Raw genomic sequence first — 115,343 nt, 5'->3', positions numbered from 1 at the left:
TAAACAAAGCTGCTTTTAAAAAGATGAGCACGAAAATGTAGATTAGTTTGGAATTTTTGCTACTTCAGATTGTTTATTTTCGAGGTCATTTAAAACGATATCAGCATTGAAACTAGAGCGAACAAAAGGTCCTGCATAAACAAAGAGTCCTAAAGACTCTCCCATTGTACGGTAGTAATCAAAAGTTTCAGGGGTGATATAGCTTTTTACTGGTATATGTAATCTAGAAGGACGCAGATATTGTCCTATGGTGACGATTTTGACTCCGTGATTTGCAAGATCCTTTAATGTTTGTTTTACTTCACTTTCTTGCTCTCCAAGTCCTACCATAATTCCTGATTTGATTTTAAGATCGGGGAGATACAGAGCTGCCTGCTCTAACATAAATAAAGATCTGCGATATGTTGCTTTATGCCGTACTACGGGTGTTAACCGTTCCACGGTTTCTACATTATGATTATAAATAGTTAATCCTGAATCTAACAATGTGTGTAAAGCATCAACATTTCCTTGAAAATCTGAAGCTAGCATTTCGACAGTAGATTCTGGAAGCTCCTGATGAAGGGTGTCAATAATACGAACTAAGCAACTCGCACCACCGTCCTCTAGATCATCGCGAGCTACCATAGTTAAAACAATGTGTTTAAGCTGAAGAATTTTTGCTGATTCTGCAATTTTTTGAGGTTCTTCAGGATCAGGAGGTATGGGTTTTTTCGTGAAGTCAATATTACAGAAACCACAGCGTCTAGTGCACGCATCTCCTAAAGCTAGGTACGTTGCTGTCTTTCTTGACCAACAGCGTGTGCGGTTAGGGCATAAGGCCTCTTCACATACTGTAGCCATTCCCGTACGTTTTATAGTTGCATCCGTATGGGCAAAGACTGAACCTTTAGGTAAAACTTGCCTTAGCCATTTAGGAAGACGCTCGGCGAAACGTTTACCTTGTTGAGGTTTTTGTGTTTCATCGGGAACTTCATTCATAATTTTGGAGGAGGTAAGTGTAGAGGATGGTTTGTCGCTAATAGAGCACTTTCTGCCCAAACTTCAGCAAGGGTCGGATGAGCATGTATAGTTTCATAGATACAAGGTAGAGTTAACTCATTACGCACTGCCAATGTCATTTCTGCAATTAATGATGCTGCATGAGGGCCCACCACATAAGCACCGAGAATCTGTTGTGTAGTTTCGTGACTAATAATAGCTGCAAACCCATCAGCTTCAGCCATAGCTACAGCTTTACCAATAGCTTTAAAAGGAAACTTAGTGAGTTTCGCAGGAATACTTTGTTGTTGAGCAGCTTCTAAAGAAAGACCTACCATAGCAACTTCTGGGAAGGTAAAAATTACTGCGGGTACTGCTGAATAATCCATAACTTCGTTATGACCTGCAGCATTTCTACCTGCAACAATTCCCTGGTGGGAAGCAACATGAGCAAGCAACCATTTTCCTGTGATATCTCCAATAGCAGAGATATTCGTAACGTTAGTTCTCATAGTTTCATCTACAGGAATAATACCACGTTCATCGCGAATCACTCCAGCATTGTCTAATCCAATGTCCGTAGTGTTAAATTGACGTCCGATGGCGACTAAAACATAGTCGTATTCTTCTTCCTGACCATTCACAGTGATTTTTACTCTGTCTCCAAGATCTTCTAAATGTCCAATGGATGCTTTAGTAAGCACGCGAATTCCTTGGCGTGAAAACTTATCGAACATAGTTCTGGAAATATCAGCATTGTTTACGGAAAGAATTTGATCAGCAACTTCTATAATGGTGATTTCTACTCCTAAAGTATTGAATAGCGAAGCGAATTCACAACCAATAACACCACCGCCGATAATAGCGAGCTTTTTAGGCAGTTCTGTGAGGTTTAAAATGCCCGTTGAGCATAAGACGCGGGGAGAGAAAGGAACTCCTGGGAAAGGACGTGATTCTGACCCTGTAGCTATGATAATGTGTTTAGCTTTGAGAACAGTGGTATCTTGACCTTTAACTCTTAGCTCAGTAGATGAAATTAAAGATCCTCGGCCATTCAAGACAGTAATTTTATTACTGCGTATGAGCCCTTCTAATCCCTGACGTATGCCGTTAATGACAGTATTTTTTCTTTGGACCATTGCAGGGTAGTCTACAGAGTAACCATCAATATTTATCCCGAATTGCTTGGCATGTTTAATTTGGGAAACAATACCCGCGCCTACTAATAGAGCTTTAGAGGGAATACAGCCACGATTTAAACATGTGCCTCCAGCTTGTTGTTCTTCGATGAGTGCAGTCTTTAGTCCTTGTTGTGCTGCAGTAATCGCTGCAACATAACCCCCAGGTCCAGCACCAATAACAACACAGTCAAAATCTGTACTCATATTTTGTTCCCAATTCTCATAAGTTCGAAATTCAAAAGTTCTTAAGAAGATCTTTTTTAGGACGCTAGGTCGTAATATTATTTCATGAAGAGCTTTTTGCTTATTCTAGATCTAAAGATTAATTTTCAGCATTGATTTTTTCCCAATAGAAATTATAATTTAAGTTATGTACTGTAATTAGTCGTAGTGTGTACAAATCGACATATAAGAAACTTTCTGTTTCTTTATATAAATCCTAATTTAGGGAAGGTAGGTTGCCATGCCATTTGCTAAAGAAGCAGAGATGCAGCGCACATGTTGGAAGTGTGAAGGTAGCGTATCTATGCATATGCCTCAATGCCCCTATTGCAGTGCATTCCTTCAAGATCCTCCGGTAGCTTCGGGAGGATTCTCTTCATGTCATATTTCTTTCCCAGAAGGCTCTACAAAGGGAGAATCTGAAGATCTTTTTGCTGTTTCTTCAGAAGATTGGGAAGCTGTTCTTAGTGATCAAAATACTTTCCAAAAATCTACAGAACAGTCTGAAGCTAATTGGAATTGGTTACAGCACTGGCCACTTGTTGCTTTATTTTTAGGCGCAGGATTTTTAGCTTTTGCTTTGATTATTCTCTTATTTGCTACAGATGCTGGATTGACGTTGACATGGCCTAAAAACCGAGCCTACCTTTACGGTATTATTGGTGCTGTGTTTGCTTATCGCGGCTACTTCAAGCTTTCGGAATAAGATATTCTCTAACTTCTTCTATTTAAAGAAGAGACTCTTCCGTATCGTCGGGAATACTATTTGTTGTGTCGTCCACTCCATTACGTTCATCTTTATATGATAGAATCGTAATCAAGTCTTCTCTATTTAACATATGGAGAATATTAGAATCTTGGGTAGAGATAACCTTATCCAATAAACGGATTTTCTTTTCAATAAGGTAGTGGATACGTTCTTCTAACGTGTCCTCTGTCATGAGTTTGTAGATAAATACAGTATTTTTTTGCCCTATTCTATGAACACGATCTAAAGCTTGATTTTCTTTAGCGGGATTCCACCAGCGATCGTACATAATTACGACGTTACCAGCAGTAAGGTTAATTCCTGTCCCCGCAGCAAGTAATGAACCTACGAATACACGACATTCAGGATCTGTAGTAAAATATTCTATCTCTTCTTTTCTATTTAAGGATTTTCCTTGAATAGAGGCATATTTTACGCCAATCTCTTCGAGATATAACATAATAATACGAATCATATGAATGTATTGTGAAAAGACAACAACCTTATATCCTGAGGACAATGACTCATGAAGAAGTCGAACAAAGGCTTCCCATTTTCCAGATTCGTGTTCTCGGTATTTATCGGGATTTTTAAAGAAGATCGCTGGATGGTTACAGATTTGTTTCAGATGATTCAATAAGGCAAATACATGGAGATAGTTGACTGTCTGTTCTTCTGGAGATTCCAGTTGTTGAATCTGCGCTTTTTCTCTTTTTAATGTAGATAGATAGAGTTTTTTCTGTTCTGGAGATAAGGTACAAGGAATTATCGACTCTACTTTTTCAGGAAGTTCTGGAAGAACGAGTTTTTTTGTTCTTCTTAAGATGAAAGGTCGAGTTAATTTGAGTAATAGATCTTGTGATGGAATAATCTCGTCATCTATTTCCGCAGTATTTTTCTTTGTAAATAGCTTCTTAAATAAAGCGTCTGACGGGAGATAATTAGGGAGAATAATATCTAAAAGGCCTTTGAATTCAAGAAGGTTATTTTCTATAGGGGTTCCTGTTAATCCCAATTTCATTTGAGAATCTAGTCGACAGAGAATTTTATGAATTTGGCTATTTTTATTTTTTGCCATATGGATTTCATCAAATACCGTTACCGTGAATGAAATCTTGTAAAATTTAGCGTAATTTTGTCTTAGGGTTCCATATGAAGTAATAATTACGTCAGCAGGAGGAAGGTGCTCTGGTTTATTAGGACCATGAAAGGCAAAAATACTTATTGTAGGCAGATGTGTTGCTAATGTGTGTTCCCAATGGGGTAATACGCTGGTTGGACAAACAACAAGGAACTTAGGTCGTTCTGTGGGTTCTGCAGATTGGAAAACAATATCTAATAATGCGGTGGCTTGGTGAGTTTTCCCTAACCCCATCTCATCACAAAGTAGTCCAGACAAACGATGGTTATACAAGAACCATAACCATAACAAACCGCTATTTTGATACGGGCGTAGTTTATGGTCTGTAGAAAATAGATTTTGTGGGATAGGTGGCAAACAAGCTGCTTTAAGCTGAGAGAAAAACGTTAGATCGGATGCACTTGCATTAACTTTTTCATGAGTAGACAGTGGTGCTAAAGCATCTAGTTTAAAAATATCAGTAACTGTAGCAATTACAGTATTTTCAGAAATCAAACATTTTTGGGCAGAGATAAATTGTTTTAAGAATTGGAATAGGCAGTGCTGGAAACTTAAAAATCCAGCTTTAGTAAAAGCAAAGGCTTTTTTGTTTTTCAATGCTTGTAACACAACTCCCAATGGTATGGAACCAATGTTTGTTTTAAGTTCTAAATGTAGATGTAAAGGTGATGAGGGATGGGGACGTGTTATAGATAATATGACAAGCTCGAATGTTTCCGGAGGGCAAAGCTGGGGATCTACAAAAACAAGCTTATCATTATGGAAATTTTGATTTATAAATTCTGGAACTTGCTCAGGAGGAATTTTCTTGGGCAGAGAGCATAATGATTGTAAGGGGGTGGGGAGCAGGTTAAATCCAAGATTTTCTCGATAAAGAAATACGCCAAATAGTCGGCAATTTTCTTCTTCTAAACCTTGAAATATAGGTTTTAAATACAATCCCGAACCCTTAGTTTCTTTATGTACTTCAAAGAAAAGATTCTTCAGAAGTGGTGTAGGAGCAAAGAAATTAGGGATCGTTCTTAAAACGACTTCATGTTTCATAATGAAACTAGGAATTTGATCAGCTTCTACAATCAAACCATCCTGAATTTCTAGGTCGACTTTTCTTTGTAGGAAGAATCCTTGCCCAGAATAATATGTCCAAGGACCATAATGAATATCTATAGCTGCGGGATCACCAGTATTGTAATGGAATAGTAAAACACCTTGTTGTGTAATATTATACGTTAACTGTCCCTCAGGAACACGATCTGAAAATACTTCAAATCCTGGTTCGCGAATTAATGAACCCTCATTATCTAAAAATGCCTCAACTTGATCTGCTTTAACAATAAATGAGATTTGAGGAGAGAGTAGTCCTGTTACTGTAAATAATCCTTTCTCAGGAATATAACAAAAGTCGGGATAAATTAATTTTCCGTTCTCTAAATCTCCAGGAGTGTCTAGATAAGCTGAAAAAGAAATAGAAGAATCTCTTAAAAAATAGATAGAGTAACGGATTAGACGTTCTTCAGAATCATAATGCAGTAAGGATAATATTTGTTTTTTCAGAGTTTCAGGAAGTAAGGATATTACATAAATAGAAACGAAGGTTTCTTTCGAAGGAAGGATAACTTGTTGGGAGCCAGATATATAACCAATAGAACCAATTTCAGTTACAGGCTGATTTTTATGGTCTTGTGCGATAGCTGCGATAGTGAAGTATATTTTAGATTTTTCAGGGGCAACGCGTACTGCTGTTACAGAAAAATCACTATAATTTCCTGAAAGAGATGTTTGAGAGAAATTAATCTTTGGGAATAGATCTTCTAAAGTTGCAAAATCTAAAATTTCTCCTTTCAAAGAGATCCCTTGCCATTGCATCGCAAAATGTGTAGGAAATCCTTGGCTATTTTCAATAAGATCTAGGCGAGCACCTGCTTCAGAAAAAAAGAAAAAGCGTTTGGCTATGCGATAAAGCATAGACTGTGGAAAAGTTTTTTCAGTATAAGTTTTAGGTTCTGGAGTTTGATGAATGATAGGCAACCATTCTGTAAAAGCTTCCGGTGACAACACAGAAATCTCTAATGTTGCATGAGAAGATATTATAGAATAGTGTCTATCACCATCAGCATGTAATTGTGATTCCTCTACAAACAACTTCCAAAACAAGGCATACCAAAAAGATATGTCAAATTTATGATGTAGAGGCAGCCACCCGTCAGTATCGTAAGCTGAGAAAAATGCAGTCATTAAATGAACGCAACAATCCCCATCAGGACAGCTACAAGAAGCAAAAATTAGATTGTCAATATCACTAAATTTTAGTGTGCTGACCCAATTCCCATCAGGAGAATCTTCATCAGGGATACGGATGCTATAACAATCCCCAGAAAAATCTAAAGCAATGTTTTGGCGATTCGTAGCGAGATAATCCATCGCTGTTTGACGAAAGCCAGCTAAAGCGTTTAAAACCATAACGTTATGCTAGTTAGCAAATATAAGCGTTATCTCAACTTACCAATCGTAGAACGATTGTAAGAGAGAGGGTTAAATAAAACAAAGCTTGGACGTGTCGGAAATTCCACAACTTATAAGCAATACTTCCGCAAGTCAAAGCGATTAATGCAGGGTAACTTAGCTGTAGTAGGGGCAATAGAAGGAGACTGATATTTTCGAAGTTTAAAATAGAAATTAGATATGAGGGTATCAGAGTGAAAATTACTGCATTAGAATACGTCATTCTTTTTGATGAGATGATGCGGGCTAAAAAGTCAGCAACAATCCCAACTAAAGCGATCTCTGTTGTCAAGCAAGCAACAAACACACATACACCAGTCAATAAACTATTTGGCCCAAGAGCAATAGCAGAAATTCTTCCTAGAATTTGTCCCTTACTTACATGAGTTAGTAAACCTGCGTGTCGAGAAGCACATAGGGCAAATCCTAAATAAATTAATCCAAGAAGAGCAGCAGCTAAAGCAAAAGCTAAACCTAAAGTGCGTTTGTCTTTTTTATTGATTTTTTGAAAGTTTAAAGGTGTTTCGTCATCAGCATCTCCATTTGCTATCATTTGTCGTATAGAAATTAATACAATGGAGCAGAAGAAGAAGGCTGCAAGAAGGTCCATAGTATTGAAGCCTTCTGTAATTCCAGCTAACCAAGCTTGTTGGGGATTCGCAGATTCCAAGAAACTTGGGTTTGCAGGAATAGTTAACCCTTTGAAGATTATCCAAATTAGGGTGATCAACATAATTGGGAAAAATACAGACCCCAGCCATTGGATAAGTTTACTAAGTTTGCATGCAAATAGATAAATCAAAACGCAACAAATCAAACTGAAGATAGGAAGATTAGGCAGTAATGTTGTTTTTGAATCTGATAAAGATGCTAAAGTTGAATATGATACAGCAATTGCTCTAGGAATCCCCCCAAAAGGACCTATTAAGCATAAAATTGCTATAATGAAAACCATTCCAGGGATTTTTCCAATAGAGGAAAAAAAATTTTTATAATCTCCAGAATATAATAGCATACTAAACAAACCTAATAGGGGAACACAAACAGCGGTAAGCATCATTCCAAAGCAGGCGAACCAGGGATGTGAGTGGTAATGATAACCCAAGGCTAAAGGAAATACTATATTACCCGCTCCAAAGAACATAGCAAAAATAGATCCCCCGATCGACCAAACAGAGAGCTCTTTTTTAGAACTAACCCTATTAGAAGCGTTTTTATTCATTATATTAAAAAATTGCGATATCGAAGTAGTAAGTAGTTGCCCAGTCTAAAAGATTTCTCCGTTAGAAAGCAAAGTAAATTTCATTCTCGATATATACAGAGAGAAAGCTTTATGTGGAACCGTTTCTGTGTCAATCAGCAGAAGCCTTTATTTCTTAAGGGGTTTAGAATGCTTTTTATGGGAATTGCTTAAGTACCAACATATTCTGCATTTATTTACATCGTGATGGAGAGCGGGGCAGTAATTTCTAGCATAATAGATAAGTTGTAAGTGAAGCTTTGGAGAATTCATATCGCCAAAGAAAAGAACAAGGTCTTTTTCTGCTGCTGAAGGACTACGTTTATTAGAAATTCCCCAACGTTGAGATAGTCTCAAAATATGTGTATCTACTGGAAACGTTGGCATATCATAAATAATTCCTAGAAAGACCGAAGCAGTTTTTCTTCCTACCCCAGGTAGTTTGATTAACAATTCTAAAGAAGCTGGAGGTTCACCACGATATTTTTCCAGCAAGATCTTTGATAGATTATGTAGGTATTCGGCTTTTCTCTTGCCAAGACCGCAAGGCGAAATAATTAAATATAAATTTTCTAAGGGAAGTTGTGATAATGCTTGCGCGTCAGGAGCTGAGGCAAATAACTTCGGTGTCACAGAATTCACAGCCTTATCGGTAGAATTTCCTGAAAGCAAAATAGCAACAAGTAATTGAAACGGAGTTTCCCATCCCGTTAAAGATGCTTTTGGGTTGGGAAAGAATTCGTTCAAAGTTGAAATAATAAAATTTTTAATATGTGTTTTATTTTCCAATACAAAACCTACTAAAAATTTCTCCCAATATTGTCTCGTTAATTTCAGATCCTGAAAGGTTCCCAGTAGCCTGTAGGGCTTGCCTGAGCTCCAGGGCAACAAGTTCTGGGAGAAGTTGAGTCTGTAATCCTTCTTTGGCTGAGAGCAAGTACGAGCGCATCTGTTGTAATATTGTATGATGTCGAGAAGAAACAAGAAAGACTTTTGCATTCTTTCCCAACTGTTGTTGTTGCATCCATTTTTGGATAAATTGTTTGAGTTCGAAAATCCCCTCTCCTGTCTTTGCGGAAACAGCTAGTTGGGGCAGCGACGTGTCAATTTGAGGAGGTGATGCGAGATCAGATTTATTCCAAAGAAGGAGAGTAGGTTTTTGAAATAAAATTTCTGGGAGATCAGGTTGGGGTTGTGTAACATCCATAACCCAGAGTATCCCTTCAGATTGTTCCATAGCAGAAATAGCGCGTTCTATACCTTCTTGCTCAACAGGATTATCTGTTTCTCGTTGTCCTGCAGAATCTATAAGACGAATACGTTTCCCTTGCAATATCCAATTTTCTTCTAATATATCCCTTGTAGTTCCAGGAATATCAGTAACAATAGCGCGATTTTTATTTGTTAGCGTATTAAGAAGAGAAGATTTTCCTGCATTAGGATGTCCTGCAAGAACAATACTTGTGCCTTGGGCGAGTCGTTGGCCCTCATCGAAACTTGAGATAAGATCCTCAATAATTAGGATAGCTTCGCTTAACCGACTTTCAGGAACATCCATATCGGGCTGCTCTTCCTCTGGAAAATCTGCGAGAACCTCAATAAAAGCCAAAGATTCGATAATCAAAGAAGAAATAAACTGAACTTTTTTGGAAAAATGTCCTTGAAAATGATTCTGAGCAATGTGAAAAGCGTCCAAATTATCAGCTGCGATAATATTTTGAATTGCTTCTGCTTGGATAAGATCTATTTTCCCATTTAGAAAAGCTCGTTGAGAAAATTCTCCAGGAAGTGCAGGTCGAGCTCCTTCAGATACCAAAGCTTCCAGGATTTGGGAACAAGAAAAATAACCACCATGACATTGCAGTTCAATGACATCTTCTCCAGTAAATGAACGTGGAGCTCGCATAATTAATAAAAGCACCTGATCAATTTGCTGGTCGTTACGACTTATTGTTCCTAAATGAGCAGTATGTGAGGAAAAGGACGGTACAGATCCTGAGAATATTTTATCTGTGATTGGAATAGCTTCGGGGCCTGATATACGAACAATAGCAATGCTTCCCTCTCCTGGAGGTGTGGCTATAGCAGCAATAGTATCATTTTTAATCATGAAAAACGGATGAAAATGGAACTAACTTGAGAAGCTAGGATATCAGGTTCGCGATTAAAGATGTATGTAGGTTTTTTAACGATTTCTATTTAATTAGTTTGGAATATTTTTAATAACTTTTTATAGTCGCCTGTTTTGATCTCCAGATCGAGGACAAGTGAAGAAACTGCAGTATATTGATCGGTTAACTAATCAAAGAGTAACAGAATCCGTGTGTTATGAAAAGACTATGACGTTTCTATATACTTCCAGATTAGGAAAATGGGTATCCACGCTATTGTCAAGGTCTCCATTTTTGTCGCGTCTTTATGGTTGGATTCAAAAACGTTCTTGGACACGTAAAAAGATTCCGGGATTTATAAAGAGAAATCATATCTGCGCAAAAGAATTCAAAAAATCTCTTTCAGAATTTACTTCTTTCAATGATTTTTTTACTAGAGAGCTGCGTCCGGAAGCACGACCTATTGCTCAGGGGAATAATATTTGCGTGACACCCGTTGATGGGGCGTATCTTATTTATCCAAACGTGTCTGAATTTGGAGAATTTGTTGTTAAATCGAAACGATTCTCTCTTTCGAAACTTTTAGGTGACCCCAAGCTTGTTGAGAAATACGCATCTGGTAGTGTGGTCTTTGCTCGGTTAGCTCTTTTCGATTATCACCGTTTTCATTTCCCTGTCGATTGTTTGGCTGGACCAACCCGCAACATCAATGGTTATTTATTTTCTGTGCACCCGATGGCATTGAAAGATAATTTTAATATTTTTTGTGAAAACAAACGTACACTAACAGAGCTTAAAACAGAGGCATTCGGCGATGTGCTTTATTTGGAAGTCGGGGCATTGAATGTCGGCTCTATTATTCAAACCTATATACCTGGAGAAAAGTATTCTAGGGGTGATGAGAAGGGTTTTTTTGAAATTGGAGGATCCACTGTTATTGTATTGTTTGAACCGGGAGTTGTTCAGTTTGATGCGGACTTATTAAAGAACTCACGGATGGGATTAGAGACACGTTGCCTTATGGGGCAATCTTTAGGACGGTCGTTGAGAGAATAATTTTAAAGACTTTAAAGGTTTTTTTTGGTATTGCAAGGAGAGAGAAAAGTGAAAATTGGCGAATTATGTGGCTAGTGATCCTGTGGGCTTTAGTTGCAAGTTTGACAATAGCTTTAGTGTTTAAAGTCTATTGTCACATTTCCCGTTTCCGTCGCTATGCGGCGCAGGTTATTCGAGAAGTTCATCTGAGCATGGAACTGAAAGAATGGTCGGTTGCTGAACAGAAGCTCTTGCCTATTTTAAAAAAACGTTGCTATCGTCGTCAGTGCCTATTTGATTATATGCGTATTCTTCGAGGTATGAATCGTTTTGATGAGGTAGAAAAACTATTGGCCGAGGCACGAAAATTGAATTTACGTGGTCCTCAATTTTTGCTAGAAATTGCTTATAAAGCTTATCGTCATGGGGCATATAAAGAATCTTGCCAAGCTTTTTCCCGAATTTCAAATGATATATTCGAAGAACAGGATGCTGCAAAGTATGCGTCTGCTTTGGTGAATTTAGGGCATTTGGATGCTGCTTGTAGTATTATTGAGCCTTGGATTTCTCCCCTCTCCCATCAAGAAACCTACATTACCGTGGGAGATATTTATTTCACCTCGAAGCGATATCAAGATGCTATAGAGTTTTATAACCGCGCATATGCTTTAGGCTCATGTCCTTTGAAAGTTACCTATAATTTAGCTCATTCTTCTCGTATTTGCGGTAATTATGTTGAGGCGGGAAAGCTATTCCGTAAATTGTTATCTGAACCTAATTATAGAGAAGAGTCTTTATTTAACATCGGTTTGTGTGAACAAAAACAAGGGAAATCGAAAAAAGCGTTACTTATTTATCAAAGTAGCGATTTGTGGTCTCGAGGGGATGCTTTGTTAATGAAACATGCAGCTTTGGCAGCTATGGATCAAAATGACTATCCTTTAGCCGAATATTGCTGGAATTTAGCATTTCAATGCGGCACATATGCTGAAGATTGGCAATGTGGTTTAGGTTATGGATTTAGCTTATGTTGTTTAAAGAAATATTCTGATGCTGAAAAGATATATCTCAAAGTAATCCAGAAATTCCCTGATTGTCCTACAGCATGTAAAGCGTTAGCTTGGCTTTCAGGAGTTGGATACGCGTCAGTAGTGGCAGCAGAGACTGGTTTAGAGTATGCAAAGAAAGCTCTCAAACTAAACCATTCTTCAGAAACTTTAGAACTATTGAGTGCGTGTGAAGCTCGCACAGGAAATTTTGACGCTGCTTATGAAATACAAGCATTTCTATCAGCTCAAGATGTTTCTCTGCAGCAAAAAAAGCGTCGCTCACAAATTATGCGTAATTTACGCCAGAAATTACCTTTGAATCATCAGCATATTGTGGAAGTAGATACACTGCTTGCTGCTTAAATTCTTTTTTTCATTCTCTATCTTTATGGCAAAAGTTTTTTGTCTCCTGTTCAGGAGGAAGAAGAATATAAGTAAGGGAACTTTTGTTCCTTTTATTCATTAGAATCGAGTATGGTATTGACAGATGAGTTTTCGTAGGAATTAATAGATTATTTTCCAAGCAATTATATTGAATTAAGCGACGTATGTTAGATTTTCTTAAACGTTTCTTTGGATCTTCTCAAGAGCGTACCTTAAAAAAATTTCAAAAACTTGTGGATAAGGTCAATCTCTATGATGAGATGCTCGCCCCTTTGTCTGATGAGGAGTTGCGTAATAAAACAGTAGAGTTAAAAAAGCGCTACCAGGAAGGGGAATCCTTAGACGATATGCTTCCTGAGGCCTATGCCGTTGTTAAAAATGTATGTAGACGTTTGACTGGGACTCCGGTAGAAGTTTCCGGTTATCATCAAAATTGGGACATGGTTCCTTACGATGTTCAGGTTCTTGGTGCTATAGCTATGCACAAGGGCTTTATTACTGAGATGCAGACAGGAGAAGGAAAAACTCTTACTGCAGTTATGCCGCTGTATTTAAATGCTTTAACAGGCAAGCCTGTGCATTTGGTCACAGTTAACGATTATCTTGCTCAAAGAGATTGTGAATGGGTTGGCTCTATATTGCGTTGGTTAGGTTTAACTACCGGAGTATTGATATCCGGCTCACCTTTAGAAAAACGAAAGGAAATCTATCGTTGTGATGTTGTCTATGGTACAGCATCAGAGTTTGGATTCGATTATCTCAGGGATAATTCTATAGCAACTTCTGTTGATGATCAGGTAGGTCGTGGATTTTATTTCGCTATTATTGATGAAGTGGATTCTATTCTAATTGATGAAGCAAGAACTCCTTTAATTATTTCTGGACCAGGAGAAAAGCATAATCCCGTTTATTTCGAGCTTAAGGATAAAGTTGCTGAATTAGTTCAATTGCAAAGAGAACTATGTAATCATTTAGCTCTTGAAGCTAGACGAGGATTAGAACTGTTCTTGGATATGGATATCCTTCCTAAGGATAAGAAAGTTATCGAAGGCATTTCTGAATTTTGCCGTAGTTTATGGCTAGTTAGTAAGGGTATGCCTTTAAATCGTGTTTTGCGTAGAGTGCGCGAACACCCTGATTTGCGAGCTATGATTGATAAGTGGGATACTTATTATCACGCTGAACAAAATAAAGAAGAGAGTATTGAAAAACTGTCTCAACTTTATATCATTGTTGATGAACACAATAATGATTTTGAATTGACAGATCGCGGCATGCAACAGTGGGTTGATAAAGCCGGAGGTTCTGCTGAAGACTTCGTTATGATGGATATGGGACACGAATATGCTCTCATAGATGGCGATGACTCTCTCTCTCCAACAGATAAAATTAATAGAAAAATAGCCGTTTCAGAAGAAGATACTCAAAGAAAAGCTCGAGCTCACGGTTTACGACAGTTGTTGAGAGCACAATTGCTTATGGAACGCGACGTGGACTATATAGTCCGTGATGATCAAATTGTCATTATTGATGAACATACAGGTCGCCCACAACCAGGTCGTCGTTTTTCCGAAGGTCTTCATCAAGCAATAGAAGCAAAAGAACACGTAACTATCCGTAAAGAATCACAAACTTTTGCGACAGTAACTTTACAGAATTTCTTCCGTCTTTATGAAAAACTTGCAGGTATGACTGGGACGGCAATTACTGAATCTAAAGAATTTAAAGAGATATATAATCTATATGTTCTGCAAGTGCCTACATTTAAAACATGCTTACGTGTAGATCATAATGATGAATTTTATATGACAGAGCGTGAAAAGTATCATGCGATTGTTAATGAAATTGCCCGTATACATAAAGACGGTAATCCAATTCTTATAGGGACAGAATCTGTTGAGGTTTCTGAGAAACTTTCTCGTATTTTGAAACAGAATCGTATAGAGCATACAGTCTTAAATGCAAAAAATCACGCTCAAGAAGCAGAGATTATTGCAGCAGCTGGGAAGCTAGGTGCTGTTACTGTCGCTACAAATATGGCAGGTCGTGGTACAGATATTAAGCTAGATCAGGAAGCTGTGGTTGTTGGTGGTCTCCATGTCATCGGTACAAGTCGCCATCAGTCGCGACGTATTGATAGGCAATTACGTGGACGTTGTGCACGTTTAGGAGATCCCGGTGCTGCTAAGTTCTTCTTATCTTTTGAAGATCGTTTAATGCGTTTATTTGCTTCGCCAAAATTAAACGCATTGATTCGACATTTCCGTCCTCCTGAAGGAGAGGCTATGTCGGATCCTATGTTTAATAAGCTAATTGAGACTGCTCAAAAGCGTGTTGAAGCAAGAAACTATACAATTCGAAAGCATACTCTTGAGTATGACGATGTTATGAATAAGCAGAGACAGACTATTTATGCTTTTCGTAATGAGGTTATACGTTCTGAGGATATCTTTACCTTAGCTAAGGAATCGATATACCATGTGTCACTGATGATAGCTTCATTGATCATAAGTCGTAGTCATCCTACAGGCCACTCTCTTCCTACTTTAGAAGAATGGATGAATTACTCTTTCCCTCTAAAGTTGAATCTTGAGGAATTACGCAGATTAAATACTTTAGATGCTGTTGCAGAAAAGGTTGCAGATGATTTGATTGGAGTTTTCCACAATAAGTTTTCTTCTATGATAGAAGAAATCACCACAGCTGCTGGAGACGACGTTGATGCTAATGGTATCTGTAAAGATATTATACGTTCAGTAATGATTATGCATATCGATGAACAATGGAAAATTCATCTTGTGGATATGGATCTACTCCGTAGTGAAGTAGGTTTACGTACCGTTGGTCAGAAAGATCCTTTAATTGAATTTAAACACGAATCATTCTTATTATTTGAAAGCCTTGTTCGTGACATTCGTATTGCTATTGTAAAACATCTATTCCGTCTAGAATTAACTATGACTAGAGAACAGCGGCCTCAAAACGTAATTCCCGTTGTTGCTACATCATTCCAAAATGATGAGAACTTTGGTCCTATGGAACTAACAGTTATCAGTGATTCTGATGACGAATAAAAAAGCTTTTAGGGCTGGGCTAGCTTCCAGCCTTTTCCCTTTCTAATTCATTATTTTAAATAAATGTGGACCACTCAGACCATACATGTGCGTCGTGATGGCGTATCCAAAATGTTCTGTGATTATCCCCAATCAGAAATTGTACGTGATGATCTCGATTGCGAGTTGTCATACAAATAATGATATTATTTAAGGATTCTGATCCCTTTGGGAAATCTTCAGGAGCGTTTACAAATGTTTCTACATTTGTAGTAAGAAGGAAGTCGGATTCTAATAGAGAGTTGAAGTCATAAGTTTTGCTTTCTATTGTTTTTGGGGGGATATTAAACCATAACTCCCAGTCTCCTGTCAGACAACTACGCGTATAAGCATGGTTATCATCACTAATATAGAATTGGCGTATAACGCCTTTCAAGATGGATTCTCCAAGAACTATAAGGAGATCACCATTCTCCTTGTCTTCTTCAACATAAACTCCAGTTTCTTGGTATTTATCCAAAGAGAAAGCTTCTTCTGATTGGTAAAGAAGCTCATCGAGTGAGTGGTGGTAATCAGCTTCTGATGCATCATAATGATCATGGTTCATGGTTAAAGTCTCCAAGAAATAATTAATTTGTTATTATTATTTTGTAATAATAATATTTCATTTTTTAAACAAATTAATTTGTTCTTTTCGTTTTTTCTTTGAATTCTAAATCAAAAGGTATCCCGTATAAATTAAAAGATGATTTTAAAGTATTTTTTAAATAACACTCGTAATGTTTAGTTAATAATGATTTTGCATTAATAAATAATAAGAATTGGAAGGGTGTTGCTGTTTTATGAATAGCATAGTAAACACGCAATCTTCTTCCGTTAATTACTTGAGGGTGATGTCTTTGTAGCGCTGAGGCGAGTGTTTTATTAACAACAGGTGTGGGGACTTTACTAGATACTGTTTCATAGAGCTCATCAATAGATGAAAAGATATGTCGTAGATTGCGTTTTGTTGCTGCAGATATGCAAAGAATCCTAGATTGACCGATGTAAACATCAGTGGCGCGTAAGTCGCGGATATAATGCTCCATACGCACCCCTTCAATCAAATCCCATTTGTTAACAAGGATGATATGGGGCTTCTTGTGTTTGGATATTAAAGAAAGAATACGTTTATCGTAAGAAGATAGGTGATGCATGGCATCGATAACTAATAAGCAAACGTCAGCGCGTGCTATAGCTTTCTCTGTCCTAGACGAAGATATCCATTCTATAGAGTTTTTTACGCTTTTCATTTTTCTTAGACCGGCAGTATCTATGAATAAATACGAACGATCGTTATGAGAATATAGAATGTCAACGTTATCGCGAGTTGTCCCTGGTATATTGTCGATGATGCAACGCTCTTCATTTAATAATCCATTAATGATAGAGGACTTGCCTACGTTAGGACGACCAATGAGAGCAATTTTTAAAGGTTTGTCTGTTGCTGATGCTGTGGGGAAAGGGATTTCTTCTTCTTCGTAGTCTGATAGAGGTTCTTCAGATAACGTCTCAATCAAGGAGGCTGTTTCCTCTTCGACCTCTTCTTCTGAAGACTCTTCTATAAGTTCAGGAACATTACCAAGAGTTTTAATTCTGTCTAAAAGTCTATCAATATGTTTATCGTGACTTGCTGATACAGTAAGAATCTCAGAGATTCCTATTTTATATAATTCATGAATGCGATGTTCATCTTTAAAAGTATCAGCTTTATTCGCAACAAGAATAAGAGGCTTTTTTAAAGGAAGAAGTAGTTTAGCAAGTTCAGCATCTTGTTCTGTAATTCCGCAGCGAATATCAACAACAAGAAGTAAAATATCCGCTTCATTAGCACCCGCCAAAGCTTGCTTGTAGATGTGCTTTTGGAAGTGGTCTTCGGAATCTTTATCAACTCCCCCAGTATCGATTACTTGTACAGGGATACTCCATCCACGAATCTCTCCATATAGGCGATCTCGTGTAGTCCCTTCTTGGGAGTTAACAATAGCCAAAGATCGTTTGCACATGCGATTGAAAAGAGAAGATTTCCCAACGTTGGGTCTTCCTAAGATAGCAATCCGTAGCATGATAAGCCAATTAATCTCAGTTTTGAATAATTACAAAGAAAATGATAAAAGCTAAAAAATTAAATCTAAAGAAATAAAATCGATTGAGTGTTTAAGGGAAAAGTTTATTTTAAGATAAATCTTACTTCCAGAAGCCTTTTTCCTTCAGAAGCAATAAAATTTTTTCTTTGTCATGACATTCGTTTTCTATAGACAATATCTCAGCTTCTCTTAAAAGATCTCCGAGTAGTCGACCTGGTACAATCCCTCTAGAAATAAGGTCTGGAGCAGAAACCAGAGGTGAAGAAGTTTTGATTCTTAGAATGAATTGTTCTAAGCGTGTTTCTAATTCTTGAACGCGAGCGATGAAATTCTGCTGTTTACAAGGATCTTTTTGGATCGCTGAAAACAAGGATAGAAACAGATGGGCTGTTGGTGAGGCTAAAAAATGTGCCCAAAAAACACGATTATTACTGATGTTTTGGAATTGTGGAAGAGCTTGGTACCAAAGTTGTATAAGTTTTAAATCTTTATTTGACACCCGTAAACGCGTGAATGCTACGCAAGCGGCTTCTTCACTAACCCCTTGAAATAGGGGAAGTAGAAAGCAAATTTCGGGAAATTCTATCGGATTAAGTCTTTTAGCAAATTCGATGTTTATTCGTAATAAACTGGGGGGAACATCGCGAAGCTCAGGGAAAATAACAGTAATGATTTTTAGCTTTATCAATAAGGATAGAGCTTCATAGGGACGGTTTTTCAGCATTTTCCTTAGTTCTTGCCAGATTCTTTCTGGGGATACGGAATTTACTAGAGTCGGGGCTTCCTTAATAATAGCGCGTTCTGTAGCTGGGTCTAGAGCAAAATCTAATGAAGAGCTAAAACGTATAGCTCGTAGTATACGAAGTTTATCTTCGGCGAAACGTAATTTAGGATGACCGATGGCTCGGACGACGCGTTTTTCAAGATCTCTTCTTCCTTCAACAAGATCAAAGAGTTTTTCTTCGAAAGGATCGTAATACATTCCATTTATTGTAAAATCTCGACGTAGAGCGTCTTCTTTCATCGATGAGAATACAACGCGTTCGGGATGACGCCCATCTTCATAATTTTCATCACTACGGAATGTGGCTACCTCAAATAGCCGATTGTCTTCTTTAACGACGATAATACCGAAGGCGGCACCTAATGCTAAAGTATCAGTAAAAATAGTGGAGACGATGACTGGGGGTGCGCTGGTTGCAATATCAATCTCCTCTATGGGTTTCCCCATGAGCATATCGCGAACACAACCACCAACAAAGTATGCTTGGTAACCTGCATTACGCAATTTTAAGAGAATTTTTTTTGCAGCTTCTAGGGCGATCGTTGTCATTACATCCCTAAATAAAGAAGAGAAGGAATTTAAGCTATAGCTTCTGGGGCTCTTCTGATAATCACTGGTGCTTTATTCTCTAAGATTGTGTCTTCTTGAATCCTTATAGCCTCTACTGTAGGATCGGAAGGAATCTCAAACATCAGGTCTCTGAGTAGATTTTCCAAGATCATACCTAAGGCGCGGGCGCCAGTTTTTGCCAGCTTAGCTTTTTTTGCTATAGCATATAGGGCATCTTTTTCGAATATCAACTTCACATTTTCTTCTGAAAATAGCTCGATATACTGTTTTACAATTGCATTTGTAGGTTCAGTAAGAATAGCGACAAGTTCATCTAAAGAGAGTTCTTCACAGTTAACAATACAGTTGAATCGACCAACGAATTCAGGAATCATACCGAAAGCAATGAGATCTTCTGTTTCTACCTTAGTAAGCAAATGATCGCGATCTTCCTGTGAGAAATCCCCTAAATCATCAGAAAATCCGATTGTAGTTTTCCCTAAACGTTTGGCAATAATCTTATCTAAGTTAACGAAAGCACCGCCAACAATGAAAAGAATATTCTCAGTATTTACACGGATATATTCTTGATTAGGATGTTTACGTCCTCCTTTAGGAGGAACATTAGCAGTGGTACCTTCTATAATTTTTAATAGAGCTTGTTGAACACCTTCACCGGAAACATCACGAGTAATAGAAACGTTAGCTGTAGTCCTACCAATCTTATCGATCTCATCAATATAAATAATTCCACGCTCTGCCCTAGCAACGTCGTAATCAGCGGCTTGTAATAATCTTAAGACAATGTTTTCCACATCTTCACCGACATAGCCGGCTTCGGTAAGGGTTGTCGCATCAGCGATTGTAAATGGCACATCTAAAATTTTTGCTAAGGTTTTAGCAATAAGGGTTTTCCCTGATCCTGTAGGTCCTAAGAGTAACACATTAGATTTTCCATAGCTTACATGTTTGTTGCTCAATAAAGCCCGTATACGTTTGTAATGATTATATACCGCTACAGCTATGGTTTTTTTTGCTCTTTCCTGTCCTACAACATATTTATCGATATGTTTTTTGATTTCTTTTGGAGTAAGAACTTGAAGATCCGAATGTTGAGGCGTTGTTTCTGTAGATGCGCCTGATGATGGAGTCGAGGTAGGTTTCTTATCTAAAATCCCTGAGCATAACTTAATGCAGTAATCACAAATATAGACAGATGGACCTGCTATAAGTTTTTCTACATCTTTTTCAGAACGCCCACAAAAAGAGCAAATGGTGAGATTTTTTTTGTTCATAATGACTCTCTAGGAGATAGTATCCTTATCTTTCGTGTCTTTTGCTGAAGAGACCACTTTATCAATTAGACCATAGGAAATAGCATCCTCAGCTCCCATAAAGAAATCTCTCTCAGAATCTTCTATGATTTTTTCTACAGGTTGTCCTGTACATTCGGAAAGAATGTTAGCGAGGTGTTTTTTCAGTGTTAAAATTTCTGCAGCTTGTAGCTGAATATCCGCAGAAGTTCCTATAATCCCTCCCGAAGGTTGGTGAATCATCATTCGACTATGAGGTAAAGCATAACGTTTACCTTTAGTTCCTGCAGAAAGTAGAAGAGCTCCCATAGAAGCTGCTTGACCTATACAATAAGTATTCACGTCGCAACCTAAGAAACGAATAGTATCATAAATAGCTAGTCCTGCTGTGATATATCCGCCAGGAGAGTTAATGAAAACTTTAATATCTTTTTTAGGATCTTCAGACATTAGGAAAAGTAATTGGGCAATGACAGTATTTGCGAGAGGTTCTGTAATCTCTTGACCAATCATTACAATGCGATCTTTTAAAAGACGCGAGTAAATATCCATGGCGCGTTCGCCACGACCTGTATCCTCGACCACATAAGGCACCAATGTCATTTGCATTTCCTCTCAAAATAGTTTCTTTCCCGCATATATATAAGATGCGCAAAAGCAATTCCAACAATACACATAATTCATTTTTTATGCTTTTTTGCTTGGAAACAAGCCTCTGCATTAAAATGTTGAATTCTATGTTTAAGACTTTCTTGGGTCAAGTGTTTTCCTCTAGCTAAATTACGCAGAGGGTGCTGTCGCTAATTCTTTTGCTTTGGATAGAACTGTTTCCATGGCTTTATGATAAGTTAGACGATCGCGAGCTGCCATCACTAGTTCTTGCAAAGCTTCGTTGGATATATCTCGAGGGGGTTGCATGCCGTAACGCTCTCTAGAACAAACATCCATCATATATTGAAGCTCTTCACGGCTAATCACAAGCTTTTCATCCGTGAAAATCTTGTTTGCTAAGAAAAATAATTTTAAAGTTTTTTTAGCTTCTGCTTCTGCTTCTTGTAATAAATCTGATTTTTTATCTTCTAGTTCTTCATCAGAACAATATTGAATCAAACGAGCATTGAGTAATTTTTCTCTTGTTAGCATCGCTAAACGATCTTCTAGCATAGATGTCGGAAGATCAAAATCTATAATATTTGCTAGAGCATTTTCTGCTTCAGTAAAGCATTGTTGATGTTGTTTATCTTTTGCTTGATTTTCTAATTGAATGCGTAGTTTTTTCTTTAGATCTTCTAAGGATTCAGCTTGTAGCTGACGAGCCTTCTCGTCATCAAGTTCTGGAGCAACAACCTCAATGACTGCATTAACAGTAAAAGTTAGAACATCTCCATTTAAAAATGATTGGATGTCAGGAGAGGTGATGATCTCTGTAACGCGATGACCTGCAGAAATGCCTAAAAATTTGGCTTTAAAAGAATCAGTCATTTCTTCTTCGCAAAGTTTGAAATATTTATTTTCAAAGATTGGTGTAGAGGCTCTTTCTTCGTCTTGTTTGGAAACATAAAGAGATAGGGATACGAAATCCCCTTCTTGAGAAGGACGAGTTACAGGAGTTTTTGTGGCGAAAAAATAAGAGATGTTCAGTAATCCCTTTTCCATTTCTTCATCGGTGATATCTTTTATAGGAGTTTCTTTTGCTAGTGATAATTTGTCCCAAGAGATATCAGCAATCACAGGAAAAGCTTCATAAGTGAAATCTACTTGCCCACCTTCGGTTAGATCTGCTTTTGTTACAGATGTAGACTTGATAGCTTGTGGAGAAAGAGGTCGGCGATCTCCGACAGTAGATAAAGCTTGGTAAGCTGATTGAATCAATAGTTGATTTAATTCTCTTGTTACTTGGCTAGGATAGCGAGAAACAATGATGTCATCAGGAGCTTTACCTTTGCGGAATCCTGATAGAACAACGTCTTTCTTTATTTTTTTTATAGCCTGTTTATGAAGTTTATCTAAGAGTTGCGGTGTGGTTTTTACTACAGCAGAAACAACGCACCCTGACTGTTCTTCTAAATTAATAGAAAATTGCTCATTAGAAAAATTTCGCGACACAAGACTACCTTTTGAAGCTTTTCTGGAAGGAAAAGCGGGTGATGAGGCTTGAACTCACGACCTTCACGTTGGCAACGTGGCGCTCTACCACTGAGCTACACCCGCAAGAAAAGTGATATTCTAGATATTTGATGAGTTTTTATCAACGACTAGTCAACTACAGTAGTAATAGTTAGTGCAAAAACACAGGCTAAAATACAAGAGAAAAGGCCTGATAAAATTTTTCATTGATTTAGCATGGGTAAACAGGTACAAGTAAGCTGATTCAATCAGAACTCTATAATTTAGAGGAGAAATGCTCAATTTTCGCAAATTACGAAGGGATTTTACAGCTAACATTTTGCAGGATGGCAAGGAACTTTTTGACCAAGGAGCTGTGATTAATGCGAAAATCCTGTCTATGAATGGGGAATCGGTGTGTATAGGAGCGCAGATTCGAGGCTTATATGACAACGTATATGAATGTGAAATAGAAGTAGATCGATCGAAATCAGATACTATAGATTCTAACTGTGATTGCTCATATAATTATGATTGCCAGCACATAGTTGCATTACTGTTTTATCTAGAAAAGTATTTTAATGAAATGGTGGTGGCTTACTCTCAAGAGGCCAATTTAGATACCAATCAAGAGATAAATGAAGAAGTAAAAAAAGAGCTTCAGGAAACTTTTGTTGTTGCAGCCAGTAGAGAAGAAGAAAGAAAAGACCGAGCTCATCAAAAAGAAATCTTGAGTGAGTACGTTCACGCAGCGAATGTATTAAGCGCGAATCCATTTTTCCTTCCTCAAGAATATTTGGAGAAGAATTCCGCAGAACTTGCTGTTTTATTTGTTGCTTCCAATGATGAAGTATTTCGTCCAAATCAGCATGTTGAATTCCAACTAGTTTTACGCCTTCCTGGACGTTCTAAACCTTTTTATATTTCAAATATTAAAACATTTCTTGAAGGAGTTTTATATCAAGAGCCGATTATCCTTAATGGACGTCGTTTCTTTTTCACAATGCAATCTTTCAATGCTTCTGATCGCAAGCTTATAGATTTGTTGATTCGCTATGTTCGTTATGCGAATCAAGCTCCTGAAGAAAAATTATTAAAATCTGCTTATCTTACATTAACATCGCTAGGTGTAATTTTAGCAAAAATGTATGAACATCAAATGGCAGACCGTGGGGGAGGACAAGCTGGAGAGAAAGAAAGTTTTTCAGGGATGTTTTGTGGGAACCTTGAAGAGCCCTTATATTGGTCGGTTTCACCAGCTACGATGAAGTTTGATTTAGATTTTTTCGATACTCCCTATAAAGCATTGTTAATGACCCCGTTAATCCTTGTGGACGATGAAACTCTTCAGCCTGAGCAAGCGATTCTCTTAGAATCTAATGTTCCTGGAATCATTCACAATAACGTTTACCATCATTTCGCACCCCAAATTCGACGCGCGCATTTACGTTCTTTTTCAAGGCTACGAGATATTACTATTCCGGAAGCTCTATTCGGTTCTTTCCGAGAGAACGCTCTTCCTGTGTTTAAGGAATATGCTGAAGTTTCTAACGTTGAAGTTCTAAACTCCTTTATCACCCTGCCTTATATTGAGGATGTTCGTGGTGTCTGTAACATAAGTTATTTAGATGGCGAATTAGAGGCGAAATTACATTTTATCTATGATTCACTCACAATCCCAGCTGCTTCTTTTTCTTTAAAATACCAAGATATTCGTGCATTTATTCGTGACGATGGAATCTTGGCTAGGAATCTTGTTGAAGAACGTAAGATCATAGAGGAGGTTTTCTCAGGCTTTATTTATGATGAGCGTGATGGTGCCTTCCATGTAAAAAGTGAGAAGAAAATCGTAGAGTTTATGACGGAAACGATTCCTAATAATCAGCATAGGATAACGTTTAATTGTCCTGAGACTCTCTCTGATCAGTTTATTTATGATGAAACTGTCTTTGACCTTTCCTTTAAGGAAAGTTCTGAAATTAATACTTATGAAGCTGAGCTTAAAGTTAATGGTTTGTTGAAGGGAATTAGCTTAGACTTGCTTTGGGATTGTATAAGCGCTAAAAAACGTTTCCTAGAGTTGCCGAAGCGAGGGCGTAATGTAAAAACTCCTCGAAGAGGTAGAACTCCTGGTTCTGCAAAACTCCCGTGTATTTTAGTTTTAGATTTAGAAAAAATTTCTCCAGTTATTCAGATTTTTAATGAAATAGGCTTTAAAGTTCTTGATGACTTTGTAGAAAAATGTCCTTTGTGGAGTTTAACAGGGATTTCTCCTGAACTATTCAAAGGTTTACCAGTCAATTTTAAAATGACGGATAAACTTGCTGAAATACAAAAGCAAATTCGTGGAGAAGTCGCTTTTGATTTCCAAGCTGTTCCTAAGCAAATACAAGCTACATTACGTAGCTACCAAACAGAAGGAATTCATTGGCTAGAACGTCTTAGAAGAATGCATTTAAATGGTATTCTTGCTGACGACATGGGTCTTGGGAAAACTTTACAAGCGATCATCGCTATTACACAAAGTAGATTAGAGAAGGGAAAGGGATGCTCTCTAATTGTCTGCCCAACATCTTTGGTATATAACTGGAAAGAAGAATTCCGTAAGTTCAATCCGGAATTCAAAACTATGATAGTTGATGGGATTCCTTCTCATAGACGTAGACAGCTAGCTGCTTTATCAGATTATGATGTTGCCATTACCTCATACAACCTACTGCAAAAAGACATCGATATTTATAAGGATTTTGTCTTTGACTATGTAGTTTTAGACGAAGCTCATCATATTAAGAACCGCACGACGCGTAATGCAAAATCTGTAAAAATGATTCGTTCGGGACATCGATTAATCTTAACAGGTACTCCAATTGAAAATTCTCTTGAAGAATTATGGAGTCTCTTCGACTTCTTAATGCCTGGTTTATTAAGCAGTTATGATCGCTTTGTTGGAAAATATATCCGCACAGGCAACTATATGGGGAATAAGACCGATAATATGGTTGCTTTGAAGAAGAAGGTGGCGCCGTTCATTCTTCGTCGTATGAAAGAAGACGTATTGGAAGATTTACCTCCTGTATCAGAAATTCTATATCATTGTCACCTTACAGACTCTCAGAAAGAGCTATATCATTCTTATGCTGCTTCAGCTAAAAAAGAACTTTCTCGTTTAGTTAAACAAGAAGGATTTGATCGTATACATATCCATGTTCTTGCAACACTTACACGTCTAAAACAAATTTGTTGTCATCCAGCTATTTTTGCAAAAGATGTGCCTGAACCGGGTGATTCTGCAAAGTATGACTTGCTTATGGACCTTCTTTCTTCTCTTGTTGAGACAGGACATAAGACAGTTCTCTTTAGTCAATATACTAAGATGTTAAGCATCATAAAAAAAGACTTAGAAGCTCGTGGAGTGCGCTTTGTTTATTTAGATGGTTCCACCAAGAACAGATTGGAAATAGTCAACCAGTTTAATGAAGATCCAGGGCTGCTAGTTTTCTTGATTTCTTTAAAGGCAGGAGGAACAGGATTAAATCTCGTTGGTGCGGACACCGTGATTCACTATGATATGTGGTGGAATCCCGCTGTAGAAAATCAAGCTACAGATCGGGTACATCGCATAGGACAGAATCGCTCAGTGTCTTCGTATAAGCTAGTTACGTTAAATACCATTGAGGAAAAAATTCTAACTCTCCAAAACAGGAAAAAGAGCCTTGTAAAGAAAGTGATCAACTCTGATGATGAAGTCGTTTCCAAGTTGACTTGGGAAGAAGTACTAGAATTGCTACAGATATGATGCTATGAGCCCACATCGAAGCTTATTTAAAATTAAAAATCTTTCTAATCGATTGTACAACAAGACTCTAGGCCGTTTTGATAAAGTTTTCAACTTTTTTTCTGGCAATGTTGGTATCGATTTAGGAACAGCGAACACTTTAGTTTATGTTCGTGGTCGCGGTATTGTTCTCAGTGAACCCTCTGTAGTTGCTGTAGATGCTCAAACGCATACAGTTCTTGCTGTTGGTCATAAAGCTAAGGCTATGTTGGGGAAAACTCCGAGAAAAATTATGGCTGTTCGTCCTATGAAAGATGGGGTGATTGCAGATTTCGAAATAGCGGAGGGCATGTTAAAAGCGTTGATCAAACGTGTAACACCTTCTCGTAGTATGTTCCGACCAAGAATTTTAATTGCTGTGCCTTCGGGGATTACCGGTGTGGAAAAGCGTGCTGTTGAAGACTCTGCTTTACATGCTGGAGCTCAGGAAGTGATCTTAATAGAGGAGCCTATGGCGGCTGCTATTGGCGTAGATCTTCCTGTTCATGAACCTGCTGCGAGTATGATTATTGATATTGGTGGTGGGACTACGGAGATTGCTATCATTTCTCTAGGAGGAATTGTGGAATCACGTTCCTTGCGTATAGCTGGGGATGAGTTCGATGAATGTATTATTAATTACATGCGTCGTACTTACAATCTTATGATTGGTCCGCGTACTGCTGAAGAAATAAAAATCACTATTGGTTCTGCGTATCCTTTGGGGGATCATGAGCTTGAGATGGAAGTTCGAGGTCGTGATCAAGTGGCAGGATTACCAATCACAAAAAGGATTAACTCTGTTGAAATTCGTGAATGTTTAGCAGAGCCTATCCAACAAATTATTGAATGCGTTCGTTTAACTTTAGAGAAGTGTCCTCCGGAACTTTCTGCTGATTTAGTTGAACGTGGTATGGTATTAGCTGGTGGAGGGGCTTTAATTAAAGGTCTCGATAAGGCTTTAAGTAAAAATACGGGACTTTCTGTAATTACTGCACCGCATCCTTTACTTGCTGTTTGTTTAGGAACAGGAAAGGCTTTAGAACACCTAGATCAATTCAAGAAACGCAAAGGGAATATGGTATGACCAGTGCATGGAGCAACGAAATTCAGCATGAAGGTTTAAGACAATGGATCCAAGAGGTTGCTGAATTAGTAACTCCTAAGGATATCCGTATATGTAATGGTTCCGATGCTGAATATGCTGAAGTCTACAGCATGATGCAAAAATCAGGAACAGCTATTCCTCTAAACTCTGATTTACATCCCAACTGTTTTCTAGTGCGTTCTTCTCCCGAAGATGTTGCTCGTGTTGAACAGTTCACTTTTATTTGCACTACAAAAAAAGAAGATGCAGGCCCTACCAATAATTGGCGTGATCCTCAAGAAATGCGTCAAGAACTAGAAGGTCTTTTCCGAGGTTGTATGCGTGGAAGGACTCTCTATGTGATTCCTTTTTGCATGGGACCGTTAAATTCTCCATTTTCTCTTATTGGTGTTGAAATTACCGATTCTCCATATGTTGTTTGTTCTATGAAGATCATGACCCGAATGGGAGCGGAGGTATTAAAATCGTTGGGGACATCTGGTTCCTTCCATAAGTGTTTACACAGTGTGGGAGTCCCTTTATCCCCAGGTGAAAAAGATGTAGCTTGGCCTTGTAATCCTAAGAATATGCGTATAGTACATTTCCAAGATGACAGTAGTGTAATGTCATTTGGTAGTGGTTACGGAGGAAATGCTTTACTGGGGAAAAAATGTGTAGCATTACGCTTAGCTTCATATATAGCTCGTTCGCAAGATTGGCTTGCGGAGCATATGTTGATCATTGGTGTGACTAATCCTCAGGGACAGAAGAAGTATTTTGCAGCTTCTTTCCCTAGTGCTTGTGGCAAAACTAACCTTGCTATGCTTATGCCCAAGATTCCTGGTTGGAAAGTCGAATGTATCGGCGATGACATTGCATGGATACGCCCTGGTGTTGACGGTAGGTTATACGCTGTGAATCCCGAATTTGGTTTTTTTGGTGTTGCTCCAGGAACATCAGAAACTACAAATCCTAATGCTTTAGCCACTTGTAAATCCAATTCGATATTTACTAATGTTGCTTTGACTTCAGATGGAGATGTCTGGTGGGAGGGTTTAACGAGTCAACCTCCTGAAGGTCTTATAGATTGGCATGGTAATCCTTGGCAACCTGGAGGAGCTCCTGCGGCACATCCTAATTCTAGATTCACTGCTCCTGTAAAGCAGTGTCCTGTTTTAGATCCTCAATGGAATAGTCCTGAAGGTGTACCAATAGAGGCGATTATTTTTGGTGGTCGTCGTTCTGAGACTATACCTTTGGTTTATGAGGCTTTAAGTTGGCAACATGGAGTTACCATTGGTGCGAGCATGTCTTCGGCAACTACTGCAGCTATTGTCGGTGAACAAGGGAAGTTACGGCATGATCCTTTTGCTATGTTACCTTTCTGTGGCTACAACATGGCATACTACTTTGATCACTGGTTATCTTTTGCTTCTAACACAAGTTTAAAACTACCAAAGATCTATGGTGTGAACTGGTTCCGCAAGGATAAAGATGGCAATTTTATCTGGCCAGGATTTAGCGACAATCTTCGTGTTTTAGAATGGATTTTCCGAAGAACTAACGGAGAAGAGTCCATCGCTAAGAAAACACCTATTGGTTACTTACCCGAAGAATCTTCTTTAAACTTAGAAGGACTCAACTTATCTTCACAAGCTCTTCAGGATCTACTTTCTGTGGATGTTCCTGGATGGCTGAAAGAGGTTGCTAATGTTCGTGAGTACTGCAAGATTTTTGGATCTGACCTTCCTCAAACAATCACTGATGAATTATTCAGAATAGAAAGAGAATTAAAATAATTAAATAATCAAAGTCACTTGTTATTTATGTTTTAGTTTTAAAGTTAATTATTTTTTATTTTTGAAATATTTTTTTTATTTTAAAATTAGAAAAATAATTAATCTCTTCTGGATAAATTACGGTGACGGTACAACCTTCATACATTACTTTTAATCGCAATGTAACGGCGGCACTACTTGGTGATCAGGTAGATATGACAACACCGTTTTCTAGTTCTGTGTTTCTTTTCCAAGAACTAGATCAAAAAGCAAGGGGATTAAAGCACGCACTTGGTTTGTTGCAAGAAGCAGAGGCTAAGTTGCCCATAGTACAAATTTCTTCAGAATTTATAGGAGATGTTTCTTTCGAAAATCTTCCTGAAGAAAAAATCACTTTTCCAAATATTACTTATGATTCTAGTAAAGTGGATGAGATCTTAAAAGATCCAAATCTTGCTGCTGCAAAACTTTATATAGAGGGACTTGATAAGAGTTTTGAAGATTGGCTAAAGGAAGTTGATCAAGGGGGGATTTTTAATCCCACAGAGGCTGAAAAAACTATAGTTAAAGATTTTAAAATAAAATTAGATACTTTGAAACAATCATTCACCGCCGGGAATCCTACAACTGATCAATATAATGCAATATATGCTTTACCCAAAGAGTTTGTAGCTAAGATAGAAGAACTCAAAGGGAAAGATGCTCCTCCAAAAAGTAAGGTGATCAATTTTTGGCAGAACATGATGGTAGTTTATAATGCCATGATCTCTTTGTCTTATCCTGTTTCTGAACAATTGAACATCCAACTTGCTGAATGCTCATTAAATATTGATGAAGCAAATAAAGTTATTGAGCTAATACGTCAATTCTCAAGCTCTCTTAAAGATCTACTTAATCCCGTATGGGATATCTCTTCGACAGCATCTAACTTAACTGGTTCTGGTTACAACGCTATGCAAGGCGGTATGACGCGTACCTACATAATGCTCGGTGGAGTATATCGCATGCTTATGGATAAGTATTCAAGTAATGCAGTAGATGCAATGCCTCAAGGAGTCAAAGACGGAGTAACTACTTTTATAAGTGCTATGGGTAGTTTGAAGATGAATGCCAGTGTGAATTTACCAAGTTTCCTAAGTTTGTTGTATTCCTATTTAGTATGTGCAGGGCAATACGGTATATCGCAAAGTAGCTCGCAGGCTAATTACAAAGAAGTTCTAGAGAAAGAATATACTTATTGGAATGAACGTGGGAATGGGAGTTTTAATGTTGCAGATGTCCCTTTAGTCACATTTAAAGGTAATCCTTCTGCTGATTATCAGGGTATCAAGCTATTCTACAACGGTAGCCAAACCAATCTTAATCCAGAATTTTTCCAAAAATGCATTGAGTTAATGACGAAGGATCCTACTTCGGTGATGTCACGCTCTGACTATCAGAAAGTGATTGATGGGATGAATAATGGTATTAAGCAAATCCAAGCTCAAATTACCAAATGGACAGAAGAATCAGCCAAATTAATGGGGCAAAAAGATTCTATGGATCCTACGAAATTAAATTATTTCGACAGTATGAAAGAGGGCAAAAAGACGTTTGTAGATACCTCTCCAATACAAATGGTTTATTCCTCTTTATTATTAGATAAGTATTTACCCAATCAGCAGCACGTTTTAGAGACATTAGGTGTACAGATGACTTTCTCTAATAAAGCTGCTAAGTACATGAATCAGATTATTACCAATGTTACGAATTTCCAAACTGCAGATGTTTATTATTCTTTAGCAATATATTTGCGTCAGATGAACTTACAGGCTCTTACTGATGCTTTAGGAAAAGCCCAGAGTGTTTTAGATAAGGAAAAAGTACGTTGTAGAGCAGATGTTGAGCGTTGTCAGAGAGTAAAAACCGAACTTACTAAAATCTTAGACAGCATAAAAAATGATACCGAGCTGACCTCTTCTCAGAAACGAGAGCTTCGTCAGACAATTTCTGGATACGAATTCCAATTTGATGCTTTATTGCGTAATCTAGGTAATCTTTATATCTTCCTAAACAATATACAATTTACTGCCGTAGAAAAACCTGAAGAAGTTGATGAAGCCTTTGATATTAAGGTGAACGGTCAAAAATCTGACAATTGGCCACGTTTCCTATCAGCTTTCGAAAGCTTTGTTATTGAAGGTGGTGAAAACGGTGTTGTTCCTGGTGGTGAGCAGCAGATTTTACAGAGTTTAGAAGCTACCCAACAGAATTTTACAACCTTTAACCAAAACCAACAGCTCGCATTACAGTTAGAATCTTCCGCAATTCAGCAAGAGTGGACTATGGTCAGCGCTGCTTTAGCATTGATGAATCAGATATTTGCGAAGTTAACACGTAGATTTAAATAGGTGAAGTTATGAAAAACTCTCCAATACAAGGCTATCAACAGATTAATCAGATTTCTGAAGGGCCGGTATTTGCAGAACGTCGTGTATCTCCTGCTGAGGTAGCTGCGGATTATACAAAGATGAACGAGGTAGCTTCTCATTTGAAAATCATGCAAGACTTGCTTAAAGAGGCTAGTGATTTGGGATTACGTAGGGAGTTCATATCTTCTTTACAGCATGATTTTTTAGATACAGGATTCGAACTTGCTGTAATACAAACTGTACTTACAGAAAAAGAAAATAAAGAGCTACGTAAGGAAGCAAATAAGATTTTTCAAGAGCATTTAGATAGAATATCTCCACAAGCGTTAACAACAGCTCCCGAGCTCGCTCCGGTAGAGGGTTCTATAGTCAATAAAATGCCTTTCCAGTCGGCATTTGCTTATATCCTTTTAGATAAATACATCCCTGCGCAAGAGACTGCTTTATATGCCTTAGGAAGAGAACTAAACCTCTCAGGATATGCTCAGAACTTGTTTAGTCCTCTTTTAGAAACTATAAAGAGTTTCAACTCCGCTCCTATTATCTATAATTTAGGATCATACATTTCTCAAACATCAGGAACTGCGAATTTTAAATTCGGTTATCAGATGATTGTAGATCGCTATGAAGAAGAACGTTTACAGTTGAGGAATGATATTAAAAGTGCTGAGAATGCTCAGCTTTTATTGAAGCAAATTTCTAAGAATATTCAGGGAAATAGTTCTCTTTCTGATGCTCAAAAAAAACAGCTCGAGGATATCGTTAAGGGCTATAATAATGAATTATCCATTATGATAAATCAGATGAAGAATCTGATGTTGAATCTGAATGCTCTTGTTTTCATTCCTGGGAACAGTGAATACGACCCTTCTTATAAGATTATGGGTTCAGACTTTTCTATAATTACATTACAAGATTTGGAGCATAAGGTTGTTGATGGAGAAATTGATATCAACACAGGGACTGCAAAAGGTGGCTTGTTGAATTTCTTTAACAACTGTCTTTCCGATGTGCAAAATTACGGAGATTTAGCACAAACACATCAATTGATGTTAGAACTTCAGATGCGTGCTATGCAGCAAGAATGGAGTTTAATTGCAGCATCATTGAAGCTGATACACAACGTATATCGTACGTTAATCAGTTCGTATAATTAGAATTGGAATCCTGCCGTTACGTTTATAGCACGCTGGCAGCCCCAACGTCCTTCAACGCTATAGAAAAAATTATCTGATGCGCAGCTTGTTGCTCCACAGCAGAAGTTCACTCTATGGAAATTCGTAATTTTACGGACTTTGAACTTCAAGTTAGAGAATTGGCTTTCTAGACGCTTAAAGCTATCTGCGGGTGCAGTTCTGGATGCGCTGCCTACAGAAACAGAGACATAAGGAAGAATATAGTCATTCACATAGGTGGTGATTCCTATATTTGCTGACCACTCTTTATAGCTAATTTTACCGTTAGAATCTTCGAAGTATACTTCAGGGTTTGCTTGGCTATTTACTACGATGTAGTTAATAGGACATGCTGCGTGGCGGTAATCTCCACCAATACCAATGAAAGAAATCCCATCTTTCCAAAGGATCTTTTTCAAACTTAAATCCCAAACAAAACCATAGTTACTTTGCACTTCTACCAAACCATCAGTAACTTGTGATTCAGAAGCTAGGGGAGAAGATGTGTAGTCTCTATAGGCGTTAAGAGGGAGACGGTAGTATTGTTTCAATCCTCCGATTTTTACATCGAAGCTGATATCTAATAGGGGAATAGCAGCAGGTGAAGTGTCTTGGAAAGCCACTGAGGCAAAAATACAGCTAGCGCTAACTTTAGAGTCGTTTAGATCGAAGTCAAAATCTTTTACTGTTGAGGTGATTGTAGGAGAAGGCCCGGTTCCTGTCGTGTTAACGGACGTCACTACGGGAACATTCTTCACTCTTGCACTTTCTGAAAAAATATAATCCCCAGAAAATCCTATTTTTAAGCTTCCTGTAAGTGCTGCGAAGAGACTGTAGCTATTGCAGAGTTCGAAAGCACACATTCCTTTTTGTTCTGGATTGATCCCTGGGATGACAGGATATGCAGGATTTCCCGACGGCATAGCATTAAGGATAGAGGAAGAAAAAATTCCTGATAAAGCTAGGAGAGAGAGGGATGCTAAACGTAGATGCTTTTTCAGCTTGCTATTCATTTAGTAGATGGCCTTATTTACTATGCGTTATAAATTCATCTTTAACAAATGATAAAAAAATGTACAAATGAAAACTCTGTAGAGATAGGACTTCTATCTAAGGAGATGGGAAAGATAGAAATATTCCTCTTTTAAAGATATTCTTCTTTAGTATTTCTTTGTAAAAGTGCAGCGATGCCTTCTTTAATATCGAGATTCTCATATAATACGCGATAGATACCTGTGGTTATCGGCATATCAATTTTATGATGTTTGGCAATTTGGTATGCTGAAAGAGCAGTATAAGCGCCTTCAACAACCATACCGATTTCTGCTTTCGCCTTCTCAAGAGTCATTCCTTGAGCTATCAGCTTCCCAAATTTTGTATTTCTACTTAATGAAGAAAAGCACGTTGTGCAGAGATCCCCAAGACCTGCCAAACCATTAAGAGTATCAGGGCGGCAGTCCATAATCGTTGCAAATTTTCGTATTTCATGAAGTCCTCGAGTGACTAATCCCGATTTGGCATTGTCCCCAAAATGGAATCCATCGGAAATTCCACAAGCAATTGCTATGATATTCTTTAAAGCTCCTCCGAGAGCAACACCTTTAAGATCACTATTAGGATATACTCGGAATGTTGGAGTCAGGAAAGCATTGTGTATTTTTTTTAAGGTATCCGGATTATACGCGCTGATCACTACAGAACATGGACAGCCTTTAAGAACTTCTCTAGCTATAGAAGGCCCACTAAGATAACCGAGATACTGCGAAGCATCTTTACCAAAAATTTCTACAACAATCTCACTAAGTAATAATCCCGTATGTTGTTCGATACCTTTTGAAGTAATAACAAAAGGTACATTGAGATCTGTGATTGTTTTTAACTGTTCAGATACGGGACGTATGCCTGCTGAGGATACGCCTTCAACAATCATAGAAGCTCCTACTACAGCTTCTGCCATATCTGTAGTAAAGGACAGATTTGGATGAATAGGAATATCAGGAGCTTGGGGATGACGTTTCTCTGTTTGTAATTGAGCAACCAATTCAGGATTGCGGGCCCATCCAACAACCTGGTAACCCTTATTTGCTAGTAATGATGCGAGACAAAATCCCCAAATGCCCATACCTAAGTAGGCAATTTTTTCCTTCATGAGGCCTCAAAAAACGGTTCCTCGAAAAATGCTTTATTCTCCCAATGCAGGGAGGTAGAGGTTGAAGGATAATAGAAATCGGCTTCTAATTCAAATGTTGTGTTCGGAGAAAGTTTTTTTCCGGTCACTTTATGGAAAATTTGACGTTCTCTAGCTGAAAGAGCTTCTCGAACAGTCGCTGGACTGTGATTGCCTTCAAGATTTTTTAAGGGTGCGAAGCATTCTTGACGCGGATAGACAAGAGTTTGACAACGTTCGCTATAACAAAATAGATCAAAGATAAATTCTTCGAATTTCCAAGAATTTTTCTCAGAGGAATAGAGTCCTAATTGTTTTGCATGTTTATGAGCTTTGTAAAGAGGAAGTTCACGTAGAGCCGCGTGGGCGATGAAGTCCATAGATAAGCAATACAACCCGATATTAGCGAGGCAATACTTCAAAGTCCCATCTTGATTTGTGGCAAAACGTTCGTTTTGAGGTATTTCAGAATACTCAATAACTGAGGTTTTCCCCGAATCATTAGACTGTACTAAGATACCCACATCTTCAATGGCTGTTTGTCGCGAAGCTGCTTTAATAGTTACTTCATTATTTTCCATTCCGTGGAATCCACAAAGTTCCACATCAAAAGGTAGAGCTAAAGGATTATCAATAGGAATAACGCTAACCATTTCGATTCCGGCTTTCTTCCATTTTTCCCAAAGTCCTGAGGTATATAGAAGAGTTGCTAAGCAACCATTGCCATTAGGCCCTAAGGATAGCGTATCAGTATCTTCTAGAAAGAGATCTCCTGATAAAGATAATAGAGGCCAAAGTGGCTGACAAAAAAAGTCCACTTGATTGGGATCAAGATGGAAATAATCATTAGATTCGAAGTAGGAACGCGTCTGACGATTATTTAAGGGAGATGTCATAAAAGCTAAAGGTAAAGGCTGATTCGCAAGTTTGCTTGCTGCACAGACTTTTTCAGCAACAAGCTGAAAGAGGGGCTTTTTTTTGATAGGAGATACGGGGAAAAGTCCTTTGGGACCGTCACATTTTAATCTAGATCCTTGCCCACCAGCAAGAACCACGCAAGCTACTTTCTTTTCTTTTAGAAGATGTGTTCCTATTTTTGTTCTTTCCGAATCTTCTCCAGAAGAAGCAAAGGAAGTTAAAGGATGAAAATCTTTTAAGATAGATCTTGGAGAAGTAATGAGCTGACGTTGTTTATGGAAAAGCTCAACATCTATGGAAGAAATTTGATAATAGAGGCGTTGTTGTTGTTTTTGAGAAAGGGACGACCATGAATCTAATAAGTGCTCTTGATTAATAGATTTAAGTTTTTCTGTTAGTGAAGACATTTCCACGACAGACGGAAAGATTACAGAGTCGGTCATTACAGTTAGCCTTGCGTTCCTATCTCTTGATGTTAGAATACTTATTATTCTTGATCTTTTCGATGATTTTTCTACGGTTAATTAATTCTAGTAGTTTATTTTGATGCTCTTGTAGACGCTTGCAGGAGATATTGTGTTGTTTATAAATAGATACTTGTAATGTTTGCAAGTGTTCTAGAAGCGAATTGTAATGTTCTATATTATTGCGGTATAAAAACCTCTCCTTCCTGATTTTAGAAATCACCGCCATCTGTTCTTTTATACTTATGAGCTCTTGAGATAGATAATACTTTTTACTTTTAAAGTGTCGTACTTTTAATAAAGAGTGATAAATTTTTATTTTCGATAGAGTAGAAAGGTTCGTTAATTTTTTATTCAAGATTTACCAACGCCTCCAACTCTTTCAAGGTGTTCTCTAGCTGACAGTAACTTGATAATGGCTGGGAAAGGAAACTTTTTATGCTGGGAAGGATTTTTACGGCATCATCGAGATCTTTATCTTGTCCTGGAGTGTAGGCTCCTAGTTGAATAATATCCAAAGCTTCTTGGTATGTTTTTAATAAGGCACGAAGTTTTTCGGCAGCTGCATAATGATGAGGAAGAGCAAGTTTTTTCGCTGATCTTGATAGGCTAAGAAGAATATCGATAGGAGGTGAAGCTAGAGCTTTGCCTTGGTTTGTAAGGAAGAAATGCCCGTCTAAGAGAGATTTTAGGTAATCCGTAAAGATATCCGGGTGATTAGGATAATGTAAGATAGCGTATAAGGCGGTTATAGAACCTCTGTCATTATTTCCCGCACGTTCTGTAAATTCTGATACATGGTGAAAAACAGAAGCTGCATATTGGTGAGCAGCTAGGGTTTCACCGGTTGCTAGGGCAACTTCTTGAAGGGCGGCTATCCATCGTGATAGAGAATCCATAATGAATAAAACATCATGACCTTGATCTCGGAAATATTCTGCTATTGTCATAGCAGCACGTCCTGAAATTACCTTTGTGGGTGCCGTTTCATGAGCGGGAGAGGCGATAATAATAGTTCGGTGTTGTTTGAGTCCTGACGCGTGCTGCTCTATATATTCACGTACTTCTCTGCCTCGTTCTCCAATAAGGGCAATGACATTAATTGTAGATTTTGATCCCGAAGCTATTGCAGATAATAGTGAAGATTTTCCACTTCCTGGTTCTGAGAATACTCCAATACGTTGGCCTTTCCCTAAGGTTAAAAAAGCATCGATAGCTTTAATACCTGTAGGGAAAATCTCTTGAATAGGCTGTCGGGACATTGGAGATGGAGGAGGAGCAATCAAGGGTTTTATATGTGTTTTCGGTAAGTTTTCTTTATTATCTAATGGATTTCCGAAACCATCAATGACACGACCAAGAAGATGATCAGAAAGATGTAGAGATGGCGGACGACGTAGAGGGAGAACTTCAGAGCCTAAAGCAACATAGTGCATAGGGGATAGCGACATTAATAATGTTGTCTGGTTGTGGAAACCGATCACTTCAGCAAGGAGATCAGGATATTTTGGCGTACAAATACGACAGAGTTCACCAAGACATGCTGATAGTCCTTGAACTTCTAAGAGATTCCCTGAGACTCTAGAGAGAAGGCCACATGTGCGGTAGGGCTGCCAATATTGAAGTTGGGATTTTTCGTAATTTAGATGTGTCATGCAGTTAAAACAGAAAGCAAATGATCTAATTCTTCTCCAATTTCTTGTCTTAGAATTCCTGAGGGAACCTCCATTTTGTAGCTGGATTTTTTACAAGATGTATCAGGGAGAAACTCCGCATGTTTAATCATGGGGACTTCATGCGTTGCTATCCAATCATTAAGTTGCTTATGATCTTCGGGATGAAGGAAGATCTTTATGGGAGATAAAGATCGCAAAGATGTATGTTGCTGTAGAGCAGAGGAAATTAAAAGAGCAAGCTCTTCAACATTGTCCAATTTCTTATAGAGGAATTTCTCGCAGGTTAAGATAGCAAGTTCTACAAGATCGGGTTTCAGTTGTTGAGGGACCTTCTCTATTTCAGAAAGCATACGAATTGATAATTTCCGAAATATCTGAATCAGAGATAGAAGTTCTTGCAAGGCTTTATCATATCCTGAGGTTTCTCCTTCTGAAAAGCCTTGGGAGAATCCTTCGTCCCAGTCTTTATTTCTTTCTGGGGAATCTTCAGTATCTGAAAGCGAACCAGGGGATTGAGACAGTGTCACAAGATATACCTAATTCTTAATGTTTATAATTTCAGTACTTGGTGTTTTATATCTTCAGGCAAATGTTTGAAGATCTCATCGGCTTTCTTAGGATCCAAATACGAGAGAATCAACCTAATTTTTTCGGGTGATTCTTTTTGTAATATCTCTACCAGCTTTGTAATATTTATGCCCTGTTTTATTTTTTTTGATTCTGAGGGAATGCGCTCATAAGCGTAAAAAGCAAGGTAAAAGCTTGCTAAAGCAACAATCCCTAAACTGGAAAGTAGAATAGTTCCTCCAACGAGCAATTTATAAGAGAGGCGATCTTTCTGTATTGTTTGTGAAAAAGGAAATTTCTCAATAACAATAGGATAATTATTCCCACAGATTTTTTTCAGACAATTTTCGGCGTGAATGAGAAAAGCTTCTCTTTTTTCTTTTGGGAATTTTATTAGGTACTTCTCATTAACCGTTAGCTGCACAGTAGGAGTATTTTTTATTGTTAGATAGGCAAGAGCAAAATGTTCTTTAGGGAAAATTTTTCCTAAGTAACCTTCGCATGCAGATAGTAATAGAGAGTTGGTAGACAACTCTCCTGGGGAGTAAATATTCCCTAGATTATCCAATAGGGTAATATGTTCTTTGTTTAATCCAGGAATACTACTGGATAGATAGTCCGTGATAGAAAGTAATAGAGATGATGAGAATACTTCGTTTTTATGAGAGGAAAGAATAACTGAAACTTGAGGAACAATATCAGGATCATCTTCCGTAGGCAAAGATAGAGCTACAGTAGCATTAGCTACTGATTGAAACATTGTCAGATCTCTTTCTATCTGTTCTTTTTTTGCTAAGGATTCTAGTAATTTAGGATTTCCTACTTGACTAAGCTTAAACCAGCCTGTAGTTTTTTTTTCAGATGGCTGAGAAAAATCAGGAGATTTGGAAGTGTTTTTTCCAAAAAAGATGGCACTCCCAAAAGCTGTAGAAACAACTAAAAGGCCTAAAGGAGAGATGCCTAACGAAGCAACTTTCTTTTTTAGGAATTGGAAAAACACAACAATCCTCAAGAAAAAATAATGAAATAATTATAGAGTTATTAACATTTCATCATTCTTTATCAAAAGATATGAATTATTGACAATTCACGAACTATAAAAGTTAATTAATTTCGTCAGAGTATTGAGACATAGAAAAATCTAAAGATGCCTCATTTACTTTAATTTGCAATTCAGAATAAACATAGGCACGTAAGAGTTGGCCTATAGAATTTAATGTAGATCCTATAGCAGAAAAACATCCAGAACAATTTCCTGCATAGGCAATTGTTACAATATTTCCCTCAAGATTTTCAATAAGTACGCTACCACCATCGAGAGCTACATAAGGTGATATTTTATCTTCAGTGATTGTTCGTAAAGCATGTAATTGTGATTCTATAGAGAGGCTTTCCCAAGCTTCTTTAGTATAGGGATTGGCATCTTCGATCTCAGAAGGTAAAAAAGATTCTTTTAAGGGCAGGGAACCATCTTCGAGAGGGATTTCCATACATTGTTCAGCAGCTATATCTAAAGCATCAATGACGCAATGGTATAAAGCTGAACTATTGTCTGGAAGAGCGGGTTTATTAGGATGGGAACGTAGCTCAGTATCGATATTATTAACGGTTAAGTTATAAGCTTGAGCATAAGTTTTGCCAATAACTAAGTTGCAAGTTGTTTCTGCAAGTACAAGTAGGAAAGGGTGTCCGAAGTATTGGAATTTTGCGTCGATAATTTTTCCATTTATCTTATCTATCAGCCAATAAAATATTACATAATTGCCCATAAGCCTATGACCTTGACTGCCAATAATTAGATTAGCTCCTTTTGTTTCGGCATCTTCTGCTGAGAAGGTTCCGCCACAATAAAATTTATGAAATTTCTTCATAACTTTTGGAGATACGTTTGCCCAAGAGGCTACAGGTTGAAATGGAATTGTCATACTGAGCTCGCAATTGCAGATTGAAGGTGGGCGCTACCCTCTTGGATACTACGTCCTAAAGTTGTAAATTGTTCATCTTTCGTTCTCTCTGTGAAAGAAAAGTGTAGAGCGCTGTGACAGAGGAAAGGTGATACCCCACAATTTTGTAATATTTGAGATAGGGGTTGGAAACGTTCGTAGCCCAGTCCTGGATAGATACCTTGTTGATGTAGGAAAAAGGCTAAACTTTCAGCCGGAATATCTCCTATAGTAGCAATCATCACATTAGGAAGTTTATTTTCTAGTTCTGGGAAAAGAAATTGCACGTCGGAACAGGCTGCTTGAAGTTCTTTTGTAAGTTTATTTCTTAAATTGATTGAAGATAAAATTAATGAAGAAAAAGAGGATAAGCGTTCCTGGCATGCTGTCTTCATCGCCGCTACGGAACCTAAACATATGGTTCCTGGAGAATTTGTAGGGAGCCATAAATTAAAAAACTTACTGAGGGATTTTTTAATAAACATGCCTCCGATATTTCCAATTCCTCCTAAGGCTAAAGAAGAAAATGTAAGAATATCAGCATCGAGCATTTCTGGGGTGAGTGCTGCACGTCCTAAAATATCACAAAGATCTAAATGTAGAACGACACCACGATCTTTGCATAAGGGTTGTAGAGATTCTATAGGTTCAATGAATCCTGTCATACCATTAGCAGCAGATAATGAAAAGAGTAGAGTGCGTGGTGTGAGTGCCTCTGTAAGTTGTTCTGGGGAAAGTCTTCCTGAAGAGTTTATGGTTACCCAATCGTAGGTAGTTCCTAATCCTTGCCGGCGGCAAATAGCATCAATATTATATTGTTGCTCATGAGAGGAGACTAAAAGATGATTCCTCCCTTGGAAAAAGGTAAGATTTTCTAATAAAGCAGCTACGATAATTGCTGCAGCGTGGGGAAAATGAGGAAGAAAATGAAATGTATGAGTTTCTTCAGAACAACCGACAAGCTTACGAGCAACCTCTTCAGTTTCGTTAAGCAATTTCATTGCTGACGAAGGTGTTAAAGAAAATGGATCAGAATAAGTCTCCAAGCTCTCTCGTACTGAAACTGAAGGAGGTATTGCTTGTTGATTGTTTAACCAAATGGTTCTGGATGTCGTTCGAATGTGTGGCCGGTCCATAAATATACTATGGGTTTTCCTGTAGGTAACTCTAAAGAGAGTACCTCTTCTTCACTTAATTTTTCTATATCCATAATAAGTGAACGTAAGGAATTTCCATGAGCAGATATAAATACATTTTTTGAATTCTTCAATAAAGGAAAGATGGTTTCTTCAAAATAGGGGACGGTACGTTGTCCAGTATCGTAGAGACTTTCTCCACTAGGAGGTGCTGTTTTATAGCTTCTTCTCCATAATTTGACCTGTTCCTCACCAAATTTCTCAGCAGTTTCTTTTTTATTTTTTCCTTGAAGTTCTCCATACATTCTTTCGTTTAGTGCGCTAGAACGATAAAGAGGGATCATATTCTTTTCTTCATCACTATAGATCCTGCTCATCTGTTTCTTTTGTTCATCATCATGAACAATATAAGGAATTTTTTTAGAGTTGTGATGTGTCATTGCAAGCAATGCTGTCATCAAACTTCTAACAAGAGAAGAAGTGAAAATGCAGTCTATTGGGAGGTCTTTTATTACCTGACCCGCGTGAATAGCTTCATCGATTCCTTTTTGACTCAGAGGGATATCTACCCATCCTGTAAAAAGATTTTTTTCATTCCAGACGGATTTTCCGTGTCGTAATAAGATAAGAAAAGCCATGACTTCCTGAGTAGTGGATTAAGAAAACTAGCATAGGAACAAAAAAACTTTTGTCTAGAAGAAAGATATTTTTCGCGACAATATTTTTTTATAACAAAGAACAGTGGACCTCTATTGTTATTCTTGGGCACAATATATGTCTCGAATGGAGAATATTATGGCAAAGGTTCGTCTCAATAAGTTTTTGGCTTCTTCTGGTGTTGCATCACGCAGGAAGTGTGATGAGATTATTTTTTCAGGTCATGTAACTGTAAATGGTCGTGTGGCTCCCGGCCCTTTCATAGTGGTAGATGAAGAAACGGATACTGTGAAGGTAGATGGTCAACGTGTAGGTATGACTAAGAAAGTATATTTTATGGTGCATAAACCTTTGGGATATTTATGTTCTTCGGAGAAAAAATTCCCAGGAGATAAGCTGGTTATCGATTTATTTTCTCATCTTCCTTATCGGGTATTTACTGTCGGCAGATTAGATAAGGAAACTTCAGGACTGATTTTAGTAACGAATGATGGAGAATTTTCTAATAAGATTATCCATCCTTCTTTTGGAATTACCAAAGAATATTTGCTTAAGGTGAACCGTGAAATTACTGCTAAAAATCTTGAAGATCTTATGGAAGGGACTGTTATTGATGGTAAGAAAATTCGTCCTGTTTCTGTTGAGAAAATTCGTCGGGGTACAATTAAAATTATTGTAAACGAAGGGAAAAAACATGAAATCCGTTTGTTTGCAGAAGCTGCGGGGTTGCCTATTTTAGAGCTCACACGTATTCGTATAGGAAGTTTTGTTCTTGGAGGTCTTCGCTATGGGGAATATCGTGAGCTTACCGATGCTGAGATTCTTACGTATATGTAGTGCTCTGTTGCTTTTTTATCATTGGTGAGCCATATGCAACCTATGGCAGGATTAGTCTTTGTAGTTATTTTTAGCTTATTATTCGGTGCTTTTCTTGGAGCATACTGTCAGCTATACTATCTCGTAAAGAATGTTATGCTTTCTTGGGAATGTTTACTTTCTCATGCAATAGCAAAACGTCAGGCGTTACTTTCGCTTCCAATAACTTTTGCCTCACCACGATTATCTCAGGAAACAGAGTTTTTAACACAGCATCATAAAATGTCTTGGCGAGAGTTTTTAAAACAGGGTTACGACATTCTTTTTGCGTTTCAGGAAATGGAGGAAACTCTTCCTAAACTTGTCCATGAGATTTTAGAATCAATAAAGAAACATGATGAATGCGAGGATATTGTTTGTTCTCTAGAGGATTTTTGGGCTAGGGATAATTTATTTGCCTTTGAGACCGCCGCTTACGAGCAGGCTGTTGAGAAATATTTAAAACAAAGATCAAGCCCATCATTGTGGATAGCCTCTAGACTATTTCGTTTTCTTGATCTACCTATGATCTATTTCTCTCGCTAGGATTTTTGAGAATCTTCGCAAGATACTTTTTTTTGCATGTTCAATAAGCTTTTCACGAACTTCTCCAAGATCTACAGTATGATTTAATAGTATTGAAAGGGATGTTGCTGGTTGGTCTATAGAAGCTAGCTCTTCTTTTTTCGTATTGCCATTTATCCCTATCCCTAAAGTGATTCCTAAATAGCCTTGTGTAGGCATAGTTTCACTAAGAACCCCGCAGAGTTTTTCTTCATTTACTAAAACATCATTAGGCCATCTTATGGTTCCATTACGAATGCCTAGATCTTGGATGAGAGCGAGAACTGCTTCTGTTCCTAAACGGAATAATTGGCTAACATCAATGTCTAATTCGGTAATGAAAAAGCATAGCGATACGGTAAGATCTTTATTAGATGAGAACCAAGTTTTATTAAATTTACCTTTCCCTGCTGTTTGCTTTTGAGTGGAAATAACAGTAAGAGCATAGGGATTCCATAGATGCATAAGCTGTTTTGCTGTTTCATTTGTGGAAGGAGTTTCTGCTATTTCATAATAAATAACTTTCATTGGAAGTATCCCACTCTTAAGCTATAAAGAGCATTATGAGAAACGCTAGATATTTCAGCTATGTCAATTCTTGGGTGTTTATCGTCATTATTTTATTAATGATGATTAGCGTAGTTGTTATTTCTTCTATGGACCCCTCTACGATTCTAGTCACATCATCCAAAGGATTACTCACGAATAAAAGCATTATGCAAATTCGTCATTTTGCTTTGGGATGGCTAGCTTTTTCTTTATGTATGTATCTTGATTACCATAGATTAAGGAGCTGGGCGTGGGTTCTCTATATTCTCATGCTTTTGAGTCTTGTGGGTTTATTTTTTGTCCCTACAGTCCAAAATGTTCATAGATGGTACAAAATCCCTTTTATCGGTTTGAGTGTCCAACCTTCTGAATATGCCAAGCTTATCGTTGTAATCATGCTTAGCTATACGTTAGATGTACGCAAATCAGTAATTTCTTCGAAGATTACAGCTTTACTCGCTTGTATTATTGTGGGTATTCCCTTTTTGCTTATTTTTAAAGAACCAGATTTAGGGACTGCCCTGGTATTATGTCCTGTTGCTTTGGCAATTTTTTATTTAGGGAATATCCATCCTTTATTTGTGAAAATCTGTGCAACAATTGCAGGTTTAGGCATGTTCTGCTCTTTGCTGATTTTCTCAGGGATTATTTCTCATGATAAGGTTAAGCCTTATGCATTAAAGGTGATTAAAGAATACCAATACGAAAGACTAAGCCCTTCTAATCATCACCAACGTGCATCTTTAATTTCTATCGGCCTGGGTGGTGTTAAAGGTCGTGGATGGAAGTCTGGGGAATTTGCTGGTAGGGGTTGGTTACCTTACGGTTATACAGATTCGGTATTTTCTGCTTTAGGAGAAGAATTCGGTCTGATTGGGCTATTTTTTGCCTTATGGATGTTTTACTGTCTCATTTGTTTTGGCTGCCGAACTGTAGCTGTAGCTGTTGATGATTTCGGCAGATTATTAGCTGCAGGAATTACCGTGCATATTTCTATGCACGTGTTAATCAATATCAGCATGATGTGTGGATTGATGCCTATTACGGGAGTCCCTTTAGTTTTAGTTTCCTACGGGGGATCTTCGGTGATTTCTACAATGGCATCCTTAGGAATTTTGCAAAGTATCTATAGTCGTAGATTCTCAAAATACTAAGAGGATTACTTTAGCAACCGTAGAGCATTAAGCCCTACCACAATTGTACTGCCTTCATGGAGAATCACAGCAAGCCATAAAGGAATGATTCCTAGTGAAGCGGGCCATGAAACGAGAAGAATGATTGCTAAGGCTAAGCCTAAATTTTGTGTGACGATTTTTCGCGTCTTCTTTGCTTTTCTTATGATCCATGGTAATAGGGAAATTGCATCATGGAGAAGAACAATATCCGCAGCTTCTATCGCTGTGGCACTTCCTGCTTCTCCCATAGCGACACCAACTGTTGCTTGTGCGAGAGCGGGAGCGTCGTTAATGCCATCACCAACCATAAGGATATGGCGTTTCTTGGCAAGTTCACGTACTTTTTCTAATTTATCATCAGGAGATAAATCAGAAAAGACTTCAGAAATTCCTAAGAGCTTCGCAGTATTTTCTGCACTAATTTGATGATCTCCTGTGAGCATACTAATAGGATAACCTTCGTCTCTAAGTTCTTTCACAATTTTCCCAGCATCAAGACGTGGAGTATCTTTAAAATAAAATAATGCGCAGCTTCCTTGTAAATAGGCTAGTGAACATATTTCTCCGCGTTGTCTGGCAGTATGTATACGCTCTTCTAGTTCTTGAACGTACTCTTGAGGGACTTTTTGTAGAGCTGTATCGACTCTACCTACAAACGCCTCTTGACCTTGGAAAATACCCCGAACCCCTTTCCCTGGAATCATACAATATTCTTCAGCAGGAAGAGAAGAGACATTATTTTTTATAAGATAGGCAGCAATTGCTTGTGCAATAGGATGCATAGAAGATTGTTCTAAAGCTAAAATAGAAGGGAAGAAATCAGGATTTTTTTCTCCAAAATTATCACAACCAATACAGGTAAGCTCCCCAGTGGTTAGCGTTCCTGTTTTATCCATAACAATAGAATTACAAGAAGCTAAGCGATCTAAGACTACACCGCCTTTAAGAAGAACTCCATGTTTTGCACAGGCATTTACTGCACTTAGATAAGCAATGGGAATGGCAATAATTAATGCACAAGGAGATGCTGCGATGAGAAATGCTAGGGCACGATAAAAAGCGCTATTTGGTCCTAAGAAAGGGATAGAAGTAAAGAGAGGAACCAAAACAGCTATAGATGTCGAAATACCAAAGATAGTCAGCGCATAGGCTGAGGAATATTTGTCTAAACGTTGTTGTAAACGAGGTTTGGATTTCTGTGCTTGAATAACTAGATTGATAATATGGGCAATTGTTGAGTCCGCACCTGTTTTTAAAACCTTCAGATCGAAACTCCCTTCAAGATTATGTGCTCCTGCGGGAACTACAGAACCCATCTGACACGATTTGGGAATCTTTTCTCCAGTAAGATGCATAAGATTAATAGAAGAGGAACCGTGAATAATTTCTCCATCCAAGGGAACGATCTCGCCACTTTTGACTCGGATAATATCACCAACTTGAACTTGACTTACTGGGGTTTTTTCTAAGTTCCCATCTTCACCAACTATCCAGGCAATAGTAGGTGCTAAATGTTTTAAAGAAGCTAGTGTGCTCTTTGCTTTCCCTGATACCATCTGTCCAAGGGCTTCAGAAATAGCAAATAAAACAAGAAGTAAAGATCCTTCCAAGGCTCCACCAATGAAAATAGAACCGAAGGCTGCTGAGGTCATTAAAATATCAATATTTACAGTCTTATTGCGGATATCATCTAAAGACTTTATTAGGGCTGGAGTTCCAGCAAGAAAAAATGTGAAAACAACAAATAAATTAGAAATATCAACAATGCGGAACCAATAGAAAGCTAACGCACACAAATATGTTCCTAAAGAAATACATGCAGACTTTAAAGAAAGGTTACGACTCAATAACCGATTCTTTTGGGATAGCATGGGACTGTTATCTTCTGCCATTCCTGATTCAAAAAAATTGTTTAATATTTCTGGTGAAAATGGGGTGGAGAATAATCGTGAAAACACTACGATACCTGGGCTCTATAAAAATTTTACACAAGTGCAAACGATGCTTATGGAGGTAATAAAAATACCTAAAACCCAGACAACTTCTGTGATCACATCATTTCCTAATATTTTTGCTTTTGTTGCAGAGAGTATAGTGATAAGCACTCCGGATAATACACCTGCTACTGTATAACTAGAACAGAGGACTAGTGGTAAGAAGAAAATTAAACCGATAAGTCCTCCGAGCATACGTGTCCCACCTTGTTTTAAAGGATGAGGAAAGTCCTCCATAGAAATATGAAGTTCTTCACGGATCATAGTATCAAGAAGGAGAATAGAATCAGAACTGACATAGTCTACCATTTCTTCAAGAAGGGGAGATTTGAACCCTTGATTTTTAAAGATAACGTTGAGTTCTAAACGTTCTTGTTCGGGATGTTTTTCTATTTCTTCTTTTTCCTGGAGCATAAAACGATGGGAAAGCTCCATGTAAGACCAAGCTTTTTTTGCTTTCAGGCAGCCTCGATAAAAAATCCATCCCAATCCTAGTGAAAATAGAATCTCTGTTTGTGTTCCTTGAGACATAGGAAGAAGAAAGGCGAGCGTTCTGATGAAAAATAGGAATATACCTGTAGATAGGGCATCGCTTGCTAGATGATAGAAAAAGCCTTTTATTGTTGTATGGGGTTCGCCAATACAAACTCCGTGTTGATCTCGAACAGTCTTGAGATGTTCTTCAGGAGTTCCGTTTTTGAAATGGTCATAATCAGTCTTCATCAATCTTATCCGTACGGTATATGGTTTATATTGCCTTAGATTTTTTCATATTTTCAATACAGATCCTATTTTTGAGGTGATAATACTTCCTGATTCCCTAAGTAAGGACGTAGAACTTCAGGAATAATTACAGAGCCATCTTCTTGCTGATTATTTTCTAAAATTGCAACAAATAAACGAGGTGTTGCTAAACCTGAACCATTAAGGGTATGAATAAAATGCATTTTCCCTTGACTATCTTTATAACGAGTTTCTGAACGACGTGATTGGAAATCTGTACATTGGGAGATAGAAGAAACCTCATAGTAAGATTGCTGTCCAGGTAACCAAACTTCAGCGTCTATGGTTTTTGATGCCGTAAAGGACATATCTCCTGTGGAAAGTAAAGATAAACGGTAAGGAAGTTTTAATTCTGTAAGAATATCTTCTACAACAGCAAGCATCTTTTCATAAGCCTGGTTAGCTTGTTCTGGAGTAGCAAAAGCAAACATCTCTACTTTATTAAATTGATGTACACGAACAAGTCCGCGTTCGTTAGCACCTGCAGCTCCTGCTTCCCTACGGAAACACGGTGTACATGCTGCGTAATATATAGGTAGATCTTTCTCATTAAAAATTTCTTGAGAATGGAATCCATTAAGAACAACCTCAGAAGTAGGAATCAGGTAAAGAGATTGATCCCCATCTTCTACACGATAATATTGACCGTCAAATTTAGGAATTTGTCCTGAGCCGAAAAGAATTTCGCGTTTTACAAGAAGAGGGGGGAGCCATAATTGAAATCCGTGTTCCCTTTGCTTATTTAATAAATAAGTAAGTAGTGCCCACTCTAAAAGAACACCCTGATTTTTATAAGCAGGCCATCCAGATCCTGAAGTTTTTGCAGGAAGTTTAAAATCTAAAATTTGTAATTTTTGATTCAGTTCAACGTGATGTTTAGGAGTGAAAGAAAATGTTGGCAAAGAGCCTACACTTTTAATTACTTGATTACCTGATTTATCAGGACATACGGGAACATCTTCTTCAGGGTAATTAGGAAGGCGTACGAGAAGGTCTTGTAAAACGGCGTTCTTTTCTTCAAGTAAGGCTTCTAGTTTTCCCAAATCTTGAGAGAGACTTTCAACTTCGCCAAGCATATTAGATACATTTTCACCTTGAGCTTTGGCTTTATGGATTTGTGTAGACAACAGTTTTCTTTGAGATTGTAGGGATTCTGAGTCTGTTTTCAATTGGCGGACTTCTTTGTCCAAATCAAGAATAGGAAGAAGAGAAATATTGGGATCTTTCCTACGAAGACGGGTTTCGCATTCTTCGGGTGCCTTGCGTATTAATTTTATATCCAACATCCTTGTATCTCTTTAATTACCTTTTCTTACAAAGGCAAAGTATATGGAAGATTTCTCTGAGCAACAACTATTTTTTATGCATCGAGCTATAGAATTAGGAGAAAAGGGAAGATTTTCTGCCCCACCTAACCCTTGGGTGGGTTGTGTAATAGTAAAAAATGGACAAATCATAGGAGAGGGGTATCATGAGAAAAAAGGTCGCCCGCATGCGGAAGAAAATGCAATAAACTCTACATCCGTATCTGTAGAGGATAGTGATGTTTATGTAACTTTAGAACCGTGTTGTCATTATGGAAGGACTCCTCCTTGTGTGAATCTATTAATCAAACATAAAATTTCTACTGTTTACGTTGCTTTATTAGATCCTGATAATCGGGTTGCCGGTAAGGGAATTTTTACTTTAAGACAGGCAGGAATACGTGTTTGTCAAGGCTTAGGTAAAGAAGAAGCTGAGGAGTCTTTAAAATCTTATATCTACCAACGTACCTTCCATAAGCCTTGGATTGTGCTTAAAAGTGCTGCCACTTTGGATGGTCAGACTGCCGACAGTGATGGAGAATCTCAGTGGATCACCTGCCCAGAAGCTCGCATTGATGTAGGTAGATTACGTGCTAGTTCTCAGGCTATTGTTGTGGGATCCAAAACTGTTTTACAAGATGATCCTCTATTAACTGCAAGGAAACCTTCTGGAGAGCTTTATCCTCATCAACCGTTACGTGTTGTCGTTGATAGTTTGGGGACTGTAACCGCACAGGCAAAAATTTTTCATAGTCCTGGACAATCTCTCTATGTAACCACGACACAATGTTCAAAAGATCATATTAAAAATATTGAAAAACTTGATGTGGAAATTTTAGTTACCGAACCTCGCAATTCTAGAGTAAATTTACACGAATTAATCTCATATTTATCTACTAAACATATTTTACAGGTTCTTATTGAAGGTGGATCTATTTTACATACTGCATTTTTGAGAGAACGTTTAGCAAATGCATTAATTATTTATTTGGGACCAAAAATTTTTGGAGATCAAAGGAAGCCCCTTTTTGGAGATTTAGGGTATCGTTTGGATTCTGCTCAAAAAATTCTTCCTAAGTTTTCTAAGGTTTTAGGAAATTCTTTAAAAACGTGTTGGGAAATTGTTGGATAGAGGAAATAGGGGAAGAGATTGAAGTGAATAGGGGATTTCTATTAGCATTCCTAGAGGATAGAGGTCAGTAATTGGGAGGAACCCTAGTGATAAAAGCCGGAGAGGATTCATGTGCATCATGTTTTGTCCCAATAGAAAAGGCAATCGCAGATATCTCCCAGGGGAAATTTGTTATTGTTGTTGATGAAGCTTCGAGAGAAGATGAAGGTGATCTTATCATCGCTGGTGAAAAGATGACCGTAGAAAAAATGACTTTTCTTCTTAAATATACGACAGGAATTATTTGTGCTTCTCTAGAGCCCGAGAGAATAAAAGATTTAGAATTCCCTCCTATGGTTGAAGATAATCGTTGTCGTTATCATACAGCATTCACAGTTTCAGTAGATGCTGCTAAAGGTATAACCACAGGAGTTTCTGCGGCAGATAGAACGAAAGTTGTAGAGTTATTATCCGATCCTAATAGTTGTCCTGAAGATTTTGTCCGTCCAGGACATTTTTTCCCTCTAGTAGGCACTCCAGGAGGCGTATTAAAACGTGCTGGACATACAGAAGCTGCTTTGGATCTTATGCGTTTAGCGAATATGCAGCCTTGTGGGGTTCTTTCAGAGCTTGTTAATGAAGACCATACCATGATGCGTCTTCCTCAAATTATAGAATTTGCTAAACAACATAAACTGTCAGTAATCTCCATCTCTGATTTGATAGCCTATCGGATGTTGTCTGAAAGGTTAGTGATTCCTGTTTCGTCAGCCCGTCTTCCTACAGAATACGGTGATTTCAATATTCATGTTTACGAGTCTCTTCTTGATGGTATTCAACATATTGCTCTGGTGAAGGGTGATATAAAGGGAAAAGAAAATGTTCTTGTTCGTGTACATTCCGAATGTCTCACTGGGGATATTATGGGATCTATACGTTGTGACTGTGGACATCAGCTACGCTCTGCTATGGAATATATTGGATTGGAAGGAGAGGGCGTTGTGGTTTACCTACGTGGGCAGGAAGGGCGTGGTATTGGTTTAGGTCATAAGGTTCGTGCTTATGCTTTACAAGATCGTGGTTATGACACTGTTGATGCCAATCTAGAAATCGGCTTCCCCGTAGATTCTAGGGAGTATGGAATAGGAGCCCAGATTTTAGTTGATCTAGGATTGACAAAGATCAAATTGATTACCCATAATCCTCACAAATATTTCGGACTTCAGGGTTTTGGGTTGGAGATTGTTGATAGAATCGCTCTCCCAATCAATGTCTCTGAAGAAAACGAATACTACCTACGCACAAAAAAAGAGCGTATGGGGCATTGGATAGACTTTCCTTACATTGAGGAAGTAAACACAAGATAATCTAGGATTATATGACAACATTTAAAGGGATAGCATCGGCAAAAGGCATGCGCGTTGCTATCGTTGGAGCGTGTTTTAACGGACCTATAGCCGACGCATTAGTTTCAGGAGCACAACAGACTTTTCTGGATCTAGGGGGAACAGAAGATATGTTGACCATAGTACGTGTTCCCGGATCGTTTGAGATTCCTTGTACACTAAAGAAACTTCTTACGTCAGGTATAGAGTATGATGCTATAGTAGCCTGTGGTGTCCTTATTAAAGGTGAAACCACACATTATGATCATATAGCTGATCAGGTTTCAGCAAGGATTAGCGAATTATCTATAGAATTTAATCTCCCAATTACCTTTTCAGTCATCACAGCACCTTGTATAGATTCTGCATGGCAACGCGCAGGAATTAAAGGATCAAATTTAGGGATTTCTGGGATGAAAACAGCTTTAGAAATGGCTGATCTTTTTAAAAAATTATAGTAACGTAGCGTTGCACTTTAAAGTGTAACGCTAACAGAACCATTTAAGTGCACTCGCACAGCAATATTCTCAGAAAAGATATCCAAGCCTCCACAAGAAACTGTAGTTTCTGAAAAGTCTAAAACAGTTGCTTGGTCAAGCAATTGCTTTTTTAGCATATCCTTGTGAACACGCAAACTTTTTACTACCAAAGATAATGCTGTAGAGTAAACTTGACGTAAACGACTTTCAGGACTTGCTGTTGCTGTTCCGTGATTTGCCTGTAGTAAACCAGTAATGAGGTTAGGAAGGCCTCGGATTTCTAAAGGAACGTGTTCGCCTTGTGGTGTATAGAAACTGTCTACTAAACTTTCTGATTCATCAATAGGGAGATTTTTAAAACTCCAAGTAAGAGCATTAGCTTCTACAGGTGAAAGTTCCATAAGGGTTGCTAAACGTACCAAAGCCATATCACTGCGGCAAGATCCTTCAAATCCTAAACGATTTGCTCTGTATGTGAAGTAACGGGAAAAGGCCTCCTCTACAGTAGCATGTTGTTGCAACATGGATAATAAAGGAGCGAAATTATAGTAAAATTCTTGGGAACAATTGTTTTCTCCGCAGATATCCAGAGAATAGAGATATAAATCTAGAACTACTAAAGGACGCTTGGCCCTGCCAATGGATAAAAGTTGAGCGCTCGGCATTGTTGTAAGATTGAAGAGAGAATCATAATCAGCTAAACGGCGTAAAGCGACGAATACCTCTTTTTGTTCAGGAGATAGTCGAGAATAAGAGGGGCTTAATTCTGGAAACGCCTTTAACACATGTAAGGCTTTCGCATAAAAAGCATCAGCACGAGACTCTGTGAAGTAAGGCTTAAAGTTTGCAGCAGCTTTTGCAGAGCACCCCATATGTTTTAAAACAATGGCTGTTTCTAAGATTTTTAGAGTGTTATCAAAATGTTTGGGAGAGTTTAAGAAATAAATCAACTGCCTGTGGGTAGTTTGGAATTGCTTAAAAGTGATGCTATCTTCTGATGGCTGTAACTGACAGAGTTGAGCGTAAGATTGGCGTGAACCCTGTATTAATAAATGGAGATATATCAAACTGCGTATAGCCACATCAAAAGCAGGGATTTTTTTATCAAACAGTGATAAAGAATAAGCTGTTTTAGATGTTGAGGTAATACTTGCCGCAGCCGATGGCTCTGTTAACCAAAGTAATTCTGGATATTGACGTAGCTTGTGTTCGATCCAAGCATCAGACCCTATTTTCCCTTTGCCAGAAGGCATATTCATGGAGAGCATCGCTGATGAAGTCGGAGCTCCGTAAGAAATGTAAGGAAAGCTTAAAAGACAAGCTGCTAAACAAGAACAGCTTCGAATTATAAGGATTTTTAACATAAGATCCTCTGGCACCTAATTGTTTTGTTAATTTCTCTTGATAAAGAGGATTAACTAAATGCCCCATGTTGATAACAAAATGGCCAATAACAAATCAACCCGAGAAACTCAAGAATCATTTCCCAGAGAGAAGCCAGTGAGATATCGTTATGGTGTTAAAAATCTTAATATTAAAAAATAAAAATGCAAATACGCACTATTTTTAATGTGTTTGTGATATAATAGTATAACTTTTAATTTTAAATTTAACTAAAGTAATGAAAAAATACATCTATAAGTACAGTTTTGGCGGTTTGGTATTGCTCTTGAGTTTGAGTAGTTGCTGCTTGAACCCTTATGGATCCAAGCAGAGCTCAAAAAACTCAAAGGACATAAATAACGAATCTGTTATACTCACGGAAAGTGAAAAGAAGCCTTCACGTCGTTCGCGAAGATTATTTGCTCGACGTAGTCAATCTAAGAAGGACACACAGAAAGTGCAAGCTAACTTTAAGAAATACGAAGCTCAAATAACAGATCAAGACAAAAGAGACATCTCTTTCGTCATTGACGCTGCTTCTGAAAAGTCTTCTATTTCATTAGCTATGTCTCAAAGTGAGATTAAGAGCGCTTTAAACCGTATCAGAGAACTTCACCCTTTGGCTCTATTAAAACTGTTAGCTGAACATCCTTCATTGATTGAAGGTATGAAGAAAATGCAAGGCCGTGATTGGATTTGGAATATGTTCATATCTGAATTAAGCGAAGTGTTTTCTCAAGCTGCTTCTCAGGGTGTTATCACAGAAGAAGATATCGCTGCTTTTGCCTCCACCTTAGGATTGGATTCCGGGACCGTTGCCTCCATTGTGCAAGGGGAAAGGTGGCCTGAGCTTTTAGATATCGTGATATCTCAACCTTCTTAAGCTCTCTACAACGAAGCTTCCTTTCCCCTAAACAAGGAGAGGAAGCTACGAGCTAATTTTGCTGTGATCTTCCATTAAGAACACTATTAGCAATAAAAAGAGAGACCAATGTTACATTTTCTAGAACAATTAAATAATTTTTGCATTTCTTTCTGTGTATTCCCCGTGATTTTATTTCTTGGTGGGTTATTAACATGGAAACTTCGCGGTTTACAATTCACAGGATTAAAGCTTGGCTTTAATCTCATGTTAAAAAATAAACAAGAGAGCCCGTCTACGGAAGACGGTAAGGTATCTCGTTATGAAGCTGTAGCGGGGATCCTTGCTGGTAATTTTGGTACAGGGAATATCGCGGGTATGGCTATCGCTATTGCTTGCGGAGGTCCAGGTGCTTTAGTTTGGATTTGGATAGCAGCTCTCTTAGGAGCAATTGTTCAATATTCGGGATCGTTTTTAGGAATAAAATATCGTAAACTTCGCGGGAAATCAGGAGAGTTTATCGGAGGGCCAACGGCATGCCTAGCCTATGGTATGGGGAGTAAATTCCTTGCTGGTCTCTTCTGTATATTTACAATTATCACAGCATTTTCAGCAGGAAATTTTGCACAAATTAATTGTATTGTGCCTCTTTGTGCTGAAAGTGTGCCCCTGAAATTCTTGATAGGTTTTATTCTTGCTTTAACAATTCTTCCTGTGCTTGTAGGAGGAAATACGCGTATTCTTAGATTCTCAGCTAGAGTTATTCCTTTTATCGCCGGCTTCTATGCAATTTCTTGTCTTGTGATTCTTGCGCAACACAGTTCTATGATTCTTCCTGCATTAAAACTTATTATTTCGTCCGCATTTGGAATAAAAGCTACTGTTGCAGGTCTGGGAGGTTATACAATAACTCAAGTAATCTCAACAGGAATGAGCCGTGCCATCATGGCAACTGATTGCGGTAGTGGTATGGTATCAATTTTACAATCCGACTCTCAAAGTAAGAATCCTGTGATTGATGGTTTGGTTACTCTTTTGCCACCCGTTATTGTTATGGTGGTCTGTTCGATTACAACTCTCGTACTTATTGTGTCTGGAGCCTATGCTTCGGGACAAGAAGGAACGCTTATGGTGCTGCATGCCTTTAAATCAAGTCTGGGATCTCTCGGAGGGCTTGTTGTTATTCTTGCGATGGCCTTATTTGGGTACACAACAGCTTTGACTTGGTTTGCTTGCGCAGAAAAAAGTTTAGAATATATGATACCTGGGAAACGAGCTAACTCCTGGCTAAAGATTCTGTTTGTTGCAGTTATACCTTTCGGAGGAATTGTAGACATGCGATTGATTTGGAGTCTTTCTGATACAGGGTTTGCGGGTATGGTAATTCTAAATTCTATAGCTTTGGTAGCTTTGTTTAAGGATGTATTATCTACAAATGGGGAAGTTGCCCTACTTAGACTGGAAGAAGATGCTAAATCCAATGTTTTGCAAAATCTAGATATCTAAACGGAGATGAATAATGCAATTACTCTCACCAGCATTTGACTATGGAAAACCAATTCCGAAAAAATATACATGCCAAGGCGTTAACATTTCTCCACCCCTAATATTTAAAGATGTTCCTGCAGAAGCAAAAAGCATAGCATTGATCATTGAAGATCCCGATGTGCCTAGAAGTCTACGAGCCGATGGTCTTTGGATTCATTGGGTGGTGTATAACCTTTCTCCAACCATAACCGAACTAGCAGAGGGCGCAAGTATTTTTGCTGTTCAAGGATTAAACACTTCAGGAAAAGCCTGTTATGAAGGCCCCTGCCCACCAGATAGACAACATCGCTATTTCTTCTACTGCTATGCTCTAGATACTATCTTGCCAGCAGAAGAAAACGTAACCAGAGATCAGCTTCTTGAAGTGATGGAAAATCACGTTGTAGATAGTGCTGAGTTAATGGGAACATACGAAAAGAGTTAAACGTTTTACTCTTCCTCAGGAATAAACTCTTCTCGTTTTTTCCTATGTTTCCAATATAGCGGGCCGTAGTGATAACATAATTCCTCGCCCGCTTCAATTACTTGAATTGTTCTAATAACCACATGAAACAATCCGTTTTGGAACACCCCTATGGCCTCCACATTAGGTTTGTCGCTATGATTAATAAAACGAGTAAAGTTTCCTTGACGACCACTATCAATAGTGAAATAGCGCCATAGCCCTAAAGATAGGGGATAACGAAAACAATAATCGTTTTCATCCATCCAAATAGCCTGACGGCGACGAAGTATACCAGTATATTCTCCAATATATGTCCAGGCGGGGATTCGCTCTCGAGCAAAAACTCCATAACCAATATACGAGTTTACCCAACATACTGCTATAGGGGGCATAGGAGGAGTAATTAGATCTTGTTTGTGAAGTTCCCCAAGCCATTTAGCTAATGGAGAAATGCAAAGTTTTTTCCTAGACTTATCACATAATTTTCGGACTTTTTCTTCTACTTTCCAATCCGCAAAAGTAAGAAAAGGAAGAAACTTGAAATTGAGTAATTGTGAGGCTCTTTCCATACTGTAGAGAGTACTTTCTTCCCAGTTATGATCCAGAGAAATGTGTAGAGTCTCGGGTGAATAGGATTCTAATTTCATGTGTTTACTAAAGACCTAAAGTAAATAGGATCAGAAATTCCTTGGCTTTCTGCTATTACAGGAAGAATTGATGAGATATCCTCTATAGCAGAAGATACTTTGGATAGAGCTAATTCAGGAGTGTTACATTCGCTAGAAAGATGAGCGAGGTAGATTTTCTTAATTTTAGGAGTAAGAATTTTTTGTAATAGTTCCCCACACTCACGATTGGATATATGTCCTAATTTACTAAGAACACGTTTTTTATAAATATCAGGACGTGCTGATTGCCGTACAAGTTCGGGATCATGATTTGCTTCCACAAGCAAATAGTCACAATCATAAAGTTCGTGAATAATCCATGAGGTTACCCAACCTAAATCAGTACAAAAACCCAGCTTTTCATCACGGTAATGAAAAATAAACCCTACGGGATCTATAGCATCGTGAGGAACATTGAAAGTTTGAATTTTTAAATCATAGAAAGAAAATATTGTTCCTGTAGAAAAAATCTTAAAAGTGGGATGAACATCCAATAATTGACATAGACTACGTGCAGTCTCAAGGTTACAGATAATTGGTGTATTGTATGTTTTTACAAAACTTTTAATTCCAGAAATATGATCAGAGTGCTCATGAGAAATAAAAATAGCTTGAATATCTTCAGGGTGGATATTCATAGATAATAGTTCATGCGTTACAAGCTGCTTGCTAATGCCTAAATCTATCAGAATTTTACAGGAGTCCGTTCCCAAATAGGTACAGTTCCCCTTCGAACCTGAGGCTAAAGGGAAAAAACCTTCCATAAACTTATCCTTCTTGTGGAGGCATTTGTATTAAGATTTGACGAGGCTTCGCGCCTTCTGAAGGACCAATGATTCTCGCCTCTTCAAGCTGATCTATCAAACTAGCTGCTCTAGCATAGCCAATTTTAAGTTTTCTTTGTAAGAAAGTCGTAGAAGCATTTCCTGTTTGCAAAACAAGAGTTTTTGCTTGGTTATATAGCGGATCTCTATCTGCTGAATCATCTCCCACAAAGTCTTCATAAGTATCAAATGAAGGAATAACATATTTTGTAGGGAACCGGGAACATAGATCTTTTATGACTTTATTAATGTCTTCATCGCAAATATAAGCTCCTTGAGCACGAACTGCTCCAAAAGAGGAGGGAGAAACAACTAACATGTCTCCATTTCCCATGAGATTTTCTGCCCCAGGCTCGTCTATAATAATTTGACTATTCACTTTGTTAGCGACTTTAAATGCAATCCGAGAAGGAAAGTTGGCTTTAATCAATCCTGTAATTACGTCACGAGAAGGCCTTTGCGTGGCTAAGATTAGATGAATGCCAACAGCTCTTGCCATTTGTGCTAAACGAATGATAGGTGTTTCTATATCCTGAGAAGAGGAAAGTAAAAGATCAGCAAGCTCATCGATAATACCCACAAGGAAAGGCATTTTTTCTGGGATTTCTTTATCAAAAGAGGCTTCTACTTCAACATTGCGTTCACGAGAATTAAAAGCCTGAATATTTCTAAGGCCCAAAAATCTTAGAATTTCATAACGAAGTTCCATTTCTTTAACGAGCCAGACTAGGGCACTATGAGCATCGCGAGATTCTGTAATCACAGGAGTTAACATATGGGGGAGTTGGGAATACCCAGTGAGCTCTACTTTTTTCGGATCGACGATGACAAGTTTGATATCAGAAGGTAGTGTTGTCATGATCAAAGACATGACAATCGTATTGATGCAAACGGATTTTCCTGATCCTGTTGTCCCCGCAATAATTAAATGAGGCATAGTTGCTAAGTCTGCCCAGAAATTATCGCCATTGGCTTTTTTCCCAAGTAAAAGAGGAACCTGTAACTTATGATTTTGTTTTTGATAATCTTCTAATAAGTCGCGGAAATTTACTGGTTGTGGGTAGGGATTAGGAATTTCAATACCGACAGCTGCTTTACCGGGAATAGGTGCAATAATACGAATGCTCGAAGCTTGCAAATTCAAAGCTATATCATTTTCTAAAGCTTTTATTTTTTGAACCTTTACACCTGTATGAGGTTGTACTTCAAATGCGGCTAGCGTGGGACCGAAACAAATATTCCCGATATCAGCATCTATTCCAAAACTTTCTAAAGTTTGTTGTAAAAGCATGCCTTTTTTTTGAAGTTCCTCACGAAGGGACTCAGGTTTTGAATTGTCACTTTTACTCAACAGATGATATTGAGGTAGTTCGGAATTCCCTCCTCCAAATGTTGATAAATCCATAGGGGGGGATTTTTCAACTCTCTTACTTGGTGGAGGTAAGGACTGAGGTAATACGGTAATCTTAGATTCTTTCTGAATTGTATTTTGTGGTTTTGTGAATGTAGATAAAATACGTTTTTGAGGATGAGGAGCTAGAAAAAGAGTTGCTTTTTCTGAAGAATCTTGGGGAGTTATATGTGAATCATCAAATAAATCTCCCTTTTCTATTGGTAGGGAAACAACTGGAGTCGGGAGCTTCCTTGAATCATTCCTTGCTATAGGAGCAGAAGGAACTTTAATTGAAGGTTTTGGGAGATAATTTTGTTTATTGGTTAGTCTTTTTAAAATGCTTTTGCAAATACGCCAACAGGCTTGAAATCTGTTTTTGAGGAATCTTTGCAGAATTTTTTTTTTAATTAGGACTATACCTCCACAGAGATAAAAAATAGAAAAGAACAATATAAATGAAAAGATAAGACCGGTACCCACGGAACCAATCAAATGTTTCAAACAGAAAGATTGTCCAGCATAAAGAATATAGAAAGGAATTCCTCCTAAATAAGAAACAGGAGGATTAATCCCTAAAATAAATTTAGGAAGACGGGCGTCTAAAACATGAGGTAACACTTGTACAGGAGAAAACATCGACAGCAATATTGCTGAACAAATAGGAATGCATGCAAATGCAAGTGCCTTACGATGCAGGATCTTTGAAGGCGTTTTTCTTATATTTAGAAAGGATAGCCACAAAAAATATGGTGGAATAAGAAAAGACGCTGCTCCGAAGCAATATAAAAGAAAGGAACTTAAAGACCATCCTAGCAATCCTATCCAGTTTTGGGTGCACGGCTGGGTATTATGAAAACTCCATAAACTTAGACCTGAAAAACAAGCCAAAAACAAATAGATACTCGCCCTAACCGCGAAGGGAATTGAAGGAAATAAGGCAGATTTAGATTTCTGTCGCTCTCTTACCATGAATAGACACAAGGTTTTTAGTAGAGTGAGAATTTATTCTAATACTTGGTTATAGCAAGAATCGCAAAAGAAACAAAGAAGATAAAGAAGGGCGAACGACGGGGCTTGAACCCGCGACCTTCGGAACCACAATCCGACGCTCTAACCAACTGAGCTACGTTCGCCACAAGCTATGAAAGCTAAGAAAAAATATTATCTCGACGATAATATTTATCCAAGACAAAAAGGCTATGATCTCAAACATAATTCGTTAGTTAAAGCTAATCGAACTTGTGAAGGGGGTATTATTTTAATAATTTCCTACCATAGGTATTTAAAATACATAGATCAAAATTCTCTCTTCAATCAAGGAACCACTCTCATCCTCAGGCATTAGACATTTATTAAAATAGAATCGGGCTGAAGTATTTCAAAGAGTAAATTCTCTATATCTTAATAAGAAAATAGAACTCGGGGCGAGCCAGCAATTAAAATCAAAATTTTATTACAAAAGATCATTGAAGAGCATTTTCGATATTAGTAACGGGCAGGACTTCAACAGGTTTAGTTTGAGCTTTCAAAGCAGATGAATTTGCGATAAAAAACAAAAAATCTAAGGAAAAATAAAACGCATTTTTCTTGCTCTGAAGCTATTGAGAGGGCATAAATTCAATTTGTAGAATTTATAATTCGAAAAAAAGTGCAGCAAAATATGTTGCATAAATAAATGCCGTTTATATAAGATATTGATTTCTTCTTCACCGCGAAAAGCGAAAGAAGGAAGAGTCCACACTTCGATGTGGATACGCAAACGAGGGTTCAGCAATGCTGATCTTCTCTTCTTAACAATGCAAATGAGATAGAATGCAAGCCAGTATAAAGAATGCTTGTTCGGATTTTTAAAATCCGTTAATTTTTAAATTTATTTTTTCTGAGAATTTGATCTTGGTTCAGATTGAACGCTGGCGGCGTGGATGAGGCATGCAAGTCGAACGGAATAATGACTTCGGTTGTTATTTAGTGGCGGAAGGGTTAGTAATACATAGATAATCTGTCCTCAACTTGGGAATAACGGTTGGAAACGACCGCTAATACCGAATGTGGTATGTTTAGGCATCTAAAACATATTAAAGAAGGGGATCTTAGGACCTTTCGGTTAAGGAAGAGTCTATGGGATATCAGCTTGTTGGTGGGGTAATGGCCTACCAAGGCTTTGACGTCTAGGCGGATTGAGAGATTGACCGCCAACACTGGGACTGAGACACTGCCCAGACTTCTACGGAAGGCTGCAGTCGAGAATCTTTCGCAATGGACGAAAGTCTGACGAAGCGACGCCGCGTGTGTGATGAAGGCTCTAGGGTTGTAAAGCACTTTCGCTTGGGAATAAGAGAAATTGGCTAATATCCAATTGATTTGAGCGTACCAGGTAAAGAAGCACCGGCTAACTCCGTGCCAGCAGCTGCGGTAATACGGAGGGTGCTAGCGTTAATCGGATTTATTGGGCGTAAAGGGCGTGTAGGCGGAAAGGAAAGTTAGATGTTAAATCTTGGGGCTCAACCCCAAGCCAGCATCTAATACTATCTTTCTAGAGGGTAGATGGAGAAAAGGGAATTCCACGTGTAGCGGTGAAATGCGTAGATATGTGGAAGAACACCAGTGGCGAAGGCGCTTTTCTAATTTACACCTGACGCTAAGGCGCGAAAGCAAGGGGAGCAAACAGGATTAGATACCCTGGTAGTCCTTGCCGTAAACGATGCATACTTGATGTGGATAGTCTCAACCCTATCCGTGTCGTAGCTAACGCGTTAAGTATGCCGCCTGAGGAGTACACTCGCAAGGGTGAAACTCAAAAGAATTGACGGGGGCCCGCACAAGCAGTGGAGCATGTGGTTTAATTCGATGCAACGCGAAGAACCTTACCTGGGCTTGACATGTATTTGACCGCGGCAGAAATGTCGTTTTCCGCAAGGACAGATACACAGGTGCTGCATGCCTGTCGTCAGCTCGTGCCGTGAGGTGTTGGGTTAAGTCCCGCAACGAGCGCAACCCTTATCGTTAGTTGCCAACACTTAGGGTGGGAACTCTAACGAGACTGCCTGGGTTAACCAGGAGGAAGGCGAGGATGACGTCAAGTCAGCATGGCCCTTATGCCCAGGGCCACACACGTGCTACAATGGCCAGTACAGAAGGTAGCAATATCGCGAGATGGAGCAAATCCTCAAAGCTGGCCCCAGTTCGGATTGTAGTCTGCAACTCGACTACATGAAGTCGGAATTGCTAGTAATGGCGTGTCAGCTATAACGCCGTGAATACGTTCCCGGGCCTTGTACACACCGCCCGTCACATCATGGGAGTTGGTTTTGCCTTAAGTCGTTGACTCAACCTGCAAAGGAGAGAGGCGCCCAAGGTGAGGCTGATGACTGGGATGAAGTCGTAACAAGGTAGCCCTACCGGAAGGTGGGGCTGGATCACCTCCTTTTAAGGATAAGGATAACTGTTTTAGGACAGTTTGACTAGGTTGGGCAAGCATCTTTAAAAACTTGTATTCTATTTCTTTTGCATTGTTAAGCGTTTGTTTCCAAAACATTCAGTTTACGATCAAGTATGTTATGTAAATAATATGGTAACAAGTAAATTCACATATAATAATAGACGTTTAAGAATATCTGTCTTTGGTGAAGTTAACTTGCATGGATCAATAATTTACAGACCAAGTTGTTAAGAGCTATTGGCGGATGCCTTGGCATTGACAGGCGATGAAGGATGCGTTTACCTGCAGTAATCTTCGGCGAGCTGGTATAAAGCTATGACCCGGAGGTATCCGAATGGGGCAACCCGGTAGATTAATCGTCTACCATTATATGCTGAATACATAGGCATATAAAGCGACACCTGCTGAACTGAAACATCTTAGTAAGCAGAGGAAAATAAATCAAAGAGATTCCCTAAGTAGCGGCGAGCGAAAGGGGAGAAGACCAAACCACATCATTGGTGTGGGGTTGTAGGGTCGATAACATGAGATCTTAAGTTTTAGTTGAATACTTCTGGAAAGTAGAACGATACAGGGTGATAGTCCCGTAAGCGAAAGAACAAGAGACTCTATTCGATACCTGAGTAGGGCTAGACACGTGAAACCTAGTCTGAATCTGGGGAGACCACTCTCCAAGTCTAAATACTAGTCAATGACCTATAGTGAACCAGTACTGTGAAGGAAAGGTGAAAAGAACCCTTGTTAAGGGAGTGAAATAGAACCTGAAACCAGTAGCTTATAAGCGGTCGGAGACCTATAGCTTCCTCGGAAGCGATGGTTGACGGCGTGCCTTTTGCATGATGAGCCAGGGAGTTAAGTTAAACGGCGAGGTTAAGGGATTTACATTCCGGAGCCGAAGCGAAAGCGAGTTTTAATAGAGCGTATAGTCGTTTGATTTAGACACGAAACCAAGTGAGCTATTTATGACCAGGTTGAAGCATGGGTAAGACCTTGTGGAGGACCGAACCAGTACATGTTGAAAAATGTTTGGATGAGTTGTGAATAGGGGTGAAAGGCCAATCAAACTTGGAGATATCTTGTTCTCTCCGAAATAACTTTAGGGTTAGCCTCGGATATTAAGCTTTTGGGGGTAGAGCACTGAATTCTAGCGGGGGCCTACCGGCTTACCAACGGAAATCAAACTCCGAATACCAAAAGCGAGTCCGGGAGATAGACAGCGGGGGCTAAGCTTCGTTGTCGAGAGGGGAACAGCCCAGACCGCCGATTAAGGTCCCAAATTTTATGCTAAGTGAGTAAGGAAGTGATGATTCTAAGACAGTTGGAATGTTGGCTTAGAGGCAGCAATCATTTAAAGAGTGCGTAACAGCTCACCAATCGAGAATCATCGCGCCAATAATAATCGGGGCTCAAGCATAAAACCGACATCGCGGGTGTATATTTTATATATACGCGGTAGGAGAGCGTAGTATTCAGCAGCGAAGGTATACCGTAAGGAGTACTGGAGCGGATACTAGTGAAGATCCATGGCATAAGTAACGATAAAGGAAGTGAAAATCTTCCTCGCCGTAAGCACAAGGTTTCCAGGGTCAAGCTCGTCTTCCCTGGGTTAGTCGGCCCCTAAGTCGAGGCACAAATGCGTAGACGATGGAGTAACAGGTTAAATATTCCTGTACCACCTAAAACTTTAGCAATGGAATGACGGAGTACGTTAAGCACGCGGACGATTGGAAATGTCCGTATCACAATGAGACTGGTTAGTAGGTAAATCCGCTAACATAAGGTTAGGTTGTGGTTAAGGGAAATCTTCGGAGGAACTGATAGTGTAGCGCAATGCTTTCAAGAAATAATTTCTAGCTGTTGATGGTGACCGTACCTAAACCGACACAGGTGTGCGAGATGAGTATTCTAAGGCGCGCGAGATAACTTTCGTTAAGGAACTCGGCAAATTATCCCCGTAACTTCGGAAGAAGGGGAGCCTTCTAGGGTGATTACCTTTACGGTATGAGCTCCGGGAGGCCGCAGAGAAATGGCCCAGGCGACTGTTTAACAAAAACACAGCACTATGCAAACCTCTAAGGGGAAGTATATGGTGTGACGCCTGCCCAATGCCAAAAGGTTAAAGGAATATGTCAGCCGTAAGGCAAAGCATTGAACCCAAGCCCTGGTGAATGGCCGCCGTAACTATAACGGTGCTAAGGTAGCGAAATTCCTTGTCGGGTAAGTTCCGACCTGCACGAATGGTGTAACGATCTGGGCACTGTCTCAACGAAAGACTCGGTGAAATTGTAGTAGCAGTGAAGATGCTGTTTACCCGCAAAAGGACGAAAAGACCCCGTGAACCTTTACTGTACTTTGGTATTGATTCTTGATTTGTTATGTGTAGCATAGCCAGGAGACTATGAACACTCTTCGTTAGGAGAGTGGGAGTCATCGTTGAAATACTGGTCTTAACAAGTTGGGAGTCTAACATAATTCCATGAATCTGGAATATGGACATTGCCAGACGGGCAGTTTTACTGGGGCGGTATCCTCCTAAAAAGTAACGGAGGAGCCCAAAGCTTATTTCATCGTGGTTGGCAATCACGAGTAGAGCGTAAAGGTATAAAATAGGTTGACTGTAAGACCTACAAGTCAAGCAGAGACGAAAGTCGGGCTTAGTGATCCGGCGGTGGAAAGTGGAATCGCCGTCGCTTAACGGATAAAAGGTACTCCGGGGATAACAGGCTGATCGCCACCAAGAGTTCATATCGACGTGGCGGTTTGGCACCTCGATGTCGGCTCATCGCATCCTGGGGCTGGAGAAGGTCCCAAGGGTTTGGCTGTTCGCCAATTAAAGCGGTACGCGAGCTGGGTTCAAAACGTCGTGAGACAGTTTGGTCTCTATCCTTTGTGGGCGCAGGATACTTGAAAGGAGCTGTTCCTAGTACGAGAGGACCGGAATGGACGAACCAATGGTGTGTCGGTTGTTTTGCCAAAAGCATAGCCGAGTAGCTACGTTCGGAAAGGATAAGCATTGAAAGCATCTAAATGCCAAGCCTCCCTTAAGATAAGGTATCCCTATGAGACTCCATATAGACTATGTGGTTGATAGGTTGGGTGTGTACGCACAGTAATGTGTTTAGCTAACCAATACTAATAAGTCCATTGACTTGGTTTTTATCATATAAAAAGCTCAATAGGCTTTTTTGTTGAAATAAATCGATCGATGTAAGTTGATACTAAAGACTCTCTTAAGCGTCTATTAGTATACGTGAATTGTTACGTTACAAGAATTTGCTTGGTGATAATGGAAAAAGGGACACACCTGACCCCATTCCGAACTCAGAAGTTAAGCCTTTTATCGCCGATGGTACTATACACAAGAGTATGGGAGAGTAGGTCATTGCCAAGCTTTTAGTTATTTTGACTCGTAAACTGAGTTTTTTTATAAGGAGAATAGAAATATTCTCCTTTTTTTTTGCTCGCATTCTTTTTGATACTTGCAAAATAAATTCATAGGATTATAATCTTACTACGTGAAATAACCTATTTCACTCTTCTTAAGTTATTTAGTAATTTTGGTATCAATAATGCATAAGTACAAGCGCGCTTACAAGCGGTGCCTAACTGCCTAGGCAAATGTATTGAGATACTCCGTTAAGGGTATTTCTAGATTCTCAAAGAGAACTAGTCCCTAAAAGTTATTAAATAGTTTCATTGTTTCTCCCTTATTAACGGTCCTCAAACACACTGGACTCCGACTTTTATTTTTCGGAGATTATAAAGTCATAATTTTATTTATTTGACTGATTGTTGTTCAGATCTCATGGGATTTTTAATTTTTTACCTATGAGATAAACGTGTAAGAACACCCGTTAATTTTATGTCTACCCCTATACGTAATTCTACTCCGGATAGATTTTTAGCATCTATTCCGCAATATCCTTTAGAAGATGGAGAAGTATCGTTCTCAAATCGATCTAGTTTACTTAGTAACGTCTCTTCCAATGATTCTGAATCTAATCTAGAATCTAATGCAACTGAATCTCTTCGACTCAGTGATCTACAATCTATACAAGAATCTATTGATACAACGAGTTCAGCGAGTCCAGTCACATCTCTAGTATCCGTATCTATTACTTCAGAATCAGATGTTAGTTACGGAGACTCTACACATTTATTTACTCATGGTAGGGAGCATCCCTCTACACATGGATACCATGTACCTATTTTTGATGCTGTTTATGAAAGCCCTACAATATCTCCTACCCCTGCACCTTTAGTTGGAGTGGGGTATACAAATGGGAGTCAATCGGGATATTATGGAGCTCAAAATGAGGCTATGCATTTGAGCCAATTATTAGGAGGTAGAGAGGTTGTAGGAATCTATAATGATGGAAGTGGAAGATTTTCATCATTTTTCTGTAGAAGAGATCCGAACAACATATCACCAGTTTCTCAAGCTATCTTAGATACTTGGGATGCTTTCTTTGCCTCTCATCCTGGAGGCAGTGTTTTTATTCATTATTTTTTTGGAAATGGTGCGGAGCATATTCAAGAAGCCATTCAACGTACAAGACACGCTCGTAATATAGTTTTAGTAGGAATTTGTCCTTCGCATTATCCTAATCACCCTCGGTCTTTTTATTTTAGAGTTCCTGGAGATTTCTTTTCCTGTATGGATGCCGAAGGATTTTCAAGATCTGGGGTAACAACGCTGCCATATTCTTCTGCAAGTTTAGGTTTTTTCTGGGTGCATTTTCATGATCCTGCTTTTAATAATGCTATTGTGAACACATTTATGTTAACTGCAGGAGTCGATGCTGTTGCTACTAATGTTACTTCTGAATCTAGTGTGGTAGAAATTGGTGAATCATCGCCATTGAATGGAAATGATCGAGAAGAAAGTTTTGGAGTAGTGGGTTATAGTGTTCAAGGAGTTTCCATAACACGTTCCTCTAGCCCCAATGTATTTGCTAGGATACAGACGTTAATCAATATGCCAGACTCTGATGTTCAAGCTGAAGAGATAGCCTTGCCTCCTCAAAACTTCCTTGATAGAGCTGCAGAAGTTGTTACTAATATCATGAGAGTTTCCGATGCGGCATCTATTTTATGGATTTTCCCTATAGTTGATAACAACCTTAATGGTGCTTTATTAGCTGTAAGTATCCTCTTTTTTGGTATTGATGGCATTTGTAGTGTGTTTTTAATGCTAACAAATCCTCGTGCTAGAAGAGAAAGGTACCGAAACATGCGTATAGCAGCTTTGTGTTTTCGTGCTTTTGGCCCTGTTGTAAACCTATACGATGTCATAAATAATATTCGTATGGCAGCACGTTCCACTATTACACAATGTACGGTAGCTTTATATGGTTTAGTGACATTCTTTGGGTGGACTATGCTCGGTAGAGATCTGTTAGAATATACCGCTCCGGGACTCCGTGATGTCTTATTTAACCGATGCTTGAGATGGTTTGGAAATAATGGAGATCAAAATAATGAACAAACAGAATCCCAAAATAGAGGAAGAGTGAGGGTTCGTCGTCAGAATGTTGATAGCCACTATAGAGTTATTGGAATTGTGAACACGACTGTGTTTGGAATTTTTCTGACTTTTTTATCAGCAATGACAACATTGGGAGGTTTAGAAGTTGCTCCCTCATGTCGGTATAATGCAACAACAAATACAACCATCGATATTATTCCAACTGGTAATGTGAGCTTCATTGAAGGATTCTCCAATGGCCGAGCTTATGCAGTTAGCCAAGCTACGCATATGGTATTTAGTTTTCTCGCCATGATGATCTATGCTATGTCATTAATTCGAATGTTAAGATCTAATAACCGATAAATATCTATGGCGAAAAAAACTAAGCTAAGCACTAGCTGCCGAAATCATCGAGAACTATAGAAGATCGTTCTACACCGTAGTTATCGAGTAATTTTAGAATACTACTATTGTGTAGCGGTGGGCCGCATACATAATATAGATAATCTTCAGGATTACTCAATTTACTGAGCTGACCAAGCTCAAAAGCTCGGAAGAGGAAATTTGTTTTTTCGGGATCATTCTTATCCCAACCTGAAGCAATATCTTCGGGAAGAGGTTCTGATAATACTAAATGGTAATGGAAATTAGAAAAGTTCTTCTCTAATTTTTCGTACTCTTCTTGATAGATATTCTCTTTTAGAGAGCGAGCTCCGTACCATAATGTAATATCTCTTGTAGAATGCTTGTCTAATAAGAGATCTAAAATATGACTTCTACCGAATGAAGAACCCGCACCACCGATTAAGAAAATTAGGGGACGGTTGTTTTCTTTCATGAAGGATTCTCCATAAGGGCCCGAAACAGTAATCTTGTCTCCAGGTTTTAATGAAAAAATATACGATGAGCATATTCCCCAAGGGATCTCTGGGTTGGGAGCATTATTAATAAAAGGTGGCGTTGCAATACGGATATTGAATTTAATAACAGGAAGTTCTGCAGGATATGAGGCTAGAGAATATGCTTTATTTGCAGAATCTGATTCTAGGAGACTATTGTCTATAGTCTGATCAAACAAATTAAAATGTTCCCAATCACTATGGTATTCAGGAGCCATAGTTTGCTTCCAATCAGAAGTATTGGTTTTATACGCAGGAACGCTAATTTGTAGATATCCCCCGGGTTTAAAGGGAATAGGATGTTCAGGGCTAACAGATACAACAAGTTCTTTTATGAACGTTGCTACGTTATCATTAGAAACAACTGTGCCCTCCCAAGAAGAAGCATTTAAATAACGTTCTTCTATTTCCAAACACATATCATGCTGAACTTTTGTTTGGCAGGAAAGACGCCAACCTTGTTCTAGCTGTTGCTTTGAAAAAGTAGCACGATCTGTTTCTAAAGGTTGATCAGCGTCTTTTACGATTTTTACCTTACACTGTTTACAAGTAGCCTTGCCTCCACACGGAGAAGGTATAGGAATACCCGAATCTAAAAGAGAAGATAGCAGAGTACGACCGCTATCTACTGTTTTTGTAAGAGAATCGTCGTCATTAATTTTTAGCTTGCAAGGATGAATTTTAACTAGGAATTTGCGGGAAATAAGAATGATCCCAGAAAGTATCAAACCTATAACACAAAATACTAAACTAGCAATGCTGATAAAATATAGGCCTGAAAGCCAAGTCATGATCCTAAAAATCCTCGACTTCTTTGAATAGCTTATGGTGTCAAGTTATAACTTGGCTTATAAAAAATCAATGTAGATCTGTCTAATATCACAGAAAGTAAATGTCTATATCTTAAAGCTTATGCTTTAGTTCCATCGGGCTTCAGAATTTCAGAAATTGCTGCTTTTAGCATTTCGATTTTCCCAGAGGTAATATTAAGAATCACAGTATGCTCTCGGATTTCGTCAATAGTTCCTAGAATCCCCATAGCAGTAACTTTATCGCCTTTCGCAAGTTCATTTTTGCGTTTTTCCATAGCTTTTCTGCGTTTTTGTTCAGGACGCCATAAAATGAAGTAAAAGAACAAAATGGCAATGCCTAGCATTACAGCGGGTTGAGCAAAAGTACTTTTTACTTGAGTACCATCTTCATCGGCAAGGAGAGATGACGAACTCAATAGAAATAAAAAACACATGAATAAACGAGATAACATTAAACCACCTTTACTTCGGTTATTTCAGGGAAAGGTTAACATAATAGGAAGCGTACGTTCAATGCTTTTCCTAGGGGTTATCTTCCCTTTCTAGCAAAATAATATTTTCTAAGTGCGGAGAATGGGGAAACTGATCTAGAGGTTGAATTTTTTTAATACAATAACCCGCAGAAATTAAACTACAACACTCCTCAAACTGTATTTTAGGATTACAAGAGATGTAAATAATTTTTTTTGGAAAAATTCTCAGAAGATATTTAAGAACTTTATTTTGCATTCCACAACGTGGAGGGTCAATAACAACGACATCAGGAGGAGGACAGTCTTGATGTCTTCTACAAAATGTTTTGACATCTTCTAAATGTACTTCAATGAGATTTTCTTTTTTATTTATTAAGATATTTTCTTTTGCAGAGTCTATAGCATCTGGGACAATTTCTACTCCTATAACCTTTTTTACGTAGGCAGAGAGCATAATGCCTATAGTTCCTGCCCCACAATAGAGATCGAGCAATGTTTCGGATCCTCGTGGATCCATAAACTCTTTAGCAATTTCAATAATTTTTGCTCCTTGAAGACTTTGGGGTTGAAAGAAGCTTCTAGGGCGCACGTGAAACACTCCAGAATTACCATCTTTAGGGAGTATTAATGTTTGTTTAATAAATGGTTCGCCATGAATTAAGTGAGAACGGAAATAAGTCGGAGAATTTTTTACGCTGACTCTTTCTTCCCAAACGATGGAGGTAATAGGAAGGTTAGAATTTATAAGAGCATTTTTCCATTCCTCAATAAGCTCTTTTCTAACAGCATACTCTTCTCTTGCCGATGTTGTTAAAATAACCATGAATGTCTGTTTTGGATTTCCGATACGCACAGTAAGAGTACAGAGAGAACCTTTATTAAAAGGAGGATAGTAAGCTGTAAGTTCAGGATGGTTATCCCACCAAATCCGTGTAAGATCTAGAATATTGACAGCGTGTTCATGAATCATGAGACATTCTGTAATAGGAACACCCTGTTTAGGTTTTGTAGGCGTAATGAATCCTAGACTTTTCTTTCCGTCATTTGTTTGGAAAAATGAGAACTCCATCTTATTTCTCCCTCGTAATATTGGATCGCAAGGAATCACTGGAAGAATTTCTGAAGGAGGAAAAATAGGAGAAAAAAGTTCATGTAAAAGATGTTCTTTAGTTTTTAAAGAATCAACATAGGCAGTTTGGGGAGAGGAACATCCTCCACAAATACCCAGATGTTTACAATTCATTACTGTAGGCATGGCCCACCTTAAAGGGTTTTATGTAAAACTCGTCACGCACCTGCAGGGATGTAATAAGGATAGGATGTTCTGCAGATAAAAATTACTGCAGAATTTTATCATAAGGGATGCTTTCTGGGGACAATCTTTTGAAAAGAGGGAAAGAGAGAAAATGAGGGCAAGTTATAAAATATAATTACCCTCTAAAAACCAAGACAAGGAAAAAATTATTTTCTTAGGGAGCGAGATTTAGAGCTTTTTTTTGCTTTTGCTGGAGTCTTTTTTGCGGGGGCTTTTGCTTTTGCTTTAGGAGCTGCTTTAGCTTTTACTTTCGGTCTAGCTTTTACTTTTGCCTTAGGCTTAGATGCAGATTTTACAGGCTTTTTAGTGGCAGTAGCTTTTTTAGCTTTTGTTACAGGCTTGCGTTTCATCAAACCAGACTTTTCAGCTTTGATCGATTCTTTTCTATACAGCTTAGCAATCTTCTCTAATTTGATGGAGTCAGTACGTACTCGCTGAGCTGCTGCTTTATTTCCTCTTTCGGCTTTGTCTAAGTCATGTTGGATACTTTCCAACAGATCTTTCATTTTTTTTGCCGTATCTTTTAGCGCCATGAAAAGCGTCCTCTAGTTGTTGTTTTAAACTATTTTTACTTGTTTTAATTTTTAATTAGTTTGTTTGTTCAAATTCATGCAACAATTTTTTTAGAGAAAAGAAAACAGAAAATCATTTTTACTTTTTTAATTTTTCGTACTCCTTTGTTTGTCAGTATGTTAGTTGATGTAATGTGGAGGTCTTTTTTTGGAAGAAGTAAACTTTTGATTTTCATTAAATGAGGTTTTTTTTTGTGTTTTTTAGGTAGTGTTCTGGTTATGTCGCTTTTAATTTATAACAAAATTTCAAAAAGAACTTTCTTTTTTAGTAATAGTGTCTTTTCCTATACTTTTGGTTTGCATATAGTTTATTTTTTTTGAACTATTGCGATTTTTTTTATATTTCCTGCCAGTACTATGGTAGAGAGAAATCTATCATGAAAGTATGTCTTCGCGCTTGTGTATGCGTTTTTCAATTTTGTTTAATTGTCAGTGTGGGAGTTCTCAGTGCGGCTCCAACTCAGCAGTTGTTTTTCGGCCATTATTGTGCAGATCTACATACAGTATTGAAATCTGGAATCGATTGTGATGAAGCTTTTTCAGCATTTGTAGAACGTGTAATTTCTGAAAAAACAATGTTATCTCCTAGAGATTGGGAAACTATAGCATCACTAACGCGTCAGTACGTACAGGTGAAAATAAAACAAGACGATAGATCGACAAGTAAAGATATAGTAAGAAAATTATTATCCGTAGTTACAATTCCTCCTCATATCAGATCTGAAATACGTCTTGCTTGGCAGAGATTGAATCCCGATGGTGTTTCTCTTAGGGATTTGATAACACAATTTCATAATATTGGCAGTGGTAGAGAAACTTTAGAGGATAATCTTCTTCTTCAGCTCTATAGTATGACTTTACACAGTAGTTATGAGGATCGAAAACAAGAGATTCTTATAATGAAGGAACGAGGAAATTACGATGAAGCTTTAAGATTGTGTGAGAAACTTTCTCATAGTGTTGAAGCAGGTGCGTGTAGTCCCCATCCTGATGTCATTGATATAGAGAAGATTTTTTTAAGGAAAATGGTCTTAGGATTGGAAATTGAGAAAGCACGAGAGACTAAGGCTTCCTGTGAATCTTTATTATTACCCTATTGTCAGGCTGAAAAAGATTACGCGCAATCTATTGATAAATTAGTATCGAGGATAGCACGGGGAGAAGTACAGCGTGCTCATGAAGTTGATGTACTTCTTCTTGCTCATGCTTTGTATACACTTCCATGGAATCAACAAGAAGGCATTCGCGAATTAGAAGTTCTTATAGATCATGGAAACTATTTACAATCGACATTACTTTATTATGGTTACTTTTCATTATTAGAAATCTATCATCAAATCAAAAATTTCTCAGCTATGCAGAGACTACTAGTAGCTGGAGAATCTATATTTGTTTTGGAACATGCTTATTTCCCAGAATATAGTTTTTTCCTGGGTTGCTATAGCTATGAAAAACAAGATTTCATAAAATCTCGAGAAATTTTCTTATCTATTTTAGATCATGCTACTAGATTAGGAGTGACTTTAGCTCGAGTATATGAATATTTAGGATGTATTTATTGCCGACAACAACAGTACGGCGAAGCTGAGGATTTTTTTCTTAGGGCTTATAAAAGTTGGAGTCGTGAAGAGGCAGGTTTAGGATTATTTCTTACCTATGCTCTTCAAAAAAAAATAGATTCTTGTAAAGAGTTCTCCTCTAAATCCCATTTTTCATTTCTATATTGTAGGATTCTCAAATCTCTAGATGCGTTATTTATAAAAGAAGATCATGGATCTTCGTCTAATATTGTTAAAGTCTGTGAATCATTAAAGGGTAACAGTAGAATATCCATTGAGGATATCTATCATTATTTTATCTATGATATGATACAGCGTTATAAGATTCATAATGACAGCCCTATACTTTCCCTCATTAACTTACACATAGATCTAGCTGAACAAAACTATTTAGAAAAAGCCAAAGAGAGAGAGGCGGACAGTGAATATAGTAGAGCTTTAACTTTATGGTTGGCATTTCGTCGTGGAGAACTATCTAAAGAAGTATCTTCTGCCATTGAGATAGGCCCATCTGCACCATTAGAAGATCTTGCGAAATGTTGCTTTTCTTCTCTATATTACAAAAATACAGAATCTAGTGCGTCGTTAACAACTGTCTTTTCTCAAGAACGTTCTTCGCTACAATCTACTATTAGGTTAGTTTGGGCATTAACAAGAAAGTGTAGAGAGAATCTAGAGCTTTATTGCGATAATCTAGATCTTCGTTTGTATGGAGATCGTTTGTATCTTCTTGCCTATGATATAGAAGACTATCTTTCGGGGAAAGATACCGCTCTATTTCATTTGTCTCGTTTCCAAGAACTCTTTCCTCATTCTTCATTATTATCTTTGGTTTATTATCTTCAAGGATATATGGAATCCTCTCTAATTAGAAAAATTAGTTGGTTTATCAAAGCTTTAGATGAATTTTCAGAAGTCACCTTATCCGGAGAAAATGCTAAAGCTTGGACATATATATACTATACTTTGAAGTTGGATCTTGCTGATGCTTATCTTGCATTCGGAAATACTTCGCGAGCCATTGAGGTTTTTGAAGAGATAAAAGGAGATTGGCAAACACCTAAGCATCCGCAGGTGATCCTTATTGAAGAAATTACCAATCGCGTAGCCATGGAAATGCGTTGGGTATCCGGACTCGCTTGCGCTTATGAGAAACTTAATGAAAAAGAAAAACTGACTCAGCATCTCCTGGATCATATTGAAAAAAGATTACTCGAAATGTCTCCACGACGGGAATATTTCGGAGAGATGTTAACCACAACGCTTTCTCTTTGTGAACGTTTCCTTCCTTTAAATGGAAGCGACAACACGATAAGCTGAAGCTACACATCTATTTAATCCTGGTCCTGAAAAATTCTGTCCTACAATTTTTAAATTATGAGGAATGGAAGGAAGTATTTGATTTTTCATTTCCAGAAATCCTACGCAATGTTGGGGGAGACCCTCTTCTGGAGAGAATAATGAAAATACATCTGGTTTCGTAGAAATTCCCAAATATTCAGAAATTGCTGCTAAAGAAAAAGCATAAGCTTCTTCATCATGCCAACGATCTTCTACTAATAATGAGATGACTGTTTTCCCAGGCATCTGTTGGGGGAAGACTTCAGTATTATAGACAATACCGAGTAATGGAGGTTCATCTGCTAAGAGCATCCCATAACCTTTCGGAATAGAAGGAGGATTTTTATCCCATCCTAAGGTTATACAAGAAAGATCCCAATGAAGTATTTTATTGGAGAGGTTCTGGATGCCAGGAATATCAATAAGAGAGGGAAGGGTAGTTGTAGGCCCTGTATAGATTGCTAAATCTGCTGAGAATGTTTCTTTTGTAGTTGATACTACAACTTCCTTGGGGAAACAATCTATCTTTGTTACAGGTGAAGAGAATTTCCATTTGGCTGGGATTTTCTTCACTAAAGTATCAATAAGAATACCTAAATTCGGACGTAGAGAGGCAAGATAAGGAGTATCTTTATTTTGTTTCTTCGAAAATTCTTTCAGATAACTGCGTAATATAGATCCCGTTTTTGCTTCGCGTTGAGAAAGAGTCGGAAAAGCCATATGCGCAGAAAGTACATCACTATGCCCTGCACGAATTGCTGTAACAACGGGATTTAACACATTATGAATAAGACTTGTTGTACTGTGACGACGTAAAAAATCATAAACAGAACTATCTTTTGTATATCGGGAGGCGAAGAGATCTTTGACCATGGCAAAGGGTAAGCCCTCTTTTATCAATGTCCAGGGAGAGACTTTGCGAGTTTTTCCTTTGTAGCGGATGAAACGTTTTTTCGCTGTTTTATCACTGGCTATGAGGCAATCTTGTAATTCTAGATCATGGATTAATCCGAGAGTATACTCTCCCTCTCCCCGTACTAAAAAACCTTTGGGACCGAGATCCAAAGGGAAATCTTTTTGATGATCTGTATAGATAAGCCCTCCAGGACGATCTGCCTTATCTATAATTATAAGTTCGCTATTAGGGAATTTTCTATGTAACCACCATGCTGTGGCTAATCCTGAAATTCCCGCTCCTATAACAATAACTTTTCTCATATAGATCGTGAAAACCTAGGGCTAGAAGAAAGAGTTTTTAAGAAATAAGCATCAAAAGCTGTAGCGATTACACGTACAAACAGCTCTCCTAGAGGAGTTACAGTAAGAAAAGAAGAGCTATTTTGGATCAATCCTGTCGTTGCCATGCCATCTATCCGTTCTTGACTTTCGGAAAAATACTCATCAAAATGATAGCCAAAAAGATCTGAGAATTCTTCTTTAGATACGACAAATGTACACATAAGCTTATGGATTACCCATTTTCTTATTCTATCATCTTCTGAGAGAATCTTACTTTTAATCGTTGCTAGAGATCCTGCAAGGATCTGCTCATGGTATGATTCTAGAGTTTTTGCATTTTGTAAATATATACCGCGGATAAAACTTGTTGATGTCATACCTAACCCTATAAGATCTTCTTCTGGAGGTAGGGAATATCCTTGGAAATTACGAATTAGAGTTTTGTTTTTAAAGGCTATGCTTAAGGGATCTTCAGGTAGTGAAAAATGATCTAGACCAATTGCTTGGTATCCCGACTTTGTTAATGTATGTCGTGCATAAGAATATATAGCGAATTTTTCCTCCATAGAAGGCATATCACTTTCTTTCATAGCTTTTTGATGAGGCTTTATCCATGGAACAGAGGCAAATGAAAACAACGCTAGTCGATCGGGACGCATCTGTAAAATATCAGCGATTGTTTGTGTGAATGTTACTTTCGTTTGCTTGGGGAGACCATATATCAAATCTATATTTATACTCTCAAAACCTAGTTCTCGAAACTTCTGATAGGCATGCAGAGATTCTTCGTGGCTTTGTCGTCGTCGTACAGCTTCTTGAACAGCAGCTTGTGTATCTTGAACTCCTAGGCTTACACGGTTAAATCCTAATGACTGGATAAATTCAGCTTTTTCACTATCATTCCTTAAAGAACGAGGGTCAAATTCAATAGCAATTTCTTCAACTTCAGAAAGATCAAATAAACGATGGATATGAAAAAATAACTTCTCGAATAGTACTCTAGATAGCCGGCTTGGAGTTCCTCCTCCAAAATGAATCCGTGAAGTTTTCCGTTTTCCTCCTAAAAGAGTATGGACAAGTTCCATTTCTTTAATAAGAGTAGAGATATAATCTTCTACAATATCTTCACGACGATTGATTACTACAGAGCATCCGCAATACAGACACATAGACTGACAGAAAGGAATATGGAAATATAGTGATAGCGGACGGTCATCTTCCTGGAGACGTTCAAAAGCAAGATATGCAGGATTAGCATCGGATGATTTCCATTCTAAAGCTGTTGGATAGCTTGTGTATCTCGGTGCAGGTTGATGGAGACCTTCTAAGAAGTTGAAATTGACGTTAAACATAATACCGCAGCTTGGACGTTTTCTAAGGGAGTTTCAGGAAGAATGCCATGGCCTGAATTGAAAATATAGTTAGGTTGATATTTCAAAGTGGTAAGGTATTTTTCAAGATGAGCGAGAAGTTCATCTTGAGGAAGTAGAAATAGTGCAGGATCGATATTTCCTTGTAAAGATCCTGGATTTGCAACTGTTTTATAGATCTTATTAAGATTCACATGATAGTCAGGATGTAATGTGTCCGCACCCGTAGAATAGAGATCTAAAAAGTTTTCATCGAAACAGCGGCAAAATAAACTTATAGGGGAGGAGACTTGCTGCTTTAATTGAGAAATGAGTCGTGTATTTGGTGTCGTCACATATTGGGAAAATAGTTCTGAGGGTAAACGCAAACTTGAAGATTCAAATAGCTGAATAGCCGAAGCTCCAGCATGAATTTGTTCCTTTAGATAAATGACTGTTCCTTCTGTTAATTTTTTAAGCAAAGTATCGAATCTTTCAGGATATTGATAAAGAAACGCCATCGTTTTCGGGAAATCTTTAGAAGCCCCTCCATCTAAAAGATAACTTGCCATAGTGAAAGGGGATGCGGCGAAAGCGATTAAAGGAACTTTTAAACGCTTCACAAGATTTCTAATTGCTTCAAGAAGATAGGAAAATGTTTCTTGGGGATCTTTTGTGAAAATCAGTTCTTGATCAGGAGAAAATGAGATTTGTGGTCCGGGAGTGAAATCATAAGAGATGTTAAAACCGTCTAATAATGAAAGAATATCAGCAAAAAGAATCGCTGCATCTACTTTTAGTAAACTCGGTCCTAAAAGAGTTGCTTCAGTAATTGCTTCCGTATTATGAAAAAGGGCTTTTAATGTTTGCGAGCCCTTGAGTTCTTTATATTGAGGCATGTATCTTCCTACCTGTCGTAAAAACCATACAGGTGGCCGTGTAGTTTTTGGCTTTATAACGTCGTAAAATCCCGACATAATGCCTCCTTAACTAGGGGTTTTTAGAGGAAAAGCTTTTTCTATAGATTTTAAAACTTCAGATATTAGCAACTCTGGAGTTGGGGATAAAGAATACGGTAATGTTTTCTTTATTTGTTCTGTTTTTCCATGACATTGTTGAATGTACAAAGCATTTCCCGTACCTTTAATGCTAGAGATGTTGTGTTGTAGAGCAAACAAGCGTACTTGAGCTAGGGCAAATAACCATAGAACTTCTTCAGGAATAGGACCAAAGCGATCTCTCATTTCTTCTTTTATTAGTTCAAGCTGCTCAGTATCTTCGGCATTACCTATTTTCTGATAGAATTCTATACGCATAGACGCCAGATCAATATAGGTATCAGGAATACGTGATTTGTAAGGGAACTCTATCTTTACGTCGTCGTTAAATAACAGGGGCGAAGTATTACTTTTTAATGCGGCGACTGTTTTTTTCAATAGTTTGCAGTAGAGATTGAATCCGATTGCACTTATGTGACCTGATTGGTCTGTTCCTAAGATATTTCCTGCTCCACGAATTTCTAAATCATGAAGGGCGATTTTCATGCCCCCACCATATTCTTGTTTATTCAGAGCTTCTAAACGTTTTGCAGCGGGACCTGATAACCTATCTAAATGAGAAACTAAGAAATAACAATAGGCTTTTCTATTCCATCTTCCTACTCTACCTTTCATCTGATAAAGATCAGCCATACCAAACTTATCTGCTTGATCTACTAAAATGGTATTAGCATTAGGAATATCGATACCGTTTTCTATCAATGCTGTTGCGACAAGAATATTGATTTCCTGGTCTTTAAACTTTTGGAAAATAGAAGCTAATTCATCTGATGACATTTGTCCGTGAGCAACAGCAATACGTGCTTCAGGCACCAATGTTCGTATTGTATTCCCTAATCTAAAAATACTCTCAATACGGTTATGGATCACATAAGCTTGACCACCACGAAGTAATTCATGACGCAAGGCTGCTGATAATGTCTCTTCATTATGCTCTAAAACAAAAGTGGAAACAGGAAGCCTATCTAATGGAGGCATGGTAATTAAAGAGAGATCACGAGCTCCCGATAAAGACATGTACAATGTTCTGGGAATTGGTGTTGCAGATACTGTCAAGCAGTCTACAGTAGGATAACGTTCTTTTAGGAAGTCTTTGACTTTAACACCGAAACGCTGTTCTTCATCAATAATTAATAATCCAGGATTTTTAAATTCTAGATTTTTGTTTATTAGCTTGTGTGTCCCGATTAGGATGTCAATATCGCCTTTAGCAGTATCCTCAAAGATTTTTTTCATTGATTTCCTTTCGGAAAATCGTGAAAGAACAGCAATGTTTATGGGTAATCCTGCCATACGTTGTGAGAAAGTCTCATAATGTTGGTTTGCTAGAATTGTTGTAGGTACCATAACAATAACTTGTCGGTGACCGTCACAAACAGCTTTCACAGCGGCACGCATGATGACTTCCGTTTTCCCAAATCCGGCATCACCACAAATTAATCGATCCATCAATTTATCTGACATCATGTCAGAGTAAATTTGTTCAATGGCTTTTAATTGATCGGGAGTTTCCTCATAAGGAAAGTTTTCCGCGAATTTAATTACTTCCTCACCATGAGGAGGATAGATAAACGAAGGTATAGTAGAACGTTGTGCTTCGAGCTGAAGAAGTTTTTCAGCATAAAGTACGAGGGATTTCTCAGAGAGATCTCGAGATCTTTTCCATTTAGAACCATTTAGGTTGTGAAGATCAGGGGCTTTTTCAGATGCCCCTACGTAACGTGAAATTAGGTAAGCTTGATCAGAAGGTACATACAACCTAGCCTTATCAGCATATTCAAGAACCAGATAATCTGTTTCAATGTTTAAATGATTTGGTTTTTTTTCCATCCCGATAAATTTACCGATACCATTGTGAAGATGCACAACGGTCTCTCCAGGAACAGGAACAAAAACTTCTTCCGTGGTTACAGAAAAATAATTTCTCTGTTTTTGTCTTCTCAATACTTTTGTAGATGAAAATTCTGAAAGGGAAATCGCTGCAAATCTTTCTTCAACAAGAGCAAAGCTTGAAGAGAGATTCCCAGGTCTTTCGTAAATATGTATAGAATTTTCTGCTAGCGTTTCTACTAAAGCACGAGCTTCTTTTAGAGATTTTGCTTTTGTATTGTAAAGGGCCACATTAAAGGATTGGCCTTTATTAGGAATATATTCTTGAAGTTTTTTTAGAAAACCTAAAAGGGGATTTTCCTGTTCATCGATAGTTTCATTGGGATAAATAAATGGCGCAATGAGTCGAGAGGCTTTTATATGACGATGAAAGACTTCAATATTTACTTCATTGTTTTTAAGATTATGAACATTAGGGAAGCTTTTCTCTTCAAAGAAAATAGTAGGAGATTGGAAAGCGCGTTCACATAGGTCTGTAATCGATAAAAAGCGATTGGGTAACGAGGATAATGTTCCTGAAATTTCAGAAAAATCATCTTCTAACATCGTTAGGTTATCAAAGATAAGTCTTGGGGGTGTATTAAAATAATCCAATAGGCAGTGTGATAACACTTCTTTCCCTGAATCTTTTGTGGCTGGAGATATCGATAGCTTAGAAACTTTCCCTGTTGAAAGTTGATCGGAAGGATTAAAAGGACGTATGGAGATAATCTTTTCTCCCCAAAATTCTATCCGAAAAGGTTCTTGAGAAGACAGAGGGAAGATGTCGATAATTCCTCCCCTATACGCAAACTCTCCTTTATCACTTGCAAGGGTTTCATGGCGATAGCCCAAGTTTTTGCATAGATCGATCATCATTTCAGGATCTAGCATATCTCCAACTTGGATATCTAAATGTTGATGCGCGGTATCTTTTGGTGAGCGTGTTTTCTCTAATAAGGCTTTTAGAGTTGTTACGCAAAATAAAGGAGCTTTCTTTTCATATAATTCATAAAGAGTCTTATCGCGTTTGCCAACAGCATCAATATTAACAAGCTTAGGAGACAAGTCAATTTCTGATGAGGGGAACTCAACAGGAGGGGAGCCTAAGAACGAGGAAAGATCTTCAAAAAGATCATCAATACGAGAACGTGTAGTGATCATTACTACAGATTCTTCCCTCTCGCGGAAAAACTTGGCAGCTAAGAATCCGCGAGCTCCGGGACGGATATTTTCTATTAGTAATGGAATAGAGGCGTTAGTTATTTCAGATAAGAGAGGTAGATTTAAATTAACTGGGTCGAAATCCATTGCCATAAAGTATTATTTAATGCGTCTGCTTGTGGGAGATGATCAGCACTACCTTGTGCAAATATATCCTTTCCTCCCCAACGACCACCACAAGGTGTGAGTAATATTTTTAAAAGATCTTTAGCCTGTAGTCCTTGTTTAACAAGATCATCAGAAATTCGAGAAAAGATGATATATTTCCCATTTTTTTGAGTCGTCCATAAGGAAATTAAACGTGAGGGTATTTTCTGATGTAAGCAGTTAGCATACTGTTGTAGACGATGACTTTCTGATTCAGGTAAGTGATGAATCAAATAGGAAACATCTTCAACCTGTTGACGACGGTCAATAAGCTTATCCAATAGAGAATTAATAAGCTTATTCTCTAATTCAGAAATCTCTTTTGCTTGTTCTTTTTTCTCTTCTAGAATGTTTTGTAATTTATTCAGAATTTGATCTCGAGGAGATTGTAAGATAAGAGAAATTTCATTGAGATTCTCGTTGTCTTGATGTGCTAGAGTCTCAGCCTCTCTGCCTGTTACAGCTTCTATGCGGCGTATTCCTGTAGCTATAGCGTGTTCCTTAAGGATACGGAAATAACCGAGATCTCCTGTAAATTCTGCATGAGTTCCTCCACAAAGTTCATGAGAAAACCCTGCTGAGACTACGCGAACAATATCACTATACTTATCTCCAAAAAATTGTTTGATTTCTTTGGAATTCATAACATCAGAATACATAGCTTCACGAGTTTCCACACGATGATTTTCTCTGATCTTTTCATTAACTAAAAGTTCAATAGAAGCTAAATCTTCTGGAGCAATAGCTTTGGGATGAGTGAAATCTAAACGAATTTTTGAATCGTCAACATAAGATCCTGCTTGCCGAACATGATCACCAAGAGTCATCTCTAAAGCCTTATGTAGGAGATGACAGCCCGTATGATTATTGCCAATTTTCTTTCTACGAATACAATTTACTTGTGCAGTTATTGCTTGGTCTTGAGAAAGTTGTCCTTGGGAAACTTCTCCATGATGAATTATCATTCCTGCTTTTGGAGATGTTGTATGGCTAACAATAAATGTTCCATCAGAACAGAATATCTCTCCAGCATCTCCAATTTGGCCACCCTTTTCTGCATAGAAAGGAGTGACTTTTAAAATTAAGGCGCCTTTTTCTTTCTCTTTAAGTGAAGACACTCGTTTGCCATCACAAACTATTGCTTCAATAAATGTATCACAGGATAAGTCATTATAACCAATAAACTCTGAATTCTCTCCTAGGGATAATGCGTCATAAACTGCATCTGTAGAACTATGAGATTTGGTAATATTTTTTCGAGAACGCTCTTTGGCTTCCTCTTCTAATTGATAAAAGGTTTCCATATCTACGGAGAAATCGTAATCTTTAGCTAATAAAGCGATTTCATCAAGGGGTAACCCATAAGTGTCTTTTAATTTGAAGGCGTCCTCCCCAGAAATGATAGAGGATGACGATGATGATTTGAGTACCTGTTGGAGTAAGTTCCCACCACGATGAAGAGATTTAAAGTAATTCTCTTCTTCCATAGTCATAACTTCTTGAATTTGAGATAGAGATAGGCGTAATTCAGGATAAGCCTCTCCCATAGCATCAACTAAAGAAGGGACAATTTCTGCTAAGAAAGGTTTGGTAAACCCTAAACGTTTCCCATAATTTACGGATCTTCTTAAAATTTTTCTTAATACATAACCACGTTCTGTGTTTCCAGGAAGCAAACCATCAGCAATAGCAAAAGATAATGAGCGTGTGTGATCTGCAATGACTCTAAAAGCAGAACCTAAAGCTTGGTCTGCGTGATAAGTTTTCCCTGATAATTCTTCTGTTTTTGAGATAAGAAGACGTAGAACATCGGCTTCAAAAACTGTATCTGTCCCAGAAATAATAGAAACCAGGCGTTCTAAACCTGCGCCTGTATCGACATGTTTGCTAGGTAAAGCTAATAGAGAACCCTCAGCTGTACGATTGAATTCCATGAAAACAAGGTTCCAATATTCTAAAAAGCGTTCACCTTCAGCATCTTCTAAGGGAGAGGTGGCCTTACCAAACTTTTCGCCACGATCAAAAAGAAGTTCAGAACAGTATCCACAAGGACCGGTTTCTGCCATACTCCAGAAGTTGTCCTTATCAGTTAATCTGAAAATACGCTCTGAGGGGAGATGCTTTTCCCAAAGAGCAAAAGCTTCATCATCTTTTTCATGAACAGTCGCATAAATAAAATCAGGATCGAAATTAAATACAGATAGAGATACTTCCCAGGCAAAAGCAATTGCTTGCTCTTTAAAATAATCACCAAAAGAAAAATTGCCCAACATTTCGAAGAAAGTAAGATGACGAGATGTATGTCCAACATTATCGAGGTCATTATGCTTGCCTCCCGCACGGATACATTTTTGAGAAGTGGTGGCTCGCGAATAGCTCACAGTTTCCTTGTTTAAAAAAATATCCTTAAATTGGTTCATTCCTGCGTTGGTAAAAAGAATTGAAGGGTCATTATGAGGGAAGACGGGGGAAGAAGGAACGATAGTGTGGTGGCGATTAGCGTAAAATTTTAAAAAATTAGATCGAAGAGTGTTACTTAACATAAGAAATGACTTTGTAATGTCAAAAATGTTGAACTTGCTCTAATTATATGGGAGAGATTGATTTTAGTCTCTAATACTGTCCTAAGAAAGATTTTTTTTGTTTTTAAGTGTAGACAAATGTTTTGTTCAGTTGAGATAAATCAGTGTGCAATTGACGTATAAGAGTTATGAAAGCGTATATGAATTGAGGAGTCTTGCTTTTTGGTAATGCATGCCCTATAATTTTGATCTTTGTATTCTTGTGAAGCACTTTTAGGTCCGACAAATGGTGAACAGAGAAGTAGATATAGATATCTTAGAAAAGATCTCAGGAACTCTTAAACAGTTAAGCATAGAGATCATTCAAAAAGCTGGTTCTGGTCATCCGGGATTGCCTTTAGGTTGTGCGGAACTTGCCGCATACTTATATAGTTATGTTTTGAGACATAATCCCAAAGATCCTTTATGGATTGATAGAGACCGGTTTGTTTTATCAGCAGGACACGGCTCGGCTTTATTATATGCCTGTCTTCATCTTGCTGGATACGATGTTTCTTTAGAAGATCTCCAGCAATTTCGTCAGTTACATTCACGGACTCCTGGTCATCCGGAATTTGGAGAAACAGAGGGTGTTGAAGCTACTACAGGACCTTTGGGTCAGGGTTTAGGCAATGCCGTAGGTATGGCTTTATCTATGAAAATGCTTCAAGTCCGTTTTAATCGACCTGAGCATGAAATTTTCAATGGTAAAGTCTATTGTTTATCTGGTGATGGATGCATGATGGAAGGCGTTAGCCATGAAGTCTGTAGTTTAGCAGGAACCTTAGGTTTAGATAATCTCGTAGTTATATATGATTACAATAATATTGTTTTAGATGGCTTCTTAGGGGAAGTAAGTTCTGAAGACGTAAAAAAACGTTTTGAATCTTACGGTTGGGAAGTTTATGAAATAGATGGGTATGATTTTCTCGCAATCCACGAAACATTTATAAAAATTAAACAATCACAGCAGCGTCCTGTATTGATAGTAGCTCATACAGTTATAGGTCATGGCTCTCCTAAAGAAGGAAGTCATAAGGCGCATGGGTCGCCTTTAGGAGAAGATGGAGTGGAGCAGACAAAACGTTTCTGGCATCTTCCTGAGGAAAAATTCTTTATTTCTCCTTTGGTGAAATCTTTCTTCTCCCATAAATTACAAGAAGATCGTAAAGTTCAAGAGGAATGGCAAGATGATTTCCGTGTTTGGTCACGTCAATTTCCTGATTTGCATCAAGAATTTCTTTCGCTAAAAGCTCCAATATCCTCAGAAAAATTAGAGACAATACTTGAAGGTGTAGAAATGCCAGAAGCTATAGCTGGCCGTGCTGCGTCTAACAAGATAATTCAAAATTTAGCTAAAAACATTCCTTCCCTTATTGGGGGATCTGCAGATCTATCAAGTTCAGATGGAACATGGATAGCAGATGCTAAAGATATTAATAGTCACGACTTCTCTGGTAGGAACATTAAGTACGGTGTTCGAGAATTTGGTATGGGGGCTATTATGAACGGTTTAGCCTATTCTCAAGTATTCCGACCTTTTGGGGGAACATTCTTAGTATTCTCTGATTACTTAAGGAATGCGATTCGTTTAGCAGCATTGGCAAAGTTACCTGTTATTTACCAATTTACTCATGATTCTATTTTCGTTGGAGAGGATGGTCCAACACATCAACCTATTGAGCAGATCATGTCATTAAGGGCAATTCCGGGTTTGCAAGTTATCCGTCCTGGAGATGCTAACGAAGTGAAAGGAGCTTGGCATGCAGCATTACGTTATCTCGGCCCCACGGCATTGATTCTTTCCCGGCAGAATTTACCTACTCTAGCGCAAACAAACAGACCGTTTAAAGAAGGTGTGGGGCGTGGAGCTTATATTGTTTTAAAAGAGACTCAAGGCAAGCCAGATTATACTTTATTTGCTACCGGATCAGAATTACACTTAGCTTTAGCTGTAGCTCAAGAGTTGATCTACCTAGATAAGAAAGTTCGTGTAATTTCCTTCCCCTGTTGGGAACTATTCGAACAACAAGATTTTGAATATCGAGAGAGTGTAATCGGCGGTGATTTGGGTTTAAGAGTATCTATAGAAGCAGGATCTGCATTGGGATGGTATAAATATATTGGTTCTAATGGTTTAGCCATTGCTATGGATAGATTTGGTTATTCGGGAGCTCCTGCTGATGTGGCAGAAGCTTGTGGATTTACTGCGGATTGTATTTTACAAAGGATACTTTCTCAGTAATCACTATCTGAGATCCCAGAATCTTTAGGCATAGTATCATCGGCCTCTCCGAGTTCCATATGAGGTAAGCCTTTTTGGGTTTTTGTAGGACGGCTTTTCAATACTGTGTCTAATTTTGTTACGACATCAATTCCTGTAGTGATATGGTCTTGGGTGTATGTCTTCAATACAAAATTTCCACTTTCCTTAGTCTTTATTCCTTCTTTTCTTAGCGGCAAATCTGAGATAACTAGTAGAGCCCCCATAGGAAGATTTCTTCTATAACCTGCGGAAAATAATGTAGCGCACTCCATTTCTATGGTTTGAGCTTTATTTTCATAAAGCTTCTTTCGAAATTCCTTATTGAATTCCCAAAAGCGGATATTTGTAGTATGGGTAATTCCGATATGGTAGCTGGATTTTTTCTCTTCTAGTATCTCTGTAATAGTTTTTTGAACCATAAAATTTGCTAAAGCAGGGACTTCCGGAGGGAAATAAATATCAGAAGTTCCTTCTCCTCGAATGCCAGCTATCGGCACAAAATAATCCCCAACTTGATAGTGTGAACGTAGTCCCCCACACATACCCAGCATTACAGCAGCCTTTATATTAGGAAGGAATGAACATAGGTCTACAGTTAAAGCTGCCCCAGGAGACCCCAACTTAAAATCAAGAATGGAAGCATTTACCTGAGGCGCGTGTGCTGCAGAAAACATTGATCCCTTTGAAATGGGTACTTGATAAGCTTCTGCAAATACATGAGTGTAATAAGCAAAGTTCGTTAAGAGCAGATAAGGACAAAATTCTTCAATAGTCGATCCAGAATAACGCTCCAGCATATCCTGAGCTATTTTTGATTCATTGATATTTGTGTCTTTTTGCTTGAACATACTTTTGCTCCCTAGTTTAACTAGATATTGTCGAGATCAAATAATAACTTGTTTTATACGGTGTATAGGAAAATTGCACGTTTAAACTAAAATCAATAATTTTTTGTTGATGTATGGACCTACGCCATACAAGACATTCTTCTGGACAAAGGAAAAGGTCCTAAGATAACATAAATGGGAGAATTTTAAGGATAAATGGCCCCATGGTTCGTGTAAGTACTAGTGAATTTCGTGTAGGATTAAGAATAGAAATAGATGGTCAACCCTATTTGATTTTGCAAAATGACTTTGTAAAACCAGGAAAAGGCCAAGCCTTCAACAGGATTAAGGTAAAGAATTTTTTGACTGGAAGAGTCATTGAAAGGACGTTTAAGTCTGGGGAATCTGTAGAAACCGCAGATGTACGAGAACAACAGATGCGTTTCCTTTACTCAGATCAAGAAGGAGCTACCTTCATGGATGATGAGACATTTGAACAAGAGATGATTTTCTGGGATAAAATAGAAAATATCCGTCAATGGTTATTAGAAGATACCATCTATACATTAGTCTTATACAACGGTAACGTTATCGGAGTAGAACCTCCAATTTTTATGGAACTTACTATCGCTGAAACAGCACCAGGTGTACGCGGAGATACGGCTTCAGGAAGAGTATTAAAACCAGCAGTGACAAATACAGGAGCAAAAATTATGGTTCCTATTTTCATTGAAGAGGGTGAAGTCGTTAAAATAGATACACGTACAGGGAGTTATGAATCTCGAGTTTCTAAGTAGTTGCTAGCTATAAGAAGTTCTATTGTGTAAAAAACACAATTTTTTTAGATTCCATAGTATGGAAACAAAAAAAATAAAAGAGCTGTCTGCAGAAGCAGAGCTACTTAAAAAATTACGAGATAAGGCTTTAGTTCTTGAAGAACAAAGGAAACGGAAAGTTTGGGTTGAAAAGCTTGTAGCTATGCCGGAATCTACTCGTGACATTTCTCATTGCGAAGTTCCAGATACTCCAGAGGTATTTCGAGTTGTCGCAGAAAAAATTTATGAAGAAGGTGTGTAGTTTTTCCACAGTTTCTTCTATTTTTCATCTTACTCTTTTTTTAAACTACCACGACTCCAGACTAGCTTCTATAGAGATCTCTAAAGGTTCTTTTGTATCCAAGAGATTTGTTATTACTGCAGTATAGACATGATACCCTTGGGGGTATAAGTCTATAATATGAAAACGTGCATTAGAGGGTAATGAGATAGAACCGCTATTTAAAATCATATTTGGTGCATGATCTTTACAGTTGTAAACTGCAGCTTGATGATTATGCCCGTGAAGATACAAACGTACATTAGTATACTTTTTCAGGACATGTTGTAAAAGTAGATGGTTAATTAAATCATGAGAAGGGTCTTTTGTAGGTAAAAGAGGATAATGATTAGCGATAATAATATTTTCTTTTGGAGGGAGGCTAAGAATGAAATTTTCTAAAACAGAAATTTGAGATGATTTTATCATGCCATTCGCTGAGAACCAACCATTCAAACAAGAACAATCTAATAAGACTAGCCACCAGTGGTCTATAAGTTTATTAAAAGAGATCTGCTCATTTTGCAATTGTGTATTAGGAAAGTATTGATAAAACGTTTGATGATTCAGTGCCTTCTGGGTATAAACGTCATGATTTCCAGGAAGTACGTAGACGGAAGCATGCTGTTCTAAGTTATTCACAAAATTTTGAGCAAGTAGGAACTCTGCATCCAAAGCTGTAAGAGAAAAATCTCCCGTAATACAAATGCTATCAGCTTGTAATTTTACAGCTAAATCAGGGAACCGTTCGGATATAGTTGATGATTGGAATGTAACACCACCAAATACTTGGCGTAATGCTCCTTTAAATCTTTTATTAAGACAGATTAATGGATTCTTGGGAAAGACACAAAAATGCACATCAGAAATATGAATGATACGATGAGCTTCTGAAGATTTGTTATGCATATCACCTGTTTCCCCAAGGATATCTTAATTTTAGAAGCGTAAGAGCTAATAAAAAAGAGAGCCTTTTTTCTATGCTAAACTACTTTTAAGATCCTTGTTCTTTTGCCATGAATCTTTAATAACAATTCGAGTTCTTTCCTCAAAGGGAGAGGAAATATAATTGTGAGATTTTATCTCCAAGAGAACAAAGATAACGTGATGTTCTAATATTTAGAAAGGGAGGGAACAGTGTTCTCATTCTAAAAATATTTCTGGGATAAAACACTAAAGTAGACATGGTACTGTGTTAGGATTTTCTTATTAACTGCTTTATTTAGAGATCTTATGAAGCTGCAGCAAGGCAGCACGTTCTCAAAATATTAAAATAGAAATATTTAGAGGCTAAAAAATATCTTGTGTTTGAATATAAAAAATTTCTGAATAGTTTACTTTGTATCATTGATGATTACTTTCGATGAAAGTATATTTAATCCTGTTTCTAATGCTAAGGAAAAAATATCTTTTACTTTAGCTAGAGGATCTAAGATTCCTGAAGCAATCAGATCTTCAATTTGCTGAGAAAGGACATTCATTCCGAGACTTGGAGTCGATAACGATATGAGTTTATTGATAACAACCTTATTATCTAATTTTAAATTCTTGATTAATTGCTCTAAAGGCGCTCGGCAGCATGCTTGTATAACATTCATGGCTCCTCGTTCTTCTTCGGACACTTTATCTTCTTCACATAGATTTAAAGAAGCATAGAATAAGCCCGCACCACCTCCAGGAATATAACCTTTATCTAAGGCAGATGTTAATGTAGAGAGCGCTAGGGAATAGAAAAATTTATTTTCTTCTCGGACAGGAACAATAGCAACGGAACTTTGTAATCGATGCTTTCTTTTTATTAATGAGGTTTTTGTTTCTTGAGAATAGCTAGTGCGTATTTCTTCCTCTATTTGATGTATTTTCAATGCTAGAACTTCAGACACACTATTTCCACGAATAATTACTGTTTCTTCTTGAGAGATTTCTACAGAGACACAAGAACCTAAAGATGCGCATTCGGGTAGTTGCATAGCTGGAGAAAAATTTTGAGAGAAAACCGTAGTTCCTGTGAATAAAGTGATGTCTTCGAAAAAAGTTGGATCAAGAGAGGGATCATTCAAATCAACAACAACAATTTGTAGAAGGTTCTCAAATTTGTTTGCCATGAATGTGGCAAGAGCATCTTGATCTATACCCTTACAGAAAATAAGCAGCTGTTCATCATTCTCTTGTAATTCTTGTAGTAGAGGAAGAAAGCTAAGTATTGAAGTGATTTTCTTATCGGTAACAAAGATGCGGGGATGAGAAAGTATGACTGTACGTTGTGTGGATTGAGAAATAAAATAAGGAGATAGATAACCACGCGGGATTTTTAATCCCTGAGTGACCTGTGTATTCGATACTCCGAGCTGCGACAATAAAATAAATCCTTCAGAACCTACAGCTGAAAAAGCTTCTGCCAACTCTGTGGCAATTGTAAGATCAGGAAAAGCAGAAAAGATGATCCCCTTGGCTTTATTACTATCTTTTAAGGGCCAAGAATGTGTTCCCAAGGATGTTAGAAGTTTTTCTCCCATTTTTTTTAAAGCAGAACAAAGCTTATACAGGGATAAACCTCGATCTAAAAGAAAATAGCTTTCCTTAAGAAGAGTGTAGAGTAAAATGATACCAGTAGTGACACCATCAAGATATTTCTTATGGATTTTCTTTGCCATGGCTTTGGCAAAATCTACGCCAATATTTTCGTGAGGATCCGCCAGGGTTATACGAGATAAAGCTAGATAACCTTCATTTTCGAAAAAAGATAGCGACGAAGTAAGAGGTCCGTAGTGATCCTTAATAGAATGGAAAACTTTGTCTATCCCAAGGAAAAGTTTTTTATCTGTATCATACAGGGAATTTTCCTTGTCTAACATTGGTAGCCTCTAAAGAAGTTTTAAGTAAAACTCACACTACCAAGTCATTTTTTAGAGTACAATACCTTAGATGAAAAGAAAGGTGGCACCCGGAATCGAACCGGGGATAGAGGCTTTGCAGGCCTCGGCCTTACCGCTTGGCTATGCCACCAAAAAAACGCAAGGAAATCCTAGTTTAAGCGAAATACGATTTTATAGTCAGTAGGAAATCTTGCGAGAGTATCATAAGGTTGCTTGCATTCATGTAGTATATTTATTTATATTAACGAACAGGATGTTTGAAATACTCTCTGATTTAATCCTAGAACTCATAAATGATATGTCTATTCTAACAGTATAGTTTTGATTAGATGTATTTTAATAAGAGACAAAAGGCTGAGGAATGCGATCTATCTTATTAGAAGATTGGGTATCGTTAATGCTATCCGATGTGAAATATCCAAGGTCTGGGAAAAAGATTTCTGGAGTTGCTATTGATAGTCGTCAGGTACATCCGGGGGACTTATTCTTTGCTCTTGCTGGACAGTATACAGACGGGCATCGGTTTCTTAAACAAGCAGCTCAAGCTGGAGCTGTAGCGGCAATTGTTTCTAGGGATTATTGTGGAGATGCGTTTGGTTTAGAATTAATTGTTGTTAATGACACAACGGAAGCATTGAAAGAAGCAGGAGAAAATCAAAGTCATTTATTTCAGGGAACGATCGTTGGTATTACCGGATCTATTGGAAAGACAACTACAAAAGTATTTGCGAGAACTTTCCTTTCCTCAGTATATAGAGTATATGCCAGTCCTAAAAGCTATAACTCCCAACTTACTGTTCCTTTAAGCTTATTAATGGCTGACGGTGATGAGGATTTTATAATTTTGGAAATGGGAGTTTCTGAACCAGGAAATATGAAGGATTTACTTTCTATAGTAGAACCTGAAGTTTCTGTAATTACCAATGTGGTGGACCAACATGCTATGAATTTTTCTGATAAAGGAGTTCAAGGCATTGCTGAAGAAAAAGGGCATATCTTACGAAATAGTCGTGTACAACTTCTCCCTAAAGATTCTCCTTGGTATTCTCACTTTATAAAACAGTCCCCATCTTCTGAGAAGTTCTCCTTTGCTTTTCATGACGAAACTGCTGATTTTTATTATAAGGCTATTCGCAAGGATAGCGTGATTATAAGTACTCCTGAAGGCGATATAGATTTTGCAATTTCTTTACCCTATCAGCCAGCCTACAGTAATTTATTAATAGCTCTATCTTTGGCTTGGCTTCTTGATGTTCCTGTTGATAGGATTGTCCACTCTTGTTGTGATTTGCAACTCCCCCCCATGCGTTTTGAGCAAAGCATACGAAATGGTGTTCAAGTAATCAATGATGCCTATAATGCCTGCCCTGAAGCGATGATTGCTGCTTTAGATGCGATTCCTAATCCTTCGGAAGGTAGGAAAGTTATACTTATCTTAGGGCATATGGCAGAATTAGGAAATTATTCTGAGGAAGGTCATACCGTTGTTGCTAAAAAAGCTTTATCAAAAGCGAGTATTATTTTCTTCATTGGAGAAAAATGGTTGCCGATTCAGCATTTATTAAAATATGGTCCTTGTGAAGTTTCTTTCCATCCATCTGCTCAGAGTATAGAAGAGATTTTAAAGAAAGTTGTTCAGCAAGGAGATATTGTCTTGTTAAAAGGATCACGATCTTTAGCTTTAGAGTCTCTATTAAGCTGTTTTTAATTTTTAATACTTTACTTATGAGTTCTGTATTTCCTTATTTTAATGAATCGTGGATTTTATTATTAACCACGGTATTTGGCCTAGCATTTCTCCTGGGGATTTTCTTAGGGAAACCCATGATATACTGGTTAAAGAAACAAAATCATTACAATCAAGTGCATAAAGATTACTGTAAGAAGCTAGAGATTCTTCATCAGGATAAAAAGCACACACCTACAGCTGGAGGGATAATCTTTTGTATTGTCTTACTAACCACTGTGTTCTTTTGGCTCCCTTTAGAGAAACTTTCAACATGGCTGTTTCTATTTCTGATAGTCAGTTGGGGAACTTTAGGGTGGTATGACGATATAGTAAAAAAGAGAAGAAAAAAAGGACATGGTATAACAGCAAAACAGAAATTTATTTTACAGCTGTTGATTTCTATGCTCACAATTCTAGCTATATTTTCTTTATATAAAGGTAGCTCCCTATTTTGCACATTAAAGGTTCCTTTTTTTGGAGCTATTTCTTTTGGACATAGTATTTTAAGCAAACTTTTTTATTTTGCTTTAGCAATGCTAGCAATTGTAGGGACTAGCAACGCTGTAAATCTTACAGATGGTCTCGATGGTTTGGCAGCAGGAACTACATGTATGAGCGCTTTTGGTTTGCTAGTAGTTGCTATTACAGATCCGACAATTCCTTTAGCGCAAGATGTGTCTATATTATTAGCTGCATTGGTAGGAGTAAGCTTTGCTTTCTTAAAATACAATCGTTCTCCTGCTCAGGTATTTATGGGTGATACAGGTTCCTTGCTTATAGGAGGGGTATTAGGTAGTTGTGCTGTTATGCTTCGTGCGGAATTGCTTTTAATTTTATTGGGCGGTGTTTTTGTTGCAGAAGCTGGATCAGTAATTTTACAAGTTGGTAGTTATCGATTGAGGGAAAAGCGTATTTTTCTATGTTCCCCTCTACATCATCATTATGAGTATAAAGGTATTCCAGAGACGAAAGTTGTCCTGCGTTTTTATATGGCAGGATTCATCTGTATGATTGTAGGGATTGCCGCCGCCTTATGGAGATAGTTTGTGAATAACCAACGTGTTATAGTTTTAGGAGCTGGAGTTACAGGAAGATCCGTAGCAGAATTTCTGTATAATCGAGGGGATTATATTATAGGAATCGATAGATCTTTAAATGCTCTAAATTCTTGTAGTTTCTTTTGCGAGCGTTATCTAGATAACACTGAGGAATTTCCTGAACATATAGATCTATTTGTGCGTTCCCCGGGGATCAAATCTTCGCATCGTTTAGTAACTGAAGCAAAACGTAGAAATATTCCCATCGTGACTGATGTTCAGATTGCTTTTCAAGATTCGGAATTTCATCAATATCCTTCTATTGGAATTACAGGATCTACAGGAAAAACAACAACAGTATTGTTTTTAGTCCATTTACTACGTTCTTTAGGAACAAATGCTTTTGCTATGGGGAATATAGGTGTACCTATTCTTCAGGCAATGCATCAAAAAGGTATTCGTGTTGTTGAAATTAGTTCTTTTCAATTGGCTGAGCAAGAAATAGAGGTGCCTGTACTATCAGGAGCTGCTATTTTAAATATTTCTGATAATCATTTAGATTATCATCAAACTTTACAAGCTTATAGCGAAGCGAAAAATAACATTGCTAAATGTTTGCAATCATCTAAGTCTTTATGGGTTGGGGAAGGCATTTCATCTGGAAAATCCTATTTGGATTATACTAAAGAAATAACTTCAATTTTAGATAAAGGAAGTGCATTAAAACCACTATACTTGCATGATATGAATAATTATTGCGCGGCTTACACTTTAGCTAATGAGATATCCAACATTCCTTTGGAAGGGTTTTTACAGGCAATTCAAACCTTTGATAAACCTCCCCATAGAATAGAATATCTGGGAGAAAAAGATGGCGTGCGTTATATCAATGATAGTAAGGCTACAACTATGAGCTCTGTAGAAAAAGCTCTGATAGCTGTGAAAGAAAACATCATTGTTATTTTGGGCGGAAGGAATAAGGGAAGTAACTTTACTTCTTTGATTCCAGTCCTTACTCAAACGGTAAAACATATTGTGGCTATGGGGGAATGTCGAAACGAAATTACCCAAGCTTTATCTAGTAGTCTTCCTTTAACTCAAGCCCGAGATCTACAAGAAGCAGTAAGCATAGCCCAGAGTATCGCACAACCTGGTGATGTAATACTATTATCTCCTGGGTGTGCCAGTTTTGATCAGTTTCAGAGCTTTGAGGAACGAGGAGATTGCTTTAGGCAATTGGTTGGTGACATGGAGGCATTAAAAATATGAACCGTAGAGATACGATTATAATTGCAACTTTAGTGAATGCAGTTTTGGTGCTAGTATTATTCACTACAGCAAAACATTCTGATAAGAAAAATACAGATGTATTGCTTCCTCCTTTACCAGCAAAGCTTGTTGAAGTTGTCCCTACTTCTATAGAAAAAGCACAAGAAAAAATAGAAAAGGTTGAAAAACCTACCGTAGAGACTGTTCCTCAACGTGTTTCTAAAGAGGAATTGGCAGTGCAGTTTGCAGAAAATAAACCTGTAGTTGTCAAAACTCCTCCAGCACCTAATGTTCCTCAAACAACTCCTTCCGTTCCGATTGTAAATCCTATATCTCATGAACCAAAAGACCAAGTTGTTAAAGAAGCTCCTAAAAAAGAAGCTTATGCAACGGTTATTGTGAAAAAAGGAGATTTTCTAGAGCGTATTGCTAAGGCAAATCATACGACTGTAGCTATTCTCATGCAGATTAATGATCTATCTTCTACACAATTGAAGATAGGCCAGGTATTAAAGGTGCCCGTGTCTGATAAGCAAGAAGAAGCTAAAAAACCTCAGGTGAAAGTCTCCAGCGCTGAAGATTTCTATACTGTTCAGGAAGGCGATAGTCCTTGGACTATAGCTTTACGTAATCATATCCGTCTTGAAGACTTGCTAAGGATGAATGATCTTGATGAGCATAAGGCGCGCAAACTTAGACCTGGAGATCAATTGCGCATACGATAATCTATCTCTAGGCCCAATATGAAGTGGTTCATTGTTTCATGTTTATTAGGGATTTTTTCTCTAGGTCTAGTTATGGTTTTCGATACTTCCTCAGCCGAAATTCTAGATCGTTCTCTACCTTGCAGTACGCATAAAGCTCTAATTCGTCAGATTACGTATCTATTATTAGGACTGAGTCTTTCTTCTTTAGTTTATATGACAGGATGGAAAGATTTTCTAAAAATGAGTCCTACATTATTGCTTATTGCAGGAATAGCTCTTATTGCTGTTTTAATTCCTGGGATAGGAGTATGTAGGAATGGCGCCAAACGTTGGTTAGGTATAGGACAACTTACCTTACAGCCTTCTGAATTTGTGAAGTACCTTGTCCCTTGTGTGGCTATAGAATATCTCGTTTCCCGTCCTCAATATCGAGAAAATTTTAAATCATTCCTTAAGCTAACTACAACGTTGTTCATTCCTATTCTATTGATTGCTATAGAGCCTGATAATGGTTCTGCAGCTGTAATTGCTTTTTCTCTTATTCCCGTATTTATTATGACAGCTGTACGGCTACGGTATTGGTTACTTCCTTTGTTATGTATCCTTGTTGTTGGAGGTGCTCTTGCTTATAGGATGCCTTACGTGAGGCATCGCTTAAATGTCTATCTCCATCCAGAGTTGGATATTAAAGGGCGAGGCCATCAACCGTATCAGGCAAAAATTGCTGCGGGATCAGGAGGATTATTGGGCAAGGGGCCAGGAGCAAGTTTACAAAAGCTTACTTACTTGCCCGAAGCGCAAAATGACTATATCGCTGCTATATATGCTGAGGAATTTGGTTTCATTGGTATGCTGCTTTTGATTCTGCTGTACATGTATTTTGTTTATGGCGGTTATGTGGTTGCTATTCGAGCGTCTTCTTTAGAAGCAGCTTCGTTAGCAATAGCTATTACAGTAATTATCGGGATGCAAGCTTTCATGAATTTAGGTGTTGTATCAGGATTATTACCAAGTAAGGGAGTAAATCTTCCTTTTTTCAGTCAAGGAGGATCCTCTTTGATTGCTAATATGTGTGGTGTTACTTTGCTATTAAGGGTGTGTGATGAAGAAAATCAACAAAATAGCTTTAGCCGTCGGAGGATCGGGAGGACATATAGTTCCAGCTCTAGCAACAAGAGAAGCATTTTGTAAAGAGGGTATAGACGTTCTTCTTTTGGGGAAGGGATTAGATAATCATCCGAATCTTTATGAACAAGATGTACACTATAAAGAAATCCCCTCGGGTTTGCCGGTAATTTCTAATCCTCTAATGGCTATCCGTAGAACATGTTCCTTATATAAAGGATACAAGAAAGCTAAAAAAGAGCTTATGATTTTTGACCCCGATGTTGTCATTGGATTTGGTAGTTATCATTCTCTTCCTGTATTGGTGGCAGCACTAAAAAAGAAAATTCCTATATTTTTACATGAGCAAAATCTTGTCCCTGGTAAAGTCAATAGGCTCTTCTCACGTTTTGCTAAAGGTGTAGGAGTATCGTTCTCTCCGGTAACTAGAAATTTTCGTTGTCCTTCACAAGAGATCTCGTTGCCAAAAAGAGCCTTCTCTTCTTTCAGTCCTATTGTAGAACGTCTCACATCGCATTCTCCAACAGTGTGTGTTGTGGGGGGCTCTCAAGGAGCCAAAACATTAAACGATTATGTTCCATCTGCTCTTGTAGATGTTGCTAAGGATTATCCGAATATGTATGTTCATCATATTGCAGGACCTAAGGGTGATGTTGTTTCTATACAGCATGTCTACAGTCGTGGTGATGTATCTTTCTGTGTAAAACATTTCGAACAAGATATGCTCAATGTTTTACTTTCATCAGATCTGGTAATTAGTCGCGCAGGAGCTACAATTTTAGATGAGTTGTTATGGGCGCAAAGTCCTTCGATACTCATACCATATCCAGGAGCTTACGGACATCAGGAAGAAAATGCAAAGTTTCTTGTCTATACTATAGGGGGAGGATCGATGATTTTAGAAAAACAGCTTTCCCAAGAAGTTTTGACTAAAAATATTTTACTTGCTCTAGATTCTGAAACTATTAAAAATAGGCGAGAGGCGCTGCGAGCTTATTATCACAACAAATCCTCGAAGTCTTTTTATCAATTTATTTGTGAATGTTTGTAGGTAATCTATGGATAGGACAATCCACTATCATTTTATAGGTATTGGTGGCATAGGAATGAGTGGATTAGCTCATATTTTATTAGACCGTGGGTATTCCGTATCAGGTAGTGATTTAAATCAAAGTGCTATTGTAGATAAACTCATTGCTAAAGGCATAACGTATTTTCCTGGACATAAAGAAAGTCATGTTCCTGAAGATTGTATTATTATCTATGGATCGGGGATTACTAAGGATAATGTAGAATATAAGGAAGCTTTACGAAAGCAATTGCCTATATTACACCGTGCTGAGCTTCTTGCCTTTTTAATGCAAGAGCAAACCAGCATTTTAGTTTCAGGAAGTCATGGGAAAACTACCGTATCTTCACTGATTACAGCAATTTTTCAAACGGCAAAAAAAGATCCTTCTTATGCTATTGGAGGGTTGAATTCTCTATGTCTAAATGGATATTCGGGAAAGTCAAAATACTTTATTGCGGAAGCTGATGAAAGCGATGGTTCTTTAAAACACTACTTTCCTAAAGTTGCGGTAGTCACGAACTTAGACAATGAACATTTGAGTAATTTTGAAGGAAGTAAGGAAAAACTTGCATTAACGATCGAAGAGTTCTCTCGTAAAGTTGATAACCCAACCTTATGTTTTTATAATGGCGATTGTCCAGAACTTAAGGGAAGGATTTTTGGAACATCTTATGGGTTTTCTCGGGATTGTGATTTGCATATTTGTTCGCATCGTCAAGAAGAATGGTGTTCTATTTTTTCTCTATCTTTTTTGGGAAAAGATTACTTAGATATAGACCTTAACTTGATTGGTAAGCATAACGTAGCAAATGCTGCGGTAGCTGTAGGTGTAGCATTAACTTTTGGTATAGAAGAGGAAAGCATTAGAGAAGCTCTGAAAAATTTTTCTGGAGTACAAAGACGTATGGAAAGAAAAAATATTTCTGAGAGATTCTTGTTTCTTGAGGATTATGCCCACCATCCTTCTGAGATTTCTTGTACCTTAAGAGCGCTACGAGATGCCGTAGGATTGCGTCGTATAGTTGCTATATGTCAACCTCATAGGTTTTCTAGATTACAATATTGTTTAGATGAGTTTTTTAGTGCTTTTCAAGATGCTGATGAGGTAATTCTTACAGATATCTATAGTGCAGGAGAAACGCCTTTAGATTTACCTTCTCCTGAGAGGCTAGCGGAGACAATTTCTTTATCTTCTCATGTTTGCTGTACCTATGTTCCCTATGATAATGTTGTAGAGTATTTGAAACGAGAAATCCGCGTTCATGATGTCTGTGTATCTTTAGGAGCAGGGAATATTTATGCTATAGGAAATGCTTTAAAGGATTTTGAGCCTAAGAAATTATCCATAGGAGTAGTTTGCGGGGGGCAATCTTGCGAACATGATATCTCTTTATTATCCGCAAGAAATGTTATTCAATATCTTTCTTCACAATATTATGATGTGCAATATTTCGTTATTAATCGACAGGGGTTGTGGTCGAAAGTAGCGAATCTTGATGAAGGAAGTTGTTGTGAGAGGATGGGGCATCATGTGCTATCTTCAGAAATTGCCGAGACTTTAGTTGGTTTAGATTTTATTCTTCCAATTTTACATGGTCCTTGTGGGGAAGACGGTACGCTTCAAGGCTTCTTAGAAATTATCGATAAGCCTTATGGAGGGCCATCATTGCTCTTTTCAGCTATCAGTATGGATAAGATTATGACAAAACGTCTTGCAGCTTCTGTAGGGATCCCTGTAGTTCCTTATCAACCGTTAACTTTACATGCCTGGAAACGGACTCCAGAATTATGTATGCACAGAATTTTAGAAACTTTTACTTTTCCTATGTTTGTGAAAACAGCTCATTTAGGATCAAGTATCGGTGTATTTGAAGTTCATAATGAAACAGAGCTAAAATTAAAAATATCAGAAGCATTTCTATACGATACCGACGTATTTATCGAAGAGAACCGTTTAGGATCTCGAGAAATCGAAGTGTCTTGTCTTGGTGATGCGTGCAGTTGTTACTATATTTCTGAACCACACGAGCGTCGCGGATCAAAAGGATTTATTGATTACGAAGAGAAATACGGATTAAATGGTAAATCTAGTGCTAAAATACAATATGATCTAGATCTTTCTGAAGAATCTAAAACACGAGTGAAAGAATTTACAGAACGTATGTATCGTGTTATTCAAGGTAAAGGATCTTGTAGAATCGATTTCTTTTTAGATAGAGAAGGAAATTTTTGGCTTTCTGAAATGAATCCTATTCCAGGAATGACAGAATCTAGTCCATTTTTACATGATTTTGTGCGTTTGGGATGGACTTTCGAAAAAGTCGTGCATCAACTAATTATAGCGGGATTACATAAGTTTGATCAGAAAACAAAAGTCAGCAGCACTTTTAATAAGCAATGCTTACTAAGCGCGAAGAGCTAAAAACTCCGTGAAGGGGTTTTTAGCTATTGCCAAACTCTATTTATGAAATGTAGAAAAGTAGTGAATATTATTCAGAATGGTGATTATGGCTGCATTTGTGATGAGTTGAAGATCCTTCCGTACCTTCCTCATCAGCTGAATAGCAGTTGCCTCGGCCACAACATTGATGGGCCATTCCTAAGTTGTTAGAGTTGTTTGAATCAAGACAAAAATTACTAGAAGCATCCTCGTCTTCGTCAACAGATTCCCTGCTGCCTTCGGGCTGAATCAAGTCGATTTGTATCTTCTTTTTTAATCTCGCGCACACACGTCTAAGAATAGTTCTTAGTGCGTGTATGGTATTTCCTCGTCTACCTATGATCTTCCCTATATCATCGGGAGCCACACGTATCTCTAGCTTTATAGATTCACCTGACTCATCCTGAATAGAACGAATTTCCACAGCTTCAGGATCAGCAACTAAATTCTTTACGATATATGCTACAAACTCTTCCATAAAATCCAAATTAAATTGAGATGTGGAAAAAAAGAAGTAAGACACTTACGTATCCTTCAAAGTTCCGGAAAAGATTATATCTATTTTAGAAAAAACGTCAAGATTTATTCATTCCTGAGGCATTTGTGGGGCAGTTTCTAGAGATAGCCATTCTAAATATTGCTCATTTCCATTATCAATTTTAACAAAAATGATTTCAGGAACATCATAAGAACATAGGGATTGAATGATTGTAGAAATTTCTGAAAATCGAGCAGATGTTGTTTTGATTTGTATTTGATATTCTTCGGAAACACAGAGTTTACCTTTCCACATATAAGTAGATTTTCCTTTTTGGAAAATATGAACACAGGCAGCAAGCTTCTGAATCACTAAAGCATTAGAAATATTCTCGGCTTCTTCTTGAGAAGATAACTGGGTAAAAATGATTATGGGGGTCATATCTTACTTAGTAATAAATGATTGTGAAATCTTAAATCATAAATATAGGGTTGTTGAGAGTCAATCACAGCACTATTTTGAGTGAGATGATAATTTTTCAATCCCTCACGTAGTGTATGGTATTGGAATCTTAAAAGATTCCCTGAAGATAGAGAGACTGTTATCTCCATAGGATACATTTCGGTAAGGGACAAATCGATAACTACAGGAGGGTCTTCTTTGAGGTCTTCAATGAGAAGAGTCGCGATGTCTAATTTCCATGAAGGTAAAATAGTAAGATTTAAATCTTTTTTAGAAAAAAAGATTTCGGGAAGTTTCTGAGATTTGAAGAAAGGCTGGCAGGGGAATTGTTCTCCTGAATGATTAATTAAAGTATTGGTTTGATTTCCTAGATAGCCAATTGGAGAATGCAGAGAATAAAAGATGATAATTCCTTTATTATCTGGAATCTTTTCTACAGCTATAGAAGAAAATATACCTAGATCTTTTAAAGTAGCCTCTGCTTTCTTAGTTATAAATTGATGCAGAAACGTTGGATGATCTGCTGAGAGTTGTAGTGTTTCTGAAAAAATGACTTCAGGAATTCTAGAAGGAGATGATGAAACTAGGAAAATATTTTTAATCGGGAGAGCTTTTGTTGTTGGAAATGAAAAAGTCTCGGGAAACAAAAGCCAATGAATGATAGGGATAAAAATCAGTGTGCTAAGGAAAATGCACAGTAATGCATAAGAGATAGAGTATCTCGGTCCAGGAGAAAAAAGCATTTTTATAAAGCTTCTTACCATGGGTGTGCATTGTTTTTTATTTTTATCGTAAATAATATCGCTAATATTTGCGAGATACTATTTGGAGTTTCTTTTATGGATTGGTTAACTAAACAGTATGGTGATATTCTTGTTGTTTCTTTGGAGGGAGCTTTAGATGCTGTTTCTGTGCCAAAGGCGGAAGCATTTCTGGATAAGAAAGTGCAGGAAGGCAAGCATAAAATGGTGCTGAATTTTCAACAAGTTACTTATATGAGTAGTGCAGGTATCCGTCTTTTATTTTCACTGTCTAGATTATTACAGTCTCGCCAAGGTCTTCTTTGTATTTGTTGTGTTCAAGATGTAGTTGCGGATGTTATTCGCATAGCAGGTGTTGACCAATTGTTGCCTGTTTGTCAATCAGAACAAGAATGTTTTACTAAATTCTAATCCTATTGCATATGCGTGCTCCTGAATTTCAATCTAGTGCTGTAACATCTACAGGATATGATGTCTGCTTAGATTTACAAAAGTCATTTGCAAAACTGTTTAAACGTACTGTGATTTTACTTTCAGGACCCACAGGATCGGGTAAAACGGATGTTTCTTTATGGCTAGCGCCTATGGTTGATGGTGAAATTATCTCCGTAGATTCCATGCAAGTTTATCGTGGCATGGATATTGGTACAGCAAAAGTGTCTATAGAAGCTAGACAACGAATTCCTCATTATTTAATAGATATCTGTCATGTCCAAGAACCTTTTAATGCTGTAGATTTTTATTATCAGGCTATGCAGGCATGTCAAAATATTCTTTCTAGGAATAAAGTCCCTATCCTTGTTGGGGGATCTGGATTTTATTTTCATACTTTTCTTTCGGGGCCTCCCGAAGGACCTCCCGCAGATCGTGAATTTCGAGATCAGCTTGCTTTTTATATTCGTGAACATGGTTTGTCATTTTTATATGAAAATCTTTGTCAGAAAGATCCTGAATATGCGCAGAGCATTACAAAGAATGATAAGAATAAAATCATTCGTGCTTTAGAAATTATCCATTTCACAGGCAAGAAGGTTTCGGAGCATAACTGGAGCATGGAGGTTCAAGAATCTAGGGAATATAATTGCCGAGGTTGGTTTTTATCGTCCCCAAAAGAGCTTTTGCGGGATAATATTCAATTACGTTGTCAGAAGATGCTAGAAGATAATTTAATTGATGAAGTGCATAGGTTGCTTGAGCAGGGAATAAGAGAGAACTCTTCAGCATCGAAAGCTATAGGTTATAGAGAATGGATAGAATTTATTGATCAAGGATCTCCGGAAGAATCCTATGAGGATGTGAAACAAAAATTTATTGCAAATACTTGGCAATATACCAAAAAACAAAGAACTTGGTTTAAACGTTATCCTATGTTTCGAGAGCTTTCTACTCTAGGATTGACAGCAGAAGCTATAGCAGAAAAAATTGCAGAAGATTATTTCCTTCATGGTTGATGTGCAGGTATCTCTATATGTTCATAGAACGTATTTCTTTCTACAGGAATGAAACCTTCAGAAGTAATCATTGCGCGGGTTTCCTCTTCTGAACTTTTTAAAGTCCATCCCGTACATTTATGAACGCTTTCATCAATGATTGTCCCCCCGAAGTCATCTGCTCCATAGTGTAGCCCGCGAGCTCCTTGTTCTTTCCCTTCACCAAACCAAGAAGCTGCTATATGTTCAAAGTTATCTAAGAAGATTCGAGAGAGAGCTAAAATACGATAATACATTTCAGGGGGTGCTTGATTAGGGACTTTACGCCCTAGAGCTGTATTTCCAGACTTATAACTCCAAGGAATAAAGCTGTAGAATCCCGGAATTTCATCCTGGGCATTCCTTAGAGCTTCCAAATGTAAAAGAATGTCATGAGCGGTTTCTATATGCCCAAACATCATAGTAGCTGTTGTCTTAAAACCTAAACGATGGGCGAGCTTATGGAAGTCAATCCATCCATTGGGACTCATTTTTTTTGGTGATAAGATTTTACGTACCCGCTCAGAGAGAATCTCTGCTCCACCTCCCGGAATAGTTCTCTGTCCCGCTTCCCAAAGTTTTCTTAAAGCTTCTTCTGTGCTAATCCCTGAAACTATAGCTGCATGTGAAATTTCGACAGCAGAAAAGAAATGAGGATGTAGGGAGGGGAATTCTTTAACAGTGATATGTACTAATTCTTCGAGATAGTCTACGCCTAATCTTGGGTGAACGCCTCCTTGAAGAAGAACAGTTTTAACCCCCATAGATATATATCGTTGCATTAAAGAACGAAATTCGTCAAAAGAAAGAAGGAATGCCTCAGAGGAATGAGGCTTTCTATAAAAGGCACAAAAGGTACAATCAATTTTACAAATATTGGTGTAGTTAGGATTGGCGTCTAGGACATAAGTGACTTTATTATCAGGATAACGTTGCTCGCGCAAAATATTCGCAACTTCCTGTAGTTTCTCTAAAGGACTTGCTCTGAATAACTCCAATCCTTCGTCAAAGGAAATTCTAGTAGATAAGTTCATAAAAACGATTGACGATAATGTAGTACGGGGGCAAACTTTATCTTCTATTCATTATTTCTTTGTCAAGCCCTACACCCTAAGTTGTTATTATGGATACTTCAGACAACAGCTTTCATTCTTTAGAAGCAAAACAAGGTTCTATAGTGGTTTCTAGTGAGGAATCGAAATCCAAACGTGATGATATTTCTGACGCCGCAATGACTAATGAATCCTTTACCATATTTACTCAAGAGTTATCTGGATTTTCATTGATAGAAGAACAGGTGGCTTTTAGTTTAGAGAAAATGGAGCAAGCCTTAAGAAACAACCAAGGAGCAAATTTAAAGCTATTTTGGGCGATACGAAAGCACTGTCTTCCATTATTCCATCAAGTAGAAAACGTTGGTAAGCGTGCTGAATTTTGGCGTCGCTACATTGATTTAACGAAGGAAGGACGGCATATTAAATCCTTACAAGATGAAGAAGGGACTTTTGTTGTTGGACAGATTGAGTTAGCCATATCTTGCCTTGAGCAAGATGTAACTAGTTTCTTAGACGGAACCAATCCTCTGACAGTACAAGAAGAACAGTCTGTATTTTTAGAGACTCAGACTTTGGAAAAACGCAAGACTTTTTATAAGGATTTGCACGCCTCACTAGTTTGGTTAAGTAGTTTTTCCGCAAGAATCATTGATTTACGAAAAGAATTGATGAATGTTGGCATGCGCATGCGGCTGAAAAGTAAGTTTTTTCAACGTTTATCCTCTTTAGGGAATCAAGTATTTCCAAAAAGAAAAGAACTTATTGAGAAGGTTAGTGAAGCTTTTTCAGAAGACGTAGAATCTTTTGTTTCCAAGTTTTTTTCTCGTGCAGATAAGGATACATTAAAACGTTCCGTTTTTTTTTTACGGAAAGAAATTAAAAATCTACAGCAAGCTGCTAAATGCTTAGCTGTTTCCTCTGCCGTATTTTCTGATACCCGTTTGAAACTAAGCAAATGTTGGGATCAGCTTAAAGGTCTAGAAAAAGAAATTCGTCAGGAACAAAGTCGGTTAAGAGTCACATCGGCAGAAAACTCTAAAGATGTTCGTGAGCAATTAACAAGTACAGCTCAGATGTTGGAAGAGGGTGGTGATCTTTTCAAGATCCGCAAGGATTTAGACGCCACTGCAAAACGTATACGTGCTCTAGATTTGGTTCATGATGATGTTGTTGCCTTAAAAGCAGAATTACAAATTCTTTTTGAAAAGCTTCGAGAAAAACAGGATGCTGCAGAACAAGTTTATCAGGAGCAATTAGCTCGAGACAAACAGGTCAGACAAGAAGCTATTAAAGAATTAACTGATAAAATCCATATGTTTTCTGAAAAGTGTATTTCTGGAGATATTCATTCAGAGGCGCGTTCAGAGTGGCAAGAACTAAAAGAATCTTTAACCAAAGCAGTTTTCCTATCTGCTTCGGAAAGAATAGCTTTAGATAATCGATTAAATCTAACTTTACAGCATATAGCAGCATTTTTTGAAGAACAATTGCTGTCTTCCCCTGATTCTCGTGAAAAGCTCACAAATATGCGACAGGTTTTGTTTCAGAGACAAGAGCGTCGCAAAGAATTGAAAGATAAATTAGAGCAAGATAAAAAACTTCTTGGATCTTCGGGTCTGGATTTTGATCGCGCTATGCAATATAGTGCTCTAGTTGAGGAAGACAAACGCGCTTTAGAGGAATTGGATCAAGGGATTCTTGATCTAAAGCGACAAATTCAGCAGTTAACATGAGACGCTCTTGTATATATGCTTTTGATTTAGATGGTACATTGCTACGAGGTAATAGCAGTATAGGGTTTTATAAATACGCCTTAGGGCGTCGCTTATTCTCTTATAAAACCCTTCCCTCTTGCTGTTTGTTTTTTCTGCGTTTTCGATTTTTTTTTTTAGATTTGCCTTCATTTTATTCTCGAATCGTCTCGTCTTTACTCACAACGGTTTCTTTCGAAGAGCTTTCTTCTATAGCGGTGGAGTTTGCGCATACGCTAAATGAAAAAGATTTTTATTATCCCGCTTTAGAAAAATTTCATGAAGCTTTGGAGGATTCCTCAGGAGAAGTCATGATCTTTTCTTCATCTCCAGATTTTATTGTTCGGCCCATAGCCGAGATACTTGGGGCAAATATGTGTTATGCCTCAGGATTTCAAGAGTTTTCTAGAGGGCAAATGCTTGCAAATCAATGTCTGACTGGGGATAATAAGGCGAAAATACTTAGCCACCTTAAAAAAATAGGGCGGGCAAGAAGTCATACTTTCTCAGACCACATCTTCGACTTGCCTTTTCTTCTTCTAGGTGAGGAGAAAACAGTAGTGCGGCCTAAGGGAAGACTGAGAAAAATGGCCAGAAAGTATTATTGGAATATTATTTAACCTAAGAAAAAAAGCTCGACCTTATCCTAGATAATCGAGTATTCTCATGCCAGTTTCTATGGAATTATTTTGCTTTAATTTATTAAAAGTAATTGCCAAAGTTATTGATAACAAAAAGGGCAATAACCCTGTTGTCTTAGATGTTCGTGCCATTTCTCAGCTCACAGATTATTTTATTTTTGCTGAAGGGAATGTCGGTGTACATGTAAAAGCTTTGGCGGAGACTATCGTACAGGAATTAAAAGAATATAATCTCACTCCTTTGCATGTAGAGGGATTAAGCCATGGTGACTGGGTAGTTATAGATTACGGATTTATCGTCATTCATCTATTTGTCTCATCCATCAGAGAACAGTATCGATTGGAAGAGCTATGGAAAGACGGTTCCATTATTACATCCAAGCTTCTAGCTTCTTAACGGGGTAGAATAACTTTATGAATAAAAAACGTGTAGTAGTCACGGGATTGGGTGTTGTTTCTTGTTTAGGCAATGAAATAGACACTTTTTATGATAATCTGCTTGCTGGTATCAGTGGCGTTCATACAATCACTTCTTTTCCATGCGAAGATTATGCTACCCGTTTCGCCGCTTGGATCCCTGAATTTAATCCCGAGCCTTATTTAGATAAAAAACAAGCACGCAGAGTTGATCCTTTTATTACTTATGCGGTAGTTGCAGCTAAAAAAGCTATTGCAATGTCTCGATGGGACAAAGACAATCTTCCTGCTGATCCCCTCCGTTGCGGTGTTATCATCGGTTCTGGTATGGGAGGATTACAGACTTTAGACGAGGGTATGGAGCGTCTTATTGTAGGCAATAAGAAGCTTTCTCCATTTTTTATACCTTACATTATTACTAATATGGCTCCCGCGCTTATTGCTATGGATTTTGGACTTATGGGTCCGAATTATTCGATATCTACAGCATGCGCAACTTCGAATTATTGTATTGATGCAGCTTATCAACATCTTATTTCTGGCCGTTCTGACATGATAGTTTGTGGTGGAACTGAGGCTGCAGTAAACCGTGTTGGATTGGCCGGTTTTATTGCTAACCGAGCTTTATCGGAAAGGAATGATGCTCCTCAAGAAGCGTCTCGTCCTTGGGATAGAGATAGAGATGGTTTCGTTATAGGCGAGGGAGCTGGAGTTTTAGTTTTAGAAACTTTAGAGAACGCTTTGAAGCGAGGGGCTCCGATATATGCGGAGATACTTGGTTCGTATACTACTTGTGACGCTTTCCATATTACAGCTCCTAGGGATGATGGAGAGGGCATTACATCATGTGTTCTTGGAGCTCTAGAAAGTTCTGGTATTCCTAAAGAACGTGTAAATTATATTAATGCTCATGGAACATCAACTCCTCTAGGAGATATATCCGAAGTCTTAGCATTGAAAAAAGCTTTCGGTAGTCATGTGAAAAATTTACGAATGAATTCTACAAAATCCCTTATAGGCCATTGTCTGGGAGCTGCTGGAGGAGTCGAAGCTGTTGCAACAATTCAAGCAATCCAAACTGGAAAATTACATCCTACGATTAATTTAGAAAACCCGATTGCAGAAATTGATGATTTTGACGTAGTTGCGAACAAGGCCCAGGATTGGGATATTGACGTTGCTATGTCGAATTCTTTTGGTTTTGGTGGACATAATTCAACGATATTATTCTCGAGGTATATACCCTAATTATGATGAAGACAAAGTATGAATACTCTTTTGGTATTATTCCCATAAAGTTTTTTGGTACTCCAGATAGAAGTACACTAAAGGCTTGTTTTATCTGCCATACCCAAGGCAAGCATTGGGGATTTCCTAAAGGTCATTCTGAAGATAAAGAAGGCCCTCAGGAGGCTGCAGAAAGAGAGCTTGTTGAAGAAACAGGCTTAAGTGTAGTCAATTTTTTCCCAAAAGTTCTTGTGGAACACTACTCTTTTAATGATAACGAGGTATTTGTTCGCAAAGAAGTTACTTACTTTTTAGCAGAGGTTCAGGGGGATGTACATGCAGATCCGGATGAAATCTGTGATACTCAATGGTTAAGCATTCAAGAAGGTATGCGTTTATTGAGTTTCCCTGAGCTTAAGGATATCGCCGGAGAAGCAGATAAATTTATTAATAGTTATCTCTTCTCATTCTAAATCATGAAATGTAGGGAGAGGGGAACCTCTCCTTAAACATTTATATCGTTGTTTTCTCTCTAGAAAATTTATTTAGATAATCTTGATGAGCTAACTCGATTACCTTTTGCGCTTCTTTCTTTCCATAGATACCTACGATTTCAATTTTTGCAGGTTTGCCATGGATCAAATGCTCTGGAGTTGCTTTATAAGTTAGAAAATAGTGTTGGATCATATCGAGAACCGTGCAGGGGCAATCCGAAATATCTTGAATTTCTGAAAATACTAAATCATCTTCAAGAACAGCGATAATCTTATCGTCAGCTTCTCCAGAATCAATGATGCGTAATCCTCCGATAGGACGTGCTTGAAGTAAGATATTCCCGTGGGTGATATTCTTTTCAGTAAGCACACAGATATCTAATGGATCATCATCTCCTTGAATATTCTCTTTCAGGCTTTGTTCCCCACTATACTTTCCAGATAATTCCCCACAATATGTTCTGGGCAATAATCCGTATAGACATGGGCAGAAATTAGAAAATTTTTGAGGACGGTCTACTTTTAATAAACCCGTAACTTTGTCTAATTCAAACTTTACAGAATCTTGGGGAGTAATTTCTATATAACAGCATAGAGATTCATAGTTATCTTGAGTTAATATAGGACCGTGCCAAGGATGCATGATTGATAAAGATTGTTTCTCAGACATAAGCGACTCTCATTATAGACTTTTTTTTATTTTTTAATCTTCTGGAGGATCCTAGCGTAGCATGTGGGGAATTTTAAGAGAAGGAAGAGGGTTTGGTTAATTGACTTTTAATTAAATCTATACAATACTTGCCTATTATAATTACAAATCCTTCCACTTTAAGATTATGAAATATCCCCTAGTGTTCAAAGATATAAATATAGAAGATTATGAGCGTGTGATAGAGGTAACGTGTGAGAACGTGCAGCTACACGCGTTAATCGCTATTCATCAGACACTAGTAGGCCCCGCATTAGGCGGCGTTCGTGCTTTTGCCTACAATTCTTTTGATGATGCTCTAACAGATGTTTTGCGCTTGTCTAGAGGTATGACGTATAAAGCAATTCTCAGTGAGACAGGAACGGGGGGAGGAAAAAGCGTTATTATTCTTCCTAAAGGTATGACACGGCCTACTGAAGATATGCTCAGAGCTTTTGGTCAGGCAGTAGATTCTCTTGGTGGTCAGTATATAGCTGCTGAAGATATGGGAGTCTCTGTTAGTGACATCAATATCATCAATCAAGAGACCCCTTGGGTATGTGGTATAGAAAGTATAAGCGGTGATCCTTCAATTTATACAGCTCATGGAGTCTTTTTATGTATAAAAGAAACCGCAGAGCAGTTGTGGGGGAGTCCTTCTCTAAAGGGAAGAAAAATTGGTATACAAGGTCTTGGTGCTGTCGGTAGGAAATTATTACATTCCTTATTTTTCGAAGGCGCAGAACTTTATGTTTTTGATACGAATCAAGAAATTCTTGATGAAGTTACAAAATTCTACAGCGTAACCGTTGTTTCTAAAGACGCTTTCCCAACATTAGAATGCGACATTTTTGTTCCGTGTGCGTTTGGAGGAGTGATTAATAGAGATAATGTTTACAATTTACGTTGTCGTGCAGTTGTTGGAGCTGCAAATAACCAACTAGAAAATGGTTCTTTAGGTGCTGTGCTTCATGCTCAGGGAATATTATACGCCCCAGATTATCTAGCTAATGCTGGAGGCTTATTAAACGTAGCTCTTGCTGTTGGAAGACCATATTGTCCTAAGACAGTCCTGCAAAAGGTCAGTAAGCTTCCTGTTATTCTTAAAGAAATTTATGAACAGAGTGAAGATTCAGATCGAGATACTGTAATTCTATCCGATAGTATAGTAGAAGAAAAACTAACTACTTATGTCTAGTAAGCGAGTAGGTTTTCTTCAGGAACAATATTCAGACGTTCCTGTAGAGCTTCTAAGGTAATCCTATGAATATCCTCATTTCCAGAAGCTAGAATTATGGGGTGGTTTTCTAAAATAAAATCCTCCCTACGATAACTTAGCGGGTTCCCAAAAATATCAGAAACTATGCCTCCTGATTCTTCTACCAAAAATGCTCCCGGAGCATGATCCCAAGCTTTTGCTTGGGAAATAGCAAAAGGATAACGGATAAAAAAGTCTACAGAGCCTTCGGCAACCATAGCATATTTATACTGACTATCAACACGGCAAGCCTGAGGTTGTCCGGGGAGTGATAAACTTAGCAAACGTGTCGTATGATGTTGTTGATTACGTGCCGCTAAAGAAGCCTCACAAAACTTTCCCGTTAACGTAGTTCCAGATTTCAAATGACGTCTAGATTCAATTGCTGTACCAAACAATGAGGTGCCGTAGTCTTTAGCTGCAGAATAGATTTTAAATGTATGTGGATCTATCGACGGACAGGCCATGACAGCAAGTATAGGCTTATCCTCGTAAATTAGAGATACTGCGGTTGCAAAAAAACGATTTTTGATAAATCCGGATGTACCGTCAATAGGGTCAACGAGCCAATATAATGAAGAGATTTCTTGATAGGGTGTTAACGTCTCTATAAGATCTTCAGATGTTGCCTTAGGATCTAGCTTATGAACAAATTCTAAAATTTTATCAATTTTATGATTATCACTTATAGGATCTAGGACTTCCTCTCCTATAAATGGAATATGTGGAAAGGTTGTTGATAGTTTTTTTTGAAGACAATATTGGACAGCATAATCTGCAGGAGTAACAAAGGACCCATCGGGTTTCGTCCAGAAATGGACCAGAGGGAGGCGTTGTCGATAACGGATTAACTCGGCGATTGTTTTCTCAACTATACTTTCTGTAACTCTTTGATAATCTAACAAATGAGACGGCATAGTGATTTTTTTCCTAAGTAATAGCTAAACCATACTATCAAAAGACAGGATTATGTTAAACTTGCTAGAGGGGTTGTAAGAGAATTTGTTATGGAAAAAGGTTACCTATGATAGTTAAGATGTGGCGCACTATCTACGAAGCTACTTATGCTTTTCTCGTCGGCTCTGCTTTAAAATTGCGCTACAAGATAAAATTAGAGGGTCTAAAATCTCTAAAACCTAATCCTAATCAGGGAAGTCTATTTTTATCAAATCATGTAGCTGAAATTGATCCTGTAATTCTTGAATATTTATTTTGGCCGCGTTTTCATGTGCGTCCTCTTGCTGTGAATTATTTATTTAAGAATGCCGTAGTTCGTTGGTTCTTAAATTCTGTGGGGGCTATACCTGTTCCAACTGTTGTTCCTGGAAGAGAATGTAAAAAGACTGTCGAACAGATGGAAAAGTTTTATAATCAGACTATTAATGTCTTGGATAATAAGGGCAGTGTTTTATTGTATCCTGCTGGCAAATTATCAAGGAATGGTAAAGAAGAAATAATTAATCAGTATTCGGCATACGTGCTATTGCATAAATCTAAGGAGTGCAATGTATTTTTGATACGTATTAGCGGATTATGGGGCAGCGCTTTTTCGCGCTATAAGACTCAATCTACACCTAAGTTGGGTAGAGTATTTAAAGAAGCTATGAAAGCCCTATTACGTCGGGGATTATTCTTTATGCCAAAACGCTTTGTGAAAGTAACGATACATCAGATAGATAATGACTTCTTAAAACAATTCCCCACAAAACAGGATTTGAATGCTTTTCTTTCTTCATGGTTTAATGAGGGTAAAGAGAGTTTTCCTATAGAAGTTCCTTATGCCTAATGTAGGGGAGTTATGGTATGCATAAGCGTTGGAATTACTCTAATAAACGTCGTATAGGTTTACGAGACGGTCACACAGTTTTAGAGAAGTTTTTAAAACTCTGTTCAGAAATGCAGTCGGATGCTGGTTGTTGGGATGAACAGCTGGGGATCTTATCTTACGATGATTTGCGTAAGGCTATTATAGCCTTAGCTTTAAAAGTATCTAAATATCCTGATCAGAATATCGGGGTTATGATGCCTGCTTCTGCAGGAGCGTACATTGCCTATTTTGCTATACTATTATCTGGTAAAGTTCCTGTCATGATCAACTGGAGTCAGGGACTTCGAGAAATGGCATCCTGTATTGGACTGGCTAATGTAAATCATATCTTAACTTCTAAACAGCTTGTTGAGCATTTGCGACAGATCCATGGCGATAGTGTTGAGTATCCAGCACAACTAATTTACATGGAAACTATACGTAAACAACTCTCCCTCTGGGATAAAGTGCGCATAGCATTTTATCTTTCTCTTCCTTATCGCTGGTTACTGCGATTATTCGATATCTCAGGACAGAATGAGGAAAAAGTTGCTGTTATTTTATTTACATCAGGAACAGAGAAACTGCCTAAAGGAGTTCCATTAACACATGCGAATCTTTTAGAGAATCAGAAGGCATGTTTGAAATTCTTTGATCCTATAGAAACTGATGTCATGATGTCGTTTCTCCCCCCGTTTCATGCTTATGGATTTAATTGCTGCGCTCTTTTTCCTATGCTCGCGGGTTTACCTGTGGTTTTCTCTTACAATCCTTTGCAACCTAAAAAAATTGTAGAACTTATAGATAGAACTCATGCGACTTTCTTAGGTAGTACACCTATCTTTTTTGATTACATTTTGAAAACTGCTAGAAAACAAGACTCCTTATTAAACTCTTTACGTTTTGCAGTTATTGGCGGCGATGCTTTTAAAGATTCCTTAAGAGAGAAAGCTGAGAAAGATTTTCCGCACATTGTTCTTCGTCAAGGCTATGGAACTACAGAATGCTCTCCGGTTGTTACTATTAATAATGAAGATAGTCCGAAGGATGAATCCTGCGTTGGTATTCCCGTCCAGGGTATGGATATCATGATTGTTTCCGAGGAGACTTATGTTCCTGTATCATCGGGAGAAATAGGTTTAGTTGTCATTCGTGGGACATCTCTCTTTTCTGGTTATCTAGGAGCTGATCCCAATCAAGGATTTGTCCGGCTCGGAGGAGACAAGTGGTATGTGACAGGAGATTTAGGATACTTAGATAAAAATAGTCAGTTATTTTTAAAAGGAAGGCTTAGTCGTTTCGTAAAAATTGGTAGTGAAATGGTAAGCTTGCAAGCTTTAGAGAGCTTACTTACTGAAGGTTTCGGTCTGCCTGAAAAACAAGAAGGTATTTCGTTAATTGTTTGCGGGCTTCCCGGTGAAAAGA

Annotated in this window: 87 protein-coding genes, 3 tRNA genes and 3 rRNA genes (1 of these 93 only partly in view); 43 read left to right on the top strand and 50 right to left on the bottom strand. The window is 38.0% G+C overall.

All coding sequences use genetic code 11. The features are described 5' to 3' along the window. Window positions 1-42: 42 nt before the first annotated feature. Both lipA and lpdA read right to left on the bottom strand, forming a co-directional pair. A complete protein-coding gene (gene lipA / locus H9Q19_RS01985) occupies window positions 43-981 on the bottom strand; it encodes a lipoyl synthase (protein WP_213241758.1) in 939 nt (312 codons plus the stop codon). Continuing rightward, entirely contained in the window at window positions 978-2,366 is a 1,389-nt protein-coding gene (gene lpdA / locus H9Q19_RS01980) for a dihydrolipoyl dehydrogenase (RefSeq protein ID WP_213241756.1), read from the bottom strand. Before lpdA ends, lipA begins: the two co-directional genes overlap by 4 nt. A gap of 259 nt (window positions 2,367-2,625) precedes the next feature. On the opposite strand from lpdA, the gene H9Q19_RS01975 reads away from it, so the two are divergent. Further along, entirely contained in the window at window positions 2,626-3,090 is a 465-nt protein-coding gene (locus tag H9Q19_RS01975; protein WP_213241754.1) for a phage holin family protein, read from the top strand. 22 nt (window positions 3,091-3,112) lie between these two features. Here the strand turns inward: H9Q19_RS01975 and H9Q19_RS01970 are convergent, their stop codons facing one another. From H9Q19_RS01970 to mnmE, 4 genes are all read right to left on the bottom strand, one after another. After that, window positions 3,113-6,733, bottom strand: coding sequence for a DEAD/DEAH box helicase (locus tag H9Q19_RS01970; protein ID WP_213241752.1), 3,621 nt, complete (start codon window positions 6,731-6,733; stop codon window positions 3,113-3,115). 34 nt (window positions 6,734-6,767) lie between these two features. Beyond that, window positions 6,768-7,997 carry a branched-chain amino acid transport system II carrier protein gene (gene brnQ, locus H9Q19_RS01965; protein WP_213241750.1) on the bottom strand — a complete coding sequence of 410 codons (1,230 nt, stop codon included), beginning with the start codon at window positions 7,995-7,997 and terminating at the stop codon, window positions 6,768-6,770. Window positions 7,998-8,144: 147 nt separating this feature from the next. Further along, window positions 8,145-8,804 carry an endonuclease III domain-containing protein gene (locus H9Q19_RS01960; protein ID WP_213241749.1) on the bottom strand — a complete coding sequence of 220 codons (660 nt, stop codon included), beginning with the start codon at window positions 8,802-8,804 and terminating at the stop codon, window positions 8,145-8,147. Beyond that, window positions 8,794-10,125: a tRNA uridine-5-carboxymethylaminomethyl(34) synthesis GTPase MnmE gene (gene mnmE, locus H9Q19_RS01955; protein WP_213241747.1), complete on the bottom strand. Its 1,332-nt coding sequence runs from the start codon at window positions 10,123-10,125 to the stop codon at window positions 8,794-8,796. The genes H9Q19_RS01960 and mnmE overlap by 11 nt, the downstream gene beginning before the upstream one ends. 157 nt (window positions 10,126-10,282) lie before the next feature. Here mnmE and H9Q19_RS01950 point away from each other — a divergent pair, with 157 nt between their 5' ends. From H9Q19_RS01950 to secA, 3 genes are all read left to right on the top strand, one after another. Further along, window positions 10,283-11,182: a phosphatidylserine decarboxylase gene (locus tag H9Q19_RS01950; protein WP_213241745.1), complete on the top strand. Its 900-nt coding sequence runs from the start codon at window positions 10,283-10,285 to the stop codon at window positions 11,180-11,182. A gap of 65 nt (window positions 11,183-11,247) precedes the next feature. Further along, window positions 11,248-12,573: a tetratricopeptide repeat protein gene (locus tag H9Q19_RS01945; RefSeq protein ID WP_213241743.1), complete on the top strand. Its 1,326-nt coding sequence runs from the start codon at window positions 11,248-11,250 to the stop codon at window positions 12,571-12,573. Between the two features lie 185 nt (window positions 12,574-12,758). Continuing rightward, window positions 12,759-15,668, top strand: coding sequence for a preprotein translocase subunit SecA (gene secA, locus H9Q19_RS01940; protein WP_213241741.1), 2,910 nt, complete (start codon window positions 12,759-12,761; stop codon window positions 15,666-15,668). Window positions 15,669-15,723: 55 nt separating this feature from the next. Here secA and H9Q19_RS01935 read toward each other — a convergent pair whose 3' ends face one another. The 7 genes from H9Q19_RS01935 to H9Q19_RS01905 all read right to left on the bottom strand — a co-directional run bounded on the left by H9Q19_RS01935 (window position 15,724) and on the right by H9Q19_RS01905 (window position 22,630). After that, window positions 15,724-16,254: a hypothetical protein gene (locus H9Q19_RS01935; RefSeq protein ID WP_213241739.1), complete on the bottom strand. Its 531-nt coding sequence runs from the start codon at window positions 16,252-16,254 to the stop codon at window positions 15,724-15,726. 73 nt (window positions 16,255-16,327) lie between these two features. After that, the gene (der, locus tag H9Q19_RS01930) at window positions 16,328-17,752 is read right to left on the bottom strand and encodes a ribosome biogenesis GTPase Der (protein ID WP_213241736.1); all 1,425 of its coding nucleotides are present in this window, start codon (window positions 17,750-17,752) and stop codon (window positions 16,328-16,330) included. A gap of 121 nt (window positions 17,753-17,873) precedes the next feature. Beyond that, the gene (locus H9Q19_RS01925; RefSeq protein WP_213241734.1) at window positions 17,874-19,106 is read right to left on the bottom strand and encodes a CCA tRNA nucleotidyltransferase; all 1,233 of its coding nucleotides are present in this window, start codon (window positions 19,104-19,106) and stop codon (window positions 17,874-17,876) included. A 29-nt stretch (window positions 19,107-19,135) separates the two neighbouring features. Further along, window positions 19,136-20,401, bottom strand: coding sequence for an ATP-dependent Clp protease ATP-binding subunit ClpX (gene clpX, locus H9Q19_RS01920; protein ID WP_213241732.1), 1,266 nt, complete (start codon window positions 20,399-20,401; stop codon window positions 19,136-19,138). Between the two features lie 9 nt (window positions 20,402-20,410). Further along, a complete protein-coding gene (locus H9Q19_RS01915) occupies window positions 20,411-21,022 on the bottom strand; it encodes an ATP-dependent Clp protease proteolytic subunit (protein ID WP_006343578.1) in 612 nt (203 codons plus the stop codon). Window positions 21,023-21,199: 177 nt separating this feature from the next. Further along, entirely contained in the window at window positions 21,200-22,525 is a 1,326-nt protein-coding gene (tig, locus tag H9Q19_RS01910) for a trigger factor (RefSeq protein ID WP_213241730.1), read from the bottom strand. A gap of 33 nt (window positions 22,526-22,558) precedes the next feature. After that, window positions 22,559-22,630, bottom strand: a tRNA-Gly gene (locus tag H9Q19_RS01905). A 190-nt stretch (window positions 22,631-22,820) separates the two neighbouring features. Between H9Q19_RS01905 and H9Q19_RS01900 the strand changes: the two genes are divergently transcribed. The 5 genes from H9Q19_RS01900 (at window position 22,821) to H9Q19_RS01880 (ending at window position 32,772) form a co-directional block, all read left to right on the top strand. Beyond that, window positions 22,821-26,321: a DEAD/DEAH box helicase gene (locus H9Q19_RS01900; RefSeq protein ID WP_213241728.1), complete on the top strand. Its 3,501-nt coding sequence runs from the start codon at window positions 22,821-22,823 to the stop codon at window positions 26,319-26,321. 4 nt (window positions 26,322-26,325) lie between these two features. Beyond that, window positions 26,326-27,426, top strand: coding sequence for a rod shape-determining protein (locus H9Q19_RS01895; RefSeq protein ID WP_006343575.1), 1,101 nt, complete (start codon window positions 26,326-26,328; stop codon window positions 27,424-27,426). Continuing rightward, window positions 27,423-29,225 (top strand): phosphoenolpyruvate carboxykinase (GTP), encoded by a 1,803-nt coding sequence (locus H9Q19_RS01890; RefSeq protein ID WP_213241726.1) that lies wholly within the window; start codon window positions 27,423-27,425, stop codon window positions 29,223-29,225. Before H9Q19_RS01895 ends, H9Q19_RS01890 begins: the two co-directional genes overlap by 4 nt. Window positions 29,226-29,347: 122 nt before the next feature. Continuing rightward, window positions 29,348-31,594, top strand: coding sequence for a CT620/CT621 family type III secretion system effector (locus H9Q19_RS01885; protein WP_213241724.1), 2,247 nt, complete (start codon window positions 29,348-29,350; stop codon window positions 31,592-31,594). Between the two features lie 8 nt (window positions 31,595-31,602). Then, window positions 31,603-32,772 (top strand): CT620/CT621 family type III secretion system effector, encoded by a 1,170-nt coding sequence (locus tag H9Q19_RS01880; RefSeq protein ID WP_213241722.1) that lies wholly within the window; start codon window positions 31,603-31,605, stop codon window positions 32,770-32,772. Here H9Q19_RS01880 and H9Q19_RS01875 read toward each other — a convergent pair. The 9 genes from H9Q19_RS01875 to H9Q19_RS01835 all read right to left on the bottom strand — a co-directional run bounded on the left by H9Q19_RS01875 (window position 32,769) and on the right by H9Q19_RS01835 (window position 42,299). Beyond that, window positions 32,769-33,803: a hypothetical protein gene (locus H9Q19_RS01875; RefSeq protein WP_213241720.1), complete on the bottom strand. Its 1,035-nt coding sequence runs from the start codon at window positions 33,801-33,803 to the stop codon at window positions 32,769-32,771. The genes H9Q19_RS01880 and H9Q19_RS01875 overlap by 4 nt on opposite strands. Window positions 33,804-33,934: 131 nt before the next feature. Then, a complete protein-coding gene (locus H9Q19_RS01870) occupies window positions 33,935-34,939 on the bottom strand; it encodes an NAD(P)H-dependent glycerol-3-phosphate dehydrogenase (protein ID WP_213241718.1) in 1,005 nt (334 codons plus the stop codon). Continuing rightward, on the bottom strand, window positions 34,936-36,318 hold the full coding sequence (locus H9Q19_RS01865; RefSeq protein ID WP_213241716.1) for a UTP--glucose-1-phosphate uridylyltransferase: 1,383 nt from the start codon (window positions 36,316-36,318) through the stop codon (window positions 34,936-34,938). Before H9Q19_RS01865 ends, H9Q19_RS01870 begins: the two co-directional genes overlap by 4 nt. Before the next feature lie 371 nt (window positions 36,319-36,689). Next, window positions 36,690-37,994 carry a FliI/YscN family ATPase gene (locus H9Q19_RS01860; protein ID WP_213241714.1) on the bottom strand — a complete coding sequence of 435 codons (1,305 nt, stop codon included), beginning with the start codon at window positions 37,992-37,994 and terminating at the stop codon, window positions 36,690-36,692. Further along, window positions 37,991-38,536 (bottom strand): FliH/SctL family protein, encoded by a 546-nt coding sequence (locus H9Q19_RS01855; protein WP_213242023.1) that lies wholly within the window; start codon window positions 38,534-38,536, stop codon window positions 37,991-37,993. Before H9Q19_RS01855 ends, H9Q19_RS01860 begins: the two co-directional genes overlap by 4 nt. Window positions 38,537-38,565: 29 nt before the next feature. Continuing rightward, window positions 38,566-39,582, bottom strand: coding sequence for a type III secretion system protein (locus H9Q19_RS01850; RefSeq protein WP_213241712.1), 1,017 nt, complete (start codon window positions 39,580-39,582; stop codon window positions 38,566-38,568). 103 nt (window positions 39,583-39,685) lie between these two features. Continuing rightward, a complete protein-coding gene (locus H9Q19_RS01845; protein ID WP_213241710.1) occupies window positions 39,686-40,507 on the bottom strand; it encodes a NifU family protein in 822 nt (273 codons plus the stop codon). Beyond that, on the bottom strand, window positions 40,504-41,661 hold the full coding sequence (locus H9Q19_RS01840) for an aminotransferase class V-fold PLP-dependent enzyme (RefSeq protein ID WP_213241708.1): 1,158 nt from the start codon (window positions 41,659-41,661) through the stop codon (window positions 40,504-40,506). The genes H9Q19_RS01845 and H9Q19_RS01840 overlap by 4 nt, the downstream gene beginning before the upstream one ends. Beyond that, window positions 41,616-42,299: a 2,3-bisphosphoglycerate-dependent phosphoglycerate mutase gene (locus H9Q19_RS01835; RefSeq protein ID WP_213241706.1), complete on the bottom strand. Its 684-nt coding sequence runs from the start codon at window positions 42,297-42,299 to the stop codon at window positions 41,616-41,618. Before H9Q19_RS01835 ends, H9Q19_RS01840 begins: the two co-directional genes overlap by 46 nt. Window positions 42,300-42,456: 157 nt before the next feature. Here H9Q19_RS01835 and H9Q19_RS01830 point away from each other — a divergent pair, with 157 nt between their 5' ends. Both H9Q19_RS01830 and H9Q19_RS01825 read left to right on the top strand, forming a co-directional pair. Beyond that, entirely contained in the window at window positions 42,457-43,155 is a 699-nt protein-coding gene (locus tag H9Q19_RS01830) for a pseudouridine synthase (protein WP_213241704.1), read from the top strand. A 42-nt stretch (window positions 43,156-43,197) separates the two neighbouring features. After that, window positions 43,198-43,719, top strand: coding sequence for a hypothetical protein (locus H9Q19_RS01825; RefSeq protein WP_213242021.1), 522 nt, complete (start codon window positions 43,198-43,200; stop codon window positions 43,717-43,719). On the opposite strand, the gene H9Q19_RS01820 is transcribed toward H9Q19_RS01825, so the two are convergent. Then, window positions 43,693-44,265 carry a biotin--[acetyl-CoA-carboxylase] ligase gene (locus tag H9Q19_RS01820; protein WP_213241703.1) on the bottom strand — a complete coding sequence of 191 codons (573 nt, stop codon included), beginning with the start codon at window positions 44,263-44,265 and terminating at the stop codon, window positions 43,693-43,695. The two genes, H9Q19_RS01825 and H9Q19_RS01820, sit on opposite strands and share 27 nt — an antisense overlap. Before the next feature lie 35 nt (window positions 44,266-44,300). On the opposite strand from H9Q19_RS01820, the gene H9Q19_RS01815 reads away from it, so the two are divergent. Then, window positions 44,301-45,440, top strand: a complete 1,140-nt coding sequence (locus H9Q19_RS01815) for an FtsW/RodA/SpoVE family cell cycle protein (protein WP_213241701.1) — start codon at window positions 44,301-44,303, stop codon at window positions 45,438-45,440. A 5-nt stretch (window positions 45,441-45,445) separates the two neighbouring features. Here the strand turns inward: H9Q19_RS01815 and H9Q19_RS01810 are convergent, their stop codons facing one another. From H9Q19_RS01810 to serS, 3 genes are all read right to left on the bottom strand, one after another. Then, a complete protein-coding gene (locus H9Q19_RS01810) occupies window positions 45,446-47,419 on the bottom strand; it encodes a cation-translocating P-type ATPase (RefSeq protein ID WP_213241699.1) in 1,974 nt (657 codons plus the stop codon). 15 nt (window positions 47,420-47,434) lie between these two features. Next, window positions 47,435-48,178 (bottom strand): VIT1/CCC1 transporter family protein, encoded by a 744-nt coding sequence (locus tag H9Q19_RS01805; RefSeq protein ID WP_213241697.1) that lies wholly within the window; start codon window positions 48,176-48,178, stop codon window positions 47,435-47,437. Between the two features lie 65 nt (window positions 48,179-48,243). Beyond that, the gene (gene serS / locus H9Q19_RS01800; protein WP_213241695.1) at window positions 48,244-49,524 is read right to left on the bottom strand and encodes a serine--tRNA ligase; all 1,281 of its coding nucleotides are present in this window, start codon (window positions 49,522-49,524) and stop codon (window positions 48,244-48,246) included. A gap of 43 nt (window positions 49,525-49,567) precedes the next feature. On the opposite strand from serS, the gene ribD reads away from it, so the two are divergent. The 3 genes from ribD (at window position 49,568) to ribH (ending at window position 52,496) form a co-directional block, all read left to right on the top strand. Continuing rightward, the gene (ribD, locus tag H9Q19_RS01795; protein ID WP_213241693.1) at window positions 49,568-50,674 is read left to right on the top strand and encodes a bifunctional diaminohydroxyphosphoribosylaminopyrimidine deaminase/5-amino-6-(5-phosphoribosylamino)uracil reductase RibD; all 1,107 of its coding nucleotides are present in this window, start codon (window positions 49,568-49,570) and stop codon (window positions 50,672-50,674) included. Between the two features lie 86 nt (window positions 50,675-50,760). Next, window positions 50,761-52,020 (top strand): bifunctional 3,4-dihydroxy-2-butanone-4-phosphate synthase/GTP cyclohydrolase II, encoded by a 1,260-nt coding sequence (locus H9Q19_RS01790; RefSeq protein WP_213241690.1) that lies wholly within the window; start codon window positions 50,761-50,763, stop codon window positions 52,018-52,020. Between the two features lie 11 nt (window positions 52,021-52,031). Further along, window positions 52,032-52,496 carry a 6,7-dimethyl-8-ribityllumazine synthase gene (gene ribH, locus H9Q19_RS01785; protein ID WP_213241688.1) on the top strand — a complete coding sequence of 155 codons (465 nt, stop codon included), beginning with the start codon at window positions 52,032-52,034 and terminating at the stop codon, window positions 52,494-52,496. 17 nt (window positions 52,497-52,513) lie between these two features. Here ribH and H9Q19_RS01780 read toward each other — a convergent pair whose 3' ends face one another. Beyond that, the gene (locus tag H9Q19_RS01780) at window positions 52,514-53,881 is read right to left on the bottom strand and encodes a hypothetical protein (RefSeq protein WP_213241686.1); all 1,368 of its coding nucleotides are present in this window, start codon (window positions 53,879-53,881) and stop codon (window positions 52,514-52,516) included. A gap of 257 nt (window positions 53,882-54,138) precedes the next feature. On the opposite strand from H9Q19_RS01780, the gene H9Q19_RS01775 reads away from it, so the two are divergent. From H9Q19_RS01775 to H9Q19_RS01765, 3 genes are all read left to right on the top strand, one after another. Further along, window positions 54,139-54,783 (top strand): hypothetical protein, encoded by a 645-nt coding sequence (locus H9Q19_RS01775; protein ID WP_213241684.1) that lies wholly within the window; start codon window positions 54,139-54,141, stop codon window positions 54,781-54,783. 108 nt (window positions 54,784-54,891) lie between these two features. Further along, window positions 54,892-56,268 (top strand): alanine/glycine:cation symporter family protein, encoded by a 1,377-nt coding sequence (locus H9Q19_RS01770; RefSeq protein ID WP_213241682.1) that lies wholly within the window; start codon window positions 54,892-54,894, stop codon window positions 56,266-56,268. 13 nt (window positions 56,269-56,281) lie between these two features. After that, window positions 56,282-56,734 (top strand): YbhB/YbcL family Raf kinase inhibitor-like protein, encoded by a 453-nt coding sequence (locus H9Q19_RS01765; protein WP_213241680.1) that lies wholly within the window; start codon window positions 56,282-56,284, stop codon window positions 56,732-56,734. A gap of 5 nt (window positions 56,735-56,739) precedes the next feature. Here the strand turns inward: H9Q19_RS01765 and H9Q19_RS01760 are convergent, their stop codons facing one another. The 4 genes from H9Q19_RS01760 to H9Q19_RS01745 form a co-directional block, all read right to left on the bottom strand. Then, the gene (locus tag H9Q19_RS01760; RefSeq protein WP_213241678.1) at window positions 56,740-57,402 is read right to left on the bottom strand and encodes an SET domain-containing protein; all 663 of its coding nucleotides are present in this window, start codon (window positions 57,400-57,402) and stop codon (window positions 56,740-56,742) included. Continuing rightward, window positions 57,399-58,187 carry an MBL fold metallo-hydrolase gene (locus H9Q19_RS01755; RefSeq protein WP_213241676.1) on the bottom strand — a complete coding sequence of 263 codons (789 nt, stop codon included), beginning with the start codon at window positions 58,185-58,187 and terminating at the stop codon, window positions 57,399-57,401. Before H9Q19_RS01755 ends, H9Q19_RS01760 begins: the two co-directional genes overlap by 4 nt. Window positions 58,188-58,191: 4 nt before the next feature. Next, entirely contained in the window at window positions 58,192-60,609 is a 2,418-nt protein-coding gene (locus H9Q19_RS01750) for an FtsK/SpoIIIE family DNA translocase (protein WP_213241674.1), read from the bottom strand. A 90-nt stretch (window positions 60,610-60,699) separates the two neighbouring features. Beyond that, window positions 60,700-60,773: transfer RNA gene (locus H9Q19_RS01745), tRNA-His, on the bottom strand. Between the two features lie 742 nt (window positions 60,774-61,515). Between H9Q19_RS01745 and H9Q19_RS01740 the strand changes: the two genes are divergently transcribed. The 4 genes from H9Q19_RS01740 (at window position 61,516) to H9Q19_RS01725 (ending at window position 68,912) form a co-directional block, all read left to right on the top strand. Next, window positions 61,516-63,067, top strand: a 16S ribosomal RNA gene (locus H9Q19_RS01740). 229 nt (window positions 63,068-63,296) lie between these two features. Next, window positions 63,297-66,236, top strand: a 23S ribosomal RNA gene (locus tag H9Q19_RS01735). Between the two features lie 119 nt (window positions 66,237-66,355). Beyond that, window positions 66,356-66,470: ribosomal RNA gene (gene rrf, locus H9Q19_RS01730) — 5S ribosomal RNA — on the top strand. Together the 16S, 23S and 5S rRNA genes form the textbook arrangement of a ribosomal RNA operon. Before the next feature lie 471 nt (window positions 66,471-66,941). Then, a complete protein-coding gene (locus H9Q19_RS01725) occupies window positions 66,942-68,912 on the top strand; it encodes a DUF687 family protein (protein ID WP_213241672.1) in 1,971 nt (656 codons plus the stop codon). A 31-nt stretch (window positions 68,913-68,943) separates the two neighbouring features. Here the strand turns inward: H9Q19_RS01725 and nqrF are convergent, their stop codons facing one another. From nqrF to hctA, 4 genes are all read right to left on the bottom strand, one after another. After that, window positions 68,944-70,239 (bottom strand): NADH:ubiquinone reductase (Na(+)-transporting) subunit F, encoded by a 1,296-nt coding sequence (gene nqrF, locus H9Q19_RS01720; RefSeq protein WP_213241670.1) that lies wholly within the window; start codon window positions 70,237-70,239, stop codon window positions 68,944-68,946. A 119-nt stretch (window positions 70,240-70,358) separates the two neighbouring features. Further along, window positions 70,359-70,712, bottom strand: coding sequence for a preprotein translocase subunit YajC (gene yajC / locus H9Q19_RS01715; protein ID WP_213241668.1), 354 nt, complete (start codon window positions 70,710-70,712; stop codon window positions 70,359-70,361). Window positions 70,713-70,782: 70 nt separating this feature from the next. Continuing rightward, window positions 70,783-71,988: a class I SAM-dependent RNA methyltransferase gene (locus tag H9Q19_RS01710; protein WP_213241666.1), complete on the bottom strand. Its 1,206-nt coding sequence runs from the start codon at window positions 71,986-71,988 to the stop codon at window positions 70,783-70,785. 206 nt (window positions 71,989-72,194) lie between these two features. Beyond that, complete coding sequence (gene hctA, locus H9Q19_RS01705) at window positions 72,195-72,581, bottom strand: histone H1-like protein HctA (RefSeq protein WP_213241664.1); 387 nt, start codon at window positions 72,579-72,581, stop codon at window positions 72,195-72,197. A 416-nt stretch (window positions 72,582-72,997) separates the two neighbouring features. On the opposite strand from hctA, the gene H9Q19_RS01700 reads away from it, so the two are divergent. Then, on the top strand, window positions 72,998-75,499 hold the full coding sequence (locus H9Q19_RS01700; protein WP_213241662.1) for a tetratricopeptide repeat protein: 2,502 nt from the start codon (window positions 72,998-73,000) through the stop codon (window positions 75,497-75,499). Here H9Q19_RS01700 and H9Q19_RS01695 read toward each other — a convergent pair. The 5 genes from H9Q19_RS01695 to alaS are packed head-to-tail and all read right to left on the bottom strand — an operon-like array spanning window position 75,470 to window position 84,949. Beyond that, window positions 75,470-76,738, bottom strand: a complete 1,269-nt coding sequence (locus tag H9Q19_RS01695; RefSeq protein ID WP_213241660.1) for a protoporphyrinogen oxidase — start codon at window positions 76,736-76,738, stop codon at window positions 75,470-75,472. The genes H9Q19_RS01700 and H9Q19_RS01695 overlap by 30 nt on opposite strands. Beyond that, a complete protein-coding gene (gene hemN, locus H9Q19_RS01690; RefSeq protein ID WP_213241658.1) occupies window positions 76,735-78,111 on the bottom strand; it encodes an oxygen-independent coproporphyrinogen III oxidase in 1,377 nt (458 codons plus the stop codon). Before hemN ends, H9Q19_RS01695 begins: the two co-directional genes overlap by 4 nt. Continuing rightward, window positions 78,084-79,085 carry a uroporphyrinogen decarboxylase gene (gene hemE, locus H9Q19_RS01685; RefSeq protein ID WP_213241656.1) on the bottom strand — a complete coding sequence of 334 codons (1,002 nt, stop codon included), beginning with the start codon at window positions 79,083-79,085 and terminating at the stop codon, window positions 78,084-78,086. Before hemE ends, hemN begins: the two co-directional genes overlap by 28 nt. Before the next feature lie 9 nt (window positions 79,086-79,094). Next, window positions 79,095-82,352 (bottom strand): transcription-repair coupling factor, encoded by a 3,258-nt coding sequence (gene mfd, locus H9Q19_RS01680; RefSeq protein WP_213241654.1) that lies wholly within the window; start codon window positions 82,350-82,352, stop codon window positions 79,095-79,097. After that, window positions 82,322-84,949 (bottom strand): alanine--tRNA ligase, encoded by a 2,628-nt coding sequence (alaS, locus tag H9Q19_RS01675; RefSeq protein WP_213241652.1) that lies wholly within the window; start codon window positions 84,947-84,949, stop codon window positions 82,322-82,324. Before alaS ends, mfd begins: the two co-directional genes overlap by 31 nt. 265 nt (window positions 84,950-85,214) lie before the next feature. Between alaS and tkt the strand changes: the two genes are divergently transcribed. Then, complete coding sequence (tkt, locus tag H9Q19_RS01670; RefSeq protein WP_213241649.1) at window positions 85,215-87,212, top strand: transketolase; 1,998 nt, start codon at window positions 85,215-85,217, stop codon at window positions 87,210-87,212. Here the strand turns inward: tkt and H9Q19_RS01665 are convergent. After that, window positions 87,206-88,081: an AMP nucleosidase gene (locus tag H9Q19_RS01665; RefSeq protein ID WP_213241597.1), complete on the bottom strand. Its 876-nt coding sequence runs from the start codon at window positions 88,079-88,081 to the stop codon at window positions 87,206-87,208. The genes tkt and H9Q19_RS01665 overlap by 7 nt on opposite strands. Before the next feature lie 203 nt (window positions 88,082-88,284). Between H9Q19_RS01665 and efp the strand changes: the two genes are divergently transcribed. Together efp and H9Q19_RS01655 are read left to right on the top strand one after the other, a co-directional pair. Next, on the top strand, window positions 88,285-88,857 hold the full coding sequence (gene efp / locus H9Q19_RS01660) for an elongation factor P (protein ID WP_011006828.1): 573 nt from the start codon (window positions 88,285-88,287) through the stop codon (window positions 88,855-88,857). A gap of 58 nt (window positions 88,858-88,915) precedes the next feature. Further along, window positions 88,916-89,137, top strand: a complete 222-nt coding sequence (locus H9Q19_RS01655; protein WP_213241595.1) for a hypothetical protein — start codon at window positions 88,916-88,918, stop codon at window positions 89,135-89,137. Between the two features lie 45 nt (window positions 89,138-89,182). On the opposite strand, the gene H9Q19_RS01650 is transcribed toward H9Q19_RS01655, so the two are convergent. The 3 genes from H9Q19_RS01650 to H9Q19_RS01640 form a co-directional block, all read right to left on the bottom strand. Next, window positions 89,183-90,064, bottom strand: a complete 882-nt coding sequence (locus H9Q19_RS01650; RefSeq protein ID WP_213241593.1) for a metallophosphoesterase family protein — start codon at window positions 90,062-90,064, stop codon at window positions 89,183-89,185. A gap of 425 nt (window positions 90,065-90,489) precedes the next feature. After that, the gene (gene groEL3 / locus H9Q19_RS01645; RefSeq protein WP_213241591.1) at window positions 90,490-92,010 is read right to left on the bottom strand and encodes a variant chaperonin GroEL3; all 1,521 of its coding nucleotides are present in this window, start codon (window positions 92,008-92,010) and stop codon (window positions 90,490-90,492) included. 80 nt (window positions 92,011-92,090) lie between these two features. Then, window positions 92,091-92,161, bottom strand: a tRNA-Cys gene (locus H9Q19_RS01640). A 231-nt stretch (window positions 92,162-92,392) separates the two neighbouring features. On the opposite strand from H9Q19_RS01640, the gene H9Q19_RS01635 reads away from it, so the two are divergent. Genes H9Q19_RS01635 through H9Q19_RS01605 form a run of 7 tightly spaced genes read left to right on the top strand, consistent with a single transcriptional unit; the run spans window position 92,393 to window position 101,392 of the window. Then, entirely contained in the window at window positions 92,393-93,739 is a 1,347-nt protein-coding gene (locus H9Q19_RS01635; RefSeq protein WP_213241589.1) for a UDP-N-acetylmuramoyl-tripeptide--D-alanyl-D-alanine ligase, read from the top strand. Window positions 93,740-93,756: 17 nt separating this feature from the next. Further along, window positions 93,757-94,803, top strand: a complete 1,047-nt coding sequence (gene mraY, locus H9Q19_RS01630) for a phospho-N-acetylmuramoyl-pentapeptide-transferase (RefSeq protein WP_213241587.1) — start codon at window positions 93,757-93,759, stop codon at window positions 94,801-94,803. A gap of 3 nt (window positions 94,804-94,806) precedes the next feature. Next, window positions 94,807-96,066: a UDP-N-acetylmuramoyl-L-alanine--D-glutamate ligase gene (gene murD, locus H9Q19_RS01625; RefSeq protein ID WP_213241585.1), complete on the top strand. Its 1,260-nt coding sequence runs from the start codon at window positions 94,807-94,809 to the stop codon at window positions 96,064-96,066. Next, window positions 96,063-96,791 (top strand): lytic transglycosylase, encoded by a 729-nt coding sequence (locus H9Q19_RS01620; RefSeq protein WP_213241582.1) that lies wholly within the window; start codon window positions 96,063-96,065, stop codon window positions 96,789-96,791. The genes murD and H9Q19_RS01620 overlap by 4 nt, the downstream gene beginning before the upstream one ends. Window positions 96,792-96,809: 18 nt before the next feature. Continuing rightward, window positions 96,810-97,964, top strand: coding sequence for a putative lipid II flippase FtsW (ftsW, locus tag H9Q19_RS01615; RefSeq protein WP_213241580.1), 1,155 nt, complete (start codon window positions 96,810-96,812; stop codon window positions 97,962-97,964). Next, a complete protein-coding gene (gene murG / locus H9Q19_RS01610) occupies window positions 97,873-98,949 on the top strand; it encodes an undecaprenyldiphospho-muramoylpentapeptide beta-N-acetylglucosaminyltransferase (RefSeq protein WP_213241578.1) in 1,077 nt (358 codons plus the stop codon). Before ftsW ends, murG begins: the two co-directional genes overlap by 92 nt. A gap of 7 nt (window positions 98,950-98,956) precedes the next feature. Further along, on the top strand, window positions 98,957-101,392 hold the full coding sequence (locus H9Q19_RS01605; RefSeq protein WP_213241576.1) for a bifunctional UDP-N-acetylmuramate--L-alanine ligase/D-alanine--D-alanine ligase: 2,436 nt from the start codon (window positions 98,957-98,959) through the stop codon (window positions 101,390-101,392). A gap of 67 nt (window positions 101,393-101,459) precedes the next feature. Here H9Q19_RS01605 and H9Q19_RS01600 read toward each other — a convergent pair whose 3' ends face one another. The 3 genes from H9Q19_RS01600 to H9Q19_RS01590 all read right to left on the bottom strand — a co-directional run bounded on the left by H9Q19_RS01600 (window position 101,460) and on the right by H9Q19_RS01590 (window position 103,114). Continuing rightward, on the bottom strand, window positions 101,460-101,888 hold the full coding sequence (locus H9Q19_RS01600) for a KH domain-containing protein (RefSeq protein WP_213241574.1): 429 nt from the start codon (window positions 101,886-101,888) through the stop codon (window positions 101,460-101,462). A 108-nt stretch (window positions 101,889-101,996) separates the two neighbouring features. Beyond that, window positions 101,997-102,329, bottom strand: a complete 333-nt coding sequence (gene cutA, locus H9Q19_RS01595) for a divalent-cation tolerance protein CutA (RefSeq protein WP_213241572.1) — start codon at window positions 102,327-102,329, stop codon at window positions 101,997-101,999. Continuing rightward, entirely contained in the window at window positions 102,326-103,114 is a 789-nt protein-coding gene (locus tag H9Q19_RS01590) for a beta/alpha barrel domain-containing protein (RefSeq protein WP_213241570.1), read from the bottom strand. The genes cutA and H9Q19_RS01590 overlap by 4 nt, the downstream gene beginning before the upstream one ends. Before the next feature lie 75 nt (window positions 103,115-103,189). Here H9Q19_RS01590 and H9Q19_RS01585 point away from each other — a divergent pair, with 75 nt between their 5' ends. Next, window positions 103,190-103,522, top strand: coding sequence for an STAS domain-containing protein (locus H9Q19_RS01585; protein WP_213241568.1), 333 nt, complete (start codon window positions 103,190-103,192; stop codon window positions 103,520-103,522). Window positions 103,523-103,533: 11 nt separating this feature from the next. Continuing rightward, a complete protein-coding gene (gene miaA / locus H9Q19_RS01580; RefSeq protein WP_213241566.1) occupies window positions 103,534-104,562 on the top strand; it encodes a tRNA (adenosine(37)-N6)-dimethylallyltransferase MiaA in 1,029 nt (342 codons plus the stop codon). Here miaA and mqnC read toward each other — a convergent pair. Beyond that, the gene (gene mqnC / locus H9Q19_RS01575; RefSeq protein WP_213241564.1) at window positions 104,553-105,614 is read right to left on the bottom strand and encodes a cyclic dehypoxanthinyl futalosine synthase; all 1,062 of its coding nucleotides are present in this window, start codon (window positions 105,612-105,614) and stop codon (window positions 104,553-104,555) included. The genes miaA and mqnC overlap by 10 nt on opposite strands. 89 nt (window positions 105,615-105,703) lie before the next feature. Between mqnC and H9Q19_RS01570 the strand changes: the two genes are divergently transcribed. The 5 genes from H9Q19_RS01570 to H9Q19_RS01550 are packed head-to-tail and all read left to right on the top strand — an operon-like array spanning window position 105,704 to window position 110,144. Beyond that, window positions 105,704-107,368 (top strand): coiled-coil domain-containing protein, encoded by a 1,665-nt coding sequence (locus tag H9Q19_RS01570; RefSeq protein WP_213241562.1) that lies wholly within the window; start codon window positions 105,704-105,706, stop codon window positions 107,366-107,368. Continuing rightward, window positions 107,365-108,006, top strand: a complete 642-nt coding sequence (locus H9Q19_RS01565) for an HAD-IB family phosphatase (protein WP_213241561.1) — start codon at window positions 107,365-107,367, stop codon at window positions 108,004-108,006. Before H9Q19_RS01570 ends, H9Q19_RS01565 begins: the two co-directional genes overlap by 4 nt. Before the next feature lie 58 nt (window positions 108,007-108,064). Further along, the gene (gene rsfS / locus H9Q19_RS01560; RefSeq protein ID WP_213242019.1) at window positions 108,065-108,424 is read left to right on the top strand and encodes a ribosome silencing factor; all 360 of its coding nucleotides are present in this window, start codon (window positions 108,065-108,067) and stop codon (window positions 108,422-108,424) included. A 17-nt stretch (window positions 108,425-108,441) separates the two neighbouring features. Beyond that, window positions 108,442-109,692, top strand: a complete 1,251-nt coding sequence (fabF, locus tag H9Q19_RS01555) for a beta-ketoacyl-ACP synthase II (protein WP_213241560.1) — start codon at window positions 108,442-108,444, stop codon at window positions 109,690-109,692. Between the two features lie 2 nt (window positions 109,693-109,694). Beyond that, the gene (locus tag H9Q19_RS01550; protein ID WP_213241559.1) at window positions 109,695-110,144 is read left to right on the top strand and encodes a bis(5'-nucleosyl)-tetraphosphatase; all 450 of its coding nucleotides are present in this window, start codon (window positions 109,695-109,697) and stop codon (window positions 110,142-110,144) included. Between the two features lie 40 nt (window positions 110,145-110,184). On the opposite strand, the gene H9Q19_RS01545 is transcribed toward H9Q19_RS01550, so the two are convergent. Continuing rightward, complete coding sequence (locus H9Q19_RS01545) at window positions 110,185-110,835, bottom strand: inorganic pyrophosphatase (RefSeq protein WP_213241558.1); 651 nt, start codon at window positions 110,833-110,835, stop codon at window positions 110,185-110,187. Window positions 110,836-111,001: 166 nt separating this feature from the next. On the opposite strand from H9Q19_RS01545, the gene H9Q19_RS01540 reads away from it, so the two are divergent. Next, entirely contained in the window at window positions 111,002-112,051 is a 1,050-nt protein-coding gene (locus tag H9Q19_RS01540) for a Glu/Leu/Phe/Val dehydrogenase family protein (RefSeq protein ID WP_213241557.1), read from the top strand. Here the strand turns inward: H9Q19_RS01540 and H9Q19_RS01535 are convergent. After that, on the bottom strand, window positions 112,048-113,028 hold the full coding sequence (locus H9Q19_RS01535) for an inositol monophosphatase family protein (protein ID WP_213241556.1): 981 nt from the start codon (window positions 113,026-113,028) through the stop codon (window positions 112,048-112,050). The genes H9Q19_RS01540 and H9Q19_RS01535 overlap by 4 nt on opposite strands. 107 nt (window positions 113,029-113,135) lie before the next feature. On the opposite strand from H9Q19_RS01535, the gene H9Q19_RS01530 reads away from it, so the two are divergent. After that, window positions 113,136-113,897, top strand: coding sequence for a lysophospholipid acyltransferase family protein (locus H9Q19_RS01530; protein WP_213241555.1), 762 nt, complete (start codon window positions 113,136-113,138; stop codon window positions 113,895-113,897). A 17-nt stretch (window positions 113,898-113,914) separates the two neighbouring features. Then, window positions 113,915-115,343 carry the 5' portion of an AMP-binding protein gene (locus H9Q19_RS01525; protein ID WP_213241554.1) on the top strand. 194 nt of this gene lie beyond the right edge of the window, so the window shows 1,429 of its 1,623 coding nt (coding positions 1-1,429); its start codon is at window positions 113,915-113,917; its stop codon lies beyond the right edge, outside the window.

Origin of the sequence: Chlamydia crocodili (genome assembly GCF_018343815.1) — a bacterium.
Lineage (GTDB): Bacteria > Chlamydiota > Chlamydiia > Chlamydiales > Chlamydiaceae > Chlamydia > Chlamydia crocodili.
The sequence above is the reverse complement of the archived record's forward strand: the minus strand, read 5'-3'. Positions and strand labels throughout refer to the sequence as shown.

What these genes read in the sequence shown, in the direction of transcription:
- lipA (WP_213241758.1), bottom strand. Translation starts at nt 981, where the DNA reads ATGAATGAAGTTCCCGATGAAACACAAAAACCTCAACAAGGTAAACGT.
- lpdA (WP_213241756.1), bottom strand. Translation starts at nt 2,366, where the DNA reads ATGAGTACAGATTTTGACTGTGTTGTTATTGGTGCTGGACCTGGGGGT.
- H9Q19_RS01975 (WP_213241754.1), top strand. Translation starts at nt 2,626, where the DNA reads ATGCCATTTGCTAAAGAAGCAGAGATGCAGCGCACATGTTGGAAGTGT.
- H9Q19_RS01970 (WP_213241752.1), bottom strand. Translation starts at nt 6,733, where the DNA reads ATGGTTTTAAACGCTTTAGCTGGCTTTCGTCAAACAGCGATGGATTAT.
- brnQ (WP_213241750.1), bottom strand. Translation starts at nt 7,997, where the DNA reads ATGAATAAAAACGCTTCTAATAGGGTTAGTTCTAAAAAAGAGCTCTCT.
- mnmE (WP_213241747.1), bottom strand. Translation starts at nt 10,125, where the DNA reads ATGATTAAAAATGATACTATTGCTGCTATAGCCACACCTCCAGGAGAG.
- H9Q19_RS01945 (WP_213241743.1), top strand. Translation starts at nt 11,248, where the DNA reads ATGTGGCTAGTGATCCTGTGGGCTTTAGTTGCAAGTTTGACAATAGCT.
- secA (WP_213241741.1), top strand. Translation starts at nt 12,759, where the DNA reads ATGTTAGATTTTCTTAAACGTTTCTTTGGATCTTCTCAAGAGCGTACC.
- H9Q19_RS01935 (WP_213241739.1), bottom strand. Translation starts at nt 16,254, where the DNA reads ATGAACCATGATCATTATGATGCATCAGAAGCTGATTACCACCACTCA.
- der (WP_213241736.1), bottom strand. Translation starts at nt 17,752, where the DNA reads ATGCTACGGATTGCTATCTTAGGAAGACCCAACGTTGGGAAATCTTCT.
- H9Q19_RS01925 (WP_213241734.1), bottom strand. Translation starts at nt 19,106, where the DNA reads ATGACAACGATCGCCCTAGAAGCTGCAAAAAAAATTCTCTTAAAATTG.
- clpX (WP_213241732.1), bottom strand. Translation starts at nt 20,401, where the DNA reads ATGAACAAAAAAAATCTCACCATTTGCTCTTTTTGTGGGCGTTCTGAA.
- H9Q19_RS01915 (WP_006343578.1), bottom strand. Translation starts at nt 21,022, where the DNA reads ATGACATTGGTGCCTTATGTGGTCGAGGATACAGGTCGTGGCGAACGC.
- H9Q19_RS01900 (WP_213241728.1), top strand. Translation starts at nt 22,821, where the DNA reads ATGCTCAATTTTCGCAAATTACGAAGGGATTTTACAGCTAACATTTTG.
- H9Q19_RS01895 (WP_006343575.1), top strand. Translation starts at nt 26,326, where the DNA reads ATGAGCCCACATCGAAGCTTATTTAAAATTAAAAATCTTTCTAATCGA.
- H9Q19_RS01890 (WP_213241726.1), top strand. Translation starts at nt 27,423, where the DNA reads ATGACCAGTGCATGGAGCAACGAAATTCAGCATGAAGGTTTAAGACAA.
- H9Q19_RS01880 (WP_213241722.1), top strand. Translation starts at nt 31,603, where the DNA reads ATGAAAAACTCTCCAATACAAGGCTATCAACAGATTAATCAGATTTCT.
- H9Q19_RS01875 (WP_213241720.1), bottom strand. Translation starts at nt 33,803, where the DNA reads ATGAATAGCAAGCTGAAAAAGCATCTACGTTTAGCATCCCTCTCTCTC.
- H9Q19_RS01870 (WP_213241718.1), bottom strand. Translation starts at nt 34,939, where the DNA reads ATGAAGGAAAAAATTGCCTACTTAGGTATGGGCATTTGGGGATTTTGT.
- H9Q19_RS01865 (WP_213241716.1), bottom strand. Translation starts at nt 36,318, where the DNA reads ATGACCGACTCTGTAATCTTTCCGTCTGTCGTGGAAATGTCTTCACTA.
- H9Q19_RS01860 (WP_213241714.1), bottom strand. Translation starts at nt 37,994, where the DNA reads ATGACACATCTAAATTACGAAAAATCCCAACTTCAATATTGGCAGCCC.
- H9Q19_RS01845 (WP_213241710.1), bottom strand. Translation starts at nt 40,507, where the DNA reads ATGACAATTCCATTTCAACCTGTAGCCTCTTGGGCAAACGTATCTCCA.
- H9Q19_RS01840 (WP_213241708.1), bottom strand. Translation starts at nt 41,661, where the DNA reads ATGGACCGGCCACACATTCGAACGACATCCAGAACCATTTGGTTAAAC.
- H9Q19_RS01835 (WP_213241706.1), bottom strand. Translation starts at nt 42,299, where the DNA reads ATGGCTTTTCTTATCTTATTACGACACGGAAAATCCGTCTGGAATGAA.
- H9Q19_RS01830 (WP_213241704.1), top strand. Translation starts at nt 42,457, where the DNA reads ATGGCAAAGGTTCGTCTCAATAAGTTTTTGGCTTCTTCTGGTGTTGCA.
- H9Q19_RS01825 (WP_213242021.1), top strand. Translation starts at nt 43,198, where the DNA reads ATGGCAGGATTAGTCTTTGTAGTTATTTTTAGCTTATTATTCGGTGCT.
- H9Q19_RS01820 (WP_213241703.1), bottom strand. Translation starts at nt 44,265, where the DNA reads ATGAAAGTTATTTATTATGAAATAGCAGAAACTCCTTCCACAAATGAA.
- H9Q19_RS01815 (WP_213241701.1), top strand. Translation starts at nt 44,301, where the DNA reads ATGAGAAACGCTAGATATTTCAGCTATGTCAATTCTTGGGTGTTTATC.
- H9Q19_RS01805 (WP_213241697.1), bottom strand. Translation starts at nt 48,178, where the DNA reads ATGAAGACTGATTATGACCATTTCAAAAACGGAACTCCTGAAGAACAT.
- serS (WP_213241695.1), bottom strand. Translation starts at nt 49,524, where the DNA reads ATGTTGGATATAAAATTAATACGCAAGGCACCCGAAGAATGCGAAACC.
- ribD (WP_213241693.1), top strand. Translation starts at nt 49,568, where the DNA reads ATGGAAGATTTCTCTGAGCAACAACTATTTTTTATGCATCGAGCTATA.
- ribH (WP_213241688.1), top strand. Translation starts at nt 52,032, where the DNA reads ATGACAACATTTAAAGGGATAGCATCGGCAAAAGGCATGCGCGTTGCT.
- H9Q19_RS01780 (WP_213241686.1), bottom strand. Translation starts at nt 53,881, where the DNA reads ATGTTAAAAATCCTTATAATTCGAAGCTGTTCTTGTTTAGCAGCTTGT.
- H9Q19_RS01775 (WP_213241684.1), top strand. Translation starts at nt 54,139, where the DNA reads ATGAAAAAATACATCTATAAGTACAGTTTTGGCGGTTTGGTATTGCTC.
- H9Q19_RS01770 (WP_213241682.1), top strand. Translation starts at nt 54,892, where the DNA reads ATGTTACATTTTCTAGAACAATTAAATAATTTTTGCATTTCTTTCTGT.
- H9Q19_RS01765 (WP_213241680.1), top strand. Translation starts at nt 56,282, where the DNA reads ATGCAATTACTCTCACCAGCATTTGACTATGGAAAACCAATTCCGAAA.
- H9Q19_RS01760 (WP_213241678.1), bottom strand. Translation starts at nt 57,402, where the DNA reads ATGAAATTAGAATCCTATTCACCCGAGACTCTACACATTTCTCTGGAT.
- H9Q19_RS01755 (WP_213241676.1), bottom strand. Translation starts at nt 58,187, where the DNA reads ATGGAAGGTTTTTTCCCTTTAGCCTCAGGTTCGAAGGGGAACTGTACC.
- H9Q19_RS01750 (WP_213241674.1), bottom strand. Translation starts at nt 60,609, where the DNA reads ATGGTAAGAGAGCGACAGAAATCTAAATCTGCCTTATTTCCTTCAATT.
- H9Q19_RS01725 (WP_213241672.1), top strand. Translation starts at nt 66,942, where the DNA reads ATGTCTACCCCTATACGTAATTCTACTCCGGATAGATTTTTAGCATCT.
- nqrF (WP_213241670.1), bottom strand. Translation starts at nt 70,239, where the DNA reads ATGACTTGGCTTTCAGGCCTATATTTTATCAGCATTGCTAGTTTAGTA.
- yajC (WP_213241668.1), bottom strand. Translation starts at nt 70,712, where the DNA reads ATGTTATCTCGTTTATTCATGTGTTTTTTATTTCTATTGAGTTCGTCA.
- H9Q19_RS01710 (WP_213241666.1), bottom strand. Translation starts at nt 71,988, where the DNA reads ATGCCTACAGTAATGAATTGTAAACATCTGGGTATTTGTGGAGGATGT.
- hctA (WP_213241664.1), bottom strand. Translation starts at nt 72,581, where the DNA reads ATGGCGCTAAAAGATACGGCAAAAAAAATGAAAGATCTGTTGGAAAGT.
- H9Q19_RS01700 (WP_213241662.1), top strand. Translation starts at nt 72,998, where the DNA reads ATGAAAGTATGTCTTCGCGCTTGTGTATGCGTTTTTCAATTTTGTTTA.
- H9Q19_RS01695 (WP_213241660.1), bottom strand. Translation starts at nt 76,738, where the DNA reads ATGAGAAAAGTTATTGTTATAGGAGCGGGAATTTCAGGATTAGCCACA.
- hemN (WP_213241658.1), bottom strand. Translation starts at nt 78,111, where the DNA reads ATGTTTAACGTCAATTTCAACTTCTTAGAAGGTCTCCATCAACCTGCA.
- hemE (WP_213241656.1), bottom strand. Translation starts at nt 79,085, where the DNA reads ATGTCGGGATTTTACGACGTTATAAAGCCAAAAACTACACGGCCACCT.
- mfd (WP_213241654.1), bottom strand. Translation starts at nt 82,352, where the DNA reads ATGGCAATGGATTTCGACCCAGTTAATTTAAATCTACCTCTCTTATCT.
- alaS (WP_213241652.1), bottom strand. Translation starts at nt 84,949, where the DNA reads ATGTTAAGTAACACTCTTCGATCTAATTTTTTAAAATTTTACGCTAAT.
- tkt (WP_213241649.1), top strand. Translation starts at nt 85,215, where the DNA reads ATGGTGAACAGAGAAGTAGATATAGATATCTTAGAAAAGATCTCAGGA.
- H9Q19_RS01665 (WP_213241597.1), bottom strand. Translation starts at nt 88,081, where the DNA reads ATGTTCAAGCAAAAAGACACAAATATCAATGAATCAAAAATAGCTCAG.
- efp (WP_011006828.1), top strand. Translation starts at nt 88,285, where the DNA reads ATGGTTCGTGTAAGTACTAGTGAATTTCGTGTAGGATTAAGAATAGAA.
- H9Q19_RS01655 (WP_213241595.1), top strand. Translation starts at nt 88,916, where the DNA reads ATGGAAACAAAAAAAATAAAAGAGCTGTCTGCAGAAGCAGAGCTACTT.
- H9Q19_RS01650 (WP_213241593.1), bottom strand. Translation starts at nt 90,064, where the DNA reads ATGCATAACAAATCTTCAGAAGCTCATCGTATCATTCATATTTCTGAT.
- groEL3 (WP_213241591.1), bottom strand. Translation starts at nt 92,010, where the DNA reads ATGTTAGACAAGGAAAATTCCCTGTATGATACAGATAAAAAACTTTTC.
- H9Q19_RS01635 (WP_213241589.1), top strand. Translation starts at nt 92,393, where the DNA reads ATGCGATCTATCTTATTAGAAGATTGGGTATCGTTAATGCTATCCGAT.
- mraY (WP_213241587.1), top strand. Translation starts at nt 93,757, where the DNA reads ATGAGTTCTGTATTTCCTTATTTTAATGAATCGTGGATTTTATTATTA.
- H9Q19_RS01620 (WP_213241582.1), top strand. Translation starts at nt 96,063, where the DNA reads ATGAACCGTAGAGATACGATTATAATTGCAACTTTAGTGAATGCAGTT.
- ftsW (WP_213241580.1), top strand. Translation starts at nt 96,810, where the DNA reads ATGAAGTGGTTCATTGTTTCATGTTTATTAGGGATTTTTTCTCTAGGT.
- H9Q19_RS01605 (WP_213241576.1), top strand. Translation starts at nt 98,957, where the DNA reads ATGGATAGGACAATCCACTATCATTTTATAGGTATTGGTGGCATAGGA.
- H9Q19_RS01600 (WP_213241574.1), bottom strand. Translation starts at nt 101,888, where the DNA reads ATGGAAGAGTTTGTAGCATATATCGTAAAGAATTTAGTTGCTGATCCT.
- cutA (WP_213241572.1), bottom strand. Translation starts at nt 102,329, where the DNA reads ATGACCCCCATAATCATTTTTACCCAGTTATCTTCTCAAGAAGAAGCC.
- H9Q19_RS01590 (WP_213241570.1), bottom strand. Translation starts at nt 103,114, where the DNA reads ATGGTAAGAAGCTTTATAAAAATGCTTTTTTCTCCTGGACCGAGATAC.
- H9Q19_RS01585 (WP_213241568.1), top strand. Translation starts at nt 103,190, where the DNA reads ATGGATTGGTTAACTAAACAGTATGGTGATATTCTTGTTGTTTCTTTG.
- miaA (WP_213241566.1), top strand. Translation starts at nt 103,534, where the DNA reads ATGCGTGCTCCTGAATTTCAATCTAGTGCTGTAACATCTACAGGATAT.
- mqnC (WP_213241564.1), bottom strand. Translation starts at nt 105,614, where the DNA reads ATGAACTTATCTACTAGAATTTCCTTTGACGAAGGATTGGAGTTATTC.
- H9Q19_RS01570 (WP_213241562.1), top strand. Translation starts at nt 105,704, where the DNA reads ATGGATACTTCAGACAACAGCTTTCATTCTTTAGAAGCAAAACAAGGT.
- H9Q19_RS01565 (WP_213241561.1), top strand. Translation starts at nt 107,365, where the DNA reads ATGAGACGCTCTTGTATATATGCTTTTGATTTAGATGGTACATTGCTA.
- rsfS (WP_213242019.1), top strand. Translation starts at nt 108,065, where the DNA reads ATGGAATTATTTTGCTTTAATTTATTAAAAGTAATTGCCAAAGTTATT.
- fabF (WP_213241560.1), top strand. Translation starts at nt 108,442, where the DNA reads ATGAATAAAAAACGTGTAGTAGTCACGGGATTGGGTGTTGTTTCTTGT.
- H9Q19_RS01550 (WP_213241559.1), top strand. Translation starts at nt 109,695, where the DNA reads ATGATGAAGACAAAGTATGAATACTCTTTTGGTATTATTCCCATAAAG.
- H9Q19_RS01545 (WP_213241558.1), bottom strand. Translation starts at nt 110,835, where the DNA reads ATGTCTGAGAAACAATCTTTATCAATCATGCATCCTTGGCACGGTCCT.
- H9Q19_RS01540 (WP_213241557.1), top strand. Translation starts at nt 111,002, where the DNA reads ATGAAATATCCCCTAGTGTTCAAAGATATAAATATAGAAGATTATGAG.
- H9Q19_RS01535 (WP_213241556.1), bottom strand. Translation starts at nt 113,028, where the DNA reads ATGCCGTCTCATTTGTTAGATTATCAAAGAGTTACAGAAAGTATAGTT.
- H9Q19_RS01530 (WP_213241555.1), top strand. Translation starts at nt 113,136, where the DNA reads ATGATAGTTAAGATGTGGCGCACTATCTACGAAGCTACTTATGCTTTT.